At 45.8% G+C, this 115,343-nt stretch carries 80 protein-coding genes (1 of these 80 cut by a window edge); 54 read left to right on the forward strand and 26 right to left on the reverse strand.

Annotated elements, in window-relative coordinates:
- Positions 1–99 precede the first annotated feature (99 nt).
- From ABR189_RS28525 to ABR189_RS28560, 8 genes are all read left to right on the forward strand, one after another.
- Complete coding sequence (locus ABR189_RS28525; RefSeq protein ID WP_354663930.1) at positions 100–2,634, forward strand: ATP-dependent Clp protease ATP-binding subunit; 2,535 nt, start codon at positions 100–102, stop codon at positions 2,632–2,634.
- Positions 2,635–2,881: 247 nt separating this feature from the next.
- Positions 2,882–3,790: a hypothetical protein gene (locus tag ABR189_RS28530; protein WP_354663931.1), complete on the forward strand. Its 909-nt coding sequence runs from the start codon at positions 2,882–2,884 to the stop codon at positions 3,788–3,790.
- Positions 3,791–4,272: 482 nt separating this feature from the next.
- Positions 4,273–5,904, forward strand: coding sequence for a phage tail-like protein (locus ABR189_RS28535; protein WP_354663932.1), 1,632 nt, complete (start codon positions 4,273–4,275; stop codon positions 5,902–5,904).
- An 81-nt stretch (positions 5,905–5,985) separates the two neighbouring features.
- Positions 5,986–7,503: a phage tail-like protein gene (locus tag ABR189_RS28540; RefSeq protein ID WP_354663933.1), complete on the forward strand. Its 1,518-nt coding sequence runs from the start codon at positions 5,986–5,988 to the stop codon at positions 7,501–7,503.
- A 41-nt stretch (positions 7,504–7,544) separates the two neighbouring features.
- Positions 7,545–9,098 (forward strand): T9SS type A sorting domain-containing protein, encoded by a 1,554-nt coding sequence (locus tag ABR189_RS28545; protein ID WP_354663934.1) that lies wholly within the window; start codon positions 7,545–7,547, stop codon positions 9,096–9,098.
- A 79-nt stretch (positions 9,099–9,177) separates the two neighbouring features.
- Positions 9,178–9,867, forward strand: coding sequence for a (d)CMP kinase (cmk, locus tag ABR189_RS28550; RefSeq protein WP_354663935.1), 690 nt, complete (start codon positions 9,178–9,180; stop codon positions 9,865–9,867).
- A 622-nt stretch (positions 9,868–10,489) separates the two neighbouring features.
- A complete protein-coding gene (locus ABR189_RS28555) occupies positions 10,490–12,439 on the forward strand; it encodes a tetratricopeptide repeat-containing sensor histidine kinase (RefSeq protein ID WP_354663936.1) in 1,950 nt (649 codons plus the stop codon).
- Between the two features lie 15 nt (positions 12,440–12,454).
- Positions 12,455–13,219 (forward strand): LytR/AlgR family response regulator transcription factor, encoded by a 765-nt coding sequence (locus ABR189_RS28560; RefSeq protein WP_354663937.1) that lies wholly within the window; start codon positions 12,455–12,457, stop codon positions 13,217–13,219.
- A gap of 216 nt (positions 13,220–13,435) precedes the next feature.
- Here the strand turns inward: ABR189_RS28560 and ABR189_RS28565 are convergent, their stop codons facing one another.
- Together ABR189_RS28565 and ABR189_RS28570 are read right to left on the reverse strand one after the other, a co-directional pair.
- Positions 13,436–14,668 (reverse strand): 4-hydroxy-3-methylbut-2-enyl diphosphate reductase, encoded by a 1,233-nt coding sequence (locus tag ABR189_RS28565; protein ID WP_354663938.1) that lies wholly within the window; start codon positions 14,666–14,668, stop codon positions 13,436–13,438.
- 26 nt (positions 14,669–14,694) lie between these two features.
- On the reverse strand, positions 14,695–15,585 hold the full coding sequence (locus ABR189_RS28570; RefSeq protein ID WP_354663939.1) for a rhomboid family intramembrane serine protease: 891 nt from the start codon (positions 15,583–15,585) through the stop codon (positions 14,695–14,697).
- A gap of 121 nt (positions 15,586–15,706) precedes the next feature.
- Between ABR189_RS28570 and ABR189_RS28575 the strand changes: the two genes are divergently transcribed.
- From ABR189_RS28575 to ABR189_RS28605, 7 genes are all read left to right on the forward strand, one after another.
- Positions 15,707–16,312, forward strand: a complete 606-nt coding sequence (locus ABR189_RS28575; RefSeq protein ID WP_354663940.1) for an RNA polymerase sigma-70 factor — start codon at positions 15,707–15,709, stop codon at positions 16,310–16,312.
- A 102-nt stretch (positions 16,313–16,414) separates the two neighbouring features.
- A complete protein-coding gene (locus tag ABR189_RS28580; RefSeq protein WP_354663941.1) occupies positions 16,415–17,611 on the forward strand; it encodes a FecR domain-containing protein in 1,197 nt (398 codons plus the stop codon).
- Between the two features lie 156 nt (positions 17,612–17,767).
- Positions 17,768–21,163: a TonB-dependent receptor gene (locus ABR189_RS28585; protein WP_354663942.1), complete on the forward strand. Its 3,396-nt coding sequence runs from the start codon at positions 17,768–17,770 to the stop codon at positions 21,161–21,163.
- 16 nt (positions 21,164–21,179) lie between these two features.
- A complete protein-coding gene (locus ABR189_RS28590) occupies positions 21,180–22,835 on the forward strand; it encodes a RagB/SusD family nutrient uptake outer membrane protein (RefSeq protein ID WP_354663943.1) in 1,656 nt (551 codons plus the stop codon).
- Positions 22,836–22,841: 6 nt separating this feature from the next.
- On the forward strand, positions 22,842–24,212 hold the full coding sequence (locus ABR189_RS28595; RefSeq protein WP_354663944.1) for a sulfatase-like hydrolase/transferase: 1,371 nt from the start codon (positions 22,842–22,844) through the stop codon (positions 24,210–24,212).
- 15 nt (positions 24,213–24,227) lie between these two features.
- Positions 24,228–25,742 (forward strand): sulfatase family protein, encoded by a 1,515-nt coding sequence (locus tag ABR189_RS28600; RefSeq protein ID WP_354663945.1) that lies wholly within the window; start codon positions 24,228–24,230, stop codon positions 25,740–25,742.
- A 35-nt stretch (positions 25,743–25,777) separates the two neighbouring features.
- Complete coding sequence (locus tag ABR189_RS28605) at positions 25,778–27,337, forward strand: sulfatase-like hydrolase/transferase (protein WP_354663946.1); 1,560 nt, start codon at positions 25,778–25,780, stop codon at positions 27,335–27,337.
- 48 nt (positions 27,338–27,385) lie between these two features.
- Here the strand turns inward: ABR189_RS28605 and ABR189_RS28610 are convergent, their stop codons facing one another.
- Positions 27,386–29,683 (reverse strand): S41 family peptidase, encoded by a 2,298-nt coding sequence (locus ABR189_RS28610; RefSeq protein ID WP_354663947.1) that lies wholly within the window; start codon positions 29,681–29,683, stop codon positions 27,386–27,388.
- 345 nt (positions 29,684–30,028) lie between these two features.
- On the opposite strand from ABR189_RS28610, the gene rpsA reads away from it, so the two are divergent.
- The 3 genes from rpsA to ABR189_RS28625 all read left to right on the forward strand — a co-directional run bounded on the left by rpsA (position 30,029) and on the right by ABR189_RS28625 (position 36,689).
- A complete protein-coding gene (gene rpsA / locus ABR189_RS28615; RefSeq protein WP_354663948.1) occupies positions 30,029–31,948 on the forward strand; it encodes a 30S ribosomal protein S1 in 1,920 nt (639 codons plus the stop codon).
- A gap of 556 nt (positions 31,949–32,504) precedes the next feature.
- Positions 32,505–35,270, forward strand: a complete 2,766-nt coding sequence (locus tag ABR189_RS28620) for a glycoside hydrolase family 78 protein (RefSeq protein ID WP_354663949.1) — start codon at positions 32,505–32,507, stop codon at positions 35,268–35,270.
- Between the two features lie 6 nt (positions 35,271–35,276).
- Positions 35,277–36,689: an arabinose isomerase gene (locus ABR189_RS28625; protein ID WP_354663950.1), complete on the forward strand. Its 1,413-nt coding sequence runs from the start codon at positions 35,277–35,279 to the stop codon at positions 36,687–36,689.
- A 149-nt stretch (positions 36,690–36,838) separates the two neighbouring features.
- Here ABR189_RS28625 and hxpB read toward each other — a convergent pair whose 3' ends face one another.
- Positions 36,839–37,492 carry a hexitol phosphatase HxpB gene (hxpB, locus tag ABR189_RS28630; RefSeq protein WP_354663951.1) on the reverse strand — a complete coding sequence of 218 codons (654 nt, stop codon included), beginning with the start codon at positions 37,490–37,492 and terminating at the stop codon, positions 36,839–36,841.
- A 649-nt stretch (positions 37,493–38,141) separates the two neighbouring features.
- On the opposite strand from hxpB, the gene ABR189_RS28635 reads away from it, so the two are divergent.
- The 4 genes from ABR189_RS28635 (at position 38,142) to ABR189_RS28650 (ending at position 42,410) form a co-directional block, all read left to right on the forward strand.
- Entirely contained in the window at positions 38,142–40,247 is a 2,106-nt protein-coding gene (locus ABR189_RS28635) for a ferredoxin-like domain-containing protein (RefSeq protein ID WP_354663952.1), read from the forward strand.
- Between the two features lie 63 nt (positions 40,248–40,310).
- Positions 40,311–41,087, forward strand: a complete 777-nt coding sequence (gene cobA / locus ABR189_RS28640; protein WP_354663953.1) for a uroporphyrinogen-III C-methyltransferase — start codon at positions 40,311–40,313, stop codon at positions 41,085–41,087.
- Between the two features lie 6 nt (positions 41,088–41,093).
- Entirely contained in the window at positions 41,094–41,699 is a 606-nt protein-coding gene (locus ABR189_RS28645) for a precorrin-2 dehydrogenase/sirohydrochlorin ferrochelatase family protein (RefSeq protein WP_354663954.1), read from the forward strand.
- 54 nt (positions 41,700–41,753) lie between these two features.
- A complete protein-coding gene (locus ABR189_RS28650) occupies positions 41,754–42,410 on the forward strand; it encodes an HD domain-containing protein (RefSeq protein WP_354663955.1) in 657 nt (218 codons plus the stop codon).
- 148 nt (positions 42,411–42,558) lie between these two features.
- On the opposite strand, the gene ABR189_RS28655 is transcribed toward ABR189_RS28650, so the two are convergent.
- The gene (locus ABR189_RS28655; protein ID WP_354663956.1) at positions 42,559–43,047 is read right to left on the reverse strand and encodes an acyl-CoA thioesterase; all 489 of its coding nucleotides are present in this window, start codon (positions 43,045–43,047) and stop codon (positions 42,559–42,561) included.
- Positions 43,048–43,426: 379 nt separating this feature from the next.
- Between ABR189_RS28655 and pyrG the strand changes: the two genes are divergently transcribed.
- From pyrG to ABR189_RS28705, 10 genes are all read left to right on the forward strand, one after another.
- A complete protein-coding gene (gene pyrG / locus ABR189_RS28660; protein WP_354663957.1) occupies positions 43,427–45,085 on the forward strand; it encodes a CTP synthase in 1,659 nt (552 codons plus the stop codon).
- A gap of 279 nt (positions 45,086–45,364) precedes the next feature.
- Positions 45,365–47,206 (forward strand): membrane protein insertase YidC, encoded by a 1,842-nt coding sequence (gene yidC, locus ABR189_RS28665; RefSeq protein ID WP_354663958.1) that lies wholly within the window; start codon positions 45,365–45,367, stop codon positions 47,204–47,206.
- 143 nt (positions 47,207–47,349) lie between these two features.
- Positions 47,350–47,637 carry a hypothetical protein gene (locus ABR189_RS28670; protein ID WP_354663959.1) on the forward strand — a complete coding sequence of 96 codons (288 nt, stop codon included), beginning with the start codon at positions 47,350–47,352 and terminating at the stop codon, positions 47,635–47,637.
- Between the two features lie 307 nt (positions 47,638–47,944).
- Positions 47,945–51,178, forward strand: a complete 3,234-nt coding sequence (locus ABR189_RS28675; RefSeq protein WP_354663960.1) for a SusC/RagA family TonB-linked outer membrane protein — start codon at positions 47,945–47,947, stop codon at positions 51,176–51,178.
- 48 nt (positions 51,179–51,226) lie between these two features.
- Positions 51,227–52,996 carry a RagB/SusD family nutrient uptake outer membrane protein gene (locus ABR189_RS28680; RefSeq protein WP_354663961.1) on the forward strand — a complete coding sequence of 590 codons (1,770 nt, stop codon included), beginning with the start codon at positions 51,227–51,229 and terminating at the stop codon, positions 52,994–52,996.
- 15 nt (positions 52,997–53,011) lie between these two features.
- Positions 53,012–53,728: a DUF3823 domain-containing protein gene (locus tag ABR189_RS28685; RefSeq protein ID WP_354663962.1), complete on the forward strand. Its 717-nt coding sequence runs from the start codon at positions 53,012–53,014 to the stop codon at positions 53,726–53,728.
- A 41-nt stretch (positions 53,729–53,769) separates the two neighbouring features.
- Positions 53,770–57,876 carry a hybrid sensor histidine kinase/response regulator transcription factor gene (locus ABR189_RS28690; RefSeq protein WP_354663963.1) on the forward strand — a complete coding sequence of 1,369 codons (4,107 nt, stop codon included), beginning with the start codon at positions 53,770–53,772 and terminating at the stop codon, positions 57,874–57,876.
- 10 nt (positions 57,877–57,886) lie between these two features.
- Positions 57,887–59,947 carry a glycoside hydrolase family 2 protein gene (locus ABR189_RS28695; RefSeq protein ID WP_354663964.1) on the forward strand — a complete coding sequence of 687 codons (2,061 nt, stop codon included), beginning with the start codon at positions 57,887–57,889 and terminating at the stop codon, positions 59,945–59,947.
- Positions 59,948–59,988: 41 nt separating this feature from the next.
- On the forward strand, positions 59,989–63,588 hold the full coding sequence (locus tag ABR189_RS28700; protein WP_354663965.1) for a T9SS type A sorting domain-containing protein: 3,600 nt from the start codon (positions 59,989–59,991) through the stop codon (positions 63,586–63,588).
- Positions 63,589–63,812: 224 nt separating this feature from the next.
- Positions 63,813–64,748: a M20/M25/M40 family metallo-hydrolase gene (locus ABR189_RS28705; RefSeq protein ID WP_354663966.1), complete on the forward strand. Its 936-nt coding sequence runs from the start codon at positions 63,813–63,815 to the stop codon at positions 64,746–64,748.
- A gap of 295 nt (positions 64,749–65,043) precedes the next feature.
- On the opposite strand, the gene ABR189_RS28710 is transcribed toward ABR189_RS28705, so the two are convergent.
- Together ABR189_RS28710 and porW are read right to left on the reverse strand one after the other, a co-directional pair.
- Complete coding sequence (locus tag ABR189_RS28710) at positions 65,044–67,425, reverse strand: penicillin-binding protein 1A (RefSeq protein WP_354663967.1); 2,382 nt, start codon at positions 67,423–67,425, stop codon at positions 65,044–65,046.
- Between the two features lie 238 nt (positions 67,426–67,663).
- Positions 67,664–70,627 (reverse strand): type IX secretion system periplasmic lipoprotein PorW/SprE, encoded by a 2,964-nt coding sequence (gene porW / locus ABR189_RS28715; RefSeq protein WP_354663968.1) that lies wholly within the window; start codon positions 70,625–70,627, stop codon positions 67,664–67,666.
- A gap of 189 nt (positions 70,628–70,816) precedes the next feature.
- Here porW and ABR189_RS28720 point away from each other — a divergent pair, with 189 nt between their 5' ends.
- From ABR189_RS28720 to ABR189_RS28740, 5 genes are all read left to right on the forward strand, one after another.
- On the forward strand, positions 70,817–71,221 hold the full coding sequence (locus tag ABR189_RS28720) for a hypothetical protein (RefSeq protein ID WP_354663969.1): 405 nt from the start codon (positions 70,817–70,819) through the stop codon (positions 71,219–71,221).
- 129 nt (positions 71,222–71,350) lie between these two features.
- Positions 71,351–71,782 (forward strand): bactofilin family protein, encoded by a 432-nt coding sequence (locus tag ABR189_RS28725; protein ID WP_354663970.1) that lies wholly within the window; start codon positions 71,351–71,353, stop codon positions 71,780–71,782.
- Positions 71,742–71,975 (forward strand): AtpZ/AtpI family protein, encoded by a 234-nt coding sequence (locus ABR189_RS28730; protein WP_354663971.1) that lies wholly within the window; start codon positions 71,742–71,744, stop codon positions 71,973–71,975. The genes ABR189_RS28725 and ABR189_RS28730 overlap by 41 nt, the downstream gene beginning before the upstream one ends.
- 56 nt (positions 71,976–72,031) lie before the next feature.
- On the forward strand, positions 72,032–72,358 hold the full coding sequence (locus tag ABR189_RS28735) for a hypothetical protein (protein ID WP_354663972.1): 327 nt from the start codon (positions 72,032–72,034) through the stop codon (positions 72,356–72,358).
- 5 nt (positions 72,359–72,363) lie between these two features.
- A complete protein-coding gene (locus ABR189_RS28740) occupies positions 72,364–72,984 on the forward strand; it encodes a SprT-like domain-containing protein (protein WP_354663973.1) in 621 nt (206 codons plus the stop codon).
- Between the two features lie 25 nt (positions 72,985–73,009).
- On the opposite strand, the gene ABR189_RS28745 is transcribed toward ABR189_RS28740, so the two are convergent.
- The 5 genes from ABR189_RS28745 to ABR189_RS28765 form a co-directional block, all read right to left on the reverse strand.
- Positions 73,010–73,612, reverse strand: a complete 603-nt coding sequence (locus tag ABR189_RS28745) for an RNA polymerase sigma factor (RefSeq protein ID WP_354663974.1) — start codon at positions 73,610–73,612, stop codon at positions 73,010–73,012.
- 143 nt (positions 73,613–73,755) lie between these two features.
- Positions 73,756–75,165, reverse strand: coding sequence for a TlpA family protein disulfide reductase (locus ABR189_RS28750; RefSeq protein WP_354663975.1), 1,410 nt, complete (start codon positions 75,163–75,165; stop codon positions 73,756–73,758).
- A gap of 84 nt (positions 75,166–75,249) precedes the next feature.
- Positions 75,250–76,893, reverse strand: a complete 1,644-nt coding sequence (locus tag ABR189_RS28755; protein ID WP_354663976.1) for a RagB/SusD family nutrient uptake outer membrane protein — start codon at positions 76,891–76,893, stop codon at positions 75,250–75,252.
- Positions 76,894–76,928: 35 nt separating this feature from the next.
- Positions 76,929–80,405 (reverse strand): SusC/RagA family TonB-linked outer membrane protein, encoded by a 3,477-nt coding sequence (locus ABR189_RS28760; protein ID WP_354663977.1) that lies wholly within the window; start codon positions 80,403–80,405, stop codon positions 76,929–76,931.
- Between the two features lie 61 nt (positions 80,406–80,466).
- A complete protein-coding gene (locus tag ABR189_RS28765; RefSeq protein WP_354663978.1) occupies positions 80,467–81,504 on the reverse strand; it encodes a FecR family protein in 1,038 nt (345 codons plus the stop codon).
- Positions 81,505–81,659: 155 nt separating this feature from the next.
- On the opposite strand from ABR189_RS28765, the gene ABR189_RS28770 reads away from it, so the two are divergent.
- Complete coding sequence (locus ABR189_RS28770; RefSeq protein ID WP_354663979.1) at positions 81,660–82,730, forward strand: winged helix DNA-binding domain-containing protein; 1,071 nt, start codon at positions 81,660–81,662, stop codon at positions 82,728–82,730.
- A gap of 30 nt (positions 82,731–82,760) precedes the next feature.
- Here the strand turns inward: ABR189_RS28770 and ABR189_RS28775 are convergent, their stop codons facing one another.
- The 3 genes from ABR189_RS28775 to sucC form a co-directional block, all read right to left on the reverse strand.
- Positions 82,761–83,759, reverse strand: coding sequence for a DUF4407 domain-containing protein (locus tag ABR189_RS28775; protein WP_354663980.1), 999 nt, complete (start codon positions 83,757–83,759; stop codon positions 82,761–82,763).
- A gap of 175 nt (positions 83,760–83,934) precedes the next feature.
- Positions 83,935–84,498, reverse strand: a complete 564-nt coding sequence (locus ABR189_RS28780; RefSeq protein ID WP_354663981.1) for a DJ-1/PfpI family protein — start codon at positions 84,496–84,498, stop codon at positions 83,935–83,937.
- A 92-nt stretch (positions 84,499–84,590) separates the two neighbouring features.
- Complete coding sequence (gene sucC / locus ABR189_RS28785) at positions 84,591–85,805, reverse strand: ADP-forming succinate--CoA ligase subunit beta (protein WP_354663982.1); 1,215 nt, start codon at positions 85,803–85,805, stop codon at positions 84,591–84,593.
- 151 nt (positions 85,806–85,956) lie between these two features.
- Here sucC and ABR189_RS28790 point away from each other — a divergent pair, with 151 nt between their 5' ends.
- The 8 genes from ABR189_RS28790 (at position 85,957) to ABR189_RS28825 (ending at position 94,913) form a co-directional block, all read left to right on the forward strand.
- Positions 85,957–86,778 carry a purine-nucleoside phosphorylase gene (locus tag ABR189_RS28790; protein ID WP_354663983.1) on the forward strand — a complete coding sequence of 274 codons (822 nt, stop codon included), beginning with the start codon at positions 85,957–85,959 and terminating at the stop codon, positions 86,776–86,778.
- 72 nt (positions 86,779–86,850) lie between these two features.
- Positions 86,851–88,779, forward strand: coding sequence for a putative porin (locus ABR189_RS28795; protein ID WP_354663984.1), 1,929 nt, complete (start codon positions 86,851–86,853; stop codon positions 88,777–88,779).
- Between the two features lie 222 nt (positions 88,780–89,001).
- Positions 89,002–89,391 (forward strand): HYC_CC_PP family protein, encoded by a 390-nt coding sequence (locus ABR189_RS28800; RefSeq protein ID WP_354663985.1) that lies wholly within the window; start codon positions 89,002–89,004, stop codon positions 89,389–89,391.
- Positions 89,392–89,497: 106 nt separating this feature from the next.
- Positions 89,498–90,043 (forward strand): heavy-metal-associated domain-containing protein, encoded by a 546-nt coding sequence (locus tag ABR189_RS28805; protein WP_354663986.1) that lies wholly within the window; start codon positions 89,498–89,500, stop codon positions 90,041–90,043.
- Between the two features lie 108 nt (positions 90,044–90,151).
- Entirely contained in the window at positions 90,152–91,012 is an 861-nt protein-coding gene (locus tag ABR189_RS28810; RefSeq protein WP_354663987.1) for a hypothetical protein, read from the forward strand.
- 5 nt (positions 91,013–91,017) lie between these two features.
- Positions 91,018–91,590, forward strand: coding sequence for an AraC family transcriptional regulator (locus tag ABR189_RS28815; protein ID WP_354663988.1), 573 nt, complete (start codon positions 91,018–91,020; stop codon positions 91,588–91,590).
- A 186-nt stretch (positions 91,591–91,776) separates the two neighbouring features.
- A complete protein-coding gene (locus tag ABR189_RS28820) occupies positions 91,777–93,171 on the forward strand; it encodes a hypothetical protein (protein ID WP_354663989.1) in 1,395 nt (464 codons plus the stop codon).
- A gap of 56 nt (positions 93,172–93,227) precedes the next feature.
- A complete protein-coding gene (locus ABR189_RS28825) occupies positions 93,228–94,913 on the forward strand; it encodes a L,D-transpeptidase family protein (RefSeq protein WP_354663990.1) in 1,686 nt (561 codons plus the stop codon).
- A gap of 54 nt (positions 94,914–94,967) precedes the next feature.
- On the opposite strand, the gene ABR189_RS28830 is transcribed toward ABR189_RS28825, so the two are convergent.
- From ABR189_RS28830 to icd, 6 genes are all read right to left on the reverse strand, one after another.
- Positions 94,968–96,455: a RagB/SusD family nutrient uptake outer membrane protein gene (locus ABR189_RS28830; RefSeq protein ID WP_354663991.1), complete on the reverse strand. Its 1,488-nt coding sequence runs from the start codon at positions 96,453–96,455 to the stop codon at positions 94,968–94,970.
- Positions 96,456–96,478: 23 nt separating this feature from the next.
- On the reverse strand, positions 96,479–99,811 hold the full coding sequence (locus ABR189_RS28835; RefSeq protein WP_354663992.1) for a SusC/RagA family TonB-linked outer membrane protein: 3,333 nt from the start codon (positions 99,809–99,811) through the stop codon (positions 96,479–96,481).
- 149 nt (positions 99,812–99,960) lie between these two features.
- Positions 99,961–100,992 (reverse strand): FecR domain-containing protein, encoded by a 1,032-nt coding sequence (locus ABR189_RS28840; protein WP_354663993.1) that lies wholly within the window; start codon positions 100,990–100,992, stop codon positions 99,961–99,963.
- 50 nt (positions 100,993–101,042) lie between these two features.
- Positions 101,043–101,642, reverse strand: coding sequence for an RNA polymerase sigma factor (locus tag ABR189_RS28845; protein WP_354663994.1), 600 nt, complete (start codon positions 101,640–101,642; stop codon positions 101,043–101,045).
- A 133-nt stretch (positions 101,643–101,775) separates the two neighbouring features.
- Positions 101,776–103,005 (reverse strand): NADP-dependent isocitrate dehydrogenase, encoded by a 1,230-nt coding sequence (locus tag ABR189_RS28850; RefSeq protein WP_354663995.1) that lies wholly within the window; start codon positions 103,003–103,005, stop codon positions 101,776–101,778.
- 203 nt (positions 103,006–103,208) lie between these two features.
- Entirely contained in the window at positions 103,209–104,480 is a 1,272-nt protein-coding gene (gene icd, locus ABR189_RS28855) for an NADP-dependent isocitrate dehydrogenase (protein ID WP_354663996.1), read from the reverse strand.
- Between the two features lie 206 nt (positions 104,481–104,686).
- Between icd and ABR189_RS28860 the strand changes: the two genes are divergently transcribed.
- From ABR189_RS28860 to ABR189_RS28885, 6 genes are all read left to right on the forward strand, one after another.
- A complete protein-coding gene (locus ABR189_RS28860) occupies positions 104,687–105,334 on the forward strand; it encodes an SGNH/GDSL hydrolase family protein (RefSeq protein ID WP_354663997.1) in 648 nt (215 codons plus the stop codon).
- 85 nt (positions 105,335–105,419) lie between these two features.
- Positions 105,420–106,088, forward strand: a complete 669-nt coding sequence (locus ABR189_RS28865) for an FAD-binding oxidoreductase (protein ID WP_354663998.1) — start codon at positions 105,420–105,422, stop codon at positions 106,086–106,088.
- 235 nt (positions 106,089–106,323) lie between these two features.
- Positions 106,324–107,055 carry a LiaF transmembrane domain-containing protein gene (locus ABR189_RS28870; protein ID WP_354663999.1) on the forward strand — a complete coding sequence of 244 codons (732 nt, stop codon included), beginning with the start codon at positions 106,324–106,326 and terminating at the stop codon, positions 107,053–107,055.
- A gap of 62 nt (positions 107,056–107,117) precedes the next feature.
- Positions 107,118–107,471 carry a DUF4288 domain-containing protein gene (locus tag ABR189_RS28875; protein ID WP_354664000.1) on the forward strand — a complete coding sequence of 118 codons (354 nt, stop codon included), beginning with the start codon at positions 107,118–107,120 and terminating at the stop codon, positions 107,469–107,471.
- A gap of 20 nt (positions 107,472–107,491) precedes the next feature.
- Positions 107,492–108,553 carry a sensor histidine kinase gene (locus tag ABR189_RS28880; protein ID WP_354664001.1) on the forward strand — a complete coding sequence of 354 codons (1,062 nt, stop codon included), beginning with the start codon at positions 107,492–107,494 and terminating at the stop codon, positions 108,551–108,553.
- Complete coding sequence (locus tag ABR189_RS28885) at positions 108,531–109,271, forward strand: LytR/AlgR family response regulator transcription factor (protein ID WP_354664002.1); 741 nt, start codon at positions 108,531–108,533, stop codon at positions 109,269–109,271. Before ABR189_RS28880 ends, ABR189_RS28885 begins: the two co-directional genes overlap by 23 nt.
- A 10-nt stretch (positions 109,272–109,281) precedes the next feature.
- On the opposite strand, the gene ABR189_RS28890 is transcribed toward ABR189_RS28885, so the two are convergent.
- Positions 109,282–109,677, reverse strand: a complete 396-nt coding sequence (locus ABR189_RS28890; protein WP_354664003.1) for a thioesterase family protein — start codon at positions 109,675–109,677, stop codon at positions 109,282–109,284.
- An 18-nt stretch (positions 109,678–109,695) separates the two neighbouring features.
- Entirely contained in the window at positions 109,696–111,573 is a 1,878-nt protein-coding gene (locus ABR189_RS28895; protein ID WP_354664004.1) for an Nramp family divalent metal transporter, read from the reverse strand.
- Positions 111,574–111,688: 115 nt separating this feature from the next.
- Here ABR189_RS28895 and ABR189_RS28900 point away from each other — a divergent pair, with 115 nt between their 5' ends.
- Positions 111,689–112,633, forward strand: a complete 945-nt coding sequence (locus ABR189_RS28900) for a hypothetical protein (RefSeq protein ID WP_354664005.1) — start codon at positions 111,689–111,691, stop codon at positions 112,631–112,633.
- Between the two features lie 106 nt (positions 112,634–112,739).
- Here the strand turns inward: ABR189_RS28900 and ABR189_RS28905 are convergent, their stop codons facing one another.
- The 3 genes from ABR189_RS28905 to ABR189_RS28915 form a co-directional block, all read right to left on the reverse strand.
- On the reverse strand, positions 112,740–113,366 hold the full coding sequence (locus ABR189_RS28905; protein ID WP_354664006.1) for a DinB family protein: 627 nt from the start codon (positions 113,364–113,366) through the stop codon (positions 112,740–112,742).
- A 100-nt stretch (positions 113,367–113,466) separates the two neighbouring features.
- Positions 113,467–114,111, reverse strand: a complete 645-nt coding sequence (aat, locus tag ABR189_RS28910) for a leucyl/phenylalanyl-tRNA--protein transferase (protein ID WP_354664007.1) — start codon at positions 114,109–114,111, stop codon at positions 113,467–113,469.
- A 59-nt stretch (positions 114,112–114,170) separates the two neighbouring features.
- Complete coding sequence (locus tag ABR189_RS28915) at positions 114,171–114,479, reverse strand: ATP-dependent Clp protease adaptor ClpS (protein ID WP_354664008.1); 309 nt, start codon at positions 114,477–114,479, stop codon at positions 114,171–114,173.
- Positions 114,480–114,655: 176 nt separating this feature from the next.
- Here ABR189_RS28915 and ABR189_RS28920 point away from each other — a divergent pair, with 176 nt between their 5' ends.
- On the forward strand, positions 114,656–115,343 hold the 5' portion of the coding sequence (locus ABR189_RS28920) for a cation:proton antiporter (protein ID WP_354664009.1). Its footprint extends 1,481 nt past the window's final position; only the first 688 of its 2,169 coding nucleotides appear in the window; its start codon is at positions 114,656–114,658; its stop codon lies off the right edge, out of view.

Raw genomic sequence — 115,343 nt, forward strand, 5'->3', positions numbered from 1 at the left:
ATACTATTAAAGTGTTAGGATAAAAAGTAAATCAGATTTATTTGCTAATATTGTATAAGCAAGCCCCCGTAAGGGTTTTAATAATTTAATAATCTAACAATGGACCAGAATTTTTCACCGCAAGTAAAGGAGATCATTTCATTTAGCAGGGAGGAGGCTTTACGCTTGGGAAATGACTTCATTGGCACAGAACATCTGCTGCTGGGCATCATCCGGGAGGGAGAGGGAACGGCAGTAAAAATTCTGCAAGCGCTGAACGTAGACCTCTACGAACTGCGCAAAGAAGTTGAGTTGGCCGTTAAAGATAAAACGGGAAAAAACATCGCCAACATCAACAGCCTTCCGCTAACGAGACAAGCAGAAAAAGTGATCCGTGTTACCGTACTGGAAGCAAAAGCACTAAAAAGCCCTACAGTCGAAACGGAGCATTTGATGCTATCGATCCTGAAGAATAAAGAAAACGTTTGTACACAAATCTTACAACAATTTGACGTGGACTACGATACTTTTAAAAACGAATTAGGCTTTGTAAAATCTGCTGATCCTAAAGCAGATTTCGATGACCCCGGAGAGGAAGAATTTGAGGACGAAAGAAAAAGTTACGCATCCAAAGCCAAGCAAACAAATACCAAATCCAAAACTCCGGTATTGGACAACTTTGGTAGAGATATTACAAAGCTGGCCGAAAGTGGCAGCCTGGATCCTATTGTGGGCCGTGAAAAGGAAATCGAACGTGTGTCGCAGATCCTTTCCCGCCGCAAAAAGAACAATCCGATTCTTATTGGTGAACCCGGTGTGGGTAAAACAGCTATTGTGGAGGGCCTGGCCCTGCGCATTGTGCAGCGGAAGGTATCCCGCGTGCTTTTTGATAAGCGCGTAGTGAGCCTGGATCTGGCAGCACTGGTAGCTGGGACAAAATACCGTGGCCAGTTTGAAGAAAGGATGAAGGCCATCATGAATGAACTCGAAAAGAACCGGGATGTGATCCTGTTCATCGATGAAATTCATACCATTGTAGGTGCAGGTGGCGCTTCCGGTTCACTGGATGCTTCCAATATCTTTAAACCTGCATTGGCAAGAGGAGAACTGCAATGCATCGGGGCTTCCACATTGGATGAATACCGCATGTACATTGAAAAAGATGGTGCACTGGATCGCCGTTTTCAAAAGGTGATCGTGGATCCGCCAACAGTGGAAGAAACTATTCAGATTCTGAATAACATCAAACCGCGTTATGAAGAATATCATAACGTAAGTTACACCGATGATGCTATTGAGGCATGTGTTAAACTGAGCGACCGCTACATGACAGACCGTTTGCTGCCCGACAAGGCGATAGACGTACTGGACGAAGTAGGTGCAAGGGTACACCTCAAAAACATCAACGTACCGCAAAATATCCTGGATCTGGAAAAACAGATTGAAGATATCAAGCAGGAAAAAAATAAAGTGGTGAAAAGCCAGCGTTTCGAAGAAGCGGCTGCTTTACGCGATACCGAAAAGAAACTGGGTGAAGACCTGGAACGTGCGAAAGCCGTTTGGGAAGAAGAAGTGAAACACAAACGCTATCCCATCGATGAGGAAGCTATTGCGGAAGTAGTGAGTATGATGACCGGTATTCCGGTGAAACGGATGGTGCAGGCAGAAACTGAAAAATTACGCCGCATGGGTGAAGACCTGAAAGGGGCCGTAGTTGGACAAGATGATGCAATTATCAAAGTAACCAAAGCTATACAGCGTAACCGTGTAGGATTGAAAGATCCTAAAAAACCAATCGGTACATTTATTTTCCTCGGACCAACCGGGGTAGGTAAAACAGAGTTGGCAAAAGCACTGGCCCGCTATATGTTCGATTCAGACGATGCATTGATCCGTATCGATATGAGTGAATACATGGAGAAATTCTCTGTGAGCAGACTGATCGGTGCGCCTCCGGGCTATGTGGGATATGAAGAAGGTGGGCAGCTGACCGAAAAGGTGCGCCGTAAACCATACTCCGTAATCCTGCTGGATGAAATCGAAAAAGCACACCCGGACATTTATAACCTGATGTTGCAGGTACTGGATGATGGTATTCTTACCGATGGTTTAGGCCGGAAGGTAGACTTTAAAAATACCCTCATCATTATGACCTCTAACATTGGTGCCCGTCAGTTGAAAGACTTTGGTGCTGGTGTAGGTTTTACCACCGCTGCTAAAGCAGTAACAGAGGAAGAGAATACAAAAGCAGTGATCGAAAAAGCACTGAAACGGACCTTCTCTCCAGAGTTCCTGAACCGTATTGACGATGTGATCATCTTCAATTCTCTGAGCAAGGAACACATCTATACCATCATCGATATCACCATGAAGAGTGTGCTGAAACGTTTGCAAAACCTGGGCTTTAGCCTGGAGCTGACGGAAGAAGCTAAAGGATTCCTGGCAGATAAAGGATACGATCAGCAGTTTGGGGCAAGACCATTACACAGGGCTATCCAGAAATACCTGGAAGATCCTTTGGCGGAGGAAATCCTGAACATGAATATCCACAATGGGGATGTATTGATCGCCGACCTGGATAAAGAAAACCAGAAATTGTTCTTTACACTGAAAAACCAGTCTAAAAGCAATTTGCCGGAGAAATCAGAAGTGTAAGTATTTAATAAACTGTTTTTAATAAAGGGATTGATTGGAAAGTGAGTGATGGTAAGCATCCTGGCTTTTTAATCAATCCTTTTTTGTTTTCCCATATTATCTATCCGAATGAACTGTATTTCCTGTAGCCCGGAATATCCTTATTTCCCTATTTGTAATACCCAGCTAGATGTTGATCAGGCACAAATAAGGCTCCCTTATATAAAAGCTGTATTGTTTACCCATTTTTAATCATAAAACAAACCCTATGATCACATGCAACAATGTGCTCCGGCGAGCCATTTATTCGATTTCCATGCTTTTTTTATTGTCTGCCGCCTTCCTCATACAGGGATGTAGTAAAGAATTAGCTAGCCCTGTTGAGAAGAAGGAATTAGCAGCTGTTATTGATCAAACCCTGAAAACCGGGGCTTCCTTGCTTAATCAGGATACTTCAGTCATCCGTTCAGTTGGGCTTTCAGGTTTTGCATCCTCTGTTCAGAATGCAGTCGTTGTAAATTTTAGTTACTGGGGCTTTTCCTCTTCCGTGAATATTACGGTAACAGGGTCTGCACTGCTTGTGCCATCATTTCTCGCAATTAATAAGCCGGTTTCCTATGGCGCTTCCATAGGGCATACTTTTGATGCAACTTCTATGGCTGCTGGTACGCTAAAAGTAGTTATACAGGACGCACTGGGAAATAAAGGGGAAGCTACTGCCAATGTAATAGATGAGGGGGGGACTTATGTGATACGGCATCAGGCATCCAGCTTGATGGGAGATTTTGAAAGAACACATTCCAGCTATAACGGAATCAATTATACATATATAAAACTTATTTTTTCCTGGCCAATAACTACAAATACTTATTATGAAAATGAGCGGACCCATTTTAGTGTTGCCTTTGAAAAGAATGGCCAGTATTTATTTAGTGAATCTGTAAACAACTATACGGCTAATGGAGCAGTGGCATGTCTGAAAACATTTGCTATCACTCCGAGTAGTCCACCTAATGAATTACCAGATGCCTATCGGGTATTGGGATATACGGATCCTATGAAGGCTCCTAATTGGCTGGTTATGTATCTGGAGGCTAACTTTAAGCCCTTGCCTCCAGCGTATTCCATGGAACCTACAGCGCTCAGTACTTATACTTTCCCTGTAACGATCAAGTAAAGAATGTATCCCGGTGAGATACTTTAAAATGACCTGATAAATGTAGGAAAGGATACAAAAATCCCTGGCCATTCCGGTCAGGGATTTTTTATGTCGTTTATCAGAGCACACCTCAAAAACCATATACTTATATGATACGTTTATAGCATGAAGATGTTAACCACAATTGCCATTTCTGCTCCCTTTTTTATCATTGTGAGAACAAATATTAAAAGGTCAAAAATCTTAAGTGCACTTAATCAACAAGTTAGTAAAAGTAGGAAATACACTTGCCTACGCATATATATATTAAAAAATGGTATAATAATGTGATTTTTGTATTGGATGAAATAAACCAGTTTTGTGTTCTAATTAGTTATCTGATAGCCGTTAACGAATGCACTATTTCGTTAATACTAAGCTGGTATCTATCCTATATCATTACACCGTTAGTCGAATATCCCTAAGCACCTGATTACTTATTTATTCATTTATCTCATCCTATGACAACAACTCTACGGACAGCATTCCGCATGCTTGTACTGGCCATTATTGTGCTGGTAAGTTCAAACGCTCATGCCCAGTTAAAAGTGGGTAAAAATCCGGCCACTATACAGAAATCCGCTATCCTGGAACTCGAAGCCGACAAACAGGGGTTATTACTGCCCCGCCTGACCAGTTTTACTGGTATCAATGCCGCTATAGGCGCTGCTGCAGTAGACGGTATGATCGTATACTTGCAGGATGCTACTCCTGCCAACAGTGGCTTGTATCTGCGCCAGGGAGGCAACTGGGTAAAAATTGCCAGTGCTTCCAGCGCATTAGCCAACTGGTCATTAAAAGGTAATTCAGGGACAGACCCTGTTAATGACTATATCGGTACAGCAGATAATGTGGATCTTTCTATCCGCAGAGACGGTACGGAAGCCATCAGAGTCACTACCGGCGGGAATGTAGCACTGAAGCAGGTAGCTGCTATAACGGACAATAGCATCCGTGAAGTATTGATCATTCAGACAGATGGTACTATTGTAAAGCGAGAACTACCAGTGTCGGCATTTAACAGCTTACTTGCCAATGTAAGCGCAGCGGCCAACACCACCAATCAAACCTTTAACATCACGGAGGATGTTGCTACCGGGAAGATTACCATTAATGCGCCTGTAATGGATGGTACCGGCACCAAAACCTATGGTTTCTTCCAGAAGAGCGATTGGGATAAGCTGCAGAACCTTACCAATGGTAATGGATTTACCATTGGTGACCTTATTACAGCTGCCGGCACAGAAGCCGTAAAAGGTGCTGCAGTAAGTTTTAATACGGTAACGCAGAAATATGAAATGCGGCTGGTGGCGGCATCTGCTACAGAGAATGGTATTGTTACTACCGGTGCACAGGAATTTGCTGGTGTAAAAACATTTAAGGATATCGTAAAGCTTGGTTCCGTAGCTACTGCAGCGGCTCCTGCGCCAGGTACTCCTTACCAGGTATTAGTCCAAAATGGTACAAATGAAATTGAAAAACGCGCGGTGAATATGGAAGCACTGGAAACTGCCGTACAGAAAATCCAGGCTGGCCCTGCGGCAACGGATGTTACCAGCGGTACTGATGTAGCATTTGTTACGGCTACTACAGGGACCGACTTTAATATCATGGCTAACGGAGCTACTAAAACAGTGAATTTTAATTTACCCGATGCCACCGGTGCAGCTGGTGCAGAAGCCAGAGGGGTGGTGTCAAAAACGGCACAGTCCTTTGCTGGGGATAAGAGTTTCGTGAATAATGTAGCGGTGGGAGGTGTAACAGCTGCTAACTCTACTTTACAGGTAACCGGCTCTGTAGCCATGGCTATCAAAACCATTACCAGCGCTCAGTCGCCCTACACCATTACTGATAAGGACAATACCGTACTGGCAGATGCAACTACTGCCGCTGTAGTGCTGAATCTGCCTGCACCCGTTACCGGAAGAATGTATACTATTAAGAAAATAGGTACAGGTGATATTGATAAACAGATCACGATCAATGGTGGTGGTGCCATGATTGAAGGAGGTACTGATTATAAAATATTCAATGATTGGACTTTTATTACCATTCAAAGTGATGGTACTAACTGGTACATTATCAAGAAATAAAATGTTACCGGTAACAGTATCCCGTATACCCGATCCTGTTACCGGCATTTATATTTTCTCCTGATTATCCAATCGTGATATATGAAAGCTTTGAAATTTATTGCGGGCAGCTGCCTGCTCTGGATAGGTATATTGTCATCTGCCGTGTTGCATGGTCAGCAGCTCAAGCTGGGTAATGCACCGGCAGTGCTGGAAAAGTCGGCATTACTTGAATTGAATAGTGACAAACAGGGATTATGGTTACCCCGTGTGAGTGATTATACTGTAACGCCACTGAATACTGCACCAGATGGTATGCTGATTTACTACGTCCCGGAAAAATGCATTTACATCAGAAAGAACGGTAACTGGCAAAAAGTGCTGGATGGTGCCAATGGTGTTACTTCCGTTGGTCTGTCCTTGCCGGCTGCTATTTTTAATATTACTACTGCTACTGTTACTTCCAGTGGTGTACTTACTGCTTCCCTGGTAAATAAGCCGGCCAATACTGTTTTTGCAGGCCCGGCTACAGGGGCGGATAATACCCCGGCTTTCCGGTCGCTGGTGGCAGCAGATATTCCTTCACTGGATGCTGTCAAATTAATAAGTGGTGGTAATAATAAACTGCTTTCTACCAATGGTACGGGAACTGTTGCCTGGATAGACAAGAGCACTTTTTTAGGTAATACCTTAAACAATGGCAGGATATGGGTGGGAGATGCGGCCAATGTGGCCCAGCCTGTTGCCCTGACCGGAGATGTAGGTGTCAGCAATACTGGTGTTACCACTATTGCTGCTAATAGTATCACTACTACCAAGCTCCTCAACAGTAATGTTACCCTGGCCAAACTGGCGGATGGAGGCCCCAATCAGGTACTTACAACTACTGCAGCCGGCAAACCGCAATGGGAAAATAAAACAGATATAGTAGAAGGATGGGCATTAAATGGAAATACCAATGCCACCGCTGCTAATTTTCTGGGTACCTCTAATGATGTTCCTTTTACCATTAAGACGAATGGCATAGAGGTGATTCAATTCAGAACCGGAGTAGGGGCTCCCGGGAATGTTACTGCACTGGTCAATGGGGCATCACCATTTAACAGTCATCCATTTACTATACGGGCTAATGGGAATGATATTCTTGCGTTTGAAGATGCTGCCGGTACTCCCAAATGGCATTGGAACATATTAGGAGGAGGGTTGAATTTTGTGGAATCTAACGTACTGCCTGATGGTGATTTTAGGTTGTTCTTAAAAAGCGGGGGTAATGTAGGAATAGGTACCAGTAATCCTGTTGCTAAACTGGATGTGAACGGTAGTTTGTCGTTACCAATAAGGACTGTAACAGGTAATGGTACAGTGAATGTTGATGTGAATGATTATACCCTTGTTGTGGCTAATACGGGTACTATTACGCTTGCCTTACCCAATCCCAATACCTGTGAAGGAAGGATTTATAATATCAAACGGTTTTCAAATAACACGATAAGGGTATCTACAGGAGCAGGGAATATTGATGGAGATAATTCACCGATTAATCTTCCTAACAACGCTAAACGGTGTTTTACTTTCCAGTCTGATGGCACTAACTGGTATATTATCTCGGAAAATTATTAATACCCCATAAAAAGAATCCTCTGAAACATTTTTTATTCATATTGCTTTTAGCCAGCTTAATTAACAATACGGTTTTTGCCCAGCAGGCGGTGTATATCCCTGCTGATGGTAAAGTATGGAGCTATGGGGATGTAGCTGTTTTTGGCGATATGCGCAATGAAGGTACACTTGGTTCATCCGCGGCTACCACCCTGTATTTTATGGGTAAAAGGTGGATTAACGGAAACGGGGCTACGCTTCCGGTGGAAGGGCAGGGAGGGATGTTCCGTTTTACGGGGAATAATATCTTGTATGGCACAGTAGGGCAGCAGTTATTAGCCGGTGGTTATAATGTGGCTAGTAAAACGGGTGCCAGCTTTCCTAATCTGGAAGTGAATAATGCAGCGGGGATATTACTGGATGACCTGAATGACCTGAAAATTATACACCACTTGCATTTCAGCAGCGGGCATATTTTTCTAAATGGATGGAACCTGGAAGTAGGGGATCATGACCCGGGTACTATTACCGGGTATAGTGATCAGCGATTTGTAGTAACCGGCACCGGCCCGGCCGGTGGGTACCTTTACCGGGCGCAATTAACCGGGGCCAGCGGCAATGTTGTTTTTCCCGTTGGCACTGCCTTGCAGCATTATACACCTGTGGCGATCGCACAAAAAGGTGCGCCGGATGATTTTAAAGTAAGGGTATTTGATCAGGTATACCGGGAGGCGGTAAGTGGGGCTATCATAGCAGACAGCTTTGTATACAAAACCTGGAATATAGGGCGTGTGCAAAATACTGATGGGGAAGCAGCTATTACCTTGCAACACATAGATGCTGCTGAATCACCCACGTATGCGGCCAACAGGGAACGAAGTTTTATTACGCGTTTTATAGATAATTCCTGGAACCTGGAGGATACCACAGGCACTAAACCTGTTCCAGGTACCTTATCTACCGGCAGTGCGCTGCAGCCGGCAACGATGCAAACACGTACGATTACCTCCGGGTTGGGTACAAACGAATTTTTTGCCAAAACAACCAATGTGCTGTCTGACAGGCCACCGGCAACATTTATGCGGTTTGATGCTTATCGTATATCCGTATACTTTGTACAGCTGGAATGGAGCACTATAAAAGAATTTAATAACCTGCAATTTGAAATAGAACGTAAGCTGGATAATGAGGAGGACTTTACAAGGATTGCCACTATACCCACGCTTGCTGTAAATGGGAATAGCAATATTTTGCTGAATTACGAGTTCAGGGATGCCAATAGTTATGATGGATGGAGTTACTACCGGATTAAGGCCGTTTCCCGTAATGGAAAATATGTTTATACTACCATCAGGGCGGTACCTCCTATGATACAGATAGATGTATATCCTAATCCCAATGCAGGCCAGTTTAAAGTACGCATGCATGGTATACGTACGCCTATGTTACTGCAGATCACGGACGTTTGGGGACAGGTAGTACGTCAGCAGGAGATTTTAACCAATGGCGAAGTAGAGATCAGGAATATGCCTGCAGGTACTTATTTCCTGGTAATGTATCATAAAGCTACCCAGGTAATAGGCTACCGTTGTAAGGTAATAGTGATAGATCATTGATTTGCTTTTTTCCTATAATTACTTCAATTTTGTACCATCTTTCACGTAGGCTTGCTGCATTATTGAAAACGCTGGGATTTTGAAGAAAATTATAATCACGATAGATGGTTACTCTTCCTGTGGCAAGAGTACATTGGCTAAACAACTGGCCAAACAGCTGGGATATGTGTATATTGACAGTGGAGCCATGTATCGTGCTATCACGTTATACTTTATCCAAAACAGGGTAGATTGGGCAGATACAAAAGCGGTGAAAGCTGCACTGAAAAATGTAACATTGGAATTTAACCCGAATCCGGTTACGGGGCAGTCAGAAATGTATCTGAATGGTGAAAATGTGGAACACTTTATCCGGGAAATGATTGTAGCAGAAAAGGTAAGTGAGGTAGCAGCGGTAAAAGAAGTGCGTGAGTTTGCAGTAGCCCAGCAGCAGCAAATGGGGAATAAAAAGGGGCTGGTGATGGATGGCCGGGACATAGGGACCGTAGTATTTCCCCAGGCTGAGTTAAAGATATTTATGACTGCAGAGCCAGCTATCCGGGTAGAACGGCGTTTCAAAGAGCTGTATGCTAAAAACAAGCACGTTACTATAGAAGAAGTAAAGGAAAATCTGGAGTTAAGGGATTATATTGATGCTAACCGTGAAATAAGCCCTTTGCGTAAAGCGGAGGATGCTATAATACTGGATAACAGTCAGTTAAGCATGGGGGATCAGCTTGAGTTGGTCATGCAGTGGGTAGAAGACGCCATTATGGCCCATACTTCTTAAAACTTTTTTTCCTTTTATTAAAAGTGTTTTATACATTTGCTTTGTTCACCCGAACGAAGGGGAGAACGTCTCCGTAATAATTACCAGATCCTGCCGAATTTCCTGTACAACCTTTGTGTTTGCATTGTTATTTCAACCTGTATCAACACACGCGTTTAATAATTTCCAACCTTATCCATCCTGAAAAGCTATGCTTTTGGTCTTGTGTATTACCGTCAGTTTACGGTGGTGAGTGGTTTTGCGCAAATGAATAACTGGCAGATTGGAGCTGTTGTAAATGTATATGGAAGTATACAGTGCGATTTTTTAGGAAAAAATTTATCCTAACTATATCCCAAAGACCCTTTGCTATTAACCGTTTAGAAATTTAGTACTTATCATATAAGTAGCTTTCGGCAAGTCCTTCTGCTTGCTGCAGGCAGAAAGTTTAATGTGGAATAGGTTGGCTTGCCAACTGACTTTCATATTTTCAGTAGGTGTATTCGGTTAATAGGAAGAAGGGGCGAATTCTTTCGCCCTTTCGCTATTTGTGGAACCGGAGAAAGATTATAGGTGGCAACCAGTGGCCGGCTGACATTTCACCAGGAAAAATATTTATCTTGTGTTATTACGCAGCTGATCCATGTCTAGAATAGGTGTATGTTTTTTATTGGCCTTGCTTTTAGGGATTAGCCGGGAAATCTCTGCCCAGGATTCTGCCCGGGTATACAGTACCCTGGATTCTGTGAGAAGGTTATCGAATGATACCAGCAAAGTGAGCCTCTTAGTGGCCAAAGGTAAAACGATGAGCCGCTTTTTTGACTCCCGGAAAATAGAGAATCCCTTTTTTCAGGAGGCCATTGCCCTGGGATTGCGCCTGAAAGATAGCCACGGGCTGGCAACGGCATACAATGAAATAGGCATCTCTAAAAGAAATAAGTCCCAATACATCCTGGCACTGGATTACCACGAAAAGGCAATCAAGTACGCAGAAGAAACAAAAGATGATCAGCTGATCAGCTTTTCCCTTAACAATGCGGGGGTAGACTGCAGGCGTATGGATAAGCTGGAGGAGGGCTTTGATTACCATTTCAGGGCATTGCAGGTGGCCGAAAAAATCAATGACATCCGTAATATTTGTGTAGCTACCAACAGCATCGGTAATATTCAGCTGACAACAGAGAAGTACGAAGATGCGCTCCGCCATTTTACTAAGGCGCTACAGCTGGAGGAAGATAGTAAAAACGATCTGGGAGTAGCGATTAATCTGGGTAATATTGGATATGCTTACCAGGGGTTAAAAAAGACAGATCTGGCCATTGAGTTTTTCAAGCGCTCCCTGGCCTGGAATCAAAAGGCGAAAAGGATCATAGGTATTGCGATATGTTATAATGCGCTGGGGGCAGCTTACCAGGACAAAAAGGACTACCCTACGGCTATGGAATACCTGCAAAAAGCGCTGGAGGTAAATGATCAGGTGGATGATAAAGTACATGTGGCAGAAAGTTATCTGAGTATCGGGAAGCTACTGGAATTGGAGAAAAAGCACGACGAGGCACACCGCTACCTGCAGAAATCAATAGAAGTAAGCCAGTTCTGGGGGTTTAAGTATATGTTGATGGAGGCTTATAAAGCACTGGCGGCCAATTATAAATCCAGTGGTGAGTTTGAAAAGTCGCTGGCAGCCATGGACAAATCACTGGTCTATAAAGATAGTATCCTGGACGAAAAGTCTACCATGGCACTGGCACAGATGCAGGCCATTTATGAAGTAGACAGAAAAGACAACCAGATCCGGCTGCTGGAGCATGATAAGCAGATCAACGAGATGCGGACCAAGCGAAATGCGGTGTTTATATTTTCGCTTACGGGGTTTCTGCTGATGTTAATAGTAGGAGGCTTCTATTACATACGTCACCGTAACCTGCGGGCTAAAAAACACACGCTGCAGTTGGAATTAAGGTCGCTGCGTTCCCAGATGAATCCGCATTTTATATTTAATTCCCTTAGCTCTATTCACCGGTATATATGGAGTAATAACCAGGAAGAAGCATCAGATTACCTGACCAAGTTTTCTAAGCTGATGCGGATGATCCTGGATAATACCCAGCATACTTTTATCTCGTTGAATAAAGAACTGGAATCCTTACAGCTTTACCTGGACCTTGAAAAATTACGTTGTAATGGTATTTTTGAGTACGAGATTTCCCTGGAAGGAGATATTAATGAGGAAGAAGTCTTGCTGCCACCTATGATTATCCAGCCATATGTGGAAAATGCGATCTGGCATGGATTGGTGCATCAGTCAGGGCAGGGCATATTGACGATCCGGGTGGCGGTGAATGGTAAAACAATGAGCTGTACTGTCACAGATAATGGTATAGGACGCAAAAAAGCGATGGAAATCAAGGCACGGAAAGGGCTACCCCACAATTCAATGGGCATGAAGGTGACTGAAGGCAGGATAGATTTGATCAGAAGAATGAATAATACCAAAGACGCACATGTAACGATAACAGACCTCGAAGATCCTGCAGGGGAGCCAGCAGGTACTAAGGTGGTCATCGTTTTACCTGTGGAATTTATATTCTAAAAAACCTACAAACGCATGAGTGAAATCAAAGCCATCATTGTCGATGATGAGCAACACTGCATTGAAGCCCTGCAGACCATGTTACAAAAGAAGTGCCCGGAAGTTACGGTACTGGCAGGTGTGAAAAGTGTGCAGGAAGCCAAAGATCTGGTAGACGAGCTTCAGCCGGATCTGGTATTTCTTGATGTGGAAATGCCCCATCAGAACGGGTTTGAGTTGCTGAAAATGTATGACAAGGTGAATTTTGAAGTGATCTTTACAACAGCCTATGAACAGTATGCCTTAAAAGCAATCAAGTTCAATGCACTCGATTACCTGTTGAAACCCTTCAGCATAAAAGAGCTGCAGGACGCCCTGGAAAAAGTAAAGGAAAAACAACAGACCAGGCTGAAAGACCATACTGTTTCCCCTTTGGAGATATTCATGCAAAACATGAAAACCCTCCAGCAAACACATAAAAAGATAGCCCTGCCTACAATCAATGGATTGGTATTTATGCCCGTACAGAAGATCGTCCGTTGCGAATCTACCGGTAATTACACCAAAATATTTTTTACAGACAAGAAACACCTGATGGTGTCCAGGCCATTAAAAGAGTTTGAGGAGCTGTTGACAGACGTGGATTTTTTCCGGGTGCATAACTCCCATTTGATCAATTTGCAACAGATGCAATCTTATATTCAGGGAGAAGGTGGTTTTGCACTTATGAGCGATGGTACGCAGGTAGAGGTGTCCAGAAGACGCAAAGCCGATTTCTTAAAAAAGGCGATGCAGTTTTGATTCCAGATTTAGCCATTTTAATACCACTTATTGGGAATAACCTACCGGATAATAAATAGCAGTTGCATCAGCTTTCCAGAAAGGGTATTTTTGATTACGATTTGAAAATTAACGCGATATAAAGATTTTTTTCTCTGCATTACTATGTTGATTAGCCCCAAAGAAAAAAGACACCTTCTGGTGTCTTTTTTGCGTAAGGTATTTAAAAGCAATGTGTTAAGTATTGGCGAAAGTAGCCGTAAGCGCATCTGCCTTGTCCTCAATCCCGTAAAAGGAGAGTAGCTTTCTGATTACACCTTCCACCACTGCATCGGGGCAGGAGGCGCCGCTGGTAAGTAAAATGGTAACCTGGTCCTTAACTGGCAGGAACTTCCGGCTATGCAGTTCCTGTTTATGATGAAAGTCCCAGTGCAGCAGCTCTTCCGCATTCAGCAGCTTATCTTCTGCAGAAATAAAGTAGGTAGGAAGTTTTTCTTCGCACAGTTCTACCAGATGGGAAGTATTGGAGCTGTTATAGCCGCCTACTACGATGGCCATGTCGGCAGGTACCTGCAGCATACCGGTTACCGCACTTTGGTTATCATTGGTAGCATAACACAGCGTGTCACGGGTATCGGCAAACCTTTCTCCTATGTTGTTTTCTGTTAATTGGTATTTTTCCATCATTACCTGACGGATATAATCTGCAATGGCTTGTGTTTCTGTTGCCAGCATGGTAGTTTGATTCACGACCCCTACCCGTTGCAGGTCTTTTTCCACATCAAATCCGGGGGAATATTGTCCCTTAAAATACTGGTCAAATGCAGCTGCTGGTTTTTCACCGGTAATAAAGGTGGCCAGCTGCAGGGCTTCAGACATGTCCTTTACCACTATGGTAGCGGTATTAAAGCGGCTGTGCGAAAAGGTTGCCCTGGTTTCTTCATGGTTGGGTTTGCCATGAACAATAACCGTATAGTCCTTTTTGCCTATCTGCTCGGCTTTATTCCATACCCTTTCCACGAAGGGGCAGGTAGTATTATATTTCAAGGGCTCAATTCCGAGGGAGGACAGCTGGGATTCAATTTCCAGCGTAGTACCAAAAGCCGGGATGATGACGATATCTGTTTCATTCAGGCTTTCCCAGGGTACCAGTTGTTTTCCGCTGGTATCCATAATAAACTGAACACCCCTTTGCAGGAGATCATTGTTTACATGTGGATTATGAATCATTTCACTGAGCAGGAATATTCTTTTGCCGGGATTTTCCTCTACCGTTTTAAAAGCTATTTCAATCGCATTTTCCACACCATAGCAAAATCCAAAATGCCGGGCCAGCAAAATCTTCAATGGGCCAAAATCCAGGGTGGTAGGCGTAAAATCTTTTTTCATACGGTCCTGCTGCTTGCGGCTGTTTTTAATAGCACTGATCAGCGGACTACGATATATAACCGGAACTTCAAATGTTTTCATTGGTCACAAAGTTAAGGACTAATTGCTCATCTTTCCTTGCTGACCTTGTCCAGCCAGGCTTTTTCCTCATTGCTAAGGCTGTTATAGCCCTTTTCATTTATTTTGTCCAGGAGCAGGTCCAGTTTTGATTGCGGATTTTCATCGTTGTTCCTGACTACTTTCAAGGGTGATTTCTTAGGTTTAAACTTGCGTTCGGGTTGGCTTTTACGGGTACCGATATTGCTGATCATTTCAAAAAAACGGATCAGGGGATGACAGAGGTCCGTACCGCTTTGCAGTATTTTAATATAACAGAAGCCCATTAAAGCACCTCCCATATGCGCAATAATACCTCCCAGGTTGCCATCGGGAATGGATATCAGCCCCAATACAATCAAGGCAATCGCAATCCATTTCAAGCGGATACCACCAAAAAACAGCAGGCCGATTTCATAGTTGGGCATTAGTGTGGCTGTTGCTACCAGTATACACATAACAGCCGCAGAAGCGCCCAGCATGGTGCCATCCACTGGCTGAGGCAGAAATAGATTATAACAAAGCATATACAGCAAACCACCGGTAATACCTCCCAGCAGATATAGGGGAAGGATCCTGCGGTTGCCCAGAAAAGAGCGGAACAGATTGCCAAACCAGTAAAGATTCAGCATGTTAAAAAAGATATGAAAGATGCCTACGTGGCTAAACATGTAGGTAAACAGTCCCCAGGGTTTGGTAATAAATTGGGATAACTGGGAATGTAAGGTGATCTGATCATACACATAAACGGGAAACAGGCCGGGAAGCTGCGCCAGGTACCCTATCAGGCGTACCAGGTTAATTACCAGGAAGATGATAATATTCCAGAACAACAGGTTATTCACCATGTTACCCTGTCTGAGCCAGTACCGTATGTCCGATTGAATTGAAGTTCCGTTCATACCCGAAAATTACAGCAAATTTAGCATTCCTGTATACAGTAAAAGCGGGTATCTTAAAAGTACTTTTGTATCCACTTTTTATTATCAGGAGTTACTATCTTTATCTCCGGATCAATATTGCATGATGCATCAGGGGGATGAGAAAGGAACTTTAGTGCTTTTACAACAGGGTAACGTCGCTGCCTTCAGGGAGATATATGCACGTTATTATTCCGCTCTGTATAATTATGCGTTGGGTATGGTAAAAATCCCTGCCCTGGCAGAAGATGTTGTGCAGGATGTTTTTCTTAAAATATGGGAGGTCAGGGCGCGTATTAATCCTTCCTTATCCTTTACAGCCTACCTGTACCGTATTGCCCGTAATAATATATTCAAACGCTGGAAGAAGATCGCTGTAGACCAGCAGCTTCGCGACCAGGTAATGTTACAACTTTCAGCTAATGCCAATAGCGGGAGTGCCGAATTACAGGTGCAATGGAAAGCCTACCAGGAGTTGTTAAATAAAGCAGTAGATAATTTGCCCCCCCAGCGTAAACGCGTATATCAGTTATGCCGCGAAGACGGTAGAACCTACGAAGAAACAGCCAATGAACTGGGTATTTCCAAGCATACTGTTAAAGAGCATATGACCCTTGCCACACGCTATATCCGGGAATATTTTTACCGGCATGCCGGTATTTCTCTGGCGTTGCTGGCTGCTATTCTGGAAACCCCGGACCACCTTTAAATTTTTTTTTAGAAGCGACCCACCCCTTTTCCGAAAAATGGGATATATATAACTATGCATCCGGCAGAAGAGGCCGGCATTTATAGTGCTGATTTAAATTCCATGGAAAAAAACGACCAATATTATCAGGGGCTGTTAGATAAATATGCGGACAATGCCTGCAGTCCGGAAGAAGCCGCTGAGCTATTCCGGTATTTCGGTGAAGCTGGAGCTAACAGGCTGCTGTTGAAGCAGCTCCGGGAACAATTTAATCAATCATTGTTATATCCATATCCTGATATGCCGGAAGAGCAGCGCCAACGGATGGAAGAACGCCTGTTGCGGCAGATAAACCCGGCAAAGCCCATCCCGCTATACCGGAACAAGTGGTGGCAAATGGCTGCGGCCGTGGCGCTGCTGGTTATCTGTGGCAGCATTTACTTATGGCATTCCCATCCGGCTGCCCAGGCGCCCGCTATTACCACAGCCCAACCCATAGTGGCAAACCCGCAGGTAGTGCCAGGAACAAACAAGGCGGTGCTTACCTTGTCGGACGGCAGTACTGTTGCGCTGGATAGTACGGGCACCAGTATGCTTGCCATGCAGGGAAGTGCCCGGATCAGACAACAGGGGGGCAGTCTCGTTTATGATGTAGCTGGTGCAAATACTTCCCCGGCATATAATACCATACATACTCCAAGAGGCGGACAATACAAACTGGTACTCTCCGATGGTAGCCGTGTATGGCTCAACGCTGCCTCCTCCCTTCGTTTTCCTGCAGCTTTTGCTAAAGGAGAAAGAGTGGTGCAACTGAATGGAGAAGCCTATTTCGAAATAAATGAAGATGCTAAAAGACCTTTCCGGGTGGAATTAAACAATAATCAGTCGATTATGGTATTGGGTACACATTTTAACGTAATGGCCTACGACGACGAACAAGCCGTGCGCACTACCCTGCTTGCAGGAAAGGTTAAAGTAACCCGGGATCACTTTAGTGAATTATTGCAACCCGGACAGCAGGCAACGCTGAACAAGCATAAGCCTGGCATTGATATCGCCGGTCATGTCAACCTGGAAGAAGTAATGGCCTGGAAAAACGGCATGTTCCAATTTGAAGGAAACGATATTCACACCGTTATGCGGCAGATAAGCCGCTGGTATAATACCAATGTGGTATTTGCGCCACGGGTAAATGAAAATGCACATTTCTGGGGAGCTATCTCCCGGAATGCAGATATATCAGAAGTATTACAGGTATTGGAAATGACGGAAGAAGTCCATTTCAAAATAGAAAACGGCACTATCAATGTATTGCCATAATCACCATTATCCATCTATAAAAATGTATACTATGGGGCCATAAAATGCGGCCTGAAGAAAACCGGCTCCCGACGGGAATCAGGAGCCGGCTGATATCGGCCAAAGATCTACAATCGCTTACGACAACTGCTATCGTTTTACCGACAATACAAATGTATGAATTTAAAGATTTTGCTCAAAGAGGGCAAGCCACTTCGTTATGCCTGCCCATTATCAACCAAAGCACTCTTAATTATGAAAGTAGCTTTCTTGTTTATACTGATCCCGTTACTTCAGGTAAGCGCCAGGAGCTATTCACAAACGGTGACGATCTCCTTTCAACATGCATCCCTGGATCAGATTTTCAAAGAAATACGAAAACAAACAGGATATAAATTTTTCTATACAGAAGAACAACTGGCCGGCACGCACAACGTCAGTGCCACTTTTACAGCAACTCCGCTGCAAAAGGTGCTGGAGCAGTGCTTCCGGGAACAACCTGTTGCGTACTCCATTCTGAAGAATACGGTGGTTGTCCGCCGTAAAAAAATAGAAAACAAAAGTGAAATACCTGCCCAGGTTCGTATTACCGGTACCGTAACTGATGCCTCCACCGGAAAACCGTTACCGGGAGTAAGTGTTCAGGTAAAAGGCACCTCCACAGGCGTGGCCACTAATGAACAGGGTGGCTTTACCTTGACGGTGGCAGATGGTGCTGTGCTGGTAATATCTTATCTCGGCTATCTCAAAAAAGAAGTTACCGTGAATGGGCAAACAGTCATCAACGTATCGCTGGAACTTGCTAATGAAAGCCTGGATCAAGTAGTGGTAGTAGGCTATGGCATGCAAAGCAAAGCCAAAGTAATTGGTGCAGTTTCACAGGTTGCTGGTAAAGATGTTAACAACCGTGCAGTACCACAACTGTCACAGGCGCTCACCGGACAAGTACCAGGTGTGACGATCGTACAACGTACCGGACAACCTGGTGTGAATGGCAACAGTATACAGATCCGTGGTATCGGTTCTTTCGGGGGATCACCAGATGCACTGATCCTGGTAGATGGTATACCTGTAAATAATCTGAACAACATCGATCCTAACGATGTAGAAAGTATTTCTGTACTTAAAGATGCTTCTGCTGCCGCTATTTACGGTGCACGCGCAGCCAACGGAGTAATACTTGTTACCACGAAAACCAGTAAAAGCGGTGATAAAACCAAGGTAAGCTATAATGGTTATGTGGGTACTCAAAGGGCTACTGCCTATCCCGACTTTGTAGACTCATGGGAGTATGCTACCATGATGAATGAAGCCGTACCGGGCTCCTATACGCCGGAGCAGATTCAGAAATACAGAGATGGCAGTGATCCCGACAACTATCCCAATGCAAAATATACAGACCTGGTATTCAAAAAATCGACATTGCAAACAGGGCATAATATTTCTCTTTCCAATGCTGGTAAAAATACCCAGTACCTGCTCTCCTTTGGTTACCTGTATCAAAACGGTATCGTGATGAAGAATGATTTCAACAGGTATAATGTGCGGTTGAATATGACCAGCAACATTAACTCCCGGTTGAAACTCACCACCCGGCTGACTGCCGTGCAAACAAATGACAAACAGCCTGCGCCACCAGCTACCCTCGACTTTAATGACATGATCACCATTATCAGTCAGGTAATAAGAGTACCACCGGTATTCGCAAACAAATTAAGCAATGGCGATTGGGGACTTGGAGTAGCCAGTAAAGGAACACCTGTTTCTTATTTAGATAATGCTTCTTTTTATAAGAAACGTACCACAGACCTCAGCGCTAATTTGCGGCTGGATTGGAATGTTACAGATGATCTGAAGCTATCTGCTATTGGTGGTTACACACAACTTGCGGGTAGCGGGCAACGATTCCTGTCGCTTCAACGGCTGAACGCCAATGTTACAATTGGCCCGGCCAACCTGATACAATTTAATGATGCCACTACCTATAAAACTTTACAGCAACTGGCAGAATACCATAAAAGATTTGGTAATCACGATATCACCGTACTGGCAGGGCACTCATTCGAATCCTCTTACCGGGATACGGCTACGCTTTCGCGTAGCGGATTTCCCAGCAATGACCTTACCCAGATCAATGCCGGATCTATCAATGGGCAAACGAATAATGGTACTGCCAGCGAATGGGCATTGAATTCCTATTTTGGACGTGTGCAATACAGCTTCGATAATAAATATTTATTGGAAGGCTCCATCAGGTATGATGGTTCCTCCCGTTTTCCGCTGAGCCTCAGATATGCTGCCTTCCCCTCTGTAGCGGCAGGCTGGCGACTGGGACAAGAACGGTTTATTGCGGATAATATTAAGTGGATAGACGAACTGAAAGTAAAAGCCTCTTATGGCGTACTTGGAAATCAGAATATTGGTAATTATCCCTATCAGAATATATTGGTGGCCAACAGTAACACCAGCTATCCTTTTGGTGGCACTATCATGACGGGTGCTGCACGCACTACGCTCACAGACAGCACTATACACTGGGAATCCACCCGTACTACTGATGCAGGGATGGAAGTAAGTGTACTAAATAAACTATTTACCTTCAGTGCTACTTATTTTGATAAATATACCTACAACATCTTGGTAGCACCGGTAGGGAGTGTTTCTAATGTGCTGGGGTTTCTGGTAGGCGCCCAGAACTCAGCTAAGTTGAAGAACAGTGGATGGGAATTTACAGTAGGCCATCAGCGCAGTATAGGCCAGGTTGCTTATAGTATAAATGCTAACCTGTCTATCATTAACAATAAGGTGATAGACCTCGGTGTGGGTAACATCAAACAGCCTAACGGACTCACCGGTAACGGTAACAATCTTTTTATTGGTTATCCGATGGGAGCTTACTATGGACTGGTAGCAGATGGTCTGTTCACCAGTCAGGCTGATATAGATGCTTATGCCAGCCAAACAGCTGTCAACCCTAATCCTCATCCGGGCGACATCCGCTATAAAGACATCAGTGGGCCGGACGGTGTACCCGATGGCAAGGTGGATGCCATCTATGACCGGACTGTTTTAGGGAGCACTATTCCCAGGTATATATATGGTATTAATCTCGGCGCCAATTATAAGAATTTTGATCTCTCTGTTTTACTGCAGGGGGTGGCTGATGTAAAGGGCAGACTGGAAGGATTCGCCGGCTATGCCTTTTATGGTAATGGTAATATACAACGCTGGCAGGTAGATGGCCGCTGGAGAGCAGATGCGCCAGACGCCAATGCTACCTATCCCCGCCTAGAACAGCTTAGTAGCCTTGGTTCTCCAAATACCAGTCAAATTTCATCTTACTGGCTGAGGAATGCATCTTACCTGCGGATAAAAAATGTACAACTGGGCTATAATCTGCCGGAGCATTTGTTACAGAAATGTAAGATCCAGCATTTGCGCATATATGCCAGCGGAGAAAACCTGTTCACTTTTAACAAGTATCCTAAGGGATGGGACCCGGAAATCAATACCAACGGTTACTATTATCCGATACTGGCAAATTACACAATAGGTGTAAATGTTAATTTCTGATCTAAAAAACAAAACTATGCGCTTTTCATATAGTAAACTATTTCTCTTCACCGCGATCACTTCGTTGTTCTTCACGGCGTGTAAAAAAGACCTAAATAAACAGCCACTGGACCAGTTCGCCAATGAAACTTTCTGGACCAGTGAAAATAATGCGTTGCTGGCACTGGCAGCAGTTTACCGCGGAGGTATCCAGATGAGTGCTATGCCTGCCACCGGTGCAGAGTATTCTGCTACTGACTGGTGGTCATATCACGGCCTGCTTTTTCTCGAATTTGCTACAGACAACGCATATGACCGGCGTGGAGATAATTCCGGATACTCGCAGCTTACCAATGGCACGCTTACTTCTTCCAACAGTTATCTCGCCAATTATTGGAATGCCAGTTATGCACGTATTGCCCGGTGCAATTTTTTTCTGGAAAACATTGGTAAAACACCCATGAGTGCAGAAAAGATTGCAAGGATGAGTGCCGAGGCCCGCTTTATAAGGGCCTGCCAGTACTTTTATCTCTCTCAGTACTGGGGAGCTGTACCGCTGGTTACACATACACTGTCGCCTCAGCAGGCCAATACTGTAACCAAAGCAACCCGTGCAGTGGTTGCCAAATTTGCTATCGATGAATTTTCGGAGATCGCCGCTTTATTGCCCCGGCAGAAAGATCTGCCAGCCAGTGAACGCGGAAGAGCCACCGCGCAGGCTGCACTGGCTTTTAAAGGTCGCACCCAGTTGGGCGAACAACTGTTTCAGGAAGCTGCGGCTACTTATAAAACAATCATAGATTTTAATGATAATTCCATTGATCCTAATTTCGAAAGTTTATTCAATGGAACAAATGAAAGCAGTTCCGAGATTATCTTCGCCACCCAATATTTGCAGGATGTGGCGCCCAATGCGATGATGCAACATGACTATCCCCGCACACTGGGAGGCTTCCATATCTTTTGCCCACTTGGCAGCCTGGTGGAATCTTTTGAATTTAATGACGGCACTCCTTTCTCGTTTACAGATCCCCGTTATAATCCACTTGACCTGGGACAAAACCGGGACGCCCGTTTGAAATATACCGTGTTGTATAATCTGCAGAATTTTAAAAACTTCAGATATATCACACACCCGGACTCTGCAGCATCTCAGGACCAGCTAACGCTTACCAAACAGGCTACCCGCACCGGCTTCTGTAACAAGAAATTCAACTCCGAAGTGTTTTCCGGAGACCTGCAGAATTCAGGGATCGATCTTCCCGTTATCCGTTATGCAGAGATACTGTTAAGCTACCTGGAAGCAAAGCTGGAAGCTGGTGATGGCATTGATCAAGGCCTGCTGAATGCTACGATTAATAAGGTGAGAGGCCGCAGTACAGTGAATATGCCCGGGATAACAGTTACTGATCGCGCACAACTGCGGGTACTGCTTCGGCGGGAAAGGCGCAACGAACTTGCTTTTGAAGGCATTCGTCTGTGGGACTTGCTCCGTTGGAAAACAGCTGCGCAGGTACTGCAGGGAGATTTCTATGGTGCACCCTATCCTGGTGCTCAGAACCTCAGAATGAAAGGAACAACACCTGATCCTTACAGCCGCTGGTATGTAACCTCTAAAGCTTTCAGAGCCGGAACAGATGAGGTATGGCCTATCCCGCAGGGGGAAGTAGATATTAACCCTAACCTTAAATAATTACGCATGAGACTATTTCACACCCGTGTATGGCTGATCTGTGTTTGCCTGCTGAGTTGCTGGTGGCCTCCGGAAATGCAGGCTCAACAAAAAAAACAATTACCTAACATCATACTCATCCTGGTGGATGATGCAGGCTATGCAGATTTCAGTTTCATGAGTAACCGCCTCATTGCTACTCCCAATATAGACCGCATAGCCAACGAAGGGGCCAGGTTTACCAACGCTTACATGACTTGCTCTGTATGCAGCCCTTCACGCGCTGGTATACTTACGGGCGTAAACCAGGCCCGCTTCGGACATGTGTACAATTATGTGCGGGGTGTAACTTATAATATACCTGCCGATAGCTTTGGCCTGCCTTTATCACAAAGGCTGGTAGGCGATTATCTGAAGCCATTGGGATATACTACGGGTATGGTTGGCAAATGGCATGAAGGATTATCTGCACAGTTTAGGCCAGATAAACGAGGGTTTGATTACTGGTGGGGATTTCTCTGGGGCGCCAGCAATTATCTTACCGGCAAAGCCAAAGAAGTGCAGGAAGATGGGGTAGCTATACCTGCCGATTCCATTCCTTATATGACCGATGCGATCAGCAATCAGGCATTAGGCTTCATTGAACGTAACCAACATGCTCCTTTCTTCCTGTATGTATCGTTCAATGCGGTACATGCACCTATGGAAGCTGAACCTGCTGCGCTGGACAAGTTCAAAGGGAAATTCGCTGATAAAGGACGTGTTGCCAAAGCAGCAATGACCTGGAACCTCGACGAAAATGTGGGCCGGATATTGCAAAAACTAGATACATTACACCTGCTCGAGAATACCCTTATCATTTTTACCAATGATAATGGTGGACAAACCCTGAGCTTTTCGGATAACTACCCGCTCCGGGGAAAAAAGGGCGATTTGTATGAAGGCGGGCTGCGTGTGCCGATGGCCATGATGTGGAAAGGTAAGGTACAACCGGGATTGGTATACAATGGCCCGGTGACTTCCCTTGACTTTTTGCCTACTTTTCTTGCTGCTGCCAACACAGACGCCCGGCAGTATCCTATGCTGGAGGGGATCAACCTGCTACCGTTTGTGAATGCTGCAAAAAGAAAAGCACCGCTGTTTAACCGGTCGCTCTATTGGTATATTGGTCTTGACAGGGGAGCGGTAAGAAGTGGCGACTGGAAGCTGGTATGTTATCCAGGCCAGCCACCTGCATTGTACCGGCTTTCAACGGATATCGGTGAAACAACAGAATTATCGGCACAATATCCGGCCAAAGCTAAACAGCTTTTCCGGTTGTATTCAAAATGGCAGCAATCGCTGCCCACACCTTCCTGGATACCACAACTGGAAAAAGACCGGAATGAAATTCAATAAAAACAGAGAAAAGATATGAACAGACTTCTTATTTTCTTATGCTGCTTTATTGCTGCGCCCATTTGCCGGGCGCAGCAACAAAAACCCAACGTGGTTATTATCTATGCCGACGATCTGGGCTATGGAGACCTCAGCTGTTACGGTGCGAAAATGATACAAACACCGAATATTGATAAACTCGCCGCACAGGGAATGAAGTTTACACGTGGGCATGCCACTGCTGCTACCTGCACTCCATCCCGCTATTCACTGCTTACCGGTGAATACGCCTGGCGAAAAAAAGGTACCAATATCCTGCCGGGGGATGCGTCACTGATAGTGCCCACCAACAGGACCACCCTGCCCATAGTCTTTAAAAAAGCCGGCTATCAGACAGCTGCTATCGGTAAATGGCACCTGGGATTGGGAAATGGGGGAGAACCTGACTGGAACGGCGAGATTAAACCAGGACCCAATGAAACGGGATTCGATTATTCCTTTTTCTTCCCGGCCACAGCAGACAGGGTACCCACTGTTTTCATCGAAAACCACCATGTTATAGCGCTGGATACTACCGATCCCATTACAGTAAGCTACCAGCATAAGGTAGGAGATGATCCAACAGGGAAGGAGTTTCCACAACTGTTAAAAATGCACTCCACGCCCGGGCAAGGTCATGATCAGACTATTGTAAACGGCATCGGTCGTATTGGATATATGAAAGGGGGAAGAACTGCGCGTTGGACCGATGAAGAGCTGGCATTTACCTTCATCGATAAAGCAAAAAAATTCATCCGCCAACAGCAGCAACGTCCTTTTTTCCTATACCTCTCATTAAGTGATATCCACGTGCCACGCATGCCGGGAACTGCGTTTAAAGGCATCAGTAAGCTGGGTTACCGGGGCGATGCAATATTACAGATGGACTGGTCTGTAGGGCAGGTCATGCAAATGCTGGAAAGCCTGCATCTCGACAAAAATACCATCGTCATTTTCAGCAGCGACAATGGTCCCGTTTTGGATGATGGCTATCAGGACGGCGCCGTGACGCAACAACACGGGCATCAGCCAACAGGGCCTTTCAGGGGCGGTAAGTATAGTATCCTGGAAGGAGGTACCCGCGTCCCTTTCATTATACATTGGCCTCACAGCATAAAACCTGGGGTCAGCGATGCATTGGTAAGCCAGGTAGATCTGCTGGCCTCCTTCGCTGCAATGTTCAGACAATCTTTACCGGATAATGATGCAGTAGACAGCTGGAACCTGCTGGATGCTTTTTTTGGTAAATCAAAAAAAGGCCGCTCCTCTTACGTGGAAGATGGTAGCTCTATGGCCTATATTCAAGGGGATTGGAAATATATTGTGCCAAAAGCAGGCCCTAAATTAATGGAGGCTGTCAATATTGAAACCGGCCTTGATACAGCACCGCAACTGTTTAACCTGAAAAATGATCCTGCGGAAAAAAATAATATGGCTGCTGCTAATGCCGCGCTGGTACAGCGAATGGCTGCTGCGCTTGAACAGGTTAAAACGTCTGGTCGTAGCCGTTAGTATAAATAATATTGGTGGATAAAAACTGATAAGAGATGAGCCAACTAGCTGTATGCCGCATTTGCTGCTGGTGTATTTGTTTAAATTTTTTGCTGATAACTGGTATACAGGCCCAAAAAAAGAAAGCGGATAAACCCAATGTTATCTTTATTTATACAGATGATATGGGAAGGGGATTGCTTTCCTATCATGGGCAACAGATTGTACCAACTCCTAATATAGATTTTCTTGCCAGGCAGGGAATGTACTTTAACCGGGCATATGGCAGTATGTACTGCGCACCGGCAAGAGCAAGTATGCTCACCGGATACAGTGATGTAAGGAAAGGGAAATTCTCGCTTAACCGGGCTGGCATTTATATCAACTATCTCCAGGGCCGGTTAACACTCCCCGAAGTAGATGCTCATCTCGCCCGCTTTGAAGAAGCGGAAAACCCCGGTATGCTGCTGCCTCAGGTATTCAAAAAAGCAGGATATACAACGGGAGAAATTGGTAAACTCGAATGGGGGTTCGCTACCTCCCGCAAACAGATGCAGCAACATAGCTGGGATTATTACTACGGCTACCTGGATCATCGGATGTGTCATGGATTTTATCCTATGGTTATGTTTGAAAATGGTAATCCTGTACCTATCGCTGGTAATACCCGTCCGGATTCTTATATAGACAGTGCTGCACTGAAATCAAACGGGCCTCACCCGCAGTTCGCAGAAAACCTGTTCATGGAAAAGGCACGCGACTTTATCATCAATAATAAAAACAAGCCCTTCTTCCTGTATTACCCAACCAATTTGCCACATGGTCCAGTTTCAGTGCCAGCCATTGATCCGCTGTTTGTTCATAACAATCAGCTGACGGAACGCCAGAAAATGTACGCATCCATGGTAAAAATGGTAGATGATAATGTGGGTAAATTTGTACACCTGCTGGACTCTTTGGGCCTGACAAAAAATACACTGATCATTTTTGGAGCAGACAATGGACATTTCCTGTACTATGAAGGCAGAAAAGTGCAATATGATAATATCCATACCAAATTTTATAGCGATCAGGGTGCAGATATATTTAACGGCAACGATAGCCTGGCCGGACTGAAAGAAAGCAACTGGGAAGGAGGCGTGCGGGTACCATTGGTGTATTACTGGCCTGGTAAGATAAAGCCGGGAACAGTGAGTAATGAGCTGATCGCTAATTACGATCTGGTTGCTACTATGGCAGACCTGCTGCAGGTACCTCTGCCGGATAAGAAGGATGGAAAATCCTATCTCCCCGCACTTTCAGGAAAAAAGTTTACACCACATGATTATATCGTTTTTTCTTCTTTCATAGGTCCGGCACTGGTCACAAAAGATGGGTGGAAACTACGAAGCTATATACTGGGTGAACAACAGGGCTTTCAATTATATCACCTGCCAACGGATTACCGTGAAACGAAAGACCTGGCTGCTAAATACCCGCAAAGAACTGCATCTTTAAAACAACTGTTAATGAAGGAATGTAACGGGCAATTGTCTAATGGTGTGTTTCAGCTTATGGCACTTCCTCCTACAGAAATGGAGGATGTTAAGCGCGAAAAAGCAGGGCAATTGAAATAAACGTATCCTGGAAAGAAAACGTTTGGCTACCGGCCGGTTGCTTTAAGGTTATTTGCTCAGCTGTATGGCCTTATCCATTACTTCATCCCGGTTTTCCCGGACACCCTTTATTGTTCTCAATACGGTGATGTCAGGTGAGATGCCTTTGGTGAAATGTTGGGTGCCATCGTGATTGGTCACTTTTAGTCCGGAGAAGCTGAAGCTGTAGCCCCCTGGTAATGAAACCCGGGTAACATCCCCGTTAGCGCCGGCGGTAGGTTCGCCTATAATGGTAGCCAGTTTCATTCCTTTGATATATCCCATTACAGATTCTGCATAACTGATAGCACTGCCGTTGGTGAGGAAAAACACTTTCCCATTGATATGAGGGGTCGCTTTTTTGAGCTTCCATCCCGTTTTATGCCATCCGGCTTTTTCATGGTCAGGCAGCATCAGCTCTTGCTTTTGCATCCATTGATGATCTTCGGATTTTTGTAGTAAGTGGGGGATAATAGAAAATCCATTCATGTCTTTTGGGTAACCTCTTAAATCAAAGATCACTGCCTTTGCCGCAGCCAGTGCCGGCAGCTTAGGTTTTATTTCTTCCCAGGGCATTTCGCTCAGGTTGACGTATATGGTATTCGGATCAATTTCTTTATAACTAACCTGGGGAGGCCGGGTAGTATAATACTTATTGGCACTCATACTAAATGGCAGTGTTATTGAGCGGTTTGGACTCCCGTCGGAGCTAACTGATAACAGCAGACTGTCGGTATCAGGACCGGAAGACAGGGTGGTGAGGGTACGCTCCATTAATGCATTGGGGGTACCGGCAGCTACTGTCAGCATGGTGCTGTTGATATAGCTGGTTACCGGTTGCCCATTAATAGCCGTGATCACATCGCCGGGTACTAAACCTGTTTCCGGAGATAAAACGGCCGTAATTACCAGTTGTTTTTCGAGCCATTCCCATTTTAATGGCAGGTATGCCATTGTTTTGAAAGCAGGATAGGCAACATAAATGTGTCCATCCCGCATTTTGGCGGTGAGTGTTTTTAAGGTGGTACCAAAATCATCCGCGGTTTTATCATTATAACAGTCTTTCAGTGCCTGGCGCAGGTCCTGGTCCCAATTGGTGGTCCATTCTTTATAATAAGGATGGAAATGCTGGAATACATTCCAGGTAAGGATAATATCGGCCAGCCTTACATATAGATTGTTGCCCGACAGGCGCTCCGGTATTTTTGAAGCAATATCTTTATTCATGCGGGCAATTTGTGCAGTATCCGTAAGAGGATAGGTTTGATGTCCATCTCCCCAGAGTGCTACCGGCATTATGATAGAGATCCCACTGCCAATATCTTTTTTGATGGTAGTACCAGCGGGTAAATTGTCTTTGAAAAGCGTGGTAGTAGCTTGTACGGGAGCGGGCACTGCTGCTCTTTCCATCAAAAGTGATTGTGTACCCGTGTTGGCCTGCCGGTCGGTAGTTTTTACGGTAAACAAGAGATCTTCTGTATTAAAATACCAGGCGCGTGGCGCTTCTTGTGGCCGGTCCTGTTCAAAATCACCATTCACAGCCGGGATGGTTTGCCAGCCCTCTTCGGTTTCGATTTCCAGTTTAACGTCATCCAGTAACAGGGTCCCCTGGTTCATAAGAAAACATCCGAAAGCGATCATGGTGGCATTGGCATCTATCCTGCCCATAATGGTGTCCCGGCGCCAGCTTTCACTACGACCGGTTACGGGACGATTGCCCATGTTATCAAAAAAGCCTTGCCCCTTATTGTCAAGATCCACTCTTAACCACAGCTGGCCAGTACCTTCGGTCAGGTTTTCTGCTTTTATCGCTGCACTATAGCGTACCATCCGGCCCCGGAAAAGCTGGGCAGGTATGGAGTTGGTGATCGTGCTGAAATTAGATCCCTGCTTTTTGGGGGGAGCTGCCTTGATGTAACTATTGGTGCGGACAGCCTGATAGGTTTCGGTATTGTTGCCTGCTCCATAGCCATTGTACTGCCACTGTACTGTTTTCATCCCCGTAGTGCTGGCAGGGGTAATAGCTGCCTGGTTAAATATGGGATTGCTTCCGGTAGGAAACAGTTGTAAGGAAGGGGCAATGGGCTTAAACAGCTCCTCCAGGGTTTGTTGTAGTTCCTGCTGATTAGCGGCCTTTTCTACCTGCTGTGCACCATAAATGGCCAGCTTATCCCAATCTGTCATCACTACCGCATCACTGGGATGGAAATAGCGGACATAACCATAAAGCCGGGCAAAGGTGTATAGGTTTTCTGTTTGTTGCTGGGTTTGGGCATAGGAGATAGCTGTAGGAAGAAAGGCTAACCCTAATAACAATTTTAGTTTCATGAGGCGGATGATAAAGGTTTACGTATTTGAAAATAATTAATCTTTCATAAAAACAGGGAGGAATTCTACCAGCGGGCAAAAAGCACTGTTCAGAGGTGATTTCTACCTTTTGTACGCCTTCGGGATAACAGGCCGCAAAAAGCTAGTGAGAATGTGTTTTTATTTGATTATCAAGTAAATATGGATGAAAGAGAACTTGTTATGATGGGGATGAAAGCAGGCAGGGAAGGATTTGGGGGGAATAATGAGTAGGGCTGCGGAAAAGCGGAGATTATTCCGTATCTTTGCCTCCCCGTAAAAGGGAACCCGGGGATAAATTCCGGGTAAACAAAATTAATTGATAAAATGACAGAAAACAACATTCCTAACGAACAAAACGCTGAACAACAGGTACCGCAGGCTGCGGCTGAAACAGCGACAACAAATGCACCTGTTGAAACTCCTGCAAAAAAAGCACCGGTAGTAGAAACTGCCCATGATGATTTTGACTGGAGCGTTGACAAACGTAATGTTTCTTCTTACAGCAAAGAAGAAAAAGAAAAGTACGATCAAACGTACGACAGCACTTTCAAAGTGTTTGAAGAAAACAGCCTGCTTACTGGTACAGTAGAAGGTTTAACTAACACAGATGTAGTGATCAACATTGGTTTCAAATCTGATGGACTGATCTCCCTGAACGAATTCCGTGATTTACCAGGACTGAAAATCGGGGATGAAGTAGAAGTGTTAGTGGTTGAAAAAGAAGACCGCGATGGTAACCTGCACCTGAGCCGCAAACAAGCGCGCATGAAACGTGCATGGGAAAGAATCGTGGAAGTTTACAAAACCGGCGAAGTGGTTACTGGTACTGTTACCAGCAAAACTAAAGGCGGCTTGATCGTTGATGTTTATGGAATGGAAACGTTCCTGCCAGGTTCACAGATCGATGTGAAACCAGTTACAGACTACGATCAGTTTGTAGGCAAAACTATGGAGTTCAAGGTGGTGAAAGTGAACGAAACTATCCGCAACGCGGTAGTATCTCACAAAGCACTTATCGAAAGCGACATCGAACAACAAAGAGTGGATATTATCTCCAAACTGGAAAAAGGCCAGGTATTGGAAGGAACTATCAAAAACATCACAGACTTCGGTGCTTTCATCGATCTGGGTGGTTTGGACGGTTTGTTATACATCACCGACATCAGCTGGGGCCGTATCTCTCACCCAAGCGAAGTACTGCAAATGGATCAGAAGATCAACGTTGTGGTACTGGACTTCGACGACGAGAAACGCCGTATCAGCTTAGGCTACAAACAACTGACCCCACATCCATGGGATACTTTACCAGCTACCATCACTGAAGGTGCTAAAGTAAAAGGTAAAGTAGTAAACATCGAAGATTACGGTGCATTCCTGGAAATCATGCCAGGTGTGGAAGGTCTGGTTCACGTATCTGAAATCTCCTGGGCTTCTACTCCTATCAACGCTAAAGAATTCTTCAAATTAGGCGAAGAATACGAAGCAGTGGTAGTTACCCTGAGCAAGGATGAGCGTAAAATGAGCCTGTCTATCAAACAATTGACAGAAGATCCTTGGGCTACTATCGAAACCAAATTCCCGCTGGAAAGCCGTCATAAAGGTATTGTGAAGAACATTACCCCTTATGGTGTGTTTGTAGAGCTGGAAACAGGTATCGGTGGTATGATCCACATCTCTGACCTGAGCTGGATCAAACGTTTCAATCACCCAAGCGAATACACTAAAGTAGGCAACGAAATAGATGTAGTTATCCTGGGTATTGATAAAGAAAACCGCAAGCTGAGCCTGGGCCACAAACAAATTGAAGAAGATCCTTGGAACACTTTCGAAACTATCTTCCCGATCGGATCTATCCATGAAGGTACTGTAGTGAAGAAAGATGATAAAGGTGCTACTGTTCAATTACAATATGGTCTGGAAGCATACGCTCCTGCACGTCACCTGAGAACTGAAGACGAGAAACCAATTAACGTAGAAGATGTGAAAGAATTCATGATCATTGAATTTGACCGCAGCGAAAAACGTATCCTGGTATCTCACTCTAAAGTATGGGAACAAGTGAAAGCTGAAGAGAAAGAAGCAGTAGTGAAAGAAAAGAGAGCTGAAGCTGACAAAACCCGTAAGGCAGTGAAAAACATTCAGGGTAAAGTAGAAAAAGCTACTTTAGGTGACCTGGGTGCTTTAGCTGAACTGAGAGAAAAATTGAAACAGTCTGAAGGCGGCGAAGAAAAGAAAGCTGACTAAGTAATTGTTTTCAAAAAATAAGAAGAGCCCTGGTACTTGTACCGGGGCTTTTTTATGCCCGGCACATTTTTACCGGATATCTACTGTGTAGAATTGCTGACCTATAACCTATAGCGGGCATTTGCTGCATTGCTTTGCCAAGATTCTAAAAATAAAAAGATGGGATAGTATGGGATAGTAGATAAAACCGGAACACCTAATTTTATTTTAATAGATACAATAGTTTAACCATTTTCTTTTCGCGTTGGTACTAGATACATGTCATCATGAATTAATCTGATTCTTTTCAGTGCATGCTTTTTAATACTTGATACTTGTTGCTTTGGGGCGATACGAAAGCTTATTGACCATACTTTACCACGTTGATATTAAACATAACTCCCTTTATGAAGCTAAAGTCTATTATGGGAAACTGTAATATACAATTACACATAAAACCCCGGTTACGGACAGGCCTGGGTATCCTTATAACCGCCTGTTGTAAAGGCACTATTAAAGTATATACTAAACGATGAAACGAAGTTATTGTCATTGGATTTTTTGTTCAGCTTTTTTGATGGGAATACAGCACGTCCGTGCCGGAAACTTGCTACCTGCGGCTCCTTCAGCAGTAACTGTTACAGACACCAGGTGTGAATCGAAAGTACATCCTGTGGGGATCATGGCAGAAACGCCTGCATTCAGCTGGAAACTGTCTGCCACTACACGTGGTGTAAAACAAACGGCATACCGGGTGCGTGTGGCCTCTTCCCGTGATGCATTAAATAGCGCCCCTGATCTGTGGGACTCCGGGCAAATGCCTGCCTCCCAAAATACGTTTGTTATTTACGGTGGTAAAAAACTGCAAAGTGCACGTACCTATTACTGGAGTGTACAAACCTGGAATAATAAAACGGCGAAGGCGTCCTGGTCGCCTGTAGATTCTTTTGCCACCGGTATTTTACAACAGGAAGAATGGGATGATGCCTCCTGGATAGGTTATGAAGCGCTGGCAGAAGACAAAAAGGTATTTCCGGGTATACATCATGTAGGGAAAGTAAATGATGAAAAAACAAAACAACGCTCCATTGTACCTTACCTGCGTAAAAGTTTTGCGGTCAGCAAAACAGTAAAGCAGGCGCTGGTATTTGTGTCCGGTCTTGGTCAGTATGAACTGCACCTGAATGGGCATAAAGTAGGGAATGATTTCCTGGCTCCCGGCTGGACCAATTACAATAAAACCTGTTTGTATAATACCTATGATGTGACAGGGCAAATACAACAACAGGAAAATGTAATTGGCGCGATAGTAGGTAATGGCTTTTTTAACATTAACCAGGAAAGATACAGCAAGCTGCTTATTGCACAGGGATACCCTATGCTGCGGTTGCAACTGGTGATACATTATACGGATGGCACCACTAAGAAAATCATTACGGATAATACCTGGAAAGTTACGCCTTCACCAGTGGTATTCAGTAGTATTTATGGAGGGGAAGACTATGATGCACGACTGGAACAAAGCGGCTGGAATGCACCTGGATTTGATGACAGTAAATGGCAAACGGCATTAACCGTGAAGGGACCTTCCGGAGAAATGAGCGCACAAATGTCTTATCCATTACAGGTGAAAGATAGTTTTGAGGTGAAGCAGGTTTACACGCCGGAGCCCGGAAAATATGTCCTGGATTTCGGGCAAAACGCGTCTGGTATTATACGTATAAAAGTGAAGGGTGAAAAAGGGGCAGTAGTACGGATTACCCCAGCAGAACTGCTGGATGATAAACAATTACCTCACCAGGGCGCCAGTGGCGGACCCTATTCCCTGTCATACACGCTGAAAGGAAATGGTGTGGAAGAATGGGAACCCCGGTTCACTTACTATGGATTCCGTTATGCGATGATAGAAGGCGCAGTGCCTCCTGGTGTGGCTGCTGGTAATACTACGGTGCAGCTTACGGATATCCGCTCATTGCATACCCGCAACAGCGCTCCTGCAGCAGGGAGCTTTGCCTGTTCGGATACGCTGTTCAACAAAATACACGCCCTGATCAACTGGGCCATACGCAGCAACATGGCCAGCGTGTCTACCGATTGTCCTCATCGTGAAAAGCTGGGATGGCTGGAACAAACCCATTTATTGGGAGCTGCCTGTGGATACAATTATGATATCCTGCACCTGTATAACAAAACAGTAGACGATATGATTGCCTCCCAGCAGCCTGATGGGCTGGTACCTGATATCGCACCGGAATATGTAGTGTTTGATGGCGGATTCCGTGATTCTCCGGAATGGGGTAGTGCTTCCATATTGGTACCCTGGTATTTGTATCAGTGGTATGGCGACAAACAGGTACTCTCCAAAGCATACGATATGATGCAACGGTACCTGGATTATCTGGGTACCAAAGCAAATGGACATATCCTGAATTACGGTTTGGGCGACTGGTTTGATATGGGGCCGGGTGCTCCGGGCGAATCGCAGTTAACACCGATCGCACTCACGGCAACGGCTGTATATTTTCAGGATGCAGACTGTATGCAGAAAATTGCAGATATTCTGGGAAAAGAACAGGATGCGGCAAAATATGCGCAACTGGCAGCGGGTATCCGCAAGGCATTTAATGACAAGTTCTTTGATCCGCAAACAAAGGTATATGCTACCGGTAGCCAGACTGCTTATGCCATGCCTTTGTACACCGGACTGGTAAATGAAGCCGACCGTAAAGCTGTATTTGAAAACCTGGTGCAATCTATTCACAAAAGCAAAAAAGCGCTCACTGCCGGTGACGTAGGATATCACTACCTGGTAAGTGTGTTGGGCAAAGGAGGAGCTTCTGAATTGCTGTATGAAATGAATAACCGGGATGATGTGCCAGGGTATGCTTATCAGCTGAAACATGGCGCTACTGCACTCACAGAATCATGGCCGGCGTTACGTTTTGTATCTAATAACCATATGATGCTGGGCCATTTGATGGAATGGTTATATAGCGGGCTGGCAGGTATCCGGACCGTGGAAGGTGAACCTGGTTTCAGCACCGTTTTAATACAGCCGCAACCGGTAGGTGACATGAAATGGGTAAAGTCAACTTTTGAAACCATGCAGGGACAGGTTAAAGTACAATGGCAGAAAACAGGTACCACCTTTACGCTCGATGTGCAGGTGCCACCTAATACTACTGCAAAAGTAGTACTGCCGCCGTGCAATAATAACAGTATTAAAGAGGGAGGCAGCCATGTTCAAAAAGCTGCCGGTGTAGAGAAGGTAGTAACGGAAGCAGGCAAAACGACCATCACCATAGGTTCTGGTGCTTATCATTTTGTAGCCGCATTGAATTAAACAGGTATGAAAGCAGGATTATTTGGAATAGGACTGGCTACCTACTGGCACCAGTTTGATGGCTTGAAAGCAAGGTTGGAAGGGTATCAGATGGAAATCGCTCAACAATTGAGTGCACAAGGGGCAACAATTGTAGATGCCGGTCTGGTAGATACGATCGAAAAAGCAAGGGAAGCAGGGGATGTTTTTAAGAAAGAAGATGTGGCGGTGATATTCCTGTATGTATCTACCTATGCTTTGTCGGCTACCGTATTGCCGGTAGTACAGAAAGCAGGTGTTCCGGTTGTGATCCTCAACCTGCAGCCAACGAATGCAATTGACTACGAATGGTTTAATAGTTTGGGCGACAGGGGCCTGATGACGGGAGAATGGCTGGCAAACTGCCAGGCATGCGCTGTACCGGAAATAGCGAACGTGTTCAACCGTTGTGGTATTGCCTTTCATCAGATTACAGGTACACTTTATGATGCGGAGGCCTGGCGCGAGGTGGAAGAATGGATTGCCGCTGCCCGGGTAGCTACAGCGATGAGCCGGAACAGGTTAGGTGTATTGGGGCATTACTACAATGGTATGCTGGATATTTATACGGATCTGACACTGCAGGCGGCTACTTTTGGAGGGCACTTGCAGCAGCTGGAGATGTGTGAACTGGCGTTGTTCAGAAAGCAGGTAACGGAGGAAGAGATACAGCATAAAATATCGCAGATCTATGAAGAATTTGAGGTGCTGGATGAATGCCCGGCAGCAGAAATTCAACGGGCTGCTCATACTGCTGTTGCGTTGGATAAACTGGTGGCGCATCATCAACTGGGCTCCCTTTGTTATTATTACGAAGGCACGGCAGACAATGAATATGAAGACCTTATCTCTTCTGTGATAGCGGGCAATTCCATTCTTACCGCTCACCAGGTGCCGGTGGCTGGAGAATATGAAGTGAAAAATGTACAGGCCATGAAAATCATGGACCTGTTTGGTGCCGGTGGTTCTTTTACGGAATATTACGGACTGGATTTTAATGATGGGATCATTCTGATGGGGCATGATGGGCCGGGACACCTTGCCATAGCGGAAGGCAAACCATTGCTGAAACCTTTAGGCGTATATCATGGAAAGCCGGGTAAAGGACTATCGGTAGAAATGAAAGTAAAGCATGGCGATGTCACTTTGCTTTCGGTAGTAGAAACCGGGGATGGACAATTAAAGTTGCTGGTGGCAGAAGGAGCATCTGTACCAGGCCCTATTTTACAAATCGGAAATACAAATAGCCGTTACCGTTTCCCGCTGGATGTTAAGTCATTTGTCAATAATTGGAACAGGGAAGGGCCGGCACATCATTGTGCTATCGGAGTAGGACACCTGGCATCCAGGCTGGAGAAATTAGGGGCAATATTGGGAATAGCTGTCGTAAAAGTATGTTAGCGATCATGCCATCATAACTAAGGGGCTGACCATTACTTTGAAGTGCCCCCAAAAAGTTAGACACTTTTGGGGGCATTTTTTATGAAAGAAAGAAGTAAATACAGGTTAAAACAAGCTGCGATAGCATTCATTATTTTTTAGCCAAATATTTAAAGCCTGGCCAGCATAGCATCATTGAATTCCAGTAAGGAATCCAGTTTCAGATCTGCCAGTGCATAGCGGCTATCATTTCTTCTGTGGGCCTCCGGTACAACTACGGTTTTCATCCGGGCTGCTTTGGCAGCAACCATGCCGGTTACAGAATCTTCAAAAGCAATACAATCAAGCGGACTGCTGTGGAGTGCCTGGGCACACGCCAGGTATACAGCAGGATGAGGTTTGCCATAAGGCTCAAATTCGGCGGAAGAAACAGCCTGGAAATAATCTTTAATGTCCAGATGGCTTATTACCGATTGTATCAGCCGCATAGGGGAAGAAGAAGCCAGCCCTATCTTAAAATCCTTTTGCCGGAAATAATCCAGGATGTAATGGAGGCCTTCCATACTTTTACCCTCGGTCAGTATTTTATCTGTTACCGTATCCACAATTTCTGTAGTTACCTGGTCGGTGCTTTTATTTTCCCACTTAAAGTAATCATGCCAGTAATCCACTACTTCCGTAGTGCGCAATCCGGTAGTATGGGCGGCCAGCTCCCTCGAAATTTCCACGCCCACGGTAGCAAATACTTCCTGCATCGCGATGCCCCACAACGGTTCAGAGTCTACCAGCAGGCCATCCATGTCAAATATTACTGTATTAATCATATCGTTTTAATGCCTTTTTGCGCCGCAAAGATAGGTGATTTAAAAAGCATGGGGCCACCTGACCAGTAACTGCCTGAACAGGAAAGTGATTTACCGGAAGCAAAAACAACCTAAAACACGCGTGGGATGCTGTTCCTGTACCATAACAAATAGTTATAGCACATAAACAACGGTTATACTGCCGGGCTTGGAATATTAATGATTAACTATTTTTATAGTATATATAATTTGTTGAAATTAAATATATTAGTTTGTATTTGGCCAGATGATCTACCCTGTTTAGATCATAAGAGCAGCGGTAGGCTGGCCGGGCACTTTGAAAATTATGGGCCAATACCAGCTTTTTTAGCAAAAAAGGTTTTGGAATTATGATGGGGGTTTCTATCTTTGTATTACTCTACTAAAACGATAGGGAATATGGGTTTCAATGGACGTCAATACGGTATGGGGTGTTGTTGCTGTAAATCAACAGCATAGGAGGTTAAGTAGACCTGTAATGATGATTAACGCAGTTTAATCATGATATACGAGCCTCCGACATGCGTTACGGGGGCTTTATGGTTTTTGCGGGAGCGAGAAGCGCCACGGCCAAAGGAAAAAGTAAAAAAAAGATACCAAAATATTTACCACCACCTGAAAACATTTTATCATGCAAAGTTTCAGAACCGAACTGGAAAATCCAATTGTAGCGCGGGATATCATAGACCTGGAGAAGAAAATACGTTTGTTTCGCGAAGGTAAAGTACCTGATGAAAAGTTCCGTAGTCTGCGATTGGCCAGGGGCATATACGGGCAGCGCCAGCCTGGTGTGCAGATGGTGCGTATTAAACTGCCTTATGGTAAAATGACCCTGCAGCAATGGAGGCGTATATCGGATATTTCTGATGAATATGCAATCCGTAACCTGCACCTTACCACCCGCCAGGATATCCAGATACACTATGTAAGCCTGGACAGAACACCGGAAATGTGGTCCAAGCTGGAACAGGATGGGGTTACTATCCGGGAAGCCTGTGGTAATACGGTGCGTAATATCACTGCTTCTGATAAAGCAGGTATAGACCCTAATGAACCTTTTGATGTGGTGCCATACGCAGATGCTGCTTTCCGTTATTTCTTACGGAATCCGGTTTGCCAGGACATGGGCCGCAAATTCAAGATAGCCTTTTCTTCCAGTGAAGCAGATTCAGCCTGGTCTTTTATGCATGATGTAGGTGTAATTCCCAAAGTAAGAGAAGTAAATGGAGTACAGGTACGTGGTTTTAAAGTGATGGTAGGAGGCGGATTAGGTGCACAGCCTGCATTGGCTTATGTGGCCTTTGAATTCCTGGAAGAAGACCGTCTGATTCCTTACATAGAAAATGTACTGCGTGTATTTGACCGGTATGGGGAAAGAACCAGCAGGAATAAAGCACGTATGAAATTCCTGATTCAGAAAATAGGCATAGAAGAGTTTGAACGCCTGGTAAAGGAAGAGTATAAAGCCGTAAAGGTAAAACAGGTAAAAGTAGATACTGCGGTGTGGGATGCGCCCGTATTACCGGCGCCCGGTGCAGTGCTGCCAGCTTATACTATTAAGGACCCGAAGAAGTACGAAGCCTGGAAGATCACCAATACTTTCCAGCAAAAGCAGGAAGGATATTATGGCGCTTATGTAAAAGTAACCCTGGGTGATGTGAGTACAAATGCTGCGCGTCAGATGATCGATGCATTGGCAAACGTAATTGCGGATGATGTGCGCGTAACGGCCAACCAGGGCCTGCTGTTCAAATACATCCTGCCGGAGCATCTGCCATATGTATACAGTGTACTGGAAACAGTAGGTTTTGCCGAACCTGGCTTTGACAGCATTGCCGATATTACCGCATGCCCCGGTACAGATACCTGTAACCTGGGAATCTCCAGCAGCACAGGTATTGCAGAGGTACTGGAAAATATTATTACAGAAGAATTCCCGGATCTGATCTACAATAAAGACATCAAAATAAAGATCAGCGGGTGTATGAACTCCTGCGGCCAGCATGGTATTGCCAGCATTGGTTTTCATGGCAGCTCTATGAAAAGCGGTGGCAAAGTATTACCGGCATTGCAGGTATTACTGGGCGGTGGCATCCTGGGGGATGGCCTGGGCCGTGTAGCCGATAAGGTGATCAAAGTCCCCAGCAAGAGAGGTCCGGATGTATTACGCTCCCTGCTGCATGACTATGAAATCAACGGACAGGAAAACGAATTATTCAACGATTATTATGACCGTCAGGGGGAAAAATATTTTTATGCTTTGCTGAAACCATTAGCTGATCTGACCAATTTACAGGACCTGGATTTCGTAGACTGGGGTAAGGCAGAAGATTATGCTACTGCTATTGGTGTGGGTGAGTGTGCTGGTGTAGTGATTGATCTGGTAGCTACCTTGCTCTACGAAGCAGAAGAAAAACTGGACCTGAGTGCAGAAGCAATAGCAAACGGTGCTTATGCAGATGGTATCTATCATGCTTATACTTCTTACATACAAGGCGCCAAAGCACTGTTGCTGGGAGAAGGGGTAAGCTGTAATACACAGCATGGTATCATGAATGATTTTGAAAAACACTTTGTGGAAGCAGGTAAGCTGGCTACCGGAGGTTTCAAATCACAGGTACTGCAGATTAACGAACATGAGCCTACGGAAAGTTTTGCCCGTCAGTATTTTGATCAGGCAAAAGTATTCTACAATGAGGCACAGGAATACCGGCAGGCGGCAGCAGTAAATGCATAAGCTGCAATATTTATCAGGTATTCATTTTATTCAATTATCGACCATTCAAATTAAACACACATCATGCAGGATATAAAACCGAAAATAACATTGGTAGGCGCGGGACCTGGGGATCCGGAATTAATCACGGTAAAAGGGTTGAAAGCAATTCAGGAAGCAAAGGTTATTTTATATGATGCTTTGTCTAACAATGAATTGCTGGAGCATGCGTCGGCCAGCTGTTTAAAACGTTATGTGGGAAAACGTGCCGGAATGCACGTATATTCACAGGACGAAATAAACCACATGATTGTGCAATATGCACTTGCTTACGGTAGTGTGGTGAGGCTGAAAGGGGGCGACTCCTTTGTGTTTGGCCGTGGACAGGAAGAAATTGCCTACGCCCGTCAGTTTGATATCGCTGCGGAAGTAGTGCCTGGTATCACCAGCGCTATTGCGGTACCTGGTATGAGTCAGATTCCGGTAACTGCACGTAATGTAAGTGAAGGTTTCTGGGTAATTACAGGTACTACACAAAAAGGTAACCTGTCCCGCGACCTGCAATTTGCCATCCAGGCCAATACTACTGTGGTAATACTGATGGGAATGAGTAAGCTGGCAGATATCACAGCGGCTTATGCAGCACAGGGGAAAGGAAATACGCCTGCTGCTATTATCCAGAATGGTACCCTGCCTACGCAGCGGTTGGGGCTGGGTAATGTGGCTGATCTGGAACTGATCGCGGAAAAAAATCACCTGCGCAACCCTGCAATTATTGTTATTGGAGAAGTGGTACGGTTCCATGAAGCGTTCCAGCACTTACAAACACAAATTGCGGCTGATTTAAAACTGGCTGTATAATATAATATGGAAGAAAATCATCTGTTTCCGGTATTCTTTAAACTTAACCGCCTGCAGGTATTGGTGGTAGGTGGTGGTAATATCGGGCATGAAAAAGTGAATGCCATGCTGCAAAATTGCCCGGAGGGTAATATTACAGTGGTGGCAATCACTTTTCTGCCTGAACTGGAACAGCTGGCTAAAACCTTCCATAATATCACCCTCATAGAAAAACCCTTTTCCTGCGGCGACCTGCTGGGTAAAGACCTGGTAATAGCCGCCACAAACGACCGGGCGCTCAATACCTGCATTTGGGAAAAGGCGAAGGCCAGCAAAGTATTGATCAATGTGGCAGATACGCCAGAGCTTTGCGATTTTTACCTGGGCTCCGTTGTGCAGAAAGGAAATCTGAAAATAGCCATCTCTACCAATGGCAAATCACCTACGGTGGCCAAACGCCTGAAACAGGTTTTACAGGAAGCCATCCCCAATACCCTGGACGAGGTGCTGAATAAACTGCATATCATCCGGGATAAGCTGAAAGGTGATTTTGCTGCCAAGGTAAAAGAACTGAATAAAATCACCGAAGTATTAGTAGCTCCTGCAGCAGAGGAAACCCCTAAAGAAGATTAACCCGCTCCGGCTAATTGTGCAGCCATTATATTTGCACCTATTCTAATTTATTTTATGGAATTACAGGATCAGCTTATTGATGCTACCGTAGCCTATGTAAAACAGGAACTGGCGGGCGCAGAGGGAGGACACGACTGGTGGCATATATACCGGGTATGGCAATCGGCAAAACATATTGGCGCTACCGAAAGCGTCAATATGCTGGTGGTAGAATTAGGCGCTTTACTGCATGATATTGCAGACTCCAAGTTTCACGAGGGAGATGAAAATATCGGACCGGCAAAGGCAGCGGCATTTATGCAGCAGCTCCAGATACCTGCGGAAATAATGGAGCACGTCGTAAATATTATCCGTCATATCTCGTTTAAAGGGGGGAATAATGCCCGTACCTTTTACTCTGCCGAGCTGGGCGTAGTACAGGATGCTGACCGGCTGGATGCGATAGGTGCTATTGGTATTGCCCGTGCCTTTAATTATGGCGGATTTAAAAACAGGGCTTTACACGACCCTGCGATTGTACCGGATCTGCATATGACGAAAGAAGCATATAAAAATAGCACTACCCCTACCATCAATCACTTTTACGAAAAATTACTGCTGTTGAAAGACCGTATGAACACTGCTACCGGGAAGGCGATGGCGGAAGAAAGGCATCAGTTTATGGAAGTATTCCTGGATAGATTTTATAGGGAATGGGAGGGAGAGAAATAGCGATTAGCTGTTGGCTGTTAGCTTTTAGCCCAATGCAGCGAAGAATGAATTTTGTTGAAAGGAATTGCCCTTTAGCCAAAAACAGCGAATGTTTCACTAAACATTCGCTGCATTTAAGCTAATAGCTAACAGCTAATAGCTAATAGTGCTATCCTTTCGTTGCCTCAAAAAACAATGCCTTCAGTTCTTCGGCGTCCTCAGGTTTCATCTTGCCACCCAGGATCAACCTTAATTGTCTTCTGCGCAGGGCGCCGTCAAATAATTTTTTTTCTTCTTCCGTGTCAGTTAAAATGGGAGGTACCGGTCTGGAATTACCATTAGGATCCAGGGCTACAAAAGTCATGAAGGCTTCATTGGATTTGTAGCGGTATTGTTGTACGGGATCTTCTCCCCACACCCGCATGTGCACTTCCATGGAAGTATTGAATGCACGGCTTACTTTGGACTCGATATGTACTACGTTGCCCAGCCGGATAGGATTTTCAAATGAAATATTATCTACAGAGGCAGTTACAACCGGTGCGCTGCAGTGTTTCATGCAGGCCAGTGCCGCCGCAATATCCATCCAGTACATTAAACGGCCCCCCATCAGGTTACCAAAAGTATTGGTGTCATTGGGAAGAACCAGTTCTGTCATCTGGATCAGTGAATCTTGTGCTCGCTTGGGCGCTAATATCATTATATAAGGTATTTCGGCCGCAAATTTACGCCAATGTAATGAGAAATCCGTCCGGACAGCGGCGAATAGCAAAAGGGGCGCCCTCCGGGAGCACAGGAATACTGCATCTCAGGATAATGCCGTTACAATTTATACACAAAATGGGGAATGTCAAACCCTTTGTGGTAGCTGGTTTCGGGAGAAGGGCAAAAGCTTGTGTGAAAAACTTACTTGGGTGGGAGGCAAATTATTGTAACTTTGCATGACCTTCGGAAGTAATTTACTTGACAGGAAACACCAAAAGCAGTCCGGCACTTCCTCATAAATAGGTCAGGTATTTAGCAGAATTTTAGTTTTTATGGCAAAATATATCTTCGTTACGGGGGGTGTTACTTCCTCTTTGGGTAAAGGAATTATAGCTGCTTCGCTGGCAAAACTATTGCAGGCTCGTGGCTTAAGGGTGACTATTCAGAAGTTTGATCCGTATATCAATGTGGATCCAGGTACATTAAACCCTTATGAGCATGGGGAATGTTACGTAACCGAAGATGGTGCAGAAACCGACCTGGATTTGGGTCATTATGAGCGATTCCTGAACACGCCTACATCGCAGGCAAATAATGTGACTACCGGCCGCATTTATCAAACCGTTATTAATAAGGAGCGTGAAGGTGCTTACCTGGGCAAAACCGTACAGGTAATCCCGCATATCACCGACGAAATCAAACGCCGTATCCTGTTGCTGGGCAAAGACGGTAAATATGATATCGTGATTACCGAGCTGGGGGGTACAGTGGGGGATATCGAATCCCTGCCTTATATCGAGGCGGTTCGTCAATTACAATGGGAACTGGGTGAAGAGGATTGCCTGGTGGTACATCTTACACTGATCCCTTACCTGAGAGCGGCAAAAGAGCTGAAAACAAAGCCTACCCAGCACTCTGTACGTTTACTGAGCGAATATGGTGTACATCCGGATATCATCGTATGCCGTACGGAAGAACCGCTGTACCGCGATCTGAAAAAGAAAATTGCCCTGTTCTGTAATGTACAGGTAGAAGCCGTGATTGAGGCCAATGACGTAGGAACGATCTATGAAGTTCCACTGGAAATGATGCGGGAGAAACTGGATGTTACCTGTTTGAAAAAACTGGGCCTGCCGGTAGAAAAAGAACCGGAACTGGTAAAATGGCGCGAATTCCTCGACAAACTGAAATATCCTAAGTCCAAAGTAACTATTGGTCTTATTGGTAAATATGTAGAATTACAGGATGCTTATAAGTCTATCCTGGAATCTTTTATACACGCCGGTGCATTGAATGAATGTAAAGTAGTGGTACAAAACATCCACTCTGAACACATTACACCGGAGAATGTTTGTGAAAAGCTCAAAAACCTGGACGGCTTGCTGGTAGCACCTGGCTTTGGTCATCGTGGTATTGAAGGCAAGATCACCGCTATCCAGTATGCCCGCGAAAATCATCTGCCGTTCTTTGGTATTTGTCTGGGTATGCAGATGTGCGTAGTGGAATATGCCCGTAATGTATTGGGCTGGAAAGATGCACATTCTACAGAAATGAACCCCGATACCCCACATCCGGTGATCAACCTGATGGAAGAACAAAAGAAGGTAACCGTAAAGGGGGGGACCATGAGGTTGGGGTCTTATGCCTGTGAACTGAAACCAGGTACGAAAGCTGCGGAGATTTATAATAATGCAGCTACCATCAATGAAAGACACCGTCATAGATATGAGTTTAATAACGAATACCTGGAGCAGTTTGAACAGGCAGGTTTAATACCTTCAGGTAAAAACCCTGCCAGCGGTCTGGTAGAAATGGTGGAAATAGCAGCACATCCTTTCTTTGTGGGATCCCAGTTCCATCCGGAGCTGAAAAGCACCGTGGAAAGCCCGGCGCCATTATTCGTATCTTTTATTAAAGCAGCGAAGCAATACGCAGAAAATAAAAACAACAAGGCCCCGGTAGCTGAAGAAAAAGTAGCTCACCAGGAATAGTCCTGTACTGATAATATTACCAGGCAGTTTACAGCAGGCAGCTCATGAAATCATTTTCATCCGGCTCCTCCCTGTAAACTGCCTTTTTACTTTTACATCCTGATAACCTGTTGGCAATCAATTGTAAACCGCTACAGGTACGCGGTAACCAGCCTATATCTTCCGCCTGCCTCCTTTGTTTACCGCTATTTTACCGTTATTAACATGCCTTTGGCCTAAAAAGGCTGTTCAAATCATAAATCATGCTTACCTTTGCTGCCTAAATTTTAATTGCATTTCATGGATAGAAATTCGGTTATAGGGTTTTTACTGTTAGGCGTTTTGCTGGTAGGATACATATTTTTTAATCAGAAACAGCAGACGAATGCCAACATCGAAAAAGCCCGGCAAGATTCCATCGCTAATCTGAATAAGCCTAAAACACCCGTTGTAGATACAAGTAGCAGCACCGCAGTAGCTGGCAGTACCCCTGATTCCCTGCAACTGGCAGGTCAATATGGTGCTTTTGCAAATGCTGCTTTAGGTACTGCTCAAACTGCTGTACTGGAAAATGAAGTGGTGAAAATCACCCTGAGCAATAAAGGCGGACAACCGGAAAGTGTACAGCTGAAAGACTTTAAAACATTTGACGGAGCGCCATTAATGCTGGTAAAAGGCTCTTTTAACCGCATTTCCCTGCAGGTGCCCGCTAATAATAATACCTTAAATACTGCCGATCTTTACTTTACAGGTGGCCAGGTACAAAAACTTACTGATGGCAGCCAATCTATCAGCTATCGCCTGCCTACTTCCAATCCGGCACAATACCTGGAATTTGTATATACGCTGAAACCGAAGGGATATATCGTAGATTATACGATCCGCGCCATCGGCCTGGAAAATGTACTGCCTTCCGGTCAGAATTTCCTGACCCTGCAGTGGAACAGCCAGAGCGACAAGCAGGAACAGGATATGCAGAACGAACAAATGAACAACCAGGTGCATTACAGCTATGCAAATGGTGAACATGATTACTTTACCCTTTCCCGTACCAGCCATGAAAAGCTCGAAGGCGGCAAACTGAAATGGGTAAGCGTAAAACAACAGTTCTTCAACACTACTTTTATTGCTAAAAACGGGGATTTTGCCAGTGCAGATATCAGCACCAAGGTACCTACCAGCGGCAATATCGTAGGACAGGCATTCTCTACCCTGCAAATACCTTACAACCGCGCACACGATTTTTCTTTCCCGATAGAAATCATGTATGGTCCCAACCACTACAAAACCCTGAAGTCTTACGACATGGGGCTGGAAAAGATCATCCCGCTGGGTTCCGGTATCTTTGCTTTCGTAAAGTATGTGAACAAGTGGATCATTATCCCGGTATTTAACTTCCTCAGCGGATTTATCAGTAACTATGGTGTGATCATCATTTTGCTGACTGTCTTTATCCGTTTGCTGATAGCTCCTTTTACTTATCAGAGTTATGTATCTGCGGCCAAGATGAAGGTGTTAAAGCCTGAAATTGACGCGCTGCGGGCAAAACATGGTGATGACCAGCAGGCTTTTGGGGTAGAACAAATGAAACTGTTTAAAAGTGCAGGGGTAAGCCCACTGGGAGGATGTTTGCCGGCATTGCTGCAGTTACCTATCCTGGTAGCGATGTACAGCTTCTTCCCGTCTTCTATTGAGCTACGCCAGGAAAGTTTCCTGTGGGCCAAGGATTTGTCTACTTACGATTCTATCCTGAACCTGCCGTTTGATGTTCCTTTCTATGGGGCACATGTCAGCTTGTTTACCATCCTGATGACTATCACCAGCTTGATCCTGGCGTTTTATAACCGTGGTATGACCGATCAGAGCAACCCGGTAATGAAATACATGCCTTATGTAATGCCCATCATGCTGTTAGGTATCTTTAACCGTCTGGCTGCGGCTTTAACTTTCTACTACTTCCTGTCCAATGTGATCAGTATCCTCCTGCAATGGGTGATCCAGACCTTTATCATTGACCATGATAAGATCCACGCACAGATCCAGGAAAATAAGAAAAAGCCGGTGTCTAAATCAAAATGGACAGAAAGACTGGAAGAAATGCAACGCCGTCAGCAGGAAATGCAGCAACAGCGTAAAAAATAGTAATAACAACAATATTGCATGCAAAAGGAAAGCCTGGCTCGCTTATGAGCCAGGCTTTTTTATGTCATCTGCTAACCTGGCTGGCACCTTATTTGTTCCATAGAGAGAAGCACGTTTTTATTTCACTTTAAAACGATCATCTTATGGACAAGAAGGACAAAGCATTGTTAATGGACAAAATCCTCCGGGAACTGGAAGATCTTAAAAATTCACAGGCATCACTGGTTAAAAAGATAGGTCAGATAGAAGCAGATAATATTAACCTGGGCGATCAACAGCTGGAAAAATCACTGTCAGCTATCTATGACAGCATTGCCAGCGGTACAGATCAGGTAACGAGCCTCGTAACAGACTACCAGCAAAAGCGGGATAAGTTTGTACTGGATAATAACCTCCAGGAAGCCTTATCCGTTTCCGGTAATGCAGGTTGATTAATAACATTCATCCACCTAATGCTCTCGCAGGTGGCGAAGTGGAATTAAACAATGCACTTACGTATTTTACAAGGGCTGACCCAAAGGCCAGTTTCTCAAAGACAAAAAATGTATGGCCCTCCCTGGAGGGCTGTATGTTTTTTGAGAGCGGGTATGCACATACCAATTCTCTTTCCTCCCAAACTCCATGCAGTATTGGGAAATTGGCTAGTGCACAAAATTGAAACAATAGTATACAAGCTGAAGGACCCCACATTATATATTTGCGACTCGATTATCCACGTAATGAAAAATTGAGTCTTCCATGATCAGAAAAAAATGCTTGTCCGGTCTATACCCCGGAATGGGCTATGCAGCCACGAATGAAAAATGCCCCCGACGCTCCGGCATATTAATGCGGGCACTCTTGTTTTGCTGGCTAACGCTTTTCTTCGCCAGCGCTCATGCACAAACTGTTACACTCAGCGGCAAGGTGGCCGATCAGCAAGGTACTCCCTTACCCGGCGTGAATGTAATGGTGAAAGGGAGCAGCAAAGGTGTACAAACAAATGAGAAAGGTATCTACACCATTGCGGTGGATCCTGGAACCAGGCTGGTATTTTCCTTCCTGGGTTACGCTTCACAGGAAATAGGGACCACCGGCGGGCAAAAACTGGATGTGACGCTGGAAGAAGAAGGTACTTCCCTGAACCAGGTGGTGGTGGTGGGATACGGAGCCCAGCGGAAAGCGACCCTCACCGGAGCAGTTGCCAGTATAGGTAACCGGCAAATCAATACTTCTACAAACAGTAACCTCCAGCAGAACCTGGCTGGTAAACTGGCAGGAGTGAAGATCACTACTAACTCCAGCGAGCCAGGGGCCTTCCAGTCGCACATTAATATCAGGGGGCTGGGTGCTCCGCTGATTGTGATAGATGGGGTTACGAGTGATATGAATACCTTCAACCGCCTATCAGCTGCTGATATCGCATCTGTTAGCGTACTGAAAGACGCTTCAGCAGCCGTTTACGGCGTACAAGCAGGAAATGGGGTGGTACTGGTGACTACCCGTAATGGTAATGCTGATGGCAAAACCCGTATACAATACCAGGGCAGCTATGGCTTAACGCGCCTGGGGAAATACCCGGAGGCAATGAATGCTTACGACTGGGCCCAAATGATCAACGAAGTAGCCCGCTCCGAATACGTGCCGCAACCGGAACCATTTTCCAAAGAACAGCTGGAAAAATTCAGAAATACTCCCGGCTTAAACCTGATGGATGCCTACATGCGCGATTTTGCACCGCAACAGAACCACCAGCTGAATGTTTCCGGCAACACCGGTAAGAACAACGATGTTACTTATTTTCTTTCCGGCGCATTGTTCAACGACCAGGGCAACTACCGTTCCGGCGATCTGAATTATAAACGCTATAACTTCCGCTCCAATATCAGTGCGAAGCTGGCCCATGGCTTGTCAGTTGACGTAAAGGCGGCGTATATGGCTGATGAAAGAAATACACCGGATCAGGGCGCCTGGAATATGATGAAGCAGATGTGGACCACCAGGCCGGTGAACCCCATGACAGGAGAAGTGCTTACATCCCTCTATGCCAACAACAACCCCCTTTACCCGGCGGATCTTGGCGGAGAGTTTAATCCTGTAGTGAACACGGATAAGGATAATGGTGGTGGTTATCACAAGTGGAACCAGTACCAGGTGCAAGCACAGGCTGCATTAAACTGGGAAGTGCCTTTTGTTCAGGGTTTGAAGGCTAGGGCCATGTACAATTACCAGCGTACAAATATGGAGCATAAAGGCCTTAGTCCCATTTACCTGTTGTACACTTTCAATAAGGCGACTGGCGAATACAAAGGGCGTATACCTTTCGGTAGCGTGAACAGGATCACCCAGAATCACGACTATACGTCGCAAACCGGTTACCAGGCATCGCTTGACTATGAACGTACTTTTCAACGGCATCATGTAAAGGGATTATTCCTGTTCGAACAGATTGTTTCCCAGGCAGAAGGTTTCGCTGCTGCGCGCCAGTTGGTGTTGCCTTCATTGGATAACCTGGCAGCGGGAGAGGCAGATAAAACACAGGTGATCGGTGCGGGTTATCCTACTGCCTATGCTTCGCAAGGTTTGGTAGGCCGTTTGAATTATGATTTTAGTGATAAATATATTGTGGAATTCAGTTTCCGCTATGGTGGCTCGTCCAAGTATGCAGCTGGCAACAGGTGGGGATTATTTCCCTCTGCTGCCCTGGGCTGGCGCATTTCTGAAGAAAAGTTCTTCAAAAATACCAGCGCATTGTCTTTTGTGGATAACCTGAAATTCCGTGGGTCTTATGGGGTATTGGGCGATGACCGTGGGGCTGCGTACCAATGGGCTAGCGGGTATGTTTATCCTGCCGGTGCTTACTATTTCGGTGCTACGAAAGTGAATGGCCTTACCGACCGGGGTGCTGTGAATCCACTGTTCACCTGGTACAAAGATAAAATGACGAATATCGGCGTAGATGCTACTTTCTGGAAAGGATTGCTGGGCGGCTCTTTCGATTATTTCCGCCGCGTACGTACCGGTTTGCCTGCCAAAAGAGTGCTGACCATTCCCGGTGTTACAGGTGTGGGACTGCCGGATGAAAACCTGAACAGCGATCAGACCGCCGGTTTTGATTTTGAAGTGAATCACACGCATCATCTTGGTGCATTACGCTACTCCCTGTCTGGCAACTTTGTGTATAGCGTCAGCAAAACCCTGCATGCCGAAAGAGCACCGTCCCGTAGCTCCTATGATAACTGGCGGAGTAACCCTACTAACCGTATGCAGGGCACCTGGTGGACGATGCAGAACGAGGGTTTTATTACACCCGGAACAGACATCTTCAGCTTGCCGAATGAAGAAGGTGCCTACCAGAATTCCATGTTCACCCCCGGAGATTATCATCATAAGGACCTGAATGGCGATGGTTATGTAGATGGAAACGATATCATGCCATCTTCTGATATGGTTGTTACCAGCGCTCCCTTAATACAATATGGGTTTACGGTGGATTTGTCCTGGAAAGGTATTGATGTGAACCTGCACTTTATGGGCGCTGGCAAAAAGTACGTGAATTTCATGGAGTTCCTGAAAACGCCTTATGTTTTCGGTGGTGCTGCTGGATCGCTGGCATTTCATAACGACCGCTGGCGGCAGGATGAAAACGGCAACTGGATCGAAGGGGCTATGCATCGCTATCGTAGCGGATTTACACCGAATGAGCGGGATGATGACCGGTCCATCCAGAACGCTTCTTACCTGCGTTTGAAAAGTGCGGAGATCGGCTATAACCTGCCTGCCGGGCTTATTAAACGGGTGGGACTGGAGAATGCCCGCATTTATGTGAACGGCTTCAACCTGCTCACTTTCACGCGACTGAAACACATAGATCCGGAGAATCCCGGCATCACGAATCTTAACTGGGGCAATGGCCAGGGTGATGATACTACCTGGGGATACATCTATCCTGTAACCCGCAACTATAACCTGGGCCTGAGTATTACTTTCTAAAAAGAGAACATTATGATCCGCAGTATAAAAAAACTTTGCCTGCTAAGCATGGCTGTTTTATCAATGGTATCCTGCAGCGATGTGCTGGACCGCACGCCGCCGGATATTGTTACAGAAGAGGAAGCATTTAAAACATCTGCTGGTGTACAGGCTGCCCTGGCCCGCTTGTACAGCGAAGCGCCGTTTGAAGATTTTATTTTTGGTGGCGGTGCCGCCGATATGGCGTTTAATGCACGCGAACAGGAAACATTGACTGGTTATGCATTACACGTACCCAATAATGAATATGGTTCACAATACATCAACGGCAATGGTGATATGGGGGACTCCTGGTTCAATTACAGCGCTATCCGCAACATCAATAAGTTCCTCGCCAACATCGAAAAATATGGGGCTAAATTTGATGAAACACAGGTGAAAGCCTGGAAAGGTGAGGCGCTGGTATTGCGTGCCTGGGGCTATTATGCGATGGCAAAACGGTATGGCGGCGTACCTTTGGTGGATAAAGTACTGGACTATAATTCACCGGATGATATTCCCACCTTACAACTACCGCGCAACAGCGAAAAGGAAACCTGGGATTTTGTACTGAAAGACCTGGATGCGGCTATTGAACTGTTGCCACCCTCCATAGGCGATGGCCGGGTGAACCGTTATGTTGCGTTTACATTAAAAGCCCGGAGCGCGCTCTACGCCGCCAGCATCGCCAGGTTTAATACGATCGTGAAAACGGATGAGAAAACAGGTAAACAATTGCAGGGGATACCCGGGCAGGAAGCCACTGCCTATTACACCATTGCATGGAACGCAACGAAAGAAGTGATCGGTAAAGGTGGGTATAGTCTTGTGAGAAGTGAAAGTACAGATCCCTTCGTGCAAGCAGAAAGCTATCGCAAGATGTTCCTGAACCCTCAATCCGGTAACGAAGATATTTTCGTGAAGTACTATAACTACCCCGATTATACGCATAGCTTTGATATGACGCATGTGCCCTGGGGCCGTTTTAAAGGAGGAAATGCATGTCCTACAGTAGACCTGCTGGAATTGTATGAGTATCTTGATGGCCGGCCCGGCACTACCAACATTCCGCAGCCTGGCCAGTATTCTGCGGGCTATCCTAACCGCAGGGATTTTTTCCGTGACCGGGATTATCGTTTAGCCGCTACTGTAATGATGCCGGGAGATGACTTTCAGTCTGTTGACCAGACCGTAACCGATTTAGACATCAAGGCCGGAGAAATAAATGCTGCGGGTACGGAGCTGACAGACATCAATTACCGCGGTGCCTGGGGCATGGGAGCGAATGATCAGACCCAGACAGGAATGCTCCTGAAAAAATACCTGGACGATACAAAGCTGCACTCACCTGCTGCCGTTGAAAGCTCACAACCCTGGATTGTGATGCGTTATGCCGAAGTGCTGTTGATCGCTGCGGAAGCAGCCTTAGAGAATAACGACGCTGCTGCGGCGCTGCCATACATCAACAGCATCCGCAACCGGGCCGGCCTTCAGCCATTGACAACCGCCAAAGTAACCCGTGAAGAAGTGCGCCGCCAGTGGATCGTGGAGCTCGCTTTTGAGAACCAGAATCTGTGGCAGATGCGCAGGTGGCGCGTTTATACGCCTAAAATGAGCACCACTTTCAGAGAACGGGGGATCCGCCCATTCCTTGACCAGCCTACCAAACAATGGAAGTTTAAAACATTCTATACCGGAAAGGGAAAAGTGTATCAACCTATCTATTACTATAACGCTATACCATCCGATGAGATCCGCAAGAACCCGGCGCTGGTGCAGAACATGGGTTACAATAACTAATTAAATGCTAAAAAGATGAACAGACTGATTTATATTTTTTTCGGTTTAGTATGGATAACCCTGGCGCCGTCCTGCCAGAAAGGAGATAACTATGACGGGCCTAATGCCAGCTTCTTTGGCGCACTAACAGATGCAGAAACAGGAGAGCCCTTCCAAAGCGAACAACCGAACGGTTTCCGGCTTAAATGGACAGAGCTGAGCCATGGCAATAATGTGCAGCCAGATTTTTTCTGGGGGATGCAGGATGGTAAGTTCAACTGGAACTTTGCATTTGGATATGCCGGTGCCAACTATGAAATAGTGCCGATCGAAGGCGCTTTCGCGGAGCCTGCGCCGCAAACCTTTAAACTGGATGCTGGTGGCCGTGTAGAGATCAATTTCAAGGTAACACCCATTCTGCGGGTAGCAGCCACGCACCAGCTTGCGGGATCCATGCTGACTGTACAGTATGTGGTAACCCGCCCTGCCAATAGCGGCAACGGTGCTACGGAACTATCACGGGTACTGGTATCCGGCAAAACGAAATACCTGGGCCTCGCAAACCAGGGCGGCTTCGAAGAATCGCTGAGCAGTCCTCAACGCGCACTGACAGAAGAGGACCTGGGAAAGACCATTACCGAAAAGATCACCCTCATACCGGGGAAGAAATATTTTATGCGCGTGGCCGCTAAAGCAGCCAATCCTTCCGGCAGGGTCAATTATTCACCGGTAGTGGAGATCAATGTTCCATAATGCTGTTGTATTTTAATAGGATATTACGAAAACATATGCCTATGTACAAATTGCTGATCACTTACTGCTGCCTGCTCTGCTGCTCCCTGCAGGCACAGCCATCCTTGCCCGCATTGCCGGGGAAGGATAGCTATACCCTCCGGCAGATAGATCACAGGAACGGTTTGTCAAACAGCAGCATCATGTGTTTGTATGAGGATAGCGACCATCTCATGTGGATTGCCACCTGGGATGGCCTGAATATGTTTGATGGCTCCATGTGCAAGGTATTTAACTATAACAGCAAGGATATCGGGCATAGTATCGGAAATAATGTGATCAGGCAGGTAATGGAAGATAAAGCCGGGAACATCTGGGTGGTGACGATTGAAGGGGTGTCGCGTTACAGCAAAGCTTCAGGTGATTTTCGTCATTATTTCTATAAAGACAGCTCTTTTAAGAATGTAACGAAGAAAGACTTTCGAATCCTGAAAAACAGCAAGGGAGATTTGTATTGCTTTTCGAAAAAAGCTGCGCTCGAAAAATATGATTCACTGCATGACCGGTTTACCGGTATAAAGCTGGAAAAGGCTGGTAACATTGTGCAGAAGCCAATGATAGATAGCAATGACCGGTTATGGATCATGGACAATAACGGGGGGCTGGATGTATACATCCCGGCTGCAACAGGATTTACCAGGCTAAAGAATTTTGCTTCGTCGCTTGGGTATGTGTATGATTATTTCCTGGTAGAAGGTAAGATATACGTGGTAACGGATCAGCGCAGGCTGTATGGTATTAACGACAGATTGGAAGCGGAATACATAACAACGCTGAAAGCGAATGTGCGGCACATGATTGTTTTTAACAAGCTCTTTGTCTTCGCGAATACACAGAAGGGATACCAGGTGTACGACCGTAATTTTGATCCCGTCAATACGCTGGATGCCGTGATGGCCCCATTGAAAGAGACAACCATCGATGCCCTTTGTGTAGCAGGTGGCAAACTCTGGTGCGGAACAGATGGTATCGGTGTGCAATGCATTGCTCCCAGCCACCGGATCTTTTATGAAATGCCGCAGAAGGGTGGCAATTTGCCCGGTGATTTCCGGATGGTGCGCGCATTCTGTGAAGTGAATGGTGACCTTTGGGTAGGTACCAAAGCTAACGGGATCATCACCCTGCGCTCCTTCTTTAAAGACCCCGGAAATCCCGTGATCGGTAAACGGATCACTGCGCCTCAGGAAATTGACAACAATAAGATCTATTCGATTTGTAAAGGACGCGATAGTTTGCTGTACATCGGTATTGACGGGGAAGGTATCAACCTGTATGATATGGCGCGTAATAAATTCGTGAAGTGGAATGATGTAGAAAAAGGGGGGCAAAGCGCAGATCTCCGTTTTGTTTTTGCCATACTGCCCGATGCAGATGGTACTATGTGGCTGGGTACAGATGGTGCCGGCCTCGTTAACCTGCGCGTGGGACGTACTGCGGCCGGCGGATATAAACTGCTGCATTACCGGCAATATCTTTACGATGGTACTGCTGCGGGACCACCTAATGATATTATCTATTCCCTTGCCCATGGCAATGATAACCGCCTATGGGTGGGGAGCCGTTACGGGGGATTGAATGTGTTTGATAAAAAGACGGGCGTCTTTAAAACCTTCAAGGCCTTCACCTATGAAGAAAGTTTGTCACACAACGATGTGCTGGCCTTGTATGAAGACGGCAACGACCGGTTGTGGATCGGTACCAGCTATGGTCTTAACTGGATGAATGAACAGGATTGGAAACTGGCGGAGCCTGTATTTCACAAAATAAATCGTGATGACGGCCTACCCAGCAACACCATCCACGCTATTACCGGTACGCCGGAAGGGAATGTATGGGCCAGTACCAACAATGGCCTCGTATATGTTGATCCTTCTTCCAGGTCAGTTCGCCGTTTCCAGGATACAGATGGTTTACAGTGTAACGAATTCTGCGATGGTGCAGTCTGGAATGATGATAACGGATGGGTGTTTTTTGGAGGCATCTATGGATTCAATTATTTCCCGGTACAAAACCTGGAAGGTAGTGATGCGCCTTTCAACTTACTGCTGAAAGAGCTCCGGCTCGCCGGAAAAATGCAGCATGCATTCTTCGTATTAAAACCGGGAGCTGCTTCTGCCAGGGAGCTCAAGGTAAAGCCGGGGGATAACTATTTTGAGATGAAAGCCAGGATTATCAATTTCTCCGGCGCTGAAAAAGCCGAGTACGCCTGGTTCCTGGAGGGATACGACAAAGTCTGGCACTATGAAGGTAACAATGGCAACATCAGCTATTACAACATACAACCTGGCACTTATGTACTGAAAATAAAATGGAGTAACGGCGAAGGCAAATGGATGGAGGGAGCAGCTTTTACACTGCAGGTGCAACAATACTTCTGGCTGCGCTGGCCCGCATTGCTGGGTTATCTGCTTATTATCGGCATGGCCGGTTACCTGTTTGCAAGATACCGCCGAAATAAAACGAAGATCCGTCATCAGCTGGAGATGGAAAAACAACTCCGCCTGAAAGACGATCTGTTGCACAAAGAACAACTGACTTTCTTTACCAATATCACCCACGAGCTGCAAACACCATTGACGCTCATCAACAGCTCAGTAGACAGGTTCCTGTATAAAGAGCGGCAGCGCACAGAAGTACGGTCAGACAGTATTCATTTTATTTCAATTGTGCAACAACAGGCCTCCCGCCTCATTTACCTGGTGAACCAGGTGCTCGATTTCAGGAAAGTTGCTGCAGGTCATCTGGCAACCAGTTACTCTTGTTTTGATATTTCAGGATTACTGTCGGGCATCGCTTTATTGTTTGAACCATTGAGCATCCAGGAGAACCGGCATTATCTTGTTGCTGTGGAAGCGGGTATAGAAGGTTACAGCGATAAAGATAAGCTGGAAAAGATCGTGTTCAACCTGTTGTCCAATGCATTCAAACACTCCGGATATGCGCACGAAGTTTCCTTTAGCGTGCAACGGCAGATAGCGGCGCAACAGCTGGAGTTGAAGGTTACTAATTCGGGATGCCAGCTTAGTGACTATCAGTTGCAACGCATCTTTGACGACTATTTTGTGGTAAATGATAAAGCAGGAGAGCAGTACAGTCACGGCATCGGGCTCACCTTTACCCGGCAGCTGATAGAATTGCTGGAAGGTACTATCACCGTTAGCCGGGAAGATAGCTGGATCACTTTTACGGTGCAGGTCCCATTGCGCAGTGGCCACCAGCAAGCAGCGGAAACGGTCAAACCATCTTACCTGCTGCAATCCATCACGGATGGTTCGGTGGGAGATGCAGGATTACCAGTAACGGAGTATAACAAACGCGCATTGATACACACATTGGAAACAGAAGATCCTGTTGCTGTGCTGATTGTTGATGACGAGCAGGGCATCCGTTATCTGCTCAGGGACATCCTGCAGGAGCACTACATCGTGTATGAAGCGGAAAACGGGCGGCAGGCGCTGGAGATCTTGTCTGCTAATCTACCGGACCTTGTTATCAGTGATGTAATGATGCCGGAGCTGGATGGTCTTGCATTATGCAGAAAGTTAAAAGACAGGCCGGAGACCTGCCATATCCCGGTTATTTTGTTGAGCGCCAAAGGGGCAGTAGATGAGAAAACAGAAGGGTATGACTCTGGTGCAGATGCCTACATCCCCAAACCTTTCCAGACCCGCTATCTGCTTACCCGTGTACGCAAGTTGCTGGAATACCGGCGGCAGATACGCGAGTTGCTGAAACAGCAGGATCCAGGAAGCGCCATCTTTAAGGAAGATATACCGGATGAAGACAGAGTTTTTCTGCAAAGCATGATGAAAGTGATCATTGATCACATGGAAGATATTGACCTGGATGCTGCTTTCCTGGAAAAGCAGTTGGCTATGAGTAAGATACAGCTGTATCGTAAACTGAAGTCGCTGGCCAATATGACGCCCGCTGAATTTATACGCCACATCCGCATGCAGAAGGCGGTGTACTACCTGGAACATTCGCAGATGACGGTCACAGAAATTGCTTACAAAGTGGGCTTCAATAATCACTCTTACTTCTTCAGGGAGTTCAAAAAAAAGTATCAGTGCTCCCCGCGTGAATACAGGACTAAACAACAGATATAGCAAGAACGATATGAAACTTAAACTGACACTTATAGTCTGGCTGCTGGGCAGCTGGAACGGCATTGCTTTTTCCCAGCCACGGCAGGTATTCAACGCTTCAGCACTGGAATGGAAACTCTGGGGATACCGGCCGGAAGGATGGAGGAACGATTTTGATTTCCACCATTTAAACGGCCCGAAAGCACAGGAGCGGAATATGCCGGTAACTGTACCGGGGTCTGTAAACAAAGCCTTACTGGATGCAGGTATCATTGATGACTGGAACATCGGCGGCAATTGTTTTGACGCGGAATGGCTGGAGCACAGGAGTTGGCTGTTTGTAACGCGTATACCAGATAACTGGTTGCGCAAGGGGGAACAGATATTATTGCATTTTAAAGGCCTGGATGATAATGGTACCGTACTGGTGAACGGGAAGACGGCGGGCACCTTCAACAACGCATTTATTCCCTATACTTTTGATATTACGCCATTGCTCAAAGAAAGCGGCAACACACTGGCTGTAGCGTTTAACATGCCCCCGGCTTACCTGGGACAAGTAGGCTGGACTTCGCGCATCCGCGATTGGAAACCGCGGTTCTATTATGGCTGGGATTGGATACCGCGCACCGTGCAGATAGGTATCTGGGATGATGTGCTGCTGGAAACAAAAGCACTGCAATGCCCTGAAATTACTGAATTGCAGGTAACAGCACAGGCAGACGAAGATAAGGAAAGTGGCAGCCTGCAACTGGCAGCCACCGGGAACATGGCGTCCAGGAAAGGTACTGTACTGGTAACATTAAAAGACCACGATGGGCGGATGGTGTTGCAGGAGAAAATAGCCGCAGCAGTATTTGAAAGAGGTAAACAATATACCGGGCTGGAAATAAAACGATGGTGGCCGAATGGCTGCGGTGAGCAGCCTTTGTATGATCTCACCTGCACCTGGTTGGATGAAGCAGGGAATGAGCAAGAACGTATCACCAGGAAGATTGGGTTTAAACATATCCGCTGGTTGCCCGCCAAAGGCGCACCGGTAGTTGCAGATCCATGGATATGCAGCGTGAATGGGACACCTGTTTTTCTGCAGGGAATTAACTGGACGCCTATACGTCCAAACTTCGCTGATCTGCGGGAGAAGGATTACCGGCGTTTGCTGGAAACATACCGTTCGCTGGGCATAAACATGATCCGGATATGGGGCGGCGGCTTCGCGGAAAAAGACTGGCTGTATGATTGCTGTGATGAATTGGGATTGATGATACAACAGGATTTTCCGCTTTCCTCCAGCGGGCTGGATAACTATCCGCCGGAATCTCCGGAGCTGGTGCAGCAGATGGCGGAGACGGTAAGGCATTACGTGAGCCGGAACCGGCATCGTGCATCTATGTTGCTATGGTGTGGCGGCAATGAGCTATACGAATATGGCGATAACGCTGTTGTAAGCACCCGTCATAAAATGATCGGAATGATGGCTGCGATGGTAGCCGCACTGGATCCCATTACCCGCTTTGTGCCCGGTTCCCCTTCTGGCATCAATATCTGGGGCGGACGGAACAACTTCGGTAAGGGCGTGAACTGGGATACGCATGGTCCATGGACTTTACCTTTTTCGCCCACAGACAGTACGATGAAGGCGGTGCGGGAGTACTGGGAGGCGGATGACGCGCTGATGCATTCGGAAGTGGGCGTTCCCGGGGCAATGAGTGCTGCTATGATATATAAGTATCGCGGTAAGTATGATGTGTTCCCGGCATCTGCCGCAAATCCGTATTGGAATGAATTTAACTGGTGGCTGGATGATTTTGCACAGTTTGAAAAGAATGCGCATGCTGCTAAAAAGAATAACGACAAGGCTGCTTTCGGGCGTTTTGTGGCATGGAGCCAGCAAAGGCAGGCGGAAGGACTTGTGATTGCATTAAAAGCGTGTAAAGACAAGTTTCCCGCTACAGGTGGGTTCATCCTCTGGATGGGACATGACGCGTATCCCGCCCCGGTGAATACTTCTATTATTGATTTTGAAGGCAACCTGAAACCGGCGGCGCATGCCTTGCAAAAAATCTGGCAGACCCCAGCATATAATAAATAACAGCGATACTAATAAATAACAATGTGCTAAAATTCCACGTTATGAAACGCTTATTATGTTTCCTGCTCTCAATGCCTGCACTTGTAATGTCGCAGGCGCCGACGAGCCTTAGCCTGAAAGAAACCGGCTATAATCAGAAAAGGGATATCAGCATTCCGGGCTCCCGCATGGTGATCAATCCTTTTAATTTTAAACTGGACCCAAAGGTGGTACCAGCAGCCTATTCCAACGATGCGGCGCTGCCGCTGAATGTAGGATATCTGCATACGCAGTTCACCAACCGCGATGTGGAAAACCTCATGGGCATCTATCATGTGAAGAATGAAAGCGGGTCCGGCGAGGTAACGGGGTGGACGGCCAACCTGGCGTCTGCCGCAGACTGGGAAGCAGAGCCGCAGGCAACTGCTACGGCGATGGCGGCAGGGATGCAGCTCTCCGTTGCCAGCAATGCATCCCCCAGCTGGAAGTACATGCGTACCCGCCTGCAGACCAACATCGATGAAAATGCAGTCTTAAAGGTGAGCATCAGCGGAGTGACCGGTATGTGGTCACTCAAACTAAGATCATACGATGGCCTGGAGGAAAAAGTGCTCAAACCGGATAACTCCGCTTCCGGCAGCTTCGAGTTTAACCTGCAGCAACTCACCGGCTGGAGCGGGTTTAAGGATTTTTATATACAATGCTTCAGCATCGGTGCTCCTTCTTCCGTAGTAGTCAGCGATCTGCGCGTGGTATACAAAAGCAACCCTGTAAATGTATCGTGGACGGGCAATATGCAGGATCAGACAAAGTGGTATAACCCTGATAACGGCAACGGTGCTTCCTGGTCCTTTTCTCCTGCAGGGCTTACCTTTAATGTAAGTGCCAGCTATCATTATGTGAGAACTGCTACGCAGGTAACTGCAAATATAACTGAAACGCCTACACTTAAAATTGAAATACCTGCATCTACCGGCCTGTGGTCAGTAAAAGTAGATGACGGCAGTGGCGACATCGTGCTACGTCCCGATGCAGCAGGCAACGGCGTGTTTTACCTCAATGTGCAGGGAGCTACTGGCTGGAGCGGTGTGAAATCATTCCATATCAAGGTGTACAGCATCAGTTACGGAGCGCCTGCCTCGGTAACAATAAAGGATATGCGCCTTACCAACAACCTGTCTGTATTAACGCTCTGGTCGGGTATGGGAAGCGGAACCAGCGGCTGGATAAAGAACAATTCGCTGAGCACTGTTCAATCAGTTAGTGCAGGCCTTCGCTTTGCGATAGCTACTGCAAATACCACGGTATCCTTCCGGACTGCTTCGGCTATCACGGTGGATGTTGATAAGAACCCGCTGTTATTGCTGAATGTACCTGAATGCGCTGGCCCCTGGGCATTGAAGATAAACGATGGCAGCAGCGAAATCGCCCTGCAGTATGACACCAGGAATGCAGGCAGCTATGCATTTGATCTCCGGGCCATCACTGGCTGGTCAGGCACCAAAACCTTTCACCTGGTGCTTTATGTGATCCCGTATGCAGCACATCCTTCATCAGTAACAGTGGGGGATATACGTATTGAAAGAATGTCCGGCATCCCCGTCACAAACAAGGCGCTGTCATATACCACCGCCTGGACACCGCATGATCTGCCATTTTCTGCGGTGTATGCAGACAGCGCTACACTGACCGGCTACGACTACTTTTATGACAAGCAGGCACTGGTGCGAAACCTGCAATTCGGCAATGTAACTGCTGCAAACGGCAAGTTTATACTAACAGGCAGTTATGCCGGCAATATTTCTTTTACCAATAATATATTGCGTGTAGTGAAGGAGTATTATTCCTATGGCCTTACTTCCCCGGTTTTCAGCGGTAAAACAGTAAAATATTACGCCACCCAGGCCGCCATGCAAACGGGTAGTAACAGCCTGGCAGTACCGCCATCCTGCGGCTTCTGGGCGATCGAAATAGATGCAAACAGCCTGCCGGGTAAGCAGATGAGTATAGCCACCGCATTTACGGCCAACAGCGATACGGCTGCGTTACCCGGATTACTGGCCACCCCGTTGACAGGTACTAACGCGATCACGGGACATACCAGCCGCCAGGCTTTCTGGGACAATTTTTTTACTACGGTACCGCATCCTTCCCGGTTCGATATCCAGCAAGTGGACCCACGCGGTGTTACGCCACAGCAGGTAAAAGATGCCTATTACAAAGCTTTTGCACTCACTGCCAGCAATGTGCTGGATGCGGAGCCAGGTGTATTCAACTACCCGCAGGTGGTGACGGGCAAAGGTTCCCTCTGGGACGAAGGCGCGCCGGTAGCACCCTTTTCTGCTACCTGGGATAGCTACACCGCCATCCAGCAATATGCCTATGTTGATCCCGGAGTGGCCTGGAATGCCTTTAAGGGCCTGATGTCGCTCACTGATGCACAGGGTGTGATAGCGGGAGAGAGTTTGCCTTCCAGGAAAGCACAAACCGCCTGGATTTTGTTCCAGCTCACCGGCGATACTGCTTCGCTGACCTCGGTATATGAGCCTATGAAAAGGTATTTTAACTGGAGATTAAAATATCCCTACTGGGTGTACAACACCGTGCCGGATACCACAAAAAAAGATGCAGAATTTGTGTTCTCTGCGCTTGTAGACCTTGCCTATATGCGCGATATCAGCAAGATCGTATACAATGCAGATACCGCTGCCGCCTGGGAACAAAAACGGGTACAGTTCTATGAAACCAGTAAGCCCTGGTTCTGGCAAACACCTGGGGCTAAGCCCGTGCAGTACTACGACACGCAAACGGGCGCCAGGGGCGCAGGCAATACGCTATGGGTTACTACCGGCTTGTATGTAGACCTGCTGTCGGGCAGTTATCTCACCGGCATGAACAACCTGTTTCACGACAACTTCAGCAGTGGCTATAATTTTTACCTGCATGGTGTGGCAAAATATCCTGATCTCAGTTACACCATTTACGGTCTTGTAGCCAGAGGGCGCAAGGATTCGGCGGAGATCATGGTGGATGCTGCTATCTGCCAGGCAGTATTGGCTAATACTTTCTCGGAGGCGTACAGCAGTCATGGTGCCTCGTATCCCGAAGGAGTACGGCCATCATTGTTCGGCGCCAGCCAGGTCATAGATTTTGTATGGCTGAAGAACGGTTTCTCGTATGACAAGGGATTCCCACATGTAGTGAGCCTTTTTGGTGGAAACCGCGGTATCAGCAACCTGAAACTGGGCGGACGAACCCTGGAAATCTCTGCCAGTGGTAACAACTTCTCCTTCTCTGGTACCTTCCTGAAAGAACCCACCACGCTTACGCTGGACACTACGCTGATTGAACCGGTACCTCTGGAAATGCCGGCTTTGAAGCAGCAAAAATCAAAGGGCCGAAAATCGTTTGTTACCGGCCTGCGGTTGTTTCCCAATCCCATAAAGGATTACCTGAATATTGCTTTTGCCATGCCGAAGGCTGGCAATGTACTGTTGCGCATTCACGACCAGTTGGGGCGCCAGGTAGGCTATAAGGTAGAACAGTTGCCGGAGGGAAAGCACCAGCTCACCTTTGATATGCGAAAATGCGTTCCCGGTGTGTATATCTGCAGCCTGTATTCGCGTTACGGAAAGGAGACGCTGAAATGTGTAAAACAGTGAAAGCTACTTCAGCAGGAAGAGCATCAACCTGTTGAAGCGGAAAATAAAGTAACCGTGTAAAATCGCTTAAACAGCTACCTGACTTCACCAGGTACCCGGATAAAACGAGGATGTATCATGCTTTTGATACATCCTCGTTTTATTTTCACCTTTGGAGAATACCTTTGCGTATAAATTACTGCATTCCGTAGTGGAATATTAAAACGGAAATTATTAATTGACAGATGATGATAAAAAAGGGTTTGTTTTTACTGCTGTGTATAAGCAGTGGTTATCTGGCTGCCGCTGCACAGGATTATATGCCTGATGCGGGCAGAATACAAGGTTATGTGAACTATCTGGCAGCAGATAAGTTAAAGGGTAGGGGCACGGCGGAAAAGGGCAGTATAAAGGCCAGCCGTTACATTGCCCGGCAATTTAGAAACCTCGGTCTGAAACCGGGTAATGGCAACAGTTATTTTCAGGACTTTACCTTTGATAAGAACTCCCATAAGCAGGTACCCAGCCGTAATGTACTGGGCTACCTGGATAATGGTGCGGCACGTACCATCATTATTGGCGCACATTATGACCATCTGGGTACTGCCAGGCTATTTGACGGTAAATATCCCCTGGGCGAAATCCACAACGGGGCGGATGATAATGCTTCCGGAGTGGCAGGTCTTCTGGAATTAGCCAGGTATTATGTGAAAAATGGTGTAAAAGAACCCTTTAACTTCCTTTTTATCTCTTTTGGGGGTGAGGAACTGGGCCTGAAAGGTTCTGCTTATTATACTGCACATCCTGTTTTCCCGCTGGACAAAGTCCATTTTATGCTTAATATGGATATGATAGGGCGTTATAATCCGGAAAGAGGGATCGGCATAGGTGGTTTTGGCAGTGCGGCAGAATGGCCGGCCGTGTTTAAGGATGTGCAACAGGAAGGAATCCGCTATTTTACAGATGCCGCAGGAAAAGGCGCTTCTGATCATCATAACTTCTATATAAATGGCGTGCCGGTAATATTCTTCCATACCGGGGGGCATGATGATTACCATAAACCTACGGATGATGCTCCCAAACTGAAAGCGAAGGAAGAAGCAGCTATCCTCCAGCTGGGCATTCAGCTGATCGATAAAGCCATGACTTATCCCACATTGAAATATACCGGGGAAAAGTAAAGCGGTTAAGAATAACCAATGGCTCATCAACAGGTGAGTAAGAGAAGTCCTATAGATGTTCCACTCCTTCTTTAGGGTGGAACAACAGTGGGACATCAGTGGAACAATAGTGGGACAACAGTGGAACATCTATAAGGAAACGTAGGCTCATGGCTGATGTAACCTGGGAATAACATAGCAGATCCGGCAGGGATAGGCAAAAGCAGGAATAATGGTATATAATAATACAAAAAAGGGCCGCCCACCAGGCAGCCCTTTTATATAAAGTACCAGGGGAAGTATCCCTGTAATGAACTTAGTTGGTATCCCTTTTAGGGTATTGCGCTTTTGGTGTTTGTCCCGGCTTGGGCGTCTCTTTTTCCTTACCCTGCTCTTTCTCTTTTTCCTTTTCTTTAGCAGCAGGGGCTGGCTGGGTTTCTTCCCCATACTGACCCACATCCAGGTAATCATCCGCAGCACCATTGCCCTGATCTTCAGCTTCCGCTCCCGGTTGTACATTGGAATCATAGTTCAGGTAAATATCGCTCTGCATATTGGCGGGCACCGCAAATTGGCTGTTGTTGTCTACCTTGAGTGTTTTATCAGCATATACTTTTTGCATAAAGTAGGCCCAGATAGGCAGGCCGGTATTGGCACCCTGACCAATGGCAGTAGAGCTGAAACGCAGGAAGTTGTTTTCACATCCTACCCAGGCACCTGCCAGCAATTGTGGGGTATAGCCTATAAACCAGCCATCGGTATTATCATTGGTGGTACCGGTTTTACCTGCTACTTCCCCCTGGATATTGTAGCGGGAACGTAAACGCTGGCCGGTTCCTCCGGGGCCTACCACACCTTCCATCATTTTGACCATCGTATAGGCCTCTTTTTCACTGATCACTTCCCTTTTTACCGGGGCAAAGGTTTCCAGGATATTGCCGTTCCGGTCCTCTATGCGGGTAATGTAAATAGGTTTGGTATTGATGCCCCTGCCAGGGAACATGGTATACGCCTGCAGCATTTCATACAGCGAGATTTCCGGGGTACCCAGTGCAATAGAAGGGTACGGGGGGATATCACTGGTGAAACCTATTTTGTTTTTGGCAAAGTCGGCAAATGCTTTGGCACCGAGATTTTTGATCAGGTAAGCAGATACCAGGTTGAGGGACCGGGCCAATGCACCGGCCATGGTAATAGAACCACCTACGCTACCTTCGGAGTTGCGGGTAAGGGTCCACTTATCGATCGTGATCGGTTCATTGGGCAACATGGTATTAGGCGACATCCCATTCATCAGCGCAAAGCAATAAAGGAATGGTTTAAAGGTAGAACCTACCTGCCGTCGTGTTTTGGCTACGTGGTCGTTTTTAAAATAACGGAAGTCCGGACCGCCCACCCAGGCTTTTACTTCTCCGCTTTCCGGGTCCATCGCCATAAAACCGGATTGGAGGATGGCACGCATATACTTGATAGAGTCAATGGGTGTCATCACGGTATCCAGCTCATTCAGCTCAGGTTCTGTATTGCTTTTCCATGCAAAAACCTTCATTTTGGCGGGGGTATTGAAGGCCTTTTTGATCTCTTCGTCAGAGGCATCTTCCTCTTTCATTGCCTTGTAACGGTCAGATTCTTTCATATACCTGTCGAGGTATTGCTGCCAGTTTTTCCACACGCTACCGGTTTTTACATTATTCTGGGAAGCAAATACTTTTTGCAGGTCTTTCAGGTGTTTGGCCACCGCTTCCTCTGCATAGATCTGCATACGTGGATTGATGGTGGTATAGATCTTCAGGCCATCGCGGTAGAGATTATACTCGGTGCCATCTGCTTTTTTATGGTTTTTGCACCAGGATTTCAGCTCATCACGCAATACTTCCCGGAAATAAGGGGCCAGCCCTTTGTTATGGTCTATTTTATTATACCGTAATACGATAGGCTTGCTTTTGGCAGTGTTGGCTTCGGCGGTGGTAATATATTTATTACGCTCCATCTGGTCTATTACGGTATTTCTACGGGCAATAGCCAGTTGCGGGTTACGGCGGGGATTATACATGGTATTACCCTTGAGCATCCCTACCAGGATGGCCGCTTCTTCCAGGGATAAATGGCCGGCATCTTTCCCGAAAAAGGTACGGGCACCGTTTTCAATGCCATATACGTTATCACCAAAAGCTACTGTATTGAGGTACAGGGTAATGATCTCCTGTTTGGTAAAGTTGCGTTCCAGTTTTACGGCAATGATCCACTCTTCCAGTTTCTGGAATACCCTTTTCACAAAATTACTGGCCCTTTGCTGGCCGGTATTATCCGTACGCAGGTTCAGTGCCAGCTGTTGGGTAATGGTACTGGAACCCCGTTTTTTACCGATCAGAAAGTAAAAGGGGATGGCCATTGTACTCCGGGCATCTATACCGGAATGGCTGTAAAACCTTTCATCTTCCGTAGCAATGAGTGCATTGATCACATTTTTGGAGATCTGATTATAGTCACTGCTGGAACGGTCTACCTGGTAATATTTTCCCAGAATGGTGCCATCATCTGCAATGACTTCTGCAGCCAGTGCTGCCCGTGGATTTTCCAGTTCTTCCATGGAAGGCATATTACCGATCACACGGAAGTTAATGAGTAACATGATCAGGATAAAAAAGGCTAAAATACCAAATGCCAAACGCCACAATATTTTCACCGATTTTTTCATGCGTATAATTAATTTGTTTTTTGATTGGCTAACTGCCTGATTATGAGCATTCTGCTCCTCTTTCTGCACAAGTTGGCGTATCGAAATTTTTTTATTTCCCTACAACAGCAATTTACGGGCCTTAATTCGCAGTATGGCCAATTGATTTTATATTAAAATAAAATTAAGTGTAACAGCGGCAACAAAACTATGAATTAATACGTAAATGTGCACATGTACACATTTACGTATTAACGAATTATTCTACTATATAATTATCATTAAAGAATTTCTCGTACCCGGTGAGGTCTTTCGTACTGTTTAATAAAATGAAGTTGTCGCGAGAGATCACGAACATGGTATAGTCCGATGGCCTTATTTTAGGAATGATATGGGTAGGCGCCAGTTCCCGCACTTCGTCGAAATAGTCAAGTGCTTTGTCTTCATTCGGGAACAGGCGGAAGATGAGCATGATTTCTCCTGGTGACAATACAAAGGTGCCTACTTCTATTTTTTCATTTGGATGTTTGTTGGCATTGTAACGGGTAAATTGTTCCAGTCCTTCATCCATCAGTGCTTTGGCCACTCTTTTGAAGGAGAGGACTACAAAGTGCGGATTGGCAGCATTGAGCTTATAAGGTGTAACCGGTTTCACAGGCACGGGCGGTGCAACCGGAGGTGGTGCGTTGGTAACTACCTGTGCTGTATCTGTAGCAGCAGGGGCGGTTTTCACGGAGTCGGCCAGTTGTGGTTTAGGCCGCTGCCAGGGGTATACCATGGTCACGTTTTCATCCAGGTGCGACTGGCTGGTATCTCTGGCCTGGAGTTGCAGGCTGGACAGGTAACTTACCAGGGAATCTTTCCGGTTCAGTGCTTCTAGTAAGGTCTGGGCCTGGGTGCGGATCGCCGCATCCCCCTGGTATTTCATGATCACCTGTTGTATGGCCGCTTTGCCCTGATTGGCAGTATCCGTTTTGATGAGAATCATGGCTTCCAGCAGGTCAAATCTGGGCTGCAGGAAGTTGAGGCCATAGGTGGAATCTGCCTGGCGTTTTAGTGCCAGGGCACCCGCATAATCACCTGCATGGAATGCGTTGTAGGCCGCATTATAGTCGGCTGTAATAGCTTTTTTCTTGTCAGCATCCACATCCTTAAGGGCGCCAAACTGAATAATATTGGCAAAATTGGAGCCGGGGTACTGGGTCATCACCATTTGCTTATACTCATTCGCCTTGGCCGTATGTTTCAGTTTGTTATGCCATACATAGAGAGAGTACAGCACTTCTGCTTTACGCGGATGGTCCGGGAATTTCAGCAGGAGGCTGTCATATGTTTCTATGGCCAGTTCATAATGGTCCAGTTTGTCAAAGTATAGTTTACCGAGGTCATACCAGGCATCCATTTCTTTGGTACGGGAAGCCGCCAGTTTATCCGGTGTGAGTGGCAGCTGGCTGGCCAGCAGTTCTACTGTGATACTATCCGGTGGTACAGTTTCCGGAGTAGGTGCCTGTGCACCGTCGACGGTCAGTTCCGGTTCCAGGCTATTATTGGGCAGTGGTACAGCACCATTCTGGCTGCGTCTCCAGTTATCTGCCAGTGGGCGGTTGCCCCAGCGCCGTTTAAATTCAGCATAGCCGGAGGCTTTGCTTTCCGGATTGTAAAAATACCAGTCGCCTTTATCATCTTTGGGCGCAAAAGCAGTACCTGCAGTAGGATTATCAAAAGGATTGGCCGCCCGCATGGTATTTTCTATCTGCTTATCGGTCGCTTTTTTCTTGTATGCTGCTACCATTTGGTCCAGGAGGGCTGCACGTGCTGCTTCAGGCATTGCTGCAATGCGCTGCAGGCTGTCTTCCCGGTGAATGATGGCGGCTTTCTCTGCCACTTCGGACAGCACATTTTTACGGACATTGACCACTGCCGAATCGGCAAATTCTGTTCCCATCACCGTAGCGGCACTGTCATAGTAATTTTTGGCTTCAGAATATTTCCGCTGTTTGTAGTATATATCTGCCAATGCCTTAAAAGACAGGGTGCGTTGTACTACCGTACTGTTTTCTTCCTGTAATGATTTTTGGAGATAACCGATAGCCGCTGCCGGATCTTTTGGTGTGGAGAGGTCGGCAATGGTATAATAGATCACATCCCGGAACCGGATAAATTTATCTTTTTTCAGCATGCGCTGTAGTGCGGCAATGCTTTGTTCTGCCGAACCACCTGCTGCAATGGTATTGAGATGGGAAATCTGCAGGCGGGCCTGGAAGTCCATCATAGGGTCCGGTTTCAGGCTGATCACTTCCCGGAACATTTGTATAGCTGAATCGGGCTTGTGCTGCTGGGAGTATAGTTGTCCTGCTATAAAAGCCATCCTGGCTTTAGCTGTTTTATCCCTGCTTTTTTCAATAGCTATCTGCAGCGGGGCATTCACTTCACTGAACCGTCCGCGTTTATAGCGGCTGTAAGCTATTACTTCCGCCAGTTCGCCTTCCAGGCGGGCAGGAAAGTTAGGATCTGTTTCCAGGATGTTGAGCAGGGCCTGTACTTCATCATATTCTTTTTGTTCCAGCAATGTCCGGGCTCTCCAGAGGAAGGCATCATTCCGCACATATTTATGCTTGAAGCGTCCGAAGAAACCACTTCGTTTTTCCCGGGAAGCGATGGAAAGCTGGTCGTGCTGGCTGGAGCCTATGACTGCTTTGGACTCATCTTTTTTTCTGGGAGCGTAGGTGGTATTAATGTATTGGAATGTTTTATTGGCATTTTCATAATCTCCCTGGTAAAAGTAAGCCCTGCCCATCAGCAGGAAACAGTCGTCTATCCATTTACCACGCGGGTCATGCAGTTGGATCGCAATAGATGACTTTTCAACAATAGAATCCAGCTCGCTTTTATTGATACCCAGGTTTTGCAGATTAAAGGGGTAGAAGGGCAGCAGATAAGCATAGTTATCCTGTCCCTGCTGGCCTACATCTTTCACCAGGGCATCCAGTTTGGTTTTGGCATTAAAGTAATAATTATACCGGGTGGCCATGTTCTGGAACAGGCGCCGCTTCAGCGTCAATTTCTTGGAGGCCATCACTTCTGAAGGAGGACGGCGGTCTTCCTGTTTTGGAGCTTTGGTTTTAACAGTTTTGTTTTGGGCAAGTGCCGCAGGCAGACCAATACTTAACAATAAAAAACTTAGCGCAATAGTATGTATATAAAATGATCTGTAGCGATTCATGAATGCCAGGGTGTATAGGCTATATATTAAACTACAATTATGAAAAAATATTTTAAAGATAGGACAATTTTATTTTATAGATAAGCGTATCCTTCCAAAGGTATCTGCAAACAAATTAACCAATAAACTAATAATTCATTAACTTTCGGACCTGAAATCTGACTAAAATATTTTAAGTGCTAAGGGAATATGACCAAGAAGGTTGAAAATAACAGAGGGAAGAACCTGGAAAAGCTCAATCATAAGTACCGCCTGGTAATTATGAATGACGACACCTATGAGGAGGTGACCGCCTTCAAGCTTTCCAGGATGAGTGTATATATTGCCCTGAGTACCCTTTTTGTTTTGCTGGTAGCTATTACGGTGGCCACGGTGGTATTTACCCCGTTACGGTACTATATACCAGGATATGGTGACCTGAAACAGCGAAAAGAATTTATCCGTTTAAAAATGCGTACGGACTCCCTGGAAACCGCTATCAATGCACGTGATCAGTACCTGCATAACATCAAACAGGTGATCAACGGGGAATTTACCGGTAAAGTAGATACTACCTTGCTCAAGGTACCTAAAGTAGACAACAGCACTTATTAAACCAATGCAGATGATTGGTTGTCAGGCATCCTGATACATAACTGGTTATTTATAATCGTCCTTTATACATATTGATTATTTTTATTATCTTACAGCCTTAATTGAAAAACCTGAAAACCTTAAAGACCTATGTTTAGTAACAATCGTAACTCAAAAAATGACAGCAAATCTATTATGCCTACCTCTACCGTTAACATTATCGGGAGTGGCACGAGTATCCAGGGGGATATTGTATGTGAAGGGGATATACGCATAGACGGGCAGGTAAATGGACTGGTGTCCACAAAAGCAAAAATTGTTGTAGGCCCGGAGGGGGAAATTACCGGCGACCTGGTATGTCAGAGTGCTGATATATTGGGCAAGGTAACAGGTATCATTAAAGTAGATGAATTATTATTCCTGAAAGCCAATGCGCTGGTGAAAGGAGATGTATACACGGCACATTTTGAGATGGAGCCTACAGCAAAGTTCAATGGCCGTTGTTACATGGAGCCAGGAGATATGGCAGATAGCGTAAAACATGGAAAGTCCCAACTCAAAGAAGCCGCCGAAGAAGCCTGATAATAATAATTTATTATTCCGCTATATAGGGTTGGCTTTTCAGATGATGGCCACGCTGGGCGTGGCGGTATTTGCCGGTTATAAACTTGACCAGTGGATGGGGATGCCGTTTCCGTTATTCCTGATCATTTTTTCTTTACTGGCATTAGCGCTACTTTTGTGGCAAATTATAAAAGACACCCGCAGGCAATGAGTGACAGATTTTTTATTAGATTATTTGCAGTTTTTGGTATTTTAAACGGAATCCTGATGTTGCTCAAGCCCCGCTTGCTGGAAATCGGTGCACATGTAAATGTGCTGCTGGTAGGTAATGTGTTGTTGGCCTTGATCACTTTGTTTTCTTATCTGCTATGCCGCAAAGGACTAGCCACTGCTAATAACCACGCCTTTGTGCGGATGGTATATGCTTCTACACTGAGTAAGATGATGTTATGCCTGGTGGGAATTACTGCTTATGTATTGATAAACCGGCCTGATGTAAGCAAGGCCAGCATATTTATATTGATGTTTCTTTATCTGGTGTATACCGTGTTTGAAACATTGCAGCTATTCCGGCTTACGAAGAAAAAAACATGAGTTGAGTGAAACAGGAGGCGCCTTTACATGCACTAGCCCGCTACTTACCTGAAGGCACCTTTGAACCGGTAATGGCTTATATCTCGCATTTTAAAGTGCATCTGACCATTACCCGCGAAAGGCAGAGTATTTTGGGTGATTACCGGCATCCCGACAGGAGCGGGAAGGGGCATCGTATCAGCATTAACGGCTCTCTGAATAAATACGCTTTTTTGTTAACCCTGCTCCATGAAATAGCCCACCTGGTTACTTTTATCAAGTATGAGAATAAAGTACCTTCCCACGGTAAAGAATGGAAACACGAGTTTGCATTGATTCAGCAACAATTTATCGGTAAAAATCTATTGCCTCCAGATGTGGAGCTTGCGGTACGCCAGAGTATGATGAACCCCGCAGCCAGCTCCTGTGCCGATGAAGATCTGATGCGGGTATTGAGAAATTACGACCGCCGGAAAGAGAATCATTATCTGGTAGAGCAGCTACCGCTGCATCAGCTGTTTAAAACCCGTGATGGCCGTGTCTTTAAAAAAGGGGAGAAGATCCGCAAGCGTTATCGTTGTGAAGAAGTAGCTTCCCGCCGTATTTACCTGTTCAGCCCTGTATACGAAGTAGAACTGGCCAGTTGAGCCGGCTGTGTGTAAGGATACCATTTCAGGCATGTTTGGCAGGGCCGCAGAAAAGCAGTAGCCAGAGGGAGAGTAGACCCATATGTTCACGAAGACGGTCCAGTGCGCGGTAAGTAAGTTTATACACACCACCTACCTGCATTTGCAGCAGGTCTGCTATCTCCTCATAAGTAAGGTCTTCATAGAATTTCAGGTAAATCACCTCCCGCTGCCTGTTGGTGAGGGTAGACAGTATGTTATCCACCTGCTTTTTCAGCTCCAGCAAATGCTCATGCCGCAGTAATAATTGTTCCTGGGAAAGTTCGAACCGGAAAAAAAGATCATTGTCATTGCCGGGGAGCAGGAAAAAGCGGTCCTGCTTTTGCAGCTTGCGGGACAGGGTGCGGCGAAAAGCTTTAAAGAGATAGTGTTTTACCGAAGGGGTAGTACCTATGTTATCACGGTTTTTCCAGAGCTTCAGAAAAAGATCCTGAACAGCTTCTTCAATGACGCCGGTATCATGGGTAAACTTGCTGCCATAATTTGCCAGCTGGGAATAGTAAAGTTGATAGATACGCTCAAATGAGCGTTCATCCCCCTCCCTGTAGGAAGTCCACCATATTTCATCCTCCTGTTCCCTGACATCCATATCCCCACATCAATTATGCATACGCTAGTGATTATGCTCCCTGCTAAGATAGCATTTGGGCGGTCAATAATAAAATGAACTGCACGCCTGCCGGGAAAAAAGGACAAACGTGCAGTGCAGGCAACAAAAAAAGGATATGGAAACTAATTTTTCAATGCCTGGTTGAGTTGTACGACAGTGATTTCATCACTCGGGCGTGGTGCATCATTATTATACATCTTCCCTGCTTTATCAATGATCATATAACGCGGTACACCTGAGATGTTATACCGTTTAGTAAATGCTTTGCCATTTCCATCAGGTGAAATGACATGTACTCCTTCGATATTATCTTCTTCAATGGCTTGCTTCCATTTATCCTTATTATCATCCACACTTACGAAGAGGAATACCACATCTTTACCTTTGAATTTTTCGTGCAGGGCAGGAGCGTAATTTTTCATCTGGTAGCGGCATGGGCTGCACCAGCTGGCCCAGAAATCCAGGTAGATTACTTTGTTCCTGAAATCACTGAGCTGATATTCCTTACCATCTATACCCTGTAGTTTGAAGTCAGGTGCCGGTTTGCCATTGCGTAAGGTCAGGTAAGTCTGAAAGTTTTTATCAATGTATGCGCCATAGTATTTATTGTTGATCCGGCTTTTATAAGCCGTTACCAATGCTGCCATCTTTTGCTCATCTTTCTCCCGTAGTAATGCCATCCGAACAATATCGGCCAGTGCAAACTCCCGTACCGCACCATGGAACAGGGTATCTGCTATCAGCAATTGTTCCATGGGAGCAGGCCTGCCATTTTTGTTAGGATCAGGTGATGCTGCGTACTGGATTTTAAGATTGATCAGGCGCCAGTTTTCAAAACTACTCAGGTGAGTGGCTTCCAAAACAGGTATTTGTTGCATAAAGGAGAGATAATCCGCAGGCAGCTGTTTACCATCGTTTTTATGCCATTTTTTGTAACTGGATACAAAACCGGATTTCAGGGACGCTTGTAAGGCGAGCGTATTGATCTTCCTGTTTTCATAAAATGCTTTGCTGATCTTTCCTTTCTTACTGTTCCAGTAAGCCAGTTCTGCCTGCGTAGCACTGTCTATTACCGCAGCGCTGCTTTCGGGAGTACGGGTACTGTCCCTGTACAGGTTTACCTGAAAATCCGGGTCGGCCAGCAGATGGCTATGTGCAGCCATTGCTGTATTATTGGCAGCAGATGGATCTTTACTATTAAAACGTATGCGCGTCAGATCGTTTGCATTTGCCTCCACCTCAAGCAGCTGTCCTGGCTCCAGAAAGCAGTTTATTTTTCCTTGCTCTCCTAAATAAAGGGAAAACTGTACCGGCGCCGTATGTAATGCAAGCTCCAGTTTAAAACGTCCCTCCTTATCCAGGATGATCTGCCTGCCCATCTCCCCAAAAAAATAAGCGGGTGATTCGTTGGCAAAATTGATCGTGTCGGTAACACTGTTGCTGATCTTTCCCATGAGGGTAGCTTTTTGTTGTGTATACCCCACACTGTAAGCAGTGCAGGCCAGCAAGAGCGTTGTTATGAGCTGTTTCATCTATTAAGCGTTTAGCAGTTAGCAGTTAGCTTTTAGCACCTGCCTTGTTTTATTAAGTGGTATGTTTATAGTGCGTGCATGGGGTTATTCCCATCCCGGGTTTTGTTTAAAGTCGGGGATGACAGAACGATACTTATCAATTTCCGCTTGTGGGATAGGGAAGATATCCATCTTGGGCGTATACACACGGTTTTCTACTTTTACAGGAGCATATACCAACCCACCATTTACTTTTTTGATGGAGATGCCCTGGATCTGTTTCAATGTACTTTCTGCTAAATTCCAGCGTTTTACATCCCAGAAACGGTGTTGTTCAAAAGCGAGTTCCACTCTTCTCTCCTGCATATATTTGTTCCAGGTAAGTTGTCCGGCTGGAATAGGTGGCATACTTACGCTTTTGCGCGCACGCACCAGGTTCACATATTTACGGGCTTCTTCTTCCTGTCCCAGTTGCAGACAGGCTTCTGCATAGTTCAGTAATACTTCTGCATAGCGCATTTCTGCTGTAGGGGTATAAGTAAATATATCGCCCATGGAACGGTATCTTGGGAAATAACCTATATCCATAAACTTACGCAGGTAATACCCTGTTTTAGTAGCATTTTCAGGCTGGGTAGTTCTGTCTGCGCCTTCATCTGTCAGATCCATAATGTGTATACCACCTGAACCATCAGACCATTCGGCACCATTGTACAAAACGGATGCGTAAAAACGGGGATCCCTGTTAGCATAAGGTGCTGCAGCGTGAGCCGGGTTGCTCCAGTTAAAAGGCACTGCTGTTTTTACGCCTGCATTTTCTGTTACTACTTCATAGGCATCTACTGCTTCCTGCGTAGGAGCAGCACTTCCTCTGCCACCGGTAGTAGTGGGCTGCACATTATAGTCCAGCAGGCTGCCACCTTCTCCATCGCGGGAATACAATTTGTAAAAGATGTTTTCCTTGTTATTTTCCAGGAACAGGGTGGTATAGTCATCATGCAAAGAGTAGTAGTTGGCATCTATCAAAGCTTTTGCAGCATCAGCGGCCCGTTTCCACTTGGTTTTGTCGTTAGTGGAATTGTTCATCGGGCTGGCCGCATACAGCAGCACCCTTGCTTTGTATGCCATGGCAGCACCACTGGAAGGGCGTCCTGCAGTTACAACAGCAGGAAGGGGTAATAATGCAGTAGCTTTATCCAGGTCGCTCACAATGGAATCTGCACAGGCATCATAAGTACTTCTGTTTACATAGATCTCTTCCGTCAATTGCTGTGCATGACGGATTAAAGGGAGGCCCAGTCCTTTACCACCATATTGTTTGAGCAGTATATGATAATAGTAGGCACGCATGAAATAGGCTTCGCCCATCAGTCGGTTTTTTTCCCTGCCATCAGGCAGTTTATGTCCGTTATCCAGGAACATATTTGCAGAACGGATGGATCTGTAGCATACGTCCCAGTTATTGAGTATAGCTGTTTCGGGACCATAATTACCCTGTGTAATGGTATTGGCATTAGCGGTGGCAAAAGTGGTTTTAGCTTCATCAGAGGCCGCATTCAGCGTAAGCGGGTAGTTGAATACATCATTGGGTGTATTCTCATAAAGGGAGTTAATGAATGCTTCTGAAAGCGCCAGATCTGAAAACAGGTTGTCCTGAGAAAAGGAGGGTGGTTTCAGATCAAGAAAATCGCTTTTACAGGCACCGGCAGTGATACCGGTAATGATCGCTATATAAATGAGTTTTTTCATTGCTGTTAGATTTTTATGGTTGACAGTAGCATTCCTTAAAACCGGACATTTACGCCCAGGTTATACGTTTTCTGTAAAGGATAGTATGCTCCTGTACTAAAGCCACTTCTTAATTCCGGATCAAATATTTTCAGGTCATCCCAGGTAAACAGGTTGGTAGCGCTGGCAAATATTCTGAGCTGGCTGATCTTTACGCGGTTTAAGATATCTTTTGGCAGCGTGTAGCCAATGGTGATATTTTTGAGGCGCAGATAGCTGGCATCCTTCAACCAGTAGGAAGAAGTCTGTTTGTTATTACGGCTGTTCAGGAACAGACGGGGGTAAGCCGCATTTGTGTTCTCTGGAGTCCAATGATCGCGATGATGTTCATAAGCACTACCCAGTACCAGCAGGTTGCTGGCAAAAGCCCAGCCCGGATCACCAGACAGATTCAACGATGATTTGCCTGCACCCTGGAATAACAGGCTCAGGTCGAATGCTTTGTAGCCGGCTTCCATGGCTATTCCATAAGTGATTTTAGGAATGCTGGCGTTGCCGATGCGGGTTCTGTCAAATGCATCAATCTTACCATCAGGTTTGCCTTCTGGCCCGTTGATATCTGCGTATTTAATATCTCCGGGTTGTACAACACCGAAGGTTTGTTTAGGACTGTTCTGGATTTCTTCATAAGATTGGAAGAGGCCTAGTGCCTGGTATCCAAAACCAAAATAATCCTGTGTTCTGCCGGATCTTACCAGGTTATTATTTGCTTGATTCTCCGGCATGTATTCAATCGTGCTGGTAGAGTATCCTATATTAGGCCGGATGCTGTAATGGAAGTTGCCGAATTTTTGTTCGTGATTCAGGGCTATTTCAAATCCTTCATTGAGTACAATGGCCTCATTCAGTAAAGGCAGTGTAGCACCAAAGGTATTTGGAAATGCCAGGGTAGGCTGCGCAAGGATATCACTGGTACGTTTTCTGAAATAATCTGCTTCAATACCCAGCATACCACTCCATAACTGTGTTTCGAAACCTATGTTGGTGGTAGTGGCTTTTTCCCAGGTAATTACCGGATTGGCCAGCGCGCTGGGAATGATTACAGACACTGCTTTATCGCCCATGGTGATTTTACCCCATCCAATCTCAAACTGGTCCAGGTAAGCAAAGGAAGTGGAGATCCTGTCGTTACCCAGTTGTCCCCAGGAAGCACGTACTTTCAGGTTGTCGATAAAGGATAAAGCAGGATTGTTTTTAATAAATGCTTCTTCTGAAATATTCCAGCCTGCCGCAAAAGAGGGGAAGAAACCCCAACGGCTATTGGTAGGGAAATTAGAAGAGCCATCATAGCGGAAATTGGCTTCCAGCAGGTATTTGTTGTCAAAAGCATAGTTTACACGACCTACCCATCCTCTGCGGGCAGATTGTAAAAACTCCCCTTGCAGGTTTTGTCCGTTGGGCTCTCCTGCAAAGATTTCATCTATGGCAGTAGACAGAAACTCCTGTCTGGATGCCCTGGTGTAGCGGTTATAGTCTTTGGATTGTGTGAACAATAACAAGCCGCTGATATCATGCTTACCGAAATTGCGGCTGTAGTTCAGGTGCATTTCTGTGGTGAGACTCTGGAACTGTGGTGTGTTTTCTGATAAGTAGGCCCCGCTGAAAGTATTGTCTTTGTAGTACAGGCCATCATCAGAGAAGAGGGCATGTGTTTTAGCCCAGCTTTTATCGAAGCTGAAGGTTTTATTAAAAGAGAGTAATCCTTTCAGGGAAAGGCCTGGAACAAATGGCAACTGTTGTACTGCACTGAGCGTGCTGAATAGTGCCGTGTTTTTCCGCAGGTTGTACCCTCCCTGTGTTGTCTTCAGATAAGGATTAAAGCGGTCGTTGGCACCTACTACCACCCCAAATTTGGAAGGATCGCTTTGCAGGCGGTTGGGATATACCGGAGATGCTTTCATCATATCTCCAAAGACAGTATAGGAGTAAGTTGGAGGACTGGACGTTTCAGCATAGGTGCTGGCTACGTCTACAGCTACACGTAATGTTTTATTGATGTCTGCATCAATATTGGAGCGCAGGTTATACCGTTTAAAGCTGTAGTTATCCACAAAACCACCCTGATTAGTATGACCCAGTGAAATAAAGTACCGTACCCCATTATTACCACCACTCACAGACAGATTGTGCTGTTGCTCTTCTGCGCTTGGTTTCATCACTTCCTTGATCCAGTTGGTGTTGGCAAAATGATCCGGATCGGAACCATCTCTGAATTTCTGGATATCTGATGCGGAGTAGAGTGGTTTAAAGCTGGCCGGGATGGACCCATCTGCTAAACGTGCATCATTGGTCTGGGCTTCATTATACAAGGTAGCCCATTCCCAGGAGTTAAGTGGTTTGGGCATGCGGGTGGGCCGCTCTGTACCTATCCTGAAACTGTAGCTAACGGTAGCTTTTCCCTGTTTACCTCTTTTGGTCGTGATCAGGATAACGCCATTGGCCGCACGGGCACCATATACGGCTGCTGCTGCTGCATCCTTGAGTACAGAAATATTTTCAATATCATTCGGATCCAGGCTGGCAAATACATCCGTTTCTGTACTACCGGATGCAAAGTTGCGTTGTACGCCATCAATAATCACCAGCGGGCTATTAAAGTGGGAGCCATCATTGATCGTATTCATTCCCCTGATATTAAAGGTAGCACTGGTTCCGGGATCATTCCCACTGGGCCTCACCACGGTCAGGCCAGGCAGGCGTCCTACCAATGCATCACTCAGGTTGGGGCTACCATTTTTTACAATATCTTTTGCACCTACGGTGGATACGGAGCCGGTATAAGTTACTTTTTTAGCGGTACCATAACCGATCACAATTACTTCATCCAGTTTTTTAGCATCGCTTGCCATCACCACATTTACTACGGGTGTGTTGGTGATGGGCAGTACCTGTGTATCAAATCCGATAGAAGAAAAGGACAGTGATTTTCCGGCCGCCGGTACTTTCAGGGCGTAGTTGCCATCGCCATCTGAAGCAGTACCAGCCGTGCTGCCGGTTACCTGAATCGTTACACCGGGAATACCGGTACCTTCTTTATCGGTCACCCTGCCGCGGAGAATACGTTCTGTACCTGCCTGGATATCATTTCCTGCTGCTTCCTGTTGTGATGGGCCGGTATTGGAAGTACCCTCTTTAGCGGGTTGTTCCGGCCGGGCGATAATGGTATAATGGTTTTTGTCCACATACAAAAACAACAGGCCATTGGGATAGAGGATCTGTTTCAGCAATTCTTCCACCGGTTGGTCTTTTATTTTCCCCAGGTTATAATCTGTTCCTTTGCGGGCCAGTATCGCACGCTCGTATACGAATTTTGTGCCGTGCACAGCTGTGATCTGCTGGAGTGCTTCACTTAAAGGGATACGCGCTGTGGTGGACCTGGTTGTTTTCTGCTGACTGTATGCATCCTGACATACAATATCTGTCAGCATCAGCGCCATTAGGAGCGCTGATGATTTTAACAGCAATCTTCTCATGCAACTTGTTTTTAACTAATTAGACTCTGGTTAGTTTTTATTATTTCTGGTTGGTTTTATTTTATTTCTTTTTTAATACCCATGCACTATCTGTTTTCACTGTTTTAGTTCCTAATATGTTGGAGATGACGAACAACGCGTCTTCCATGTTGCGCATAGGAACAATGCCGTCTATACGTCTGTTGCCCATAGCGGTATCTTCCATGATGATCTTTTGGCCGTAAGTATCTTCCAGGCTTTGGAGGATGTCATTTACGGTGGTATTACTCAATGCCATTTTATGTTCTGTCCAGGCATTGAAGAGTTCTGGCGCAGCTACTTGTTTTTCCAACTGAGCGGTTTGTTGGCGGAATGTTACCAGTTCCCCTGGTTGCATCACCACAAATTGTTGCTGGTTGAATGGGTTGCTCACCTTTACCCGTCCGCTTTTTAAAGAAACGGTGGTAATACCTCTGCGGCTTTTAACATTAAAGATGGTACCCAGTACTGCGATATCTACCTGGCCAGCATGTAATACAAATTCATCACCTGGACTGATTTGTTCCGGGTGGAGGTTCAGGTGTTTTACATCCAGGTAGGCTTCTCCTTCCAGCCATAGTTCGCGGCGTTTGCCGTCATGCCAGCGCCGGTGGTAATGCAGTGTGGAATTGGCATTAAGGATTACTGCTGATTGATCGGGGAGTATGACCAGTTGTGTTTGGCCATATCCCGTGTGAAAGATAAGAGGTCGTGTGTACCAATAATACCAGCCCCCTGCACTGAGTAATACGCCCAGCAGTAATACTGCTGCATAACGCCGGTACTTATAGCGCATCTTTGGCAACGTGCGGTGGGGAGCAACCTGCTGCATCCCGTTCCGGATATTATTCCAGACCCTTTGCCTGCCAGCTTCATGCGGGGAGGACACTTGTGTACTTAATACCAGGATCAGGTTGGCAGCCTGCTCCATCTCGTCCGCTTTTTGTGGCCAGGCAAGCTTTACTGCCTGCCAGTAGCCTGGTGTTTTTTCAACGCCGTACCTGATCCAGTATTTATAAGCATCGTCATTGATGAAATCACTGGCATTGTACGTTCCATAATCCTTATCAAACAATTCCATGGCAAGCGTTTAGAGTGCTTCTATTGTATACATACACAGGCATGGCATTTTTTTATCCCATTTTTTACGTCTTTTCGCAAAAAAAATCCTGAGCTGGTAAAAAGAGCCGTTTGCTGCTGACATAGGGTTGTCGGAAGGAGGGAGTATATTTGAGTATGATGAATATAACCGCACAAAGATTGCAGTCCCAACATATCAGTGTACCTGTATTTGAAAAGCCGGCAGACATTGTACAGCAGTTAGGCGCTGTACAGTCGCAGGATTATGCCGGAGCCAAATGGGCGATAGGAATGCGGTCGCAAGATGCTACGGATGCAGTGCTGGAAGAGGCATTTGATGCAGGCAGCATCCTGCGTACGCATGTGATGCGGCCCACCTGGCATTTTGTTACACCTGCTGATATCCGCTGGATGCTGGAACTGACGGCCCCCAGGGTAAATGCGCTGGCAGCGGGCATGTACCGTAATCTGGAGCTGGATAAAGCCACCTTTACACGGTGTAATAAACTGCTGGCAAAAGCATTACAGGGGGACAATTACCTGATGCGTACGGAGTTGATGACCCTGCTGGAAAAGGCAAAGATTGTTACAACGGGTTTAAGAGGAACACATATCATGTTCCGGGCAGAGCTGGATGGCATTGTTTGCAGCGGCCCGCGTAAAGGCAAACAATTTACTTATGCCCTGCTGGAAGAACGGGCACCTCAGGCAAAAATATTGAAGCGGGAAGAGGCCCTGGGAGAATTGACCCTGCGCTACTTTAACGGTCATGGTCCGGCTACTGTAGCAGATTTTGTGTGGTGGTCCGGATTAACGGCCACCGATGCGCGTAAGGGGTTGGACATCGTAGGGCGGCAATTGACACCCGAAACAATAGCCGGGCAAATCTACTGGTGTGCTCCTGGTACCATACCCGTTAAAAGCAACGCCGCCTGCCTGTTGCCTGCCTATGATGAATACACAGTAGGATATAGAGACCGAAGTGCGATGATTATTGCCGAACATGAGCAGCAGGTATCCCGGGGCAATGTAATCTTCAGTCCCCAGGTACTGATCAATGGGCGCACCGTAGGTGTGTGGCAGCGTACGTTGCAAAAGGATACGGTAACGGTGACCATCAGCCCCTTTACTCCTTTAAATAAAGTACAGTTGCAAAGTGTGACGGCCGCCGCCAAACGCTATGCAAAATTCCTGGGGCTGGCACTGCGGTTAACCTTTGCTAAGTGACCTGCCTGCTAAATAATATGGTCTTCTGATTTAATCCGCTGCCGCCAGTTTTTTCTCCAGTGCCCGGTTGCGTAGGGTAATACGTTCTTTTTTTCGCACTTCGTAAATATGTTCATGTTCTTCCAGCAGGTCGTCATACGGGCCGCGGTAGGAGATGAGCTTTACAAATACGGGCGCCGTTTCTATAGCGATGAACAGCAGCATGATAAACCAGTTGGCCCAGCGTATGGGTTCGCTTTGCCGGGTCAGGTATCCCAGGGCATCGAGGCGGGAAGCGAAGCCATCCAGCCGGCTGCGTTGCATTTGAACAATATCGGCTTTGATGGAAGAATCGATGGCCTGCAATTGTTGCTGATGCTGATCAGTAAGTAATTTATTACGGAGCGAAAGGGTATCCAGGTCGGCCGCTGCCTTATCGGCATCCGCTTTTTTAGCTTTATAGATCGGCCCCAGGTTGCGGATCCTGGAACCACCGGTACCATCTGCTTCCTGCTGGGCAATTTGCACCAGGGTATCTTTCAAGAGCGCTTGTTGCTGTACTGCAGCATTCAATTTATCAATATCCGTTTTTAATTCGTTGATACGTGCCTGATAACGGGTTTTTACCTGGTCTTCCTGGGCTTTATAAACCTGTTGTTCGGTAATCGCCATCCGGGCTTTGATCTCTTTATTAAATACCTGCAGTTCCAGGGGTTTTGAAATGACAATAGCAATTAGAATAGCCAGTATCAGCCGGGGGAGCGCCATTTTAAATTCTGCCCAGAACCCATCCCTTTTTTTCATACTGGACACAATGTACCTGTCGAGGTTAAAGATCATCAATCCCCAGATGAAACCAAATAATACCGCGGCCCACACTGATTCAAAAACTGTCCACAGCGCATAACCTCCTGATATCGCTGCTAAAAGCCCCGTGAAAAAGATGGTAGCACCTATCCCTGCATATTTATTGGTTTCAACAGGTGCCCTGTTTAACATAGGAATGTGTGTACCCGAACAAAATAAAAAGAACCCACGCATACGTTTCATTGTTTCAGACTTTAAGAAATTAGACAATAAAAGTCTGCATCCCCGCTTAGGATTGCAGGGTATATAAAGGATGGATAGTGTGAAGGTATTAATTATTTTGAAAGATTTTCACGGGCATCTGCCGGATACACCGTTAAAGTACCTGTTAAAGGAAGTAGAAGGGGGGCAGCAAGCGCTATAATCCGTATGTATAGTCCATTCTTTTACTGATCGCTTCCCTGGCCGCTTTCCCTGCCCACTTTTCGCAGAGGTACAGGCCCAGATCGAGGGAGGAGGCTACTGCGCCGGCTGTAATGATCTGCTGGTCATCCACCAGCCGTTGTGGCAGCACTGCTTTGCAATAGGGTTTGAGGGCCTCATATTCCCCGAAATTAGTGGTAGCATGGACATGGGTTAAAAAGCCCGCAGCGCCCAGCAGCAGGCTGCCGGTGCATACTGAAATTTTATAGGGTACATTAGCGGCTGTTTGCAACCAGGTAATAAAGGCTGTATCCTGTATTAATTGACGGGTGCCGACCCCGCCAGGAACAATAATCGCATCATACCCGCTGAGGGGCTGTTGTATCCGGGTAGGAGTGATTGCCAACCCAAAGGGATCCTTTGCGGTAGGGGTAAAAGCACAGATATCCCAATGCAGTTGGGGGAGATATCCCATAGGCCGGAGCCTGCTGATGGGATCGTATACGCCGATCAGATCGAGCCAGGTGATACCGTCAAATATGATAAAGGCAATGTGCATAAATGTCCGTATTTACAGTAAAGGTAAAGTAAGCACAAAAAAAATCCTCCCGGGGAACGGGAGGATCTCTTTTCATTTATATTTCATTTCAGTTATGCGCTAACAGCTTTGTTTACCAGGGAAGCGGCTTCGCTGAGCAGGATCGCAGATTGTACTTTCAGTCCGCTTTCTTCGATCAGTTTTTTAGCTTCTACGGCATTGGTACCTTGCAGGCGTACAATGATAGGAACGGTAATGTTACCGATAGACTGGTAAGCATCGATCACCCCTTGTGCCACCCTGTCACAACGAACGATACCACCAAAGATATTGATGAGGATCGCCTTTACTTTAGGATCTTTCAGGATAATACGGAAACCGGCTTCAACGGTTTGTGCATTGGCGGTACCACCTACGTCCAGGAAGTTGGCCGGCTCACCACCGCTTAATTTGATCATATCCATGGTAGCCATGGCCAGACCGGCACCATTTACCATACAACCTACGTTACCGTCCAGTTTTACAAAGTTCAGGTTGTATTTACCTGCTTCTACTTCTGTAGGGTCTTCTTCGGTAATATCGCGGAGTGCTTCCAGTTCAGGATGGCGCATCAGTGCGTTATCATCCAGGTTCATTTTACAATCTACCGCAATGATCTTTTCATCGCTGGTTTTGAATAATGGGTTTATTTCCAGCATGCTGCAGTCCAGACCTACATACGCATTGTAGAGGTTGGTAACAAATTTCACCATGTTTTTGAATGCCAGTCCGCTTAAACCGAAGTTGAAAGCAATTTTTCTGGCCTGGAAAGGTTGGAGTGCACCACCTGGGTGTACCCATTCTTTAAATATTTTTTCCGGAGTGCTATGTGCCACTTCTTCAATATCCATACCGCCTTCGGTAGAATACATGATTACATTCTGGCCTTTGGCACGGTCCAGCAGGATAGACAGGTATAATTCCTTTACAGGGTTAGGGCCAGGATAATATACGTCCTGTGCTACCAACACCTTATTTACCAGTTTACCGGCAGCGCCGGTTTGAATGGTTACCAGGGTGCCTCCTAATATATTGCCGGCAATAGTTTTAACATCTTCTGCATTTTTCCCTACTGCCACCCCTCTTTGTTCTGTACCGCGCACTTTACCTTTTCCACGTCCACCAGCATGAATTTGTGCTTTTACCACTGCAAATTCGTTGCCATGCTGTACTTTCAATTGCTTGTAAGCCTCTGCAGCAGCCTCGGGTGTATCTACCGGAATGCCTTCCTGTACAGGTACGTTGTATTTTTTCAACAGTTCTTTAGCCTGATACTCGTGTAAGTTCATCGGATCAAATTTGGCGCTAAATTAGCGCTTTATGATTTAAATATAAAACCGTAGTCATTTGTGAATTAAAAAATAACTTTGCGCCAATTTATTATTTGCGCTGACAGGTAAACGGCGACAGGGATATACCGGATAATAAAAAGACTGACCCATGAGTGAATTATTACAGCAGATCACTGCGGCAAGCGATTATATTAAACAATTCTGGCAGGACACCCCGGTAGCGGGGATCATCCTGGGCAGCGGGCTGGGCAATCTGGCAGGAGATATTACCGGTAAAGTGGAAATAGCCTACGGGGATATCCCGTATTTTCCGGAGTCTACAGTAGAAGGGCATTCCGGGAAACTGATCCTGGGCTATATGCAAAATAAGCCGGTAGTAGCGATGGCAGGCCGTTTTCATTATTATGAAGGCTTTTCCATGCAGCAGGTGACTTTTCCGGTAAGAGTGATGAAAGCCCTGGGTATACAGACATTATTCATTTCCAATGCTGCCGGTGGTATGAATGCGGCTTTTGAAGTAGGCGACCTTATGATCATTAAAGATCATATTAACCTGCAGCCGGAACATCCGCTGAGAGGCCGGAATGAAAATACGTTGGGGCCGCGTTTTCCGGATATGAGCGAGCCTTATGCGAAAAGCCTGATCAACAGCGCCATGAAAATTGCCGGCGACAACAATATATCTTTACATACCGGCGTATATGTAGGCGTGCAGGGCCCCACCTTTGAAACCAGGGCAGAATATAAATATATGCATATCATAGGGGGAGATGCCGTGGGTATGAGCACCGTACCGGAAGTAATAGTGGCAGCACATGCCGGTTTACAGGTATTTGCCATGAGTGTGATTACCGATATCGGGATACGGGAGGAAGAAAATGTAATTACACATGAGGAAGTATTGCAGGCAGCTAAAGCGGCAGAGCCGAAGCTAACGCTTATCTTCAGGGAATTGATCCAACAGTTATAATATTTGTACCATTATCGGATGAGGCAACTTTTTATCATACTCGGCTTGCTGATTTTCTGCGGAAATCAATTAATGGCACAATTCAATACGGGTGGGCGTTTTGGTAATATGGGCGGCGGCGGTGGCGGCAGCAGTAAAATGCAGCGGGATACCACCAAGCATGAGCATGAGGTAGATACCCTCACCCTCACTTACCAATACCTGGGCGAACCTACCCTGTTTAAACTGGATTCGTCTGTCAATAAATTTGACCTGAACTACCTGCGGGTACCGGCCAGCTATGTATTCCTGGGCAATAACGGGAATGCCGCCAGAAATATCATTTTTACCCCCCGTATGCAGGCAGGCTTTGACGCAGGCTTTCATTCGTACGACGTATATGGTTATTCGCATGAAAATGCCAGGTTCTACAGAACTACCAAACCATATTCCGAACTGCATTACATGATAGGCAGCAAACAGGAACAACTGATCCAGGTATCCCACACCCAGAACCGGGGCGAAAATTTTAACTTTTCTTTTGACTACCGCAAAGTCAATTCACCGGGATACTACCGCACCCAAAATACCAATCATGACACTTACCGGGTTACTGCCAACTATCAGAGCCAGAACAAAAGGTATCATCTTTATTTGAGCTATTTCCTCAATAAGCTGAATGGTGGTGAAAATGGGGGGATCCGGAGCGATACCTTTCTGAATAAGGACCGGTACAAGGAACGCCGTACCATTGATGTAAACCTGGGGAATAATGAAGCACCAACCCAGGGATTCTTTGGCACCTCCATACCGGTTAAGTCTGCCTATCAGGAAGCCGGCTTTTTGCTGCAGCAGCAGTACGACTGGGGAAAAGGGGATACGGTCCATGTAAATGATACCACCCAATATTATAAGTTTGATCCGGTATTCCGGGTACAGTATACTTTCAAGTATAACCAGAATACCTACGAATTTATTGATAATCAACCAGATGAAACCTTCTACACCCAGAAGTACGGGTTTGCGTATATCCCTGATACTTCCGTGTTTGCCAAACATAAGTGGCGGAACATCTCCAATGATATCTCCCTGGTCCAATTCCCGGTAAGAGGTAATCTGGCGCATTTTATCAACCTGGGAGCACGCTTTGAAAATATTTCCGGCACCTTCCTCGACGCAGATATCAGTTTCAGCAACCTGGTCCTGCATGGAGAATACCGCAATAAAACCAGGAACCAGAAGTGGGACTTCTCTGCCAAAGGTGAATTTTATGCACTCGGACAGAATATAGGCGACTATAATGCCAGTGCCATGCTGAGCAGATACCTGAATGAAACACTGGGCAATATCCGGTTTGCCTTTAAGAATGTGAATGCCGAACCATCTTATGTGTATAAATACTTTAACAGTAACCGGGACACCTGGTATAATGATAATCTGAAAAAGGAAAATACAATCCAGCTGCAGTTTGCTGCGGATAACACCAAACTGAAATATAATCTGGCGGTCAACTATTTCATCTTCACCAACTATACTTATTTCAAAGACGCCTATCACAGCGATCAGTTTACCTCCCTGTTTAATATGCTGCAAATAGTATTCAGCAAACAGTTTACCGTGGGCCGGTTCAACTGGTATGCCGACCTCGCGTTTCAGCAGTTACATGGTACGGCACCCATTAATCTGCCTACCATCTGGACGCGGCACAGATTTGCATATGAAAATAAACTGTTTAACAACCTGAACCTGATGACCGGGATAGAGGCGAAATATAACACTTCCTATTATGCGGATGATTACTCCCCTTTGACCGGGCAGTTCTTTTATCAGCAACAAAATAAGATCAGCCTGGCTTATCCGGATCTGGCAGCATTCCTCAATTTCCGGATCAAATCACTCACTGCCTATATCCGGGCGGAGAACCTGAATACCTTTTTCGGGAAAAATAATTTTGCAGCCAATCTGTATCCTTACAACGACTTTATGTTCAGGGTGGGGCTGCGGTGGTGGTTTGTAAACTAGCTGTTAGCTATTAGCCGTTGGCTTTTAGCTATTATGTTATGTTGGTAAAACCAGCTATTAGCTTATGGCTGTTAACCTTTAGCCTTTGCTCTTGTGTTATGTTAGTAGATATTTAATATAATGCCATTAGCAATGTAGGTGCTAACAGCTAATAGCCAACAGCTAAAAGCTACCTCTATTGCTTTTCCATAAAATGGTAGTAAATTTGCATAAGTATTAATCATGAAGAAGTTCGCCGTCATATTAATTGCCGTACTGTATACCGCTATTACCAGCGGTTTTACAGTAAACCTGCATTATTGCATGGGCAAGCTGGCGTCTATTGATATGCTGCAAACCCCTTCTGATGCATGTAATAAGTGCGGAAAAACGGATAAAGGAAGCGATTGCTGCAAAAACGAGCTGAAATACTGCAAGGTCACCGAAGTACACCAGGCCGCCAAAACGCTGCATCAGGATGCCCCACTGGCTATTGACCTGCAATTGCCGGTGAATAGCCTTCCTGTACCTGCGGTATCTTTTACCCCTGCATTTGCAGCTTATGATCACCATGCCCCGCCTGATGGGGAAACTATCCCCCTTTTCCTGCGTAACTGCACCTTTTTGATCTGATGTACCCCATTGAATGGCAAGGTGAAGCCTTTCACCCATTGCGCTGATGCCCGTTTCCGGGTACTTTCTCTTTAATTATTATTTATTTACGTAATTCAATCAGATCATGAAAACGTTCGCTATCATATTAATGTCAATAGGTATATCATTCAGTGCCCAGGCACAGTATAAAAAAGCATCTTTACAGGCAGCAGGCCTTACTTGCGCGATGTGTTCCCAGGCTACTTACAAAGCCCTGAAAACCCTCCCTTTTGTGGATAAAATTGATACAGACCTGAACAACACCACCTTTGTACTGACTTTCAAGCCGGCAGCTGCTATCAGCATCGATGAAATGAAGGCCAAAGTGGAGGATGCAGGATTTTCTGTAGCCAAACTGGTATTAACCGCAGATTTTGACCAGGTAAAAGTGGAAAATGATGCGCATATCACCTATGCAGGCAATACCCTGCATTTCGTAAATGTGAAGGACCAGGTGTTACAGGGGGAAAAGGAAATTACCGTGATCGACAAGGATTTTGTTTCTGCCAAACAGTTTAAAAAATTCAGTACACAAACCACCATGCCTTGTTATAAAACCGGGGTGATGGGAGATTGTTGCAAAACTTCCGGCAAAACAAACGCACAGCGTATCTGGCACGTAACTATTTAAGCAGTGACACCATAAAATGTATGGCATCCGGTGTGGTATAACAGTATTGCCACACCGGATCCTGTGAACGGTGTAATCCTTATTTTCCAACCATTTGTAACAGCTTAAATGAAAAAATTTATTATCATATTAATAAGCAGCCTTTGTATAGGGGGCTATGCTTTTTCGCAGGAATTGTATGTATCTACGGAGCCAGCCAGCAATATGCCGGCCAATTCATTCGGGATCCGGTTTACCGACAAGGTATTTAAAATGGAGCATGATGGCCGTACCGGTATGCGTTTTGAACCGGAACTGATGTTTGGGATCAATAAAAAGCTGATGGTGCACGTCATTGGGTATGCTTCCAATATGATGCAATCTTCCATAAGAGCAGAAGGTGGTAGCATTTATGCTAAATACCGCTTTTTATCAAATGATGAGCTGCATTCTCATTTCCGTATGGCCGCTTATGTAAAAGGATCTGTGATTGACAACCCTTTTTATCCGAAGATGGAAGGGCATGGATTTACAAAACCTTATAATAACGCAGAACAGGACCTGGAAGGTAACACTTCTGGCTTTACAGGAGGGGTCGTGGCCACGCAATTAATCCATAAACTGGCCTTGTCCGGTATTGTGGGATATAACCGTTATATGAACAACGTAAAAGATAACCTTCCGGATAATATTTCCCGTAATGCAGTAAATTATAGTTTGTCGGCCGGTTATTTGTTGTTGCCGGTAAAGTATAAGAGCTATGAGCAAACTAATGTAAACCTGTATGTTGAGTTGCTGGGAAAATCAAATACAGATGCCGTGAGCAGGAACTATTACGTAGATATTGCACCGGCCATACAATTCATTTTCAATAGCACCACCCGGCTGGATTTTGCTTATCGTACCCAACTGGCAGGGGATATGCCGAGGAATGTTTTTAATACTTTCCTGGTAAGATTTGAACATAATATCTTCAATATAAAAAAGTAGCCTTTATGCAGACTTCGGTTTTACACGTTAAAAATATGGTTTGCCCCCGGTGTTTAAAAGTAGTAAGGACTGTGCTGGAAGATCTGGGATATAACATTACAGATATTCAGTTAGGAAAGGTAACGGTGAAAGGAGAGGTGAATGATGCGCAGCTGCAGGCCGTCAATGATGCCTTGCAGCCGGAAGGTTTTTCATTGATGGATGATCGTAAACAGCAGCTGGTAGAAGCCATTAAAAACATTGTTGTAGCCACCGTGCATTATAGCGCACTGGATGAGATGAAGGAGAATTTCTCTACCCTGTTGTCCTCAAAATTATTGAAGGATTATCATTACCTGAGTAATCTGTTTTCCGAAATGGAAGATACCACGATAGAACAATATATTATTCAGCAAAAAATAGAAAGAGTAAAAGAGCTGCTGGCATATGATGAGTTAACCCTCAGTGAAATAGCTTATAAGCTGGGGTATAGCAGTGTAGCGCATTTATCCGGACAATTTAAAAAAGTAACCGGGCTTACCCCCAGCAAGTTCAAGCAATTGAAGGGACCGGACAGGAAACCGTTGGACGCTTTGTAAACCGGGAAATGTTGTAACATACTTCTATAATTGTGTAATGCCTTGGGGCAGGAGGCAAAGTACCTTTGTAGCATACTAACAGAAAAGAACGTAATACATCAAGATTATGAAAAAAGTACTAGTGGGAATATTACGGTTTATTCAGTCATTATTTGTTAAGAAGAACTGTTGTAAATAATAGTAGTTATGAAGTATGTTACAAAGCTCCTTGCCGGTGCTATAATAGCCTCGTTGGGTTTTTCTGCCGTACAGGCACAGCATGAGCATCATATGTCAAAGGATACTGCCGGTACGGTAGAAAAGGCGGATAAGATGAAACAGGATACGATGCCTATGCCCCCCGGGCATCACCATATGGAGGGCATGGATATGGACATGGATGTGAACATGACCCATGCTTATTCCCGCAACTTACCAATGAGTCGTAATGGATCAGGTACCAGCTGGATGCCGGACGAAAGTCCTATGTACATGTATATGGCCAATGCCGGAAAAACCAGCTTTATGATGCATGGCAATGTTTTTCTGCGCTACAACTCCCAGGATGTTACCAATAAAGGCACACGGGGAGGAAGTAAATGGGATGCCCCTAACTGGTTCATGGGGATGATGAATACCCCGGTAGGTAAGCGTGGTTTGTTCAATGCTACCTTAATGTTAAGTTTTGATCAGCTGGTAATGGGCAATGGGGGGTATCCGCTTTTATTTCAATCCGGAGAAACCTGGAATAATAAACCACTGGTAGACCGCCAACATCCGCACGACTTGTTTGCTGCATTGAGCGTTGGCTATACATATATGATCAATAAGGACATAGATGTATTTGCTTACCTGGGATATCCCGGCGAGCCTGCTATCAGTGCGCCTGCATTTATGCACCGGGTATCTGCTATGAATAACCCGGATGCACCTTTAGGACACCACTGGCAGGATGCTACACATATCACTTTTGGTGTGGGAACATTGGGATTCCGGTACAAACAGCTGAAAGCGGAGTTTTCCAGCTTTACAGGAAGAGAGCCGGATGAGAACCGTTATGATTTTGACAAGCCGCTGTTTGATAGTTATGCCTACCGTTTAAGTTATAATCCTTCCAAACAATGGGCATTGCAGGTGTCGCAGGGATTTGTGCATAGCCCGGAAGCCCTGGAGCCGGATGAAAATATTGTAAGAACCACGGCTTCTGCCATGCATACCAAATTGTTACGTGCCCCGAACAGCTTTATTGCTTCTACCGCCGTATGGGGATTAAACAGTAAAGGACACGGACATAAAGAACATGCTTTTTTACTGGAAAGTAATCTGCAGCTGAATAAAAATACCATTTATGGCCGTTATGAATTTGTGGAAAAGTCAACGCATGAATTGCAGCTGGAAAACACTTTTGGCGAAACGAAATTTAATGTACATACGTTTACGTTAGGATATAACCGTGCGGTACTTACCCGTTTCAAAACCACTTTATCTGCCGGTGTGCAGGGAAGCCTTTATGCAGCCGATAAAGCATTGAACCCGATTTATGGCAAAAACCCGCTGAGTGCAGAGGTATACCTGCGGATCAGCCCCGCCTGGCACCGTTAAAAAATTTCAGCACAGTATTTGCAATTACTTACCTTTAAAGAAGTGATTAATTGCAAATGAAGCATCAAATTATTGTAAGTAACTTGTTAAGCGGGCTGGTAGTGTTGTGTTTGTTTGCCTGTGGTCATAAAAAGAGTGCCCCAAAGCAAAAAGTGATTGTCGAGAATATCCGGGACCTGGATGAAGTAGTCAAAGAAAATATTGGAGAACGGTTGTCATTTATTGCGGACAACGGCGGCCTGATGGAGGATAGTGTTCCTGTACTCAGGCTGTCTGCTTTACAGCATTTTTATCAGCAGGGCGGTCAGATGGCCCAGTGGAGTGCGAAGGGAGTGCCTGCCGAAGGTGTTAATGCTATGCTCACCGAGATCCGGGAAGCTATCCAGGTAGGGTTGTTGCCGGATAAGTACCATGCTAAAATGCTGACGGAAGCCCTGCAGCAGGTGCAATCCGACCCCGGTGCACAAAAGGATGCCGCATTATGGGCCCGGGTGGATGTAATGATGTCTGATGCCTTCATGAAAATGGCCACTCATCTTCATTACGGAATCGCTGCCCGGGATAGTATTACCCTGCGTAAAGATTCATTGTATTCGGATACGGTGCTGGTGACTATGTTGCAGCATGCGCTGAAAGAAAAGGATATCTCCGGTGCACTACATGCCCTGGAGCCTGTACATGCCGGATACCTGGCCCTGAAAGAAGGTGTGGCTGCCTTTAAGGAAAAATATGATGGCCATACCTGGGATACCCTGCCACTGAATTATACAGATACTACTGCTTTTAAAGTATTGCTGACCAACCGTCTGGTACAGGGGGGATATGTAGATACTGCAGGTCTTGAAAAAGATGCCGATGGGTTACTAACGGATACGACCCTACTTAAAAAAGGCGTTAAAAAATTTCAGCAGGAGTTTAATATTTATGCGGATGGTATTGCCGGTAAGCGGACGGTAGCCGCACTCAACAGACCGGCAGCAGACTGGCTTATACAGGCAGCAGTGAACATGGAGCGCTGGCGTAAACTGCCGGATAGTATGCCGCGCCAGTATATTATGGTCAATATACCCGGTTATACCATGCAGGTAATAGACAGTGGGGAAGTAAAGATCGCATCCAGGGTAATTGTGGGTACCCCGCGAAACAGAACGCCGGTGCTGAATTCTGTGATGACAAATTTTATCCTGTACCCTTACTGGCGGGTGCCTTACAGCATTGTATTTAAAGAAATGCTGCCTGCCATTAAAAAAGACGTAGGCTACCTGGCACAAAAGAACCTGGAAGTAATAGACCACCATGGCAATGTGGTAGATCCTTATACCATTGACTGGACCAAACTGGGGAAAGGACATTTCCCTTATGTGCTAAGACAGATGGATGGCCTTGATAATTCTCTGGGGATCATGAAATTTAACTTTCAGAATAAATACAGTGTATATCTGCATGATACCAATAACAGGGGCTTATTTAAAAACAGCTTCCGGGCGATGAGCCATGGATGTGTAAGGGTGCAGCAGTGGGATAGTCTTGCAATGTATCTGGTAAGAGAAGACACCGTGCGTCATCCACGCGACAGCATCAAAGCATGGATCAGCAGAGAAGAGAAAAAGCAGGTAAACCTGGCCCGCAGGATTCCGATTTATTTGCGCTATTTCACCGCAGAAGGAAAAGAGGGTACGCTACTATTCCACGATGATATTTACGGAGAAGACAAGATACTGAGAAAGCAGATGGGGTATTAGGAAAATGGCAATAGATGAATTCCCGGAACTGGTGTACAGTTCCGGGAATTTGCATTAATAGCCAGGGTTCTGTACCAGTTTGTTATTCCGGTTCATTTCACTTTGCGGAATGGGCAATAACCACTTATTATTATTCAGGTTGTAGTTGATGGGGGTGCTGCCACCATCACAGGTAAGGATGGTTTCATGCAGGTTGTTCATTACCTGATTCAGTTGATTGGCGCGTATCAGATCTGTCCAGCGTTGTCCTTCAAAAGCCAGTTCCAATCGTCTTTCCTTTAATATCGCCATGCGCAGCGCTTCTTTGGTAGTAGCAGTGATAGGCTCCAGCCCTACCCGGTGGCGGATTGTTTTAACGATTTCTTTGGCAGGTTCCGGCTGATCCAGTTCATTCAGCGCTTCTGCTTTTAAAAGCAGGATATCTCCCAACCGGAAGAGATAGAGATTATCTCCGCTGCTCCAGCCATTAGCATTTTTCCATTTGTAGAGGAATGGAATAGGCCCTGCAGCTGGGCAAGGTTTCCAATGTTCATCAGACCATTCTGCATCTTCAAAAAGTATATTGGCAGCTTTACGAATGGCATCACCTTCATCATCATATGCTTTTACCAGGTCTTTGGAAGGCGTACCATATTTCCGCCAGGAATCTCCCGTAAGAGAAGGGGGGAGGTATAATTGAGGGCCCCAGTTGCTTTGCGGCGTATTGGCGATGAATTGTGTGAGCAAAATACTTTCGTTGTTATCGTAATGTTGCCCATCAAACAACTCAGGGTAAGAGGGATGCAGTTGGTAACCAGCAGGACTGTTGATTACCGCATCACAATATTGCAGCACTTTGTTGTAATCCCTGTCTGCCTTTTGCGCATATACTTTTGCCATCAAAGCGTTGGCAGCTCCTTTGGTGGCTTTGGAAATGCTCAGGGAATGAGATTCGTAGCTGTCGGGCAATTTTGTAAGGGCATCTTCCAGATCAGCAATCACGGCATCATAGATTTCTTTTTCAGTAGCACGTGCCACATTGGAGCTGGCAGGATCTACGGAGCCGAAGCTGGTAATCAGGGGTACGCCTCCGTATTGTTTTACCAGTTCCGAATAAAACAAGGCCCGCAGAAACTTGGCTTCTCCGATAATCTGTTCCCGGCGGCCGCCCTGGTCTAGTTTAGGATCATTGATTTCAGGTATTTTGGCCAGCACCAGGTTAGCCCGCGCTACCCCAAGAAATAATTGTTGCCAGCTGTAGAAAATACGGATGTTGAGGGTAGATACATTTACTGCATCATACTGGTTTACTTCCGCAGCATCTCCACCGGAATAAGCATTATCACTGCGGATATCGCCGAGCAGCACATTGTCCCAGATAAAATACTCCGTGTATAGTACGCTGTAGGCACCCACAAGGGCCGCTTCTATATCGTCTTTGGTATTATAAGCATTACCGGTGGTGGCACTGGATTCCGGTTTCAGGTCCAGGAATTTATTACAGGAACTCAGCAATGATATACTGATAGTGCCACTTAATATGTATAATAATATCTTACGCATAGTCATGTTTTGAATGAGGTGGATCACAAGGAAATATTAAGCCCAAAAATGAATTCCCTTACCTGCGGGTAAGTGTCATAGTCGATGCCCATTGCACCATTCTGTCCGCCGTAAGCACTTACTTCCGGATCGTAGCCGGAGTACTTTTTAAAGGTGTACAGGTTTTCTGCGGTGATATACAGGTTCACTTTTTTGAGGCGGGCACGTTGCAGGAGGCTGGCCGGCAGGTTATAACTCAGGCTCAGTGATTTTACACGCAGGTAAGATCCTTTTTCCACAAAGCGGGTAGAGATAAAAGAATTGGTTACATCATCCGCTGTTGCTTTCGGGATATCTGTTATCTGCCCGCTGGTTTTCCAGCGCCGTAATACGGCGGTAGACTGATTCCTGTAATCAATCATACCCTCTGTTTCTACGCGTGTACCATTGAAAATATCATTGCCCTGTACGCCCTGTACAAACAGGCTTAAGCTCCATCCTTTCCAGTTTACTTCATTCGTAATACCATAGGAGAACTTAGGATTGGCATTACCGATGACGGTTTTATCGCTGTTGTCAATTTCACCATTACCATCCAGGTCTTTGTAAGTCATCATACCTGTTTTAGGATCCACACCGGTAGCAATGTATCCCCAGAAAGTACCTAATGGATATCCTTCTTTGATAATGCTGGTTTCTTCCCTTTGCGGGATACTGCCTACCATCAGGGTTTGTTCACCTATGCTGATCACCTTGTTACGATTGATGGAGAAGTTGACATTGGTATTCCACTTAAAGGCATGCACCAGGTTTTTAGAAGAGAGGGTAAGCTCCACGCCTTTATTTTCCAGTGATCCGATATTTTGCAAGGCACTGGCAAAGCCTGTGGAGGTAGCCACCGGTTTATCAAACAGTAAGTCCCTGGTTTCTTTTTTGTAGGCATCCACAGAAAAGTTAAGGCGGGATTGCAGTACTGCAAGATCTATCCCTATATTTTGCTGGGTAGTACTTTCCCAGCGCAGCCTGGCGTTTTCAGGCGTGGCAGGTGCAGTACCGGATTGCACCACACCTCCCTGCACATAGTTAAATCCTGTGCTCACCTGTCCATACCAGGAGTATTCAGGGATATGGTCATTACCTACTTTTCCCCAACCAAAACGCAGTTTCAGGTCATTGATAGCGGCAACATCTTTAAGAAAGTTTTCCTGCGAAATACGCCATCCGGCAGAAAAGGATGGGAAATATCCCCAGCGGTTATCAGGTCCGAACACGGAAGAGGCATCTGCCCGGAAATTGGCTGTCAGCAGGTATTTGTCGGCATAAGCATAGTTGATCCTGCTGATGAATGCCTGGTTGGCTCTTGCGCTGCGGCTACCGGTAGCTGAGTTAATAACAGAGCCGCCATTTACGGTAGGTACGCTGATACCGGAAAAGTTTTTTGTTTCAATAGCAGAGGCTTCTGCTTTTGTTTTAGAAAAGCTGACACCGGCAAGTGCATCCAGGTGATGTTTACCAAAGGCGGTAGCATAGTTTAAAGTGTTTTCGGACAACCAATATTCATGGTCATTGATGTTCAGATCTGCCAGTCCTTTGTTTACCCTTCCCCAGTCTGTTTTAAAAGGGTCCAGGAAATAATTGTATTTGCTGTTGGAGAAATCAAATCCAAACATGCTTTTGAAGTAGAGAGCAGAAGTGATGTTGGCAATGCCATATACATTTCCGAAGAACCGGGAATTGGTATAGCCATTGGTAGCGCCATCGGTGTAGGCCACCGGATTGTTGAATGACATCCTCAGCGGATTGGCGGTGAAAGTACCATCAGGATTATAGATGCCAATGATGGGAGGGGTGGTAAGCACACTCATGATTACACCACCATGCCCGGAGCCCCTGTTGTCATCGATATTGCGGTCAAACCAACGGGAGTAGGAGAGATTGGTCCCTACTTTTAAAAAGTTGTTTACTTTTTGTTCCAGGTTTACTTTCAGGTTATACCTGTTTACGGAGTTGGTGCGTACCACGCCATCCTGTTTCATCCATCCTCCGGATAAGTAGTAGGTAGTACCTTCATTGCCTCCGCTCATGCTCAGCTGGTAATTCTGCGCATAGGCAGTTCTGAATACTTCCCGGTGCCAGTCGGTATTTTCGGTATACTTGCTCCAATCGGCCACCTGTCCCAGTTCAGTCATCAGTTCTATATACTGGCTTCTGTTGAGCACATCCAGTTTATTGGCCACCCTGGACATGCCACCATATATATTCAGGGAAATCTGCGGCTCATGTTTTTTACCTTTTTTGGTAGTGATAAGCACTACTCCGTTGGCGCCGGAAGCACCGTAAATAGCGGCAGAAGACGCATCTTTCAGGATAGTGATGGTTTCTATATCGTTAGGGTTGAGGTCGAAAGTAGTAGCACTGGGTACGCCGTCCACCACATAGAGCGGTTCACTGTCGGCCGTAATGGAAGTGGTACCGCGTATGTGAATAGAAACGCCTGCCTGGGGTTTACCGGAGAGGCGTACTACTTCTACTCCTGCGGCCTTACCTTCGAGGGAATAGCCGAAATTGGTACCGGGTCTGTTTTCCAGGTCTTTGGAGGTAACCACGCTTACGGCACCTGTCACATCTTTTTTACGCTGGGAGCCGTAACCCATTACAACCACATCATGCAGATTGCTCACGGATGGTTCCAGGGAGATGATCAGGTGGGAGGGCCGGTTGTTGTCCACCGTTACCTGTTGCCCGGCAGCTTTATATCCAAGATGGGTAACCACCAGGCTATATACTCCCGCTGCCAGGTTTTCCAGCCGGAAGGCTCCTTTTGCATTTGTTTTGGTAGCGATAGCGCTGCCTGTGATGGCCACGCTGGCTCCCTCCAGGGGGATGCCTGTATTATCCGTGACAATGCCGGTAATTACTCCGGCAGCCTGGTCACTACCAGCATCAAGCCGGTTCAGTTCCAACAGGCTTAGTTCCTGTGCATCTTTATGAAAAAGCACAATGGTCTGGCCCACCTGTTTGGCTACGAGCGCGGTATGCTGCAGCAGGAGGTCCAGTGTGTTGCTGACGGTGCGGGTACCTTTTTCCAGCGTTACGTTATTGTATTTTTCCACTTCGTCAATAACGTAAGCCACTTTGAAGGAAGAGGCCCGTTCGAGTTTTGCCAGTGCACTTTTCAGTGGTTCACTGTGGCATTCGAGCGTCACTTTTTTTTCATACATGTTTTGCGCTCCACCAGTTTCTGCTTTAAGCAGCAAAGCCGTCAGGATAAATACCAGGAATGATGCGCTCACCCTCATAATAAAACGTGAATTAGCAGATAGAAATGCATGCAGGGGCCATACCTTGCCCGTCGCAAAAAGTCTTGTTTTTTGCATACCTTGCAATAGTTTAAAATGGTTCTCAAATTGTTTTAGACAAGCCCCCTGACAGCCTGCCAGCGAACGGGGGCTTTTTCTTTTACAGAAAAAAAGAGATGTGTTTTACTTAGGCATAACGACCTTTTTTGGTTGATGAATATTGACAATTACCTGGCATGAATAAGTACCGTATTTCCCTGAATGGTATAGGTACATTTGCCCATCGTACATAAAATTTCCATGATCTCATCCAGTGATTCTGTGCCGTCGAACATTACTTTAAACCTGGATTGTTTCAACGTGGTATCCTTAAAACTGATAGTTACATTATAACGTTTGGAGAGTTGTTGTGCAATGACATCAAAAGAGGCGGAGGCAAACAGCATATCCTGCCGTGCCCAGCTGGTACTGGCCATTACGTCGGCAGATTTGTTTTCCGCCTGGCCGGTTAAGGTATTGTATATTACTTCTTTGTTGGCCGTCAGTTCTCCAACCGTACCCTTTTCATTTTCGACTCTTACCTTTCCTTGTTTAACCGTTACGGTGATGTTGTTTTGTCCGGGATATGCACGGATATTAAACGCGGTACCCAGTACGGTGGTCTTTAATTTCCCGGAATGGATAATAAATGGTTGTCCGGCCTGTTGTGCGATATTAAAATAGGCCTCCCCGGAGAGGTGTACCTCTCTGGATGCGGTACCAAATCCGGAGCCATATTCGAGCTTGCTTCCCGCATGCAGGAGTACGGTGCTGCCATCCGGAAGATGCAGCCAGGTATGCGTAGCAGGAGGAGCGGTGTTTTGTACCATAGCCGGTTGGTCCGGGGGAGTGCTGTTAAAACGGTATACCAGGAAGATGACAGCAGTTAATATGGCTGCCGCGGCCAGGCCTGTCCATATTTTTCTGATGTAGCCGGTGTTCCTGGCGGGTGGAGGAGTGGGAATCGCCAGTTGCGCATAAATTTTTTCCCAATCAGCAGCAGTATATACAGCTTCCGGTACTTTTTCTTCCCATATCTTTCCTGTAGCCTGTTTTAGCAAGTCTGCACAGGCGTCCTGGCCCAGGAGCTGGTATAACTCTTCCTGTTCCTCCTGTGAAATGCTGTCTTGTAAGTGCTTATCCAGCAAATACTGCACCCTTGCCATGTTTGCATCCATATACCTGGTTGTTTGCGTGTAGGTGAGGCGCCTGTTTTTCATAACGCTTCTTTAACATGGAGTCAATAAATGGCTGCAACCACTATCCGGGATTAAAAAAAAGTATAAAAAATTTTCAGGAGGAGATAGCCGAGTACCAGACCGGCATTTTTGAGGTAGTGGCGGATAAACTTCAGCGCTTCTCCCAGCTGATTGCTGACGGTGCTGACAGAAATGTTTAACTGTGCTGCTATCTGTTCATGATTCAGCCCCTGTATCCTGCTAAGCTGGTAGATCTGGCGGCGTTTGGGAGGAAGCTGGAGGATGGCCTTGTTAAGTAAGGCATTGCTTTCATTGAGTTGGATACTATCGGCTGTTTCGTAATCGTATTCCTGTTGCTGGCGCAGCAGGTTGTCACGCAATTGCAGTTCTTTGGCCGCTTTTTTAAAATGGCGGCTGATCAGGTTATGGGTGATGGTATAAATATAAGCTTCGGGGTTTTCCACCCCGGCCAGCTGGCTGCGGCTGTTCCAAAGGTTATAACATACTTCCTGGAGAATTTCTTCGCTGATGGTATTGGATTTGGTCAGTTTCAGCGCGAGGTAAAATATTTTGTGCCGGTAGTGGTCATATAGCTGGCGGAAACAGTGTGCATCACCTTCCGAAATCTTTTCGAACCATTCTTTTAGCTGATATTGACTGGAGCCCCTCATATTGATGACACGGGGAAAGGTAGATAAATTATTTCATACCGGAAGGAGATTTTAGCAGCATGGGGGTGGGGTATAAAAAAAGATGGCCCGGCAAATGCGGACCACCTTTTTATCTTAAAAACAATAGTACTTATTATTGCAGTTTTGCTTTCAGCGCGCTGTCCAGTTCCTGCAGGAATTCTTCGGTATACAGGTAATCTTTACCGTGTGTTACCTTGTTGCCATGGATACAAACGGCCAGATCCTTGGTCATTTTACCACTTTCCACTGTTTCGATACAAACCTGTTCCAGTGCATGGCAGAAGTTGATCAGGGCCTGGTTGTTATCCAGCTTTCCACGGAATTCCAGACCGCGGGTCCATGCAAAGATGGAAGCGATAGGATTGGTAGAAGTAGGTTTACCAGCCTGGTGATCACGGTAGTGACGGGTAACGGTACCATGTGCCGCTTCTGCTTCCATGGTTTTACCATCTGGTGTGATCAGGGTAGAGGTCATCAAGCCCAGGGAGCCAAAACCTTGCGCTACGGTATCAGATTGTACATCGCCATCGTAGTTCTTACAAGCCCATACAAAGTTACCATTCCATTTCAGGGCGCTCGCCACCATGTCATCAATAAGACGGTGCTCGTAGGTTAAGCCGTTTTTCTCAAACTCAGCTTTAAACTCCTGTTGGTAGATTTCTTCAAAAATATCTTTAAAACGGCCATCGTATTTTTTCAGGATGGTGTTTTTGGTACTCAGGTATAAAGGCCATTTTTTCATCAGGGCCTGATTAAAGCACGCACGGGCAAATCCTTTGATAGATTCGTCTGTGTTGTACATCGCCAGGGCTACGCCGTCGCCTTTGAAGTTATATACTTCATGTTCGATTACTTCTCCGTTTTCGCCTTCAAACTTAATGGTGAGTTTACCTTTTCCTTTGGTCACGAAATCGGTAGCACGGTATTGGTCACCAAATGCATGACGGCCTATACAGATAGGAGCAGTCCAGTTGGGTACCAGACGAGGTACATTTTTCATTACAATAGGCTCACGGAAAACAGTACCATCCAGGATGTTACGGATAGTACCATTGGGTGATTTCCACATTTGTTTTAAGCTAAACTCTTTTACGCGTTCTTCGTCCGGAGTGATCGTTGCACATTTGATACCTACGCCGTATTGTTTAATGGCATTAGCAGCATCAATGGTTACCTGATCATTGGTTGCATCACGGTGTTCTACACCCAGGTCAAAATATTTAATATCTACGTCCAGGTAAGGAAGTATCAGTTTGTCCTTTATGAATTTCCAGATGATCCGTGTCATCTCATCTCCATCCAGTTCTACAACCGGATTAACGACTTTGATTTTTTCAGCCATTTCAGGTGTTTTAAAATTTTAATTTTGAATCACAACAACTATTCAAGCAAATATCCCTTAGGGGGAAATAATCTCGAAATATACGAATAGTGTATTTAAAACACAAATTCAGACTGTTAATTCCTTAAAACACGAATTCCAAACCCCTTTTCTGATCGGCAGAACCTGGTGTTTGGAATCCATGATATATTTTTAAAAATTTACTAGTGTTGCATTTGTTTGATCACCTCATCGGCAAACTCACTGGTTTTAACCAGGGTGGCATCGTCCATCAGGTTGTAGAAGTCGATGGTAACCCTTTTGCGCATAATAGCGGTGCTAAGCCCATGTACAATGATATTGGCAGCTTCTTTCCAGCCCATGTATTCCAGCATCATTACCCCGCTCAGAATTACGGAAGAAGGGTTCATGGTATTGGTATTGGCAAAGCGGGGAGCAGTACCATGCGTAGCCTCAAATACTGCGTGTCCGGTCATGTAGTTGATATTTGCACCAGGTGCAATACCGATACCGCCTACCGCTGCCGCCAGTGCATCGGAAATATAGTCACCATTAAGGTTCAGGGTAGCTACCACGGAATATTCCTGCGGAGCCAGAAGGATCTGCTGCAGGAAGTTGTCTGCAATCACATCCTTGATGAGGAGCTTGTTATGCGCCAGGGCAATCTTCATCTCCTGGTTAGCTGCTTCTTCTCCCTGTTCTTTCTTGGTTTTTTCCCACTGTTCCCAGGTATATACCTGATCGCCAAATTCCCTGGCAGCCAGTTCATATCCCCAGTTCTTAAAGCCGCCTTCCGTGAATTTCATGATATTCCCTTTGTGCACCAGGCTTACAGAAGGACGTTTGTGTTCCAGTGCATATAAGATAGCTGCACGGATCAGTCTTTCAGAGCCTTCTTTAGATACGGGTTTGATACCGAGGGAAGAAGTTTCCGGGAAACGTATTTTGGTAACCCCCATTTCATGCTGAAGGAAATCAAGGAGCTTTTTAGCCTCGGGAGTACCGTACATGTATTCTATACCCGCATAGATATCTTCTGTGTTTTCACGGAAAATAACCATGTCTACTTTTTCCGGGTGTTTTACCGGGGAAGGTACTTTATTAAACCAGCGTACCGGTCTTACACAGGCGTAGAGGTCCAGTTCCTGACGCATAGCTACGTTCAGGGAGCGAATACCACCACCTACCGGTGTTGATAAAGGACCTTTAATGGATACCAGGTATTGCTTTAAAGCGTCGAGGGTGGGTTTGGGCAGCCATTCGCCGGTTTCTTTAAAGGCTTTTTCACCTGCCAGCACTTCTTTCCATGCTATTTTTCTTTCCTGCCCATAGGCTTTTTCCACTGCAGCGTCAAAAACACGTACACTGGCGCGCCAGATGTCCGGGCCTATGCCATCGCCTTCTATAAATGGAATAATGGGGTGATTCGGGACCTTCAACTGGCCATCAATCATTAAGATGCTTTCTGCCGGCATAAAACAGTTTCTTTATGCGTTACGTAAATATTTTACCGAGCGCAAAGTTAACGCATTTCACTTTCAGTTGACGGACAGCTGGCTACAATTAACAATTCCTGTGAGGACATATTTGTAAGTATTATCATGAACTGTTTTTGCCCATGTTAAGATTAATGTTATTTTGCTGTATACTGATATCAGGTTGCAAAAAGAAAGCTACAGCTATGGTTACAGGTCCTGTTATTACTACAGATACTGCATATGATGATTATACTTATCTGGCGCTCGGGGATAGTTATACAATAGGGGAAAGTGTACCTGAAACGGCTCGTTTTCCGGAACAGGCGGTACAATTGCTGCGGGCAGCCCATATCCGGATAGCAGCGCCGCGCATTGTAGCTACTACCGGGTGGACCACAGACGAGCTGCAGGCAGGTATCACAACGGCTAATATCCAGGGTAGCTACGATGTGGTCACCTTACTGATAGGGGTGAATGACCAGTACCGTGGACGGCCGGTAGCGGAATACCGGCCATTATTTACCGCCTTGCTGCAACAGGCCATCGGATTTGCCGGCGGTCATGCGGAAAGGGTGGTGGTGATATCCATACCTGACTGGGGCGTAACCCCTTATGCCAGCGGGCGCAACCGGCAGCAGATTGCTGCGGAAATTGATGCTTATAATGTGGCTAACAAAGCCATTACTGCCAGCATGGGAGCGGCTTACCTCGATATTACCCCTGGTTCCCGCAAAGCGGCTACGGATACTTCCCTGATAGCGGAGGATGGGTTACATCCTTCCGGTAAGGCATATACTATATGGGCCAAAGCACTGTTGCCTCTGCTGAAAAAAGCATTAGGGAAGCAATAAGTGGTGAATGCGCTCATTTAATACTGCAACTATTTCCCTTTTCAACAGATTATGCGTAAATTCAGCGGCTAGAAAAACCTAAACCATGGAGTACCATATCGTAAAAATCCTATCCGTAGAAAAGGTTACGCATGACGTAAGACGATTTAAAGTAGAAAAGCCGGCAGGTTATACCTTCACGCCGGGGCAGGCCACAGAAGTATCGCTTGTTAAAAAGGGATGGGAAGAAGAACGCCGTCCTTTCACTTTTACCGGGCTGAATGACTGGGATCACCTGGAGTTTACCATCAAAATTTATGATGAACATAACAGTGTTACACACGCGCTGGGGCAATTGCAGGCAGGCGATGAGATTATGTTGCATGATGTATGGGGGGCCATTCATTATAAAGGACCAGGTGTTTTTATAGCGGGAGGAGCTGGTGTAACGCCGTTCATCGCCATCTTCCGGCAGCTGCAAAAGGATGGCAATCTGGCTGGTAACAAATTGCTGTTTTCCAATAAAACCAAAGCTGATATTATCCTGGAAGCGGAATTCCGGGGGATGCTCGGTACTGATTTTATTAATACCCTTACTAAGGAAGCAGTACCTGGATATGATCACCGGGTGATAGATGAAAGTTACCTGCGTGAAAAAGTGGACCGCTTTGACCAGCAGTTTTATATCTGCGGTCCCGATCCTATGGTACAGCAATTAAAAGAAATACTGGTGCGCCTGGCAGGTAATGAATCCCTGGTTACTGTAGAGGTCTGATGTATTTTAATAATAACCTTTTGGCATCGCTCCAGCGGATGCGGCGCTTTTGTTTGTCCCGGACAGTTACCCCTGACTTTACCATATTTACCGCAGTTACCACCGGTGAACAATAGATGGCCGCTATTTTCACCGGTATTTTCCTGCCATTTACCGGAAGTAATTGATTTTTAGCCTAAATGGGCTTGAAGGAGCGGTGTGGCAGCACTAGATTTGTATTCATAAATTAAAAAACATGGAAAACATAGATAAAAAGGACTTTAAGCGCAAAAGGAATGGTAACTGGGGAGGCATTGTACTGATTGTGGTAGGTGTGTTCCTGTTGCTGGGCCGCATGAATCTTGCTATCCCTGCCTGGGCAAAGTCCTGGCAAATGCTGCTGATCATCATAGGTGTATTGGTAGGTGCGAAGCATAAGTTCCGCGGTGGAGGCTGGGTGATTATGATTATAGTAGGCGCCATTTTTATGGTACGGGATTTTGCAACGCTTCCTTTTAATTCCTCCCAGTTTGTGTGGCCGGCATTACTGATAGCACTGGGTATATTTATGTTGTTTAAAAAGAGCTGTGAATACAAGGGGCAGGGACATAAGTTCAAGGTGCAAGAGGGGACCAGCAATGAGGATACTGTGAATTCTATAGTGGTATTCAGTGGAGAAAGCAAGATCATTCTTTCCAAGAATTTTAAAGGCGGCAAGATCACCGCTGTTTTCGGAGGATCGGATATCAACCTGATGCAGGCCGATTTTAATGGTACCGTGGAGATAGATGTACAGGCTGTATTTGGAGGAACAGAAATTGTAGTGCCTTCCAATTGGACAGTACGCGTAGATATCAGTCCCATCTTTGGCGGAGTGGAAGACAACCGGCCACTGGAGCTGATGAAAGCCAACTCTTCTCCGGAGAAGATACTGGTATTGAAAGGTACCTGCGTATTTGGCGGGATTGAGATCAAAAGTTATGCTTAATCATTCCCGGGTCTAATTTTAACCATATCATTATTTCATCCAACTTTTTAAATCTATATTATATGCATTGGTTTGTTGCGAAAGTAGTTTACCAGATTATTTGCGGAAATGGTAATCACATGCCACAGTTCGACGAGCAGTTACGTTTGATCAGTGCTATCAATAAACAGGAAGCACTACGCAAAGCAAAGGAAATAGGGGTACAGGAGCAATATGCTTTCAGGAATCAGAAGCAGGAGCTGGTGGAGTGGAAGTTTATCAATGTGCCGGAAGTATATACACTGGACCAGCTTACGGATGGGATGGAATTGTACTCCCGTATTGAGGAGCCCAACAATGCCAGTTCTTATCTGGCCTGGTTGCAGATGAAGTCTGCAGAGTTACAGGAACAAAAGAGTGTTGAGCTCAGCGCATAATTATTAAAAATTAACCGGTATTGGCCAGGCAACCATTTTCAGATCTACCCATACGCTGGATGTTCTTCTACACATTCAGCATTGTGCTGCTTATCAACGCAGCATTGCTGTATTATGGGTTTGATTTTTCCGTGGAGCTATCGTTGACAGATGCGGCTATACATACTTTTTTATTAGTAGTAGCCACTGTGGCGATCATTTATAATCTGAAATATTACCGGCCGCCGGAATGGAAGTATCTATATGTGCTGATGCTGAGTGTCAGCTTGTCGATTGCCTGGGCTTGCGCAGCTTCCAATATAAGTGCCCCGGTATTTCCGGAGGATCATAATTATGACAGCTGGCTGAACAGCGCACTACCGGTGCGGATGATCATCGGTGGATTGTTTTTGACAGGGGTAGGGATGAGGTGCCTGCTGTGGTATGATATAGCCGCCCAACGGGAGGAGCTGGAAAGAAAAGATACGGCAGAGAAAATGTCGAAGGAAGCCGAATTGTATAAGCTGCGTCAGCAACTGCAACCGCATTTTTTGTTTAACAGTTTAAATTCTATCAATGCCCTGATCACTCTACGTCCGCAACAGGCCCGTGAAATGGTACTGAAGTTGTCTGATTTTCTGCGGGGTTCCTTAAAGCGGGAGGATGAGCAATGGATCTCTTTACCGGAAGAACTGCAATACCTGGAATGGTATCTGGATATTGAGAAAGTTCGTTTTGGACACCGCTTATCCACCAACGTTGTTTCGGGGGAAGATGCCAGGCAGCTGTTTATTCCGCCCATGCTGTTGCAGCCGGTGGTGGAAAATGCAATCAAATACGGATTGTATGATACTACAGAGGCGATTACCATCAGCATAAAAGCCTGGACAAAAGAGGATATGCTTTATATAGAAGTACAGAATCCATTTGATGTAGCTTTGCAACAGCCTAATAAAGGAACAGGGTTTGGATTAACTTCTATTTCACGGAGATTATACTTGTTATTTGGCCGGCAGGACCTGCTGGAAACAACCATTTCGGGGAATATTTATACCACGCTAATTAAAGTACCGCAAACAAATGATAAAAGCAATCATAATTGATGACGAACCACTGGCCAGGGAAGTTGTGAAAGAGTACCTGCAGGGGCATGAAGGGATTCAGCTGGTCACGGAATGTAATGATGGATTTGAAGGATTGAAAGCCATTCAGCAGCATCAGCCTGATATTATATTTCTGGACATACAAATGCCCAAGATCAACGGGTTTGAAATGCTGGAGCTGGTAGAAGAAATGCCTGCCGTCATTTTTACTACTGCTTTCGAAGAGCATGCTATCCGCGCATTTGAAGTAAATGCGGTAGATTATTTATTAAAACCTTTTTCAAAAGACCGGTTTGATAAGGCGGTACAAAAATGGATGGAACGGCGTAGTGCGGCTACCTTGCCAGAAACATCCCCTTTGCTGGAAACAGCCGCCTCCTCACCTGTACAACGCAACCGGGTGGTGGTAAAAATAAATGGTAAGATAAAGATCATCCCGGTGCAGGATATTCACTACCTGGAAGCAGCAGATGATTATGTGAAGATTGTTACGCAGGAAGGTACTTTCCTGAAAAACAAGACCATGTCATTTTTTGAGCAAACACTGGACCCGCAACAGTTTACCAGGGTACACCGTTCTTACATCCTGAACATTAACCAGGTAACACGTATTGACCCGTATGAAAAGGAAAACCACCTGGCTATTTTACGTTGCGGCGCTAAAATACTGGTGAGTAAAACAGGTTATCCGAGGTTGAAAAGTGCGTTGGGGTTATGATGTAGTATAGTTATTCTGCTGGATGATCGAATAGTTGCTGCAGCCGTGCTTTTTTCAATATTTTTTGTCCTTGTTGTCCCCGGGCGATTATCCGGTTTCCTACCCTTGCTTCGTAGTTACAAATGATTTCATTCTTTTGAAGACCTGTAATGGTAGCTGTAAAGTGCACGCTTGCACCCACGATGGCAGGCAACAGGTGGGTGACGGTGATCATGGTGCCTATCCCTTCTTCATCCACGTCTTTCATTTCCAGTACAAATAGCCGGCAGCACCATTCGGCATCCCTGGCCAGGGCAAAGGTAGCATATACAGGATGTACCTGCCCGCTTTCAAAAGTGGCACAGTCTTCGGGTTTTACGATCCGGGTAAATTGTCGGGTGCTGCCTATGTTAAAACAGTGTTTCATACGTTGGGTGCCTGTTTGTTATTGTACCACCAGTACGGGTACTTTTACATGGTGTCTTACCTGGTTGGCAGTTTCACCATAGATCCAGTCTTTGATACCGGTATGGCCGTGTCCGCCCAGTACCAGGAAATCTGCTTTTTCTGCTTTTACGATACGGACAATTTCTTTAGCCCGGTGTTTATAGCCCAGTACCCCTTTAGCCCGGATGTTTTTACCCGCCAGTAATGTGATGTAAGTATCCAGCTGCTCCTGGTCTTTACGTGTTTCCAGGTCATCAGAAGCTGCGCCGAAGTACCGGGCAGACGCACTTTCCACAATATGGATCAGCAGGTATTCTGTTTGTTCATTACCATGTGCAATCGCGTTGGCAATGATATTTTCATCCTGCTTGCTGAAGTCCAGCGCCATGGCAATACGATAATAAACCGGCGCTTCCATGGTACCCAGTGACACCTGTGAAGGGTGGATGGCCGCAGAAGCTTTTTGCTGATAACGGCTGAGTAGCGGATAAACAATGGTAATGAGCAGGAGTATAACAAAGCCGAGGCCCCCTGCAATCAGCAGGGCACCTACCCACAGGTTGCCTGATTGGGTGATGTAGGTAGCCACTTCAGCATATACCATACGCAAATTTAGGTATACCAGCACGGTTGTCACTATCCAGCTCATTACTTTTACGATCGGTTTGATAGCATAGTCACCCATCGTTTTTTTATCACTTACAAAATGAATGAGGGGGATTACGGCAAAGCCCAGTTGCATGCTCAGCAGCACCTGGCTGAATACCAGCAGTTCACCTACTTTTTCATCACCGGCAATCAATATGGTCAGTAATGCAGGAATAATCGCCAGCAGGCGGGTAATCAGGCGTCTTAGCCAGGGATTGATCCGCAGGCGCAGATAACCTTCCATTACAATTTGTCCGGCAAGCGTACCGGTTACGGTGGAGCTTTGTCCCGCTGCGATCAGTGCCACCGCAAAAAGAATGGGCGCTAACTTGCTGCCCAGTAATTTTTCCAGCAGCTGGTGCGCATCCTGGATTTCGGCAATATGGGTATTACCGGATTTAAAGAACACGGTAGCTGCCAGGATCAGGATGGCCGCATTTACCAGGAAGGCCAGGTTCAGGGCAATGGTACTATCAATGAAATTAAGTTTCAACGCTTGTTTGATGCCCTTTTCATCCCGCTGGATTTTGCGGGTTTGTACCAGTGCGGAATGCAGGTAAAGGTTGTGTGGCATTACCGTAGCCCCAATAATGCCAATAGCGATATATAAGGCGGTGTCATTGGGGATGGAGGGGATAAAGCCTTTGACTACTTCGCCCATATCGGGTTTGGCTAATACCAGTTCGCTGAGGAAGGAGAGGCCAACAATAGCCACCAGGCTAATGATGAAAGCCTCCATTTTACGGATACCATAGCGTTGGAGGACCAGCAGAATAAAGGTGTCGAACACGGTGATACTCACCCCCCATATCAGGGGGAGGCCGGTAAGCAGTTGTATACCGATGGCCATACCCAGCACTTCCGCCAGGTCGGTAGCTGCGATGGCAATTTCTGCGAGGATATACAGGATGAAATTGACCGGAGCGGGATATGTTTCCCGGTTGGCCTGTGCCAGATCCCGTCCGCGTACGATACCCAGCCGGGCGCTCAGGCTTTGCAGCAGTAAAGCCATCAGGTTGCTCATGAGCAATACCCACAGGAGCTTATAACCAAACTGGCTGCCGCCGGCCAGGTCCGTAGCCCAGTTGCCCGGATCCATATATCCTACACTCACCAGGTAAGCAGGGCCGAAAAACGCCAGTAATTTTTTCCAGCGCGACCTGCTGGTGGTATCTACACTTTGATGAACTTCGCTGAGTGAGGTATGCGGCTGATGCGGGTGGCTCATAAACGTTAAATCTAAAGAAATTCTCAAAACATTTATGGCATCCGGTATGTTTTTTGATAAAAAGCGTCTTCATATAAAAATTATATATAACTTTTCGCCCTGAATCTTTTGTGTAATGAATCGGTTTTTGATTATTCTTCTGACCATTGGTCTTTTATCAGCTTGCAAGTCTAAAGAGAAAGGCAACGGTAATGCCGACGCGCCGCTCACCTTTGAAGATTTTCAGGCATTTTTTAAAGAGGCCCCTTTGCCTTATAAGCTCACGCCGGAAACACTACAGGCCAACATCCCCGATTCGCTTAGCCTGGATAAAAAAGTGATCCAGCAGTTTTTAACGGATACCCTGACCAAAGGGGATTTTCCTAAAGCTACCCCGCTGAAATATTATCCGTTACAACAACTCCAGGGGGCAGACATGCGCTATTTTCTGGTAAAAGTAAAGGGAGGGAATACCGCGAATGCTTATCTATGTTTTACGGATAAAAAAGGTAAATACCTGAATCAGATGCTGGTAGGCAAAGTAGGAGGTACCGGAGCGGAAACGGTTTCTTTTTCACTGGACAGAAAATATGTCGTGAAAATAAGTACGGAGAAAAAATTAAATGCTTCCCGTACTGCTTTGAAGGAAGATTTTTATACCACCAATGCGGATGGTTCGACAGCCCTGATCATGACCAATTCCAATGAGCCCGCCATATCCGGGCAGCTATTCAATCCTATCGATACATTGCCACGCAAGCATAAGCTTTCCGGTGATTATATGGCCGGAGATATGAATCTTGTTGCTATCCGGGATGGGGTAGAACCTAAGACCTTTCAGTTCTTTATCACCTTTTACAAGGCTAATGGCAGTTGCAGAGGAGAATTAAGTGGGATCGGACATTATACCAGTGCTAATAGAGGTGAGTATAAGGATAAGGAATCTTCCTGCGGGATTGCTTTCCAGTTTTCCGGATCCAGGGTAAGCATCCAGGAAATAGGAGGATGTGGCGCTTTCCGGAGTGTAAAATGTTTCTTTGAAGGAGCCTTTGTGAAGAAAAAGGCAGAGAAGAAAAAGTAGTACTATTGTTTCAACAATACAAAGCCCGTAAAGTTTATAAGGACTTTACGGGCTTTTTTATAAGGGGTTTCATGAATTGTTGTACGTGGACTGTGCCTGCATTTTTTTATTGCAATGCATCTTTAGGATAAGCCGGATCAGTTTTGATTTCTTCTATTTGCTGTGTATGCCTGGCACTGTGATTAGCCATCATCAGTAAAAACTGATAGGCATCCACAGGAGGCATATTAGGAGTGATCAGCACATGATTGCGCAGATCGTCCTGTGTAACTTTAATCTCTTCGATGATCCGGTTCCGTTGGTCAGTAAAAGCCTGGATCTCTTCTGCTGTAGTAGCATAAGTACCCTTGGGAATGGCAAACTCCGGCGCTTTGGCTTTATGGCTGCGGTCATTCATTCTTTTGATAATATCTTCATCGGTAGCGGTGATCTCCTTTCTTTTTTCCGGATTGGGTGCTTCCTTTACCAGTTTTTGTTCCATGTCATACATCCCTTTTTCGGCCAGGATGATATGTTCCAGGCATTCATTAATGGACCAGCGGTCCTGGGCAGGTTTGAATTTTAGCTGGGCATCTGTAAGCCCTTCCAGGCTTTTCAGCAGCTGGTCCCTGGTTTGCTGAAACTGATTTACTAAAAACTCCCTTTCATCAATATGGATACTGGTGCGGCTGGGGAGGATGGAAAATGCCGACAACATGATGGCTGTGAATAACAGCATACCTACTTTTTTCATCGTGTTAAATTTTAGATCGGTGGATAATTGGGGAATGGGAACAGAAGTTACTGAATTTTCGCGAAGGTATAAAGCCTTAGTTCCTAACTGGAAAGTGCATTTAAAGATGCTGGCGGAGCAGGTTTAAAAAGTCTTCTCTGGTAATAAAACGGGCACCCAGGGAAGCCAGGTGAGGGGTATGTACCTGGCAGTCTATCACTGCTATTTTTTCCTGTATGCAGGTATGGACAAAGGTGATAAAGGCAGCTTTGGAGGCATTGCTGACTTTGGAAAACATGGATTCTCCAAAAAAGCAATGGCCTATCCTGATCCCGTAAAAGCCACCTACCAGTTCATTATCCTGCCAGCACTCTACCGAAGTAGCATAACCTGCCTGATGGAGCCGGAGATAAGCTTCCTGCATTTGGGCTGTGATCCAGGTACCATCCTGATGGGCGCGGGGAATGGTGCTGCAATGACTGATAACCCCTTTAAAGTCCTGGTTGACAGTGATGTTGAAAACCTGTTTTTTCAGTACCTGTTTCATACTGGCAGATACTTTTAGCTCCTGGGGGAATAATACAAAACGGGGGTCGGGGCTCCACCAAAGGATAGGATCTTCATTAAACCAGGGAAATATACCGGAGCGATATGCCAGCAGGAGCCTGTCTACAGAAAGATCTCCGCCTACCGCCAGTAAGCCATCCGGATCGGCCAGATAAGCAGGAGGGAATACGAGTTCCCGGGTAAGAGAGAATACAGACATGCAGGTGAGGTTATAAATGTGCCAGGTGGTAGTGGTAATGGCAATAATGCCGTTTCTGATCAGCTTTGCACGGCTTCTTCAATAGTGGCACTGAGGCCCCTGTCGAGCAGGGCATCGCATAAAGGGCGTAATTTGATAAATTCACCCTGTTTTACCGCATATTTGCCATTGTAGTGGATGATCATGGCGCATTGTTCTGCCTGTTCATTGGTATGGCCACATACTTCTATAAGAGAGGCAATCACCCATTCAAAAGTATTCACCTCATCATTCCACACAATAAGACTGAACGGAAACTGCTCATCTTCAGCGGTGAGAACATCCTCCCATTCTTTTGTAAATACTCCTGTTTGTGTATGCTGGCTCATTTTTTGAAACAAACTTTATGCAAAATTAAGATGTTTATTCGTTAATTTATCTAAGATTCATGGTTTCACTTTAATTTATGCTTCATCTGATAAAAGATGAAAATTTGTAAGTTGCAGTGGTAAAGATGTTTGGTGAGCAGGAGGAGGATCGTCGGATTTGAAGTAAAAATATTGTTATGATGAACGCATTGAATGGCTCGGTTTTATTATTAGATGTGAGTTTGCCATTAAAAGACCCTATTCCTATTTTTTCACTGGTGCTGTTTATCATACTGCTGGCACCTATTATTTTGCGTAAGTTCCGCATTCCCAGTATTATAGGGCTGATACTGGCAGGTATGGCCATTGGAGAGCATGGATTTGAAATCATTAGTAAGGGAAGTATAGACCTGTTTGGAAAGGCAGGGTTGCTGTATATCATGTTTCTGGCTGGTTTGGAGCTGGATATGACGGAGTTCCGGAAAAACAAGCACCGCAGCCTGGTATTTGGCGCTTTTACCTTTTTTATCCCCCTGATCCTCGGGTATTTTGTGTGTACCTACCTCCTTCATTTTAATTTTATGGCTACTTTGCTGATTTCCAGCATGTTTGCCACACATACACTGGTCGCTTATCCGCTGGCCAGCCGGTTAGGGATTACTAAAAATGAAGCGGTTACGGTAGCCGTTGGCGGTACCATTATAACAGATACCGCCGTGTTACTGATCCTGGCAGTGATTACCGGGGCTACCACCGGCCATCTTGATACTACCTTTTGGGTAAGGCTGGGTGTTTCCCTGACGGTATTTGCCGTGATCATCCTTTGGTTGATGCCTATGCTGGGCCGCTGGTTTTTTAAGAAGATCAAGGATGATAAAACATCAC

The organism is Chitinophaga sp. H8 (assembly GCF_040567655.1).
Classification (GTDB): domain Bacteria; phylum Bacteroidota; class Bacteroidia; order Chitinophagales; family Chitinophagaceae; genus Chitinophaga; species Chitinophaga defluvii.

Coding starts and splice junctions, on each gene's coding strand:
- ABR189_RS28900 (WP_354664005.1), top strand. CDS start 111,689: ATGAATCGGTTTTTGATTATTCTTCTGACCATTGGTCTTTTATCAGCT.
- sucC (WP_354663982.1), bottom strand. CDS start 85,805: ATGAACTTACACGAGTATCAGGCTAAAGAACTGTTGAAAAAATACAAC.
- ABR189_RS28540 (WP_354663933.1), top strand. CDS start 5,986: ATGAAAGCTTTGAAATTTATTGCGGGCAGCTGCCTGCTCTGGATAGGT.
- ABR189_RS28680 (WP_354663961.1), top strand. CDS start 51,227: ATGGCTGTTTTATCAATGGTATCCTGCAGCGATGTGCTGGACCGCACG.
- ABR189_RS28565 (WP_354663938.1), bottom strand. CDS start 14,668: ATGAAAACATTTGAAGTTCCGGTTATATATCGTAGTCCGCTGATCAGT.
- ABR189_RS28860 (WP_354663997.1), top strand. CDS start 104,687: ATGGTTACAGGTCCTGTTATTACTACAGATACTGCATATGATGATTAT.
- ABR189_RS28865 (WP_354663998.1), top strand. CDS start 105,420: ATGGAGTACCATATCGTAAAAATCCTATCCGTAGAAAAGGTTACGCAT.
- ABR189_RS28795 (WP_354663984.1), top strand. CDS start 86,851: ATGGCACAATTCAATACGGGTGGGCGTTTTGGTAATATGGGCGGCGGC.
- ABR189_RS28685 (WP_354663962.1), top strand. CDS start 53,012: ATGAACAGACTGATTTATATTTTTTTCGGTTTAGTATGGATAACCCTG.
- ABR189_RS28765 (WP_354663978.1), bottom strand. CDS start 81,504: ATGGAATTGTTTGATAAGGATTATGGAACGTACAATGCCAGTGATTTC.
- ABR189_RS28895 (WP_354664004.1), bottom strand. CDS start 111,573: ATGAGCCACCCGCATCAGCCGCATACCTCACTCAGCGAAGTTCATCAA.
- rpsA (WP_354663948.1), top strand. CDS start 30,029: ATGACAGAAAACAACATTCCTAACGAACAAAACGCTGAACAACAGGTA.
- ABR189_RS28845 (WP_354663994.1), bottom strand. CDS start 101,642: ATGAGGGGCTCCAGTCAATATCAGCTAAAAGAATGGTTCGAAAAGATT.
- ABR189_RS28705 (WP_354663966.1), top strand. CDS start 63,813: ATGATGATAAAAAAGGGTTTGTTTTTACTGCTGTGTATAAGCAGTGGT.
- ABR189_RS28645 (WP_354663954.1), top strand. CDS start 41,094: ATGGAAGAAAATCATCTGTTTCCGGTATTCTTTAAACTTAACCGCCTG.
- ABR189_RS28875 (WP_354664000.1), top strand. CDS start 107,118: ATGCATTGGTTTGTTGCGAAAGTAGTTTACCAGATTATTTGCGGAAAT.
- ABR189_RS28770 (WP_354663979.1), top strand. CDS start 81,660: ATGATGAATATAACCGCACAAAGATTGCAGTCCCAACATATCAGTGTA.
- ABR189_RS28675 (WP_354663960.1), top strand. CDS start 47,945: ATGATCAGAAAAAAATGCTTGTCCGGTCTATACCCCGGAATGGGCTAT.
- ABR189_RS28610 (WP_354663947.1), bottom strand. CDS start 29,683: ATGAAACTAAAATTGTTATTAGGGTTAGCCTTTCTTCCTACAGCTATC.
- ABR189_RS28745 (WP_354663974.1), bottom strand. CDS start 73,612: ATGGATGTCAGGGAACAGGAGGATGAAATATGGTGGACTTCCTACAGG.
- ABR189_RS28525 (WP_354663930.1), top strand. CDS start 100: ATGGACCAGAATTTTTCACCGCAAGTAAAGGAGATCATTTCATTTAGC.
- ABR189_RS28695 (WP_354663964.1), top strand. CDS start 57,887: ATGAAACTTAAACTGACACTTATAGTCTGGCTGCTGGGCAGCTGGAAC.
- ABR189_RS28670 (WP_354663959.1), top strand. CDS start 47,350: ATGGACAAGAAGGACAAAGCATTGTTAATGGACAAAATCCTCCGGGAA.
- ABR189_RS28720 (WP_354663969.1), top strand. CDS start 70,817: ATGACCAAGAAGGTTGAAAATAACAGAGGGAAGAACCTGGAAAAGCTC.
- ABR189_RS28595 (WP_354663944.1), top strand. CDS start 22,842: ATGAGACTATTTCACACCCGTGTATGGCTGATCTGTGTTTGCCTGCTG.
- ABR189_RS28760 (WP_354663977.1), bottom strand. CDS start 80,405: ATGAGAAGATTGCTGTTAAAATCATCAGCGCTCCTAATGGCGCTGATG.
- ABR189_RS28840 (WP_354663993.1), bottom strand. CDS start 100,992: ATGAAAAACAGGCGCCTCACCTACACGCAAACAACCAGGTATATGGAT.
- icd (WP_354663996.1), bottom strand. CDS start 104,480: ATGCCGGCAGAAAGCATCTTAATGATTGATGGCCAGTTGAAGGTCCCG.
- ABR189_RS28800 (WP_354663985.1), top strand. CDS start 89,002: ATGAAGAAGTTCGCCGTCATATTAATTGCCGTACTGTATACCGCTATT.
- ABR189_RS28560 (WP_354663937.1), top strand. CDS start 12,455: ATGAGTGAAATCAAAGCCATCATTGTCGATGATGAGCAACACTGCATT.
- ABR189_RS28580 (WP_354663941.1), top strand. CDS start 16,415: ATGGAAAAAAACGACCAATATTATCAGGGGCTGTTAGATAAATATGCG.
- ABR189_RS28830 (WP_354663991.1), bottom strand. CDS start 96,455: ATGCGTAAGATATTATTATACATATTAAGTGGCACTATCAGTATATCA.
- ABR189_RS28850 (WP_354663995.1), bottom strand. CDS start 103,005: ATGGCTGAAAAAATCAAAGTCGTTAATCCGGTTGTAGAACTGGATGGA.
- yidC (WP_354663958.1), top strand. CDS start 45,365: ATGGATAGAAATTCGGTTATAGGGTTTTTACTGTTAGGCGTTTTGCTG.
- ABR189_RS28575 (WP_354663940.1), top strand. CDS start 15,707: ATGATGCATCAGGGGGATGAGAAAGGAACTTTAGTGCTTTTACAACAG.
- ABR189_RS28600 (WP_354663945.1), top strand. CDS start 24,228: ATGAACAGACTTCTTATTTTCTTATGCTGCTTTATTGCTGCGCCCATT.
- ABR189_RS28755 (WP_354663976.1), bottom strand. CDS start 76,893: ATGAAAAAACTCATTTATATAGCGATCATTACCGGTATCACTGCCGGT.
- cobA (WP_354663953.1), top strand. CDS start 40,311: ATGCAGGATATAAAACCGAAAATAACATTGGTAGGCGCGGGACCTGGG.
- ABR189_RS28605 (WP_354663946.1), top strand. CDS start 25,778: ATGAGCCAACTAGCTGTATGCCGCATTTGCTGCTGGTGTATTTGTTTA.
- ABR189_RS28815 (WP_354663988.1), top strand. CDS start 91,018: ATGCAGACTTCGGTTTTACACGTTAAAAATATGGTTTGCCCCCGGTGT.
- ABR189_RS28635 (WP_354663952.1), top strand. CDS start 38,142: ATGCAAAGTTTCAGAACCGAACTGGAAAATCCAATTGTAGCGCGGGAT.
- ABR189_RS28775 (WP_354663980.1), bottom strand. CDS start 83,759: ATGAAACGTATGCGTGGGTTCTTTTTATTTTGTTCGGGTACACACATT.
- ABR189_RS28700 (WP_354663965.1), top strand. CDS start 59,989: ATGAAACGCTTATTATGTTTCCTGCTCTCAATGCCTGCACTTGTAATG.
- ABR189_RS28810 (WP_354663987.1), top strand. CDS start 90,152: ATGAAAAAATTTATTATCATATTAATAAGCAGCCTTTGTATAGGGGGC.
- ABR189_RS28905 (WP_354664006.1), bottom strand. CDS start 113,366: ATGAAAAAAGTAGGTATGCTGTTATTCACAGCCATCATGTTGTCGGCA.
- ABR189_RS28780 (WP_354663981.1), bottom strand. CDS start 84,498: ATGCACATTGCCTTTATCATATTTGACGGTATCACCTGGCTCGATCTG.
- ABR189_RS28710 (WP_354663967.1), bottom strand. CDS start 67,425: ATGAAAAAATCGGTGAAAATATTGTGGCGTTTGGCATTTGGTATTTTA.
- ABR189_RS28570 (WP_354663939.1), bottom strand. CDS start 15,585: ATGAACGGAACTTCAATTCAATCGGACATACGGTACTGGCTCAGACAG.
- hxpB (WP_354663951.1), bottom strand. CDS start 37,492: ATGATTAATACAGTAATATTTGACATGGATGGCCTGCTGGTAGACTCT.
- ABR189_RS28750 (WP_354663975.1), bottom strand. CDS start 75,165: ATGAAACAGCTCATAACAACGCTCTTGCTGGCCTGCACTGCTTACAGT.
- ABR189_RS28590 (WP_354663943.1), top strand. CDS start 21,180: ATGCGCTTTTCATATAGTAAACTATTTCTCTTCACCGCGATCACTTCG.
- ABR189_RS28625 (WP_354663950.1), top strand. CDS start 35,277: ATGAAAGCAGGATTATTTGGAATAGGACTGGCTACCTACTGGCACCAG.
- ABR189_RS28555 (WP_354663936.1), top strand. CDS start 10,490: ATGTCTAGAATAGGTGTATGTTTTTTATTGGCCTTGCTTTTAGGGATT.
- ABR189_RS28725 (WP_354663970.1), top strand. CDS start 71,351: ATGTTTAGTAACAATCGTAACTCAAAAAATGACAGCAAATCTATTATG.
- ABR189_RS28835 (WP_354663992.1), bottom strand. CDS start 99,811: ATGCAAAAAACAAGACTTTTTGCGACGGGCAAGGTATGGCCCCTGCAT.
- ABR189_RS28585 (WP_354663942.1), top strand. CDS start 17,768: ATGAATTTAAAGATTTTGCTCAAAGAGGGCAAGCCACTTCGTTATGCC.
- aat (WP_354664007.1), bottom strand. CDS start 114,111: ATGTCTGTATTCTCTCTTACCCGGGAACTCGTATTCCCTCCTGCTTAT.
- porW (WP_354663968.1), bottom strand. CDS start 70,627: ATGAATCGCTACAGATCATTTTATATACATACTATTGCGCTAAGTTTT.
- ABR189_RS28690 (WP_354663963.1), top strand. CDS start 53,770: ATGTACAAATTGCTGATCACTTACTGCTGCCTGCTCTGCTGCTCCCTG.
- ABR189_RS28530 (WP_354663931.1), top strand. CDS start 2,882: ATGATCACATGCAACAATGTGCTCCGGCGAGCCATTTATTCGATTTCC.
- ABR189_RS28825 (WP_354663990.1), top strand. CDS start 93,228: ATGAAGCATCAAATTATTGTAAGTAACTTGTTAAGCGGGCTGGTAGTG.
- ABR189_RS28870 (WP_354663999.1), top strand. CDS start 106,324: ATGGAAAACATAGATAAAAAGGACTTTAAGCGCAAAAGGAATGGTAAC.
- ABR189_RS28885 (WP_354664002.1), top strand. CDS start 108,531: ATGATAAAAGCAATCATAATTGATGACGAACCACTGGCCAGGGAAGTT.
- ABR189_RS28820 (WP_354663989.1), top strand. CDS start 91,777: ATGAAGTATGTTACAAAGCTCCTTGCCGGTGCTATAATAGCCTCGTTG.
- pyrG (WP_354663957.1), top strand. CDS start 43,427: ATGGCAAAATATATCTTCGTTACGGGGGGTGTTACTTCCTCTTTGGGT.
- ABR189_RS28890 (WP_354664003.1), bottom strand. CDS start 109,677: ATGAAACACTGTTTTAACATAGGCAGCACCCGACAATTTACCCGGATC.
- ABR189_RS28805 (WP_354663986.1), top strand. CDS start 89,498: ATGAAAACGTTCGCTATCATATTAATGTCAATAGGTATATCATTCAGT.
- ABR189_RS28735 (WP_354663972.1), top strand. CDS start 72,032: ATGTTGCTCAAGCCCCGCTTGCTGGAAATCGGTGCACATGTAAATGTG.
- ABR189_RS28790 (WP_354663983.1), top strand. CDS start 85,957: ATGAGTGAATTATTACAGCAGATCACTGCGGCAAGCGATTATATTAAA.
- ABR189_RS28915 (WP_354664008.1), bottom strand. CDS start 114,479: ATGAGCCAGCATACACAAACAGGAGTATTTACAAAAGAATGGGAGGAT.
- ABR189_RS28620 (WP_354663949.1), top strand. CDS start 32,505: ATGGGAATACAGCACGTCCGTGCCGGAAACTTGCTACCTGCGGCTCCT.
- ABR189_RS28650 (WP_354663955.1), top strand. CDS start 41,754: ATGGAATTACAGGATCAGCTTATTGATGCTACCGTAGCCTATGTAAAA.
- ABR189_RS28655 (WP_354663956.1), bottom strand. CDS start 43,047: ATGACAGAACTGGTTCTTCCCAATGACACCAATACTTTTGGTAACCTG.
- ABR189_RS28730 (WP_354663971.1), top strand. CDS start 71,742: ATGGAAAGTCCCAACTCAAAGAAGCCGCCGAAGAAGCCTGATAATAAT.
- ABR189_RS28535 (WP_354663932.1), top strand. CDS start 4,273: ATGACAACAACTCTACGGACAGCATTCCGCATGCTTGTACTGGCCATT.